Origin of the sequence: Nonomuraea phyllanthi, from assembly GCF_006334985.2 — a bacterium.
GTDB classification, from domain to species: Bacteria; Actinomycetota; Actinomycetes; order Streptosporangiales; family Streptosporangiaceae; genus Nonomuraea; species Nonomuraea phyllanthi.
The window spans coordinates 1-115343 of the sequence record NZ_VDLX02000014.1 but is presented as its reverse complement, the minus strand read 5'-3'; the positions used below and the strand labels follow the sequence as shown (position 1 = coordinate 115343).

Below are 115343 nucleotides of genomic sequence, written 5' to 3'. Positions count from 1 at the left end.
CCCTGCTCCGGCTGATCGAGCACGGCCCTTCGGACGTCCCCTTCCTGCCGCCTGGCGCGCTGGCCTAGCCGGGTCGCGACCTCGGGCCTGTCACGCCCGCCTAGCCGGGTCGCGACCTCCGGACCTGTCACGCCCGCCTGGCCAGGCCGCGACCTCCAGGCCTGTCGCGCCCGCCCGGCGTGCTGCGGCTCCGGGCGTTCCGCGCCCGCTCAGCCGGGCCGGCCGGGGCCGGGGCCGGGGCGGTCGGCGGGGGCGCGGGACAGGCGCTGGGCGTCGATCCAGGCGTCGATCTGCTCCCAGTGGCCGTACAGCCACCGCACCCGCTCGGCGCGCTCGCGCGGCACCTCGGCCGCCGGCACCCGCCACCACTTCGCGGTGATGTGAGCGCTGAAGGGCAGCTTGCGCCAGACATCCCCCAGCGTGACGAGGTCGTCGAGCCCGGTGTGCGCGACGAAGACGACGTCCGCCGACGGGCACGCCTCGATGGCGGTGATGGCGCCCTTCGGCCGGGGCGGCAGCAGGTGGTCCATGCCGCGCGCCCGCTCCGCCTCCTCGGCCAGCCCCTTCTCCTCCAGCCGCCTGATGGCCAGCCGGCGGCGGCGCGGCGTGAAGTTCCCGCCCTCGGGGAAGATCACCAGAGCGTCGTGCGCGCCCATCGTGGCGGCGAGGCGGTGGATCTCCTCGATGACGTGCTTCTGCCCGGACTTCCGGGGGACGAAGGCGTTCGGCAGGCGGTTGACCACCACGTCCACGGAGGGGTCGTACTGGAGCGCGGCCTTCATGACGATGCGCGGTCGCCGCTCATAGCGCGTCAGAAGGTGATAAATCAGCAAAAAGGAGTCGCCGGGGCCCGCGTGCCGCGACAGCACGATCACCGGCCGCGTCAGCTGCACGGCCCGCTCCCCGGGTGTCGCCACGGGCTCGTCGATCTCCACGGTCAGCCGGAAGACGCGCTCCGCCATCGCGTACACCCGGGTCAGGAACCACCGGATCAGCGCGTAGTGGCGCTCCTGCCGCCGCGCCCCGCCCGCCACCCACAACCACAGGCACGCGATCAGCACCGCCGACTCCAGCGTCAGCCACGCCGTGCCGAACCAGACGAACCGCGGCCCCCTGCGCTGCGGCGGCGGCAGGCGCAGCGAGGCCGCCGCCGTGACGACGAGCCAGAACGGCAACGTCACCAGCATGAACACGGTCACGACGATGACCAGAGGAGCCAGCACGAGCCGGCGCAGGATTCGTGGTGGGAGCACCGCGGCCTCCACGGGACGGTCTCCCCTTCATCCTCCCCCGTTCCGCAGATAGCGGGAAGACGCCTCGTAGGCCCGGTCGATGCAGGCGGAGATCTGCGAGACGTCGCGGTAGCGCAGCGTGGACAGCGGCGCGGTCACCCCGGCGGGCATCACGTGCACCTCCACGCCGGGCGGCAGGCTGGCCATGTCCTCGGCGAAGCGGTGCCTGCGCGCGATCTCGAACGCCACCATGCCCACCTCCCAGAACCGCCTGGGCGGCGCCAGCGGCCGTTCGATCCGCCCGACGTGCAGGACGAAGACCCGCCTGGCCCCGAGCTGCACGGCCCGCCCGACGGGGATGCTGTGCACCAGGCCCCCGTCGTAGAAGTGCTCGCCGCCGATCACCACGGGCGGCAGCAGCCCCGGCACCGCGCACGACGCCAGCACCGCCTCCACCAGCGGTCCGCCGGTGAACCAGTGCGCCGCGGCCCGCTCGACCGAGGCCGCCACGCACTGGAACGGCACCTCCAGGTCCTCGATCCGGGAAACCGGCACGGTCCTGCTCAGAACCTCGCGCAGCGGGCCGATCGGGTGCAGATGGGTGCCGGTCTTGGCCAGTGTGGACAACCTGGCCACCCAGGAGCCGGCGAACGCCGTACGTACGACGTCGGAGCGCCACAACGACACCAGCCGGCCGACCGCCTCGGAAGGGGCGGCGGCGATGACCGCCCCGTTCAGCGCGCCCACGGACGTGCCCACCACCAGGTCGGGACTGATGCCGGCCTCGTCGAGCGCCCGCAGCATCCCCACCTCGTGCGCGCCGAGCACGCCCCCGCCTCCGAGCACGAACGCCGTTTCCACGCACCCCACCCTCTCGTCGCCGCGTCCAGGAAGCAAAGCCATCCGCGGCCCGCGAAAGATCGGGGGTTGCCGCGGTCGAAATAGGGGGAAGCAGGGGTCGCCTTCCGGGGTGCCGTCAGGCACGTTCAACTCAACGTCAGCAAATGTTCAGAGAGGCGCCCCGAGCATGCGTATCCGGCTTCGCGGATCGAGGTTTACCAGAACCCTGCACTTACTCCTCGCCTTCACCCTGTCCTTCGGCCTCATGGCGCTGGGAAGCCCCGCGCGGGCCCAGACCACCGCGCCGCTGCGGATCCTGCTCACCACCGACGACGGCTACGAGGCGCCCCTCCTGGAGGACCTGCGCCAGGCCCTGACCAAGGCGGGCCACGACGTCACGGTCGTCGCGCCGGCCGCGGACTCCAGCGGCGTCGGCACCTCCATCAACATCGACTTCGGCTCGACACTGAAGGCGGCCGAGATGTCACCCGGGGTGTGGGCCGTCGAGGGCAGCCCGGTCGACGCGGTCGCGTTCGGGGTGAACACCGTACTCAAGAACGACCGGCCCGACCTGGTCGTCGCCGGTCCCAACGAGGGAGAGAACGTCGCCGCGCTGGTCAACCACAGCGGCACCGTGGGAGCCGCCATCGCCGCGCTGGCCGTCGGCGTCCCGTCCATCGCGGTGAGCGTCGCCAGGGACGGGTCCGAGCTGCCCAGCGCGGACGACGCCGTCGACTTCACGGTCAAGCTGGTGAACCGGGTGGCCGCCACCGCCTCGTACGGCGCCGTCCTGCCGCCGCACACGGCCCTCAACGTCAACTACCCGGCCCACCCGGCGGGCGAGGTGGCCTTCGCCAGGCTGGGCACGTCGCTGCCCGTCTCGACCGATTACGTCCCGGCCACCGACGTCTGCGCGGTGTGCTACCGGATCATGCCCGTCTTCTCCACCACCCCGGACCCGGTGGCCACCTCGGACCGCACCCTGCTGTCGGAGGGCAAGGTGACCATCACGCCGCTGAACGGCAGCTGGGAGGCCGACTCGAGGACCTTCTGGCGGATCCGCGACCGCCTGGGCCCGCTCACCCCCTGAGCGCCTGAAACCTTTCGGCCGGAACCCCTCGGGAGGGGTTCCGGCCGGCTTCAGTCGGTGACGGCGAGGCGGATGCCGAAGCCGACGATCACCACGCCGGTCACGCGGTCGAGGGCCCGCCGCACGGCCGGCGCGCGCAGGAACCCGCTCATCAGCGACGCGAACCCGATCAGCACCGCGCTCCACACCAGCCCCTCGGCCACGTGGACCCCCGCCAGCAGCAGCCCCATGGCCGCGTGCGGCGCCTCGTCCGGGATGAACTGCGGCAGCATCGCCACGTAGAACGCCCCGACCTTGGGGTTGAGCAGGTTCGTGAGCAGGCCCCGCCCGAATCCGGCCACGAACCGCACCGCCTGCTCCGGCTCGTCGTGCGCCGCCCGCCTGGCCAGGATCATGCGCAGGCCCATCCACACCAGGTACGCCACCCCGGCCCAGCGCAGGATCTCGTAGCCGAGCCGCGAGGCGGCCAGCAGCGCCGACAGCCCCGCCGCGGTGAGCACGCCCCAGATGAGGGTGCCGAGCTGGATGCCGAGCGTCACGCCCCAGGCCGGCCGCCTGCCCGCCAGCACCGACGTACGCAGGACGAGGGCCGTGTCGAGGCCGGGCGTGAGCGTGAGGAGCGCCACCACGGCGGCGAACGACCAGACCGATCCCGCGATGTCCATGCCGTCAGGGTACGAGCAGCAGCTTCCCCGTCGTCCGGCGGGCCGCCAGATCCTCGTGCGCCCGGCCCGCCTCGGCCAGCGGGTAGCGGCGCGAGACGTTGATGGCGAGCCGCCCCGACGCGATCCAGCCGAACACGTCGGAGGCCCGCCGCAGCAGCTCCTCCCGTTCGGCGATGTAGTGGACGAGCGTCGGCCGGGTGAGGAAGAGCGAGCCCCGCTTGTTGAGTATCTGGGGGTCGAGCGGCGGTACGGGGCCGCTGGCGGCGCCGTACAGGGCCATGAGGCCGCGCGGGCGCAGCACCTCCAGGCCGCCGTCGAACGTGGCCGCGCCGACCCCGTCGTACACCACGTCGATCCTGCCGCGCAGCGCCTCCACGAAGTCGTCGTAGCGCAGCACGTCGTCGGCGCCGGCCGCCCTGGCCTGCTTCTCCTTCTCGGCGGTGGACACCGTGGCGTGCACCGTGGCGCCCCTGAGCTTGGCGAGCTGGATGAGCAGCTGGCCCATGCCGCCGGCTCCGGCGTGAACCAGCACCTCGTCCCCTTCGCGCACCTCGTGGGTGGAGTGGGTGAGGTAGTGGGCCGTCATCCCCTGCAGCATCGCCGCCGCGGCCACGTCGGCCGGCACGCCGTCGGGGACGGGCACCGCCCGGGCGGCCGGGATCACGGCCTTCTCGGCGTAGCTGCCCAGGACGTTCGCCCAGGCCACGGTGTCGCCCACGGCGACGTCCCGCACGCCGGGCCCGACGGCGGAGACGGCGCCCGCGCCCTCGGAGCCGATGGGAGTGGGCAGGTCGAGCGGGTACGCGCCGGAGCGGTGGTAGACGTCGATGAAGTTGACGCCGCTCGCCGCGACGTCGACCACGATCTCCCCTTCGCCGGGGACCGGGTCAGGCCGCTCCACGTATTCGAGAACCTCTGGGCCGCCTGGGGCGGAGACGATGATGGCATGCATACTCCTAGTCAACTCCGGGGCCGCCCGATCATTCCCCCGGACCCCCCGCGGCCCGTCCGCCGAGACGGCCCGGCCTGGCAGGCGTACACATGTTTCCTGCGAGGTTTGCGGTGTCTCGGTAAGCTTGCGCGCCGTGAGCGGTGAAACCTCCCAGATCGGGCGCTACCGGCTGCTGAGCGTCCTCGGGCGGGGCGGCATGGGCACGGTGCACCTCGCCGAGGACCCGGCCGGGCAACGGGTCGCCGTCAAGGTGATCAACCCGGAGCTGAGCCAGTACGAGCAGTTCCGCATGCGCTTCCGCAGGGAGGCCGACGCCGCCCAGAGGGTGCGCAGGTTCTGCACGGCCGCCGTGATCGAGGCCGCTCTCGACGGCGACCAGCTCTACGTCGTCACCGAATACGTGCCGGGCCCCAACCTGGAAGAGGCCGTGCGCAGGTCCGGCCCCCTGCGCGGCTCCAGCCTCGACGCGCTGGCCGTGAGCGTGGCCACCGCCCTCACCGCCATCCACGGGGCGGGGGTCGTCCACAGGGACCTCAAGCCGTCCAACGTGCTGCTCTCGCCCGTCGGGCCGCGCGTGATCGACTTCGGCATCGCGCGGGCGCTCGACACGCTCGGCGGCGTCACCGGCACCGGCGAGCTGGTCGGCACGCCCCGCTACATGGCCCCCGAGGTGCTGCGGGGCGACCCGGTGTCCCCGGCCTGCGACGTGTTCTCGTGGGGGTGCCTGGTCGCGTACGCCGCCAGCGGGCGGGCGCCGTTCGGCGGCGACACGCTGCCCGCCATCGTCTACCAGGTGCTCAACACCGAGCCGAACCTTGCCGAGGTCGATCCCGGGCTGCGCGAGCTGGTCGGGGCGGCGCTGCGGAAGGACCCGGCCATGCGGCCCACCGCGCAGCAGCTGCTCGACCAGCTCGTCGGGCGCTCGGCCGTGCCCGAGCAGGCGGCGCAGACCGTACAGGTGGCCTGGCAGCAGGCCACGGCGGCGTACACGTCGGTCCAGCGGCCGCCCAGGAAGAACCCCACCAAGCTGATCGCCGGCGTGGCGGCCGCCGCGGCGCTGCTCGTGGCCGGGGCCGTGACCACATGGGTGCTCGTCTCCCCTGGAGGGCCGCCCGACGACCTCGGCGTGCTCTACCGGGAGGACTTCACGCAGACCTCCAGCGGCTGGGACGGCACCTACGACCCCGACGTCACCACCAGCTACGGCTATCGGTCGGACGGGACATACGGGCTCGACGCGGAAAGCCTGACCGGGCAGCGGCGGGCGAAGGCCCCCATACCCTTCCTCATCGCCACGCCGACCGACACACCCGACCCCTCCGCGACGCCCACGCCGATGCTGCCCGCGTCCGTCGTCGTCTCCGTCACCGCCGAGGTCAAGAGCCACACCGGCAGCGGGGAGTACGGCGTGTACTGCCACGACATCGACGATGACGACGCGTACTACGAGTTCGTGCTCGACACGGCGGGCAAGGCCCGGATCCGGCGCGTCGTGGACGGGGCGGGCGGGGAGCTCGCCTCGCCGGTGCAGGTGGACGGGCTGCCCGGCAAGGCGCGAGTGGTGGCGTCGTGCGAGCAGGCCGGGTCGGCGGTGCGGCTGACGATGTGGGTGAACGGGGAGCAGGTGCACCAGGTGGAGGATCCGAACGGGCTGGCGAACGGATATGTGGGGTTGTTCGCGCGGACGCCCAAGGACGGGCGGTCGGTGTTGAAGACGGCGTTCGACGACTTCGAACTACGCGGCCAGAAGCAACCCTGACACTCCCACCTTGGCACCTGGTCCCTTGGCACCTGAGGGTCACCTTGGCGCCTGAGGGTCACCTTGGCACCTACGGCTCACTTGGCACCTGAGGGTCACCTGGCACCCAGGGCCCACCTAGCACCTGGGGTGTCACAGAACACCGGCACGGGCGGCGGCGAGGGCCGCGTCGGCGGCGCGGTCGGCATCCCGCTCGGTCACCGGCTCGTGCGCCACGAACAACCGGTAGTAAACGGGCGCGACAGCGACCCTGATCACCTCTCTGACATCGACGACGTCGGGCAGCTCACCCCGCCTGACCGCCCGCCGTACGACTTCGGCCGACTGCTCGTGCCGGGCCTCGAAGAAGTCGTGCAGGGCACGCGCGGCGTCGGGATCCTGCATCGCGGCCGCCACGAACGCCGACGACACCGGCCCCAGCTCCGGATCGTCGAACCCGCTGCGCACCAGATGAACAATCCCGCGCAGATCACCCTCGATCGAGCCGGTGTCAGGAACGGGCCACGGCTCCTCCTCGGCCAGCTCCAGCGCGTCGGAGATCAGCCCAGCGACGTTGCCCCACCGCCGGTAGACGGTCGTCTTGTGCACGCCTGACCGTTCGGCGACGTTCTCCACCGTCAAACCCCGGTAGCCGCGCTCGACCAGCTCGGCGAGCGTGGCCCGCCGTACGGCGTCGCGAACCCGCGCGCTCCGCCCTCCCGGCCTCTTGTTCGGTTCCAAAGGCTACTCCAGTTGCATTAACCCTCACCGGCCTGGCACACTAAAGCTACAACGGTTGCGATTGGAGTGCCATCCTGATCAGCCTTCGAAAGGTTTCCAAGTCGTACGGCGAGCGTGCCGTGCTCGTCGACGTCTCCATGTCCGTGGGGCTGGGCGAGCGGGCCGGCATCGTCGGGGAGAACGGCTCGGGCAAGTCCACGCTGCTCCGGCTGCTGGCCGGGGTCGAGCCGCCCGACGACGGAGACGTCACGACCGCCGACGACACCGGCTACCTCAGCCAGACCCTCGACCTCCCACCCAGCCACACGGTCCAGCAGGCCGTCGACGCCGCGCTGGCCGACCTGCGCGCCATGGAGCGGCGGATGCGCGACCTGGAGTCCGCCCTCGCGAACCAAGCCACACCCAGGCGCACGGAGGCCACGGCCGAGACCGACGAGGCCCGGACCAAGCGCGGCGACGCCGTCACCGCCCAGCACGGCGAGCCCACGGCCGAGTGCGGCGAGGTCCCGGCCCGGTGCGGCGAGGTCCCGGCCCGGTGCGGCGAGGTCCCGGCCCGGTGCGGCGACGCTGGCACGGCCCAGCATGGCGAGGCCACGGCCGTGAGCGACGAGGTCCCGACCGAGCACCACGACGCCGTCACCGCCCAGCACAGCGAGACCACGGCCGAGTGCAGTGAGGTCCCGGCCAAGTGCGGTGACGCTGGCACGGCCGAGCATGGTGAGGCCACGGCGCAGCGCAGTGACGTAGCGACGAAGCGCGGCGAAACCACGGAGAGACGCGGCGAGGCCACGGCGCAGCGCGGCGAGGCCACGGAGCAGCGCGGCGAGGTCGCGACGAAGCACGATGAGGCCACGGATAATCGCGGTGAGGTCGCGATCGAGTACGCCGACCTCATGGACGAGTACGGCGAGCTGCTGACGGCCTACGAACTACGGGGCGGCTACGAGGCGGACGCGCGAGTGGACAAGGCGTTCCACGGGCTGGGCCTGTCCCACGTGGGCCGCGACCGGGTGCTGTCGAGCCTGTCCGGCGGGGAGCAGGCGCGACTCGGCCTGGCCTGCGTCCTGGCCGCCGCACCCAGGGTGCTGCTGCTGGACGAGCCCACCAACCACCTCGACGAGTCGGCCCTGACCTGGCTGGAGTCCCGGCTGCGCGAGCACCGGGGCACGGTCGTCGTGGTCTCCCACGACCGCGTCTTCCTCGACCGGGTGGCCACGACGGTGATCGAGGTGGAGCACGGCGCGATCACCCGCTTCGGCGGCGGCTACACCGGTTTCCTCGCCGCCAAGGCCGCGGCGAGGGCCCGCTGGGAGCAGTCGTACGCGGCATGGTGCGAGGAGGTGCGGCAGGTCCGCGAGTACGCGGCCACGACCGCCCACCGGGTGGCCGCGGGCCGGCTGATGCGCGACAACAACAAGATGGCCTACGACCGCAACGCCGGCCGGGTGCAGAGCTCGGTGGCCAGCCGGGTCCGCAACGCACAGGAGCGGCTGCGCCGGCTGGAGGCCGACCCGGTGCCCCGCCCACCCGCTCCCCTGCGTTTCCGCGGCACCTTCACCAGTCCCGGCCCCGAGACCACCCCGAAAACCGGACCACACCAGCGGCCCCGCCCCGAGGAGGACGTGGCACTCCAGGCCGGGCATAGGTTTCCTGACCCGGAGCGGGAGTCTGCTGATCCAGAGCAAAGATCTCTTGACCCTGGGCACAGATTTATCCACCCGAAGCCCAAGATTCTGGGCCCGAGACATAAACCTTTCCACCCGAGCCGCGATCACGGGGACCCGAGCGATGGTCACCGGGACCCGAGCGGTGGGCACCGAGACCCGAGCGATGGTCACCGGGATTCGAGCGGTGGGCACGGGGACCCGAGCGATGGTCACCAGAGCCCGAGTGGCGGTCACCAAGACCCGAGCGGCAGCCACCCGGAGCTGATCGACGTACACCCGGACCCGAGCGACGTGAACCATGACACGGAGCATGGGGACGCGCGAGCTCAGGTGCTCGTAGCGCTGCGTGACGTCCGGGTCGGTGACCGGCTGCACGTGCCTTCCCTGACCATCCGGAGCGGCGACCGGCTGCTGGTCCGCGGCGCCAACGGGGCCGGAAAGTCCACGCTGCTCCGGACCATCGCCGAGCACGGGCGGGCCAGGGTCGGATATCTGCCGCAGGAGGTCACGTTCGACCCTGACCTGACGGTTCTCGACGCCTACGGCTCCGGCTATGCGGACGAGCGCCGGGCAGCTCTGCTGGACACGGGCCTCTTCGCGCCGGGGGCGCTCGACCAGAAGGTGGGCACGCTGTCGGTCGGGCAGCGGCGCAGGCTGGCGCTGGCCGGGCTGCTGACGCGCGAGTACGACCTGCTCCTGCTCGACGAGCCGACCAACCACCTGTCGCCGGTCCTGGCCGAGGAGTTGGAGCAGGCGCTCGACGCCTATCGAGGCGGGCTCGTCGTCGTGTCTCACGACCGCGCCCTGACCCGGCGCTTCCGGGGGACTGAGATCACGCTGGTAGGAGGACGCATCCATTGAGCAGCACCACGCCGAGTCGGGCCACGCCGAGTCGGGCCACGCCGAGTCGGGCCACGCCGAGTCGGGCCACGCCGAGTCGGGCCACGCCGAGTCGGGCCACGCCGAGTCGGGCCACGCCGAGTCGGGCCACGCCGAGTCGGATCACGCCGAGTCCGGGCAGACCAAACAACGAGGGGCAGCACATGTTGACCGTGATCGATGAGGGCACGCCGTACGGCATCGCCACCGGGCCGGATGGTGTGCTCTGGTTCACGCTCGTCCACCAGGGCCGGATCGGCACGATGGTGCCGGGCCAGAAGCCGGTGGTCCATCAGCTCGCACAGGCCGACGGGCAGCCGACCGTGATCACGCCGGGTCCTGACGGGGCGATGTGGTTCTCGGAAGGCCAGGGCGGCCGGGTCTCCCGGATCACCGCCGAGGGGCGGGTGACCTCTCATGAGGCGGATTCACCGTACGGGATCGTCGCCGGGCCGGACGGCGGCATGTGGTTCACCCAGATGCGGATCGGGCGCATCGGGCGCATCGGACTCGATGGGGAACGGGCGGACTTCGAGGTGCCGGTGGAGGGAGGCATGCCCGCGTTCATCACGGCCGGTCCGGACGACGCCCTCTGGTTCACGATCAACCAGGGCAACGCCATCGGGCGCGTTTCGCTCGGAGGTGACGTGACCGTGCACCCGCTCCCGACGGAGGGTGCCGCACCGGTGGGCATCACGCTGGGGCCGGACGGGGCGCTCTGGTTCGTGGAGATCGGTGCGGGCCAGGTGGGCCGGATCTCCACGTCCGGCGAGATCACCGAATACCCGCTTCCCGACCGGGCCGCACGTCCGCACGCGATCATCACCGGCCCGGACGGCGCCCTCTGGTTCACCGAGTGGGCCGCCGGCCGCGTCGGCCGCATCACGGTCGATGGTGCGATCGAAGAGCACGCGCTCCCGCCCCTGCCGGCCGAACTCAGAGCCGAGGCGGGGGTCGGGGACGGGGATGACGGTGCCGTCCGCAAGGCCGAGCCGCACGGGCTGACGGTCGGCCCGGACGGAGCCATCTGGGTGGCCTTGGAAGCAGGCGCCCTGGCCAGGCTCGGGTAAGGGGCGGTACGGGCGAAGGGCGGCGCAGTGCCGACGCTTGGTGGTGGGCGCCTCATCCCGGGTCAAGAGCGGCGCAGTGCCGACGCTTGGCGGAGGGCGCCTCAACCCGGGTGAGGGGTGGCGTGGGGGCTGGCTTTTGGGGACGGGGCCTCGGCTTGGTGAGGGGCCAGCGTCTGCGTCGACTTCCGGCCGGCGACGAGGTGCTCTGCCCCACCGAGCATATCCGCGCATCGTGAGGCTCAGCCGATCACGGGGACATTTCTGTGCGCTCCGGAACGACGTCGGGCCAAATCTCCCGAGGATCCCCGATCGAGGATGACTTGTACCAGGCCACCCCGAAAGCGGCCACGGTGGGAGCGAGGCCGGCGAGCATGGTGATCAATGTGGACCACCGCCAGCCCATGAACTTGGTCACCCAGTCGATCGTGATGTCGAACCGCCCGGCCACTCTCAACGCGGCGATCGCCAGGAACATGGCCGCGGAGAAGGACAGCGCGGCCCAGTGAATCACCTCAAGAGCATGGACCGATTCCGCGATGGCGCGCGCCATTTTCCCGACCTCAATGGTCAGCCGGTTTCCCTCGTCGATGAAGGTGACCATCTGTGCGTCGGCGCCGCGGCTCGCCTCGCCCTCCCAGAACGCGGTCACCGCCCGGCGCACGGCGTCGGTGTCGTGCCCGAAGGCCTCGCCAAGCTCGAAGGCGATACGCCGCAGGTCCTCGACCGCCCGGTCGAGAGGCTCGCCCGATTCCACCACCACCGCCGCCCACGCCAGGGCTCCGGCGACGACGGTCCAGCTCATTTTCCTGCCGAGGGCCAGATGCTCTTCGGTTGCCTTGCTCCACGTGGACAGCCTGGTCCTCAGAGGGTTTGCCCCCGAGAGCTCGACATGTTGACGCTCCAGGTCCTCGATGAACGCCAACCTCATCATGCGCTCGTCGTCGTAGGCCATTTCCGCCACGCCGGTGAGCCCACGCAGTCCCAGCCCGGCGATGCCGCCCGCGAGTCCCTGGAAGTACGGCTCCCTGAAGGTCTCGCCGATGCCTTCCCACATGCTCGGCCCTTGTCCGTAGCCGAAGTCGTCCTCCTCGGGCAACGACAGCGAGGGCCCCGGACCTCCCGCCTGCTGGGCCGTCGCCACGACATCCAGGACATGCCTGCCGGCGCTCGTTTCCGCCCTGCTGTAAGAGGTGCCGGTCGTCTGCAGTGTCTTCGCAACCCGGCGGGCCTGCGTCGCGCCGCGGTCGAACGCCGATCCGAGTTCGGACCAGATGTCGTTGAACCCGCGCCGCGCGGGCCACTCGCCCGCGACCCCGAGGGCCAGGCCGGGGAGCGACGCGACGTCGCCCCGATAACGAAGATCGTCCAGCCTTCCGGCGATCATGTCGAAGTCCATCGCTCCCGGGCCGAAGGGGTTCCCCTGGATCGCGTATCCCTCGGTCATTCGCAGGCGCCCTCAACTCTCACCGATGCTTCGACCGATGATGATAACGGCGGCGTGGTCGAAAAGATCTCCCTGCCGCCCGACAGCCATGCGGTAGCGGTGCATCAAGCGCCTGGCCATCATGTCGATCAGGCGCGCCGGCCGGCTTGGTGGCCATCGGCTGGTCGGCGACTTGCGTTCGGAACGCGGAGAACATATGTTCGACTTATAGCGCCCGCCTTCCCCCGGGTGGCTCACCATACGACCAGAGCCGCGGGGAGAAAGCGTCTTGAGCAGACTCTATGGCGATCCGATAGAGGTGTGGACCCGGGACGGGGAGCCGACCCAGTTCGTCTGGCGCGACCGGCTCTATCTCGTCCGCCGGGTCCTCGACCACTGGGTGGTCGCGCGCGAATGGTGGAAGACCGGCGAGGGCGACCCCGGCGAGCGCCGGTTCTGGCGGGTGGAGGCCAGTCCCGGGCGCGAGGTCGGCTCGTACGAGCTGCGTTACGACACCGCCGCCAACGGCTGGCTGCTGCTGAGGGCGTGGGACTGATGGCGCCGCCGTTCGCGCACCTCAGCGTGTGCTCCGCGTACTCCATGCGTTACGGCACGGCCTTCCCGCAGGCGCTGGTCCGGCGGGCGGTCGATCACGGGATGGACATCCTGGCCCTGACCGACCGCGACGGGCTCTACGGCGCGATCAAGCACGCCCATGCGTGCGCGGACGCCGGCATCTCCGCGGTCCTCGGCGTGAATCTGGCGCTCGACGCCCTGCCCCCGCTGCCGGGGTTCGGGGTGCCCGGGCTGGACATGCCGGGGCGTCACCGTCCGCATGGCCCGAGGACTCCGAGGACGGGGCCGGACGCGGAGGACCGCGTCACGGTGCTGGCCCGTTCCGGAGGCTGGTCGCGCCTGTGCCGGCTGGTCACGGCCGCCCATTACGCGGGTGAGCGCGGCGCGCCGAAGGTGACCCGCGAGCTGGTCGGCGAGTGGGCCGGCGGGCCGGGCGAGCGCGGAGTCGGCGCAGGGCGCGGATTCGCAGGGCGCGGATTCGGTGCCGAGCACGGGTTCGGTGCCGAGGACGGGCTCGTGGTGCTGCTCGGCCCCAGGTCCGACGTGGGCAGGGCGGTGGCCGCGCGGCGTGACGAGCAGGCGAGGACGCTGCTCGGCCTGTGGCGCGCCGCGGTGCCCGGGGTGGTGGTCGAGCTGGTCGACCAGTACGGCTTCCGCGACGCCACCACGGCCGTGCGCATGCTGGGCCTGGCCGAGTCCATGGGCGTCCCCGCCGTGCTGACCAACGCGGTGCGCTATCTCGACCCGGCCGACCACCAGGTGGGCGACGTGCTCGACGCGGCCCGCCAGCTCGTCCCGCTGCACCCGCGCCACCTGGAGCGCACCACCTCCCACGCCTACCTCAAGAGCGGCAAGGAGATGCGGCAGGTGGCGGCCAGGGTCTGCGGCGGGGACCAGGAGCGGGTGGCACGGCTGCTGTTCACGACCAGGCGGCTGGCCGAGGCGTGCTCGGTGGAGCCGGCCAGGCTGCTGGCGCTGCGCCAGGAGCCGCCCGACCTGCACCTGCCGGACGTCGGCCACGACCCGGTGCCGCTGCTGCGCGGCCGCGTCGAGGAGGGGCTGGTCGCGCGCGGCCTCGGCCGCTCGGGCGAGGCGAGGGAGCGGCTCAGGGCCGAGCTGGACATCATCGAGCGCAAGCGCCTGTCCGGATATTTCATCGCCGTGTCCGGCATCACCGACATGATTCGCGGCATGGGCATCCGCTGCGCCATCCGCGGCTCGGGCGCGGGCAGCCTGGTCAACTACCTCATCGGCATCGGCGAGGTGAACCCCCTCGACCACGGCCTGCTCATGGAGCGTTTCCTGTCGGAGGGCCGCATCGGGCTGCCCGACATCGACGTGGACGTGGAGTCGGCCCGCCGCCTCGACTGCTACAAGGCCATCTTCGACCGCTACGGCGAGGACAGCGTGGCCTGCGTGTCCATGATGGAGACCTACCGGGCGCGCAGCGCCATCCGCGACGTCGCCGGGGCCATGGGCCTGCCGCCGCACGAGATCGACGCCATCGCGAAGGCGTTCCCGCACATCAGGGCCAGGCAGATCACCGCGTCGCTGCACGACCTGCCCGAGCTGCGCGACAGCCGGCTCGGCGAGGTGGGGCTGGAGCGGGTGTTCCGGCTGGCGGAGAGGCTCGACGGGCTGCCCAGGCACATCGCGCTGCACCCGTGCGGCGTGCTGGTCGGCAACGCGGGCCTGCGCGACAGGACCCCGGTCGAACGCAGCCTGCTGGAGTTCCCGATGTCGCAGTTCGACAAGGAGGACGTGGAGGAGGCCGGGCTGCTCAAGCTCGACGTGCTGGGCGTGCGGATGCAGTCGGCGATGGCGTACGCGCTGAGCGAGATCAAGCGGGTGGACGACATCGTGGTCGAGCTCGACACCCAGAGCGGCGACGAACCGGACGTCCAGTACGTGCCGCACGACGACCAGGACACGTACGACATGATCTGCGCCAGCCGCACCCTCGGCTGCTTCCAGATCGAGTCGCCGGGGCAGCGCGAGCTGGTCGCCAAGCTGGAGCCGCGCAGGATGCACGACCTGATCGTGGACATCTCGCTGTTCAGGCCCGGCCCGGTCAACTCCGACATGGTCACCCCCTACCTGGAGGCCAGGCACGGGTGGCGCAAGCCGTACTACCCGCACGAGAGGCTGCGCGGCGCGCTGAAGGAGACGCACGGGGTCGTGGTCTTCCACGAGCAGGTGCTCAGGATCATCGAGGTGATGACGGGGCGCGACCTGTCGTTCGCCGAGATGCTGCGGCGCACGCTGGCCACGCCGGAGGGGCGGGAGCTGGTGCGCAAGACGTTCGTCCCCATGGCCAGGGCCCAGGGCTTCGACGACGCGGCCGTCGAGCGGGCCTGGCAGGTGCTGGACGCGTTCGGGGCCTTCGGGTTCTGCAAGGCCCACGCGGCGGCGTTCGCGCTGCCCACGTACCAGTCGGCCTGGCTCAAGCGGCACCACGCGGCGGCGTTCTTCGCGGGGGTGCTCACGCACGAGCCGGGCATGTACCCGCCGCGCGTCATCATCGACGAGGCCAGGCAGTGCGGGATCAAGATCCTGCCGCTCGACATCAACAGGTCGGCCAAGGACTGGCAGGTGGAGCGGCTGGGGCTGCGCGTGCGTCCCACCGCGCTGGAGGGCGCCTCGTCCCCGGTGCGCAGGGAGTTCAAGGCCGCGGAGATCGGCAAGGGGTACGCGCTGCGGGTGCCGTTCTCGGCGGTCAAGGGGGTGAGCGAGGCCGAGGTCGAACGCATGATCGCCGGGCAGCCGTACACGTCGCTGGCCGACTTCTGGGACCGTGCCCGGCCCTCGCGGCCGACCATCGAGCGGATCGTGCAGGTCGGCGGGCTGGACGCGCTCCACGACCTGCACCCGGGCGGCGCCCGCTGGCGTCCGGGCGAGCTGACCCGCCGCGACCTGATCGCCCAGGTGGGGGCGCTCGAACGGGCCTCGTCGATCGGTGTGCGCTCGGGCCCGCGCGCCTCGCGGCACTACGTCTCCCGGCCCTCGCGGCCGGCCCGCGAGGAGGAGCCGTCGGTGCAGCTCCCGCTGGGCTTCACCGAGCACCTGCCGCCGGGGGAGCTGCCCGAGATGACCGAGACGGAGATGGTCGAGGCCGAGCTGGAGATCCTGGGCATCGACATCAGCCGCCACGTCATCAGCTTCCACGACGAGCTGCTCGACGCGCTCGGAGTGGTACGTTCCAGGGATCTGCTCAAGCAGCGCAACGGGGCGGAGGTGCTGGTCGCGGGGGTCAAGGTGGCCACGCAGACGCCTGCCGTGCGCTCGGGGCAGCGGGTCATCTTCACCACGCTCGACGACTCGACGGGGCCGATCGACCTGACGTTCTTCGAGTCGGTGCAGGGGCGGTGCGCGGCGACGGTGTTCGGCTCGTGGGTCATGCTGGCCAGAGGAGTGGTCAGGCGCACGGGGACACGGGCGGTGTCGCTGCGGGCGGTGGACTGCTGGAACCTGGCGGACCTGGACGGGCTCTGGCGCGCGGAGGGCATCGAGGCGGTCCGCGCGCTCCTCGCCGACATGCCGGACGCCAAGGCGGAGGGGGTGCGGGGCCGCAGGATCGAGTACGCCAACGGCTTCCGCCTGTCGCCCTACTCCGACCTCGGCCCCGCCGTCACCGCCACCCCGCCCAGGCGGCTCTGGCACGCCAGCCCCGGCAGTTCCGGCCCCACGGCCGCCTGAAGGCCCCACGGCCGCCCCCGAAGGCCCCACGGCCGCCCCCGAAGGCCCCACGGCCGCCCGAACGACCGAGCCGGGGTCAGTCCGGGCGCGGGGCCGGGTCGGCGGTCACCGAGCGGAGCAGGGGCCGGCTCAGCGCCCCCGCGCCGATCACGCCGGCGAACCCCACGACGACGCACCCCGCCAGCGTGATCACCCCGACCGTGCTCATGCCCCCGATCATGAACGGCGTCGCGCAGAACACGCCCACCAGGATCGCCCCGCCGCCCATCACCGTCAGCGGGATCAGCGTCTCGGCCCGCCTGGCCCGGTCGAGCACCTCCAGCGGCGTGCCCGCCAGCCGCAGCAGCCCGTACGTCTGCCGCCGGTCCAGCACCGACGACGCCGCCGTGATCCCCGAGCTGGCGATGGCCACCAGGAACGACACCGACAGCACCACGATCGTGCCCACGCGCACGTCGGCCAGGATCTGGATGCCGAACCGCTGGTCGTCATCCGCCGTCGTCGGGGTGCGCCCGGGGACGAGCCCGGCGAGCGCGGTGCGGGCCCGGTCGATCGTGGCCGTGTCCGCGCCGCTGCCCAGGGCGGCCACCACGACCTTGTCGGACGACTCGCCGGTGACCTTCACCTCCGCGGTGACGCCCGCCGCCCGCAGCCGGTCCCTGGCCTGTCCGGCGATCTCGGGCGCCTGCGCGGCGGGCGCCGAGACGCGGAGCTGGGCGGGCGCCTCGTCATCGGCGAACAGGCCGGGGCTGAGCAGGCCGAGGAAGCCCGCGACGAAGCCGGTCAGCGCGACGCCGCTCACGGTGCGCCAGGCGGCGCGCGGGTCGTCGACCAGCCTGCGGCCCGCCAGCAACCGCGCGGGCGCCCGCGCGGTCCTGGCCGTGACGCGCCCGATCAGGCCGACCACCCACGGACCCGTCACGTTGAGGCACAGGAACGCCAGGCCGACCGCCACGGCCACGATCCCGACGCTGGACCCCCGGCTCAGCATCGGGAAGACGGCCAGCACGGCCAGCAGGGCGACGACCCGGACGAACCGCATGGCGGGCGGCGTCTCGCGCCTGGCCACCCCGAGCGGGCTCACCACGACGCGCCGCAGCCCCACCACCGCGGACAAACCCACCAGCAGCGGAACGGCCACCAGCACCCCGGCCAGGATCAGCGGGTGCGGGAACAGGTCGGAGACGAACCACGTACCGCCCGCGATCGGGATGCGGGCCAGCAGCGGCGCCGCGGCGGCGTAGCCGGCGGCGCCGAGCAGCGCGCCCGCCAGCGCGACGATCACCGCCTCGGCCACCGTCATGCGGACGACCTGGCCAGGCGTCGCGCCCACCAGCCGCAGCGTCGCGAGCCGCTGGTCGCGCCGGGCGACCGTGAGCCGGGCCGCCGCGCCCCCGAAGACCAGCAGCGGCACGACCATGAGCACGCTCGCGACGAGCGTGAGCGCCCGGTACGCCTCGGAGTCCTCCGACGGGGTGCCCGCGAGGCTCGCCACCCGCGCCGGGCCCTTGCCGAGGATCCAGTCGTCGCTGCGCGCGGCGGTCAGCTCGGGGTCGTCCGGCTCGTGGCCGACGACCACGACCAGCTCGCCGGGGTGGACCAGCGCCTCGTCGCCCAGCACGCCCTTGGGGTGCGGGTAGCGCCCGGCGAGCTGGTCGGCGGGGAGCCGCTCGGCCAGCTCGGCCAGCGCCGGCGACAGCCACACCTCGCCCGGCGCGGGAAAGCGCGGCATGCCGGGGGGAGCGGGCGCCCCGGCCTTCAGCGCGGCCAGGTCGACGACGGTGATCGCCTGGTCGCCGACGAAGTCGAAGCGGGCCGCCTCGACGGCGACCGCGCCCTCCTTGAATGGGCCCTCCTCGACGGGTACGGGATTGCGCCAGGCGCCGCGCTCGCCCCTGGCCGCGAAGGCGAAGTTGGCGGCCACGGCGAACAGCAGCAGCGCCGTGGACACGATGACGGCGCCCAGCGTGAGCCAGGTGCCCAGCAGGCTCTTGCGGCCGCCGCCTCTGAGCAGCCGCCAGGTCAGGTCGAGGTTCACGCCCGTGCCCCCCTCGCGGCCAGGAGGTGGCCGTCGCGGACCTCGACCGTGCGGTCGCACCAGGCGGCCACGTTCGGGTCGTGGGTGACGACGATCAGGCTGGCGGCGTTGTGCTTGGTCGCCTCCACCAGCAGCCGCATCGTGTCCTGCCCGGTCTGCTGGTCGAGCGCCCCCGTGGGCTCGTCGGCGAACACCACGGCCGGCTTGCTCACCAGCGCCCGCGCGATGGCCACCCGCTGCGCCTGCCCGCCGGACAGCTCGCCGGGCCGCCTGCCCTCCATGGAGTGCAGGCCGAGGGGCGCGAACCACTCGCGCGCCTGCCGTACGGCCTGCGCCCTCGGCACCCCGCCCAGCATGAGCGGGAGCGCCACGTTCTCCTCGGCGGGCAGCTCGGGCAGGAGCTGGCCGAACTGGAAGACGAAGCCGAAGCGGGTACGGCGCAGCGCGCTGCGCCGGCGCTCGCCCATCGCGTCGATGCGCTGGCCGAGCAGGTGCACCTCCCCGGCGTCGGGCCGCATGATGCCGGCCAGGCAGTGCAGCAGGGTCGACTTGCCGGACCCGCTCGGCCCCATGATCGCCACGGCTTCGCCGCCTCGTACCGCGATGTCCACGCCGCCCAGGGCGACCGTCTGCCCGAACCTCTTGGTCAGGGCCCGTCCAACAAGCACGTCGTTCATGCCGTCCAGGCTCCCGGCCGGGCAGGGGGCGGGGGATCGGCCGTGCGGCCGTTTCCGCCTCGGCCGAACGGCCGATCCTTAGAGTTGAGGCCGTGACTATTCGGGTGCTCATCGCCGACGACCAGCAATTGGTACGAACCGGCTTCCAGATGATTTTGGACGCTCAACCGGACATGGAGGTCGTCGCCGCGGTGGCGGACGGCGCCGAGGCGGTGTCCGAGGCCCGGCGGCTCAGGCCGGACGTGTGCCTGCTCGACATCAGGATGCCCAAGCTCGACGGGCTGGAGGTGACCCGCGCGCTGGCCGGCCCGGGCGTGGAGAACCCGCTGCGGGTCGTCATCGTCACCACGTTCGACCTGGACGAGTACGTGTACGGCGCCCTGCGCCACGGCGCGACCGGCTTCCTGCTCAAGGACAGCGGGCCCACGCTGCTGATCGAGGCGGTCAGGGCCGCCGCGGCGGGCGACGCGCTGGTCTCGCCCTCGGTGACCGTGCGGCTGCTGCAGCACCTGGCCAGGCCGAAGCAGGCCGCGCTCCCGGTGAACGACCCGCTGACCGACCGCGAACTGGACGTCGTGCGCCTGGTGGCCAAGGGATGCACGAACCAGGAGGTGGCCGCGGAGCTGTTCGTGTCGCTCTCGACGGTGAAGACGCACCTCGGCAGTATCTTCACCAAACTCGGCGCCAGGAACCGGGTCGAAATCGCAGCTTGGGCGTGGGAATCCGGCGTGGTGAGCTGATTAACAGCGGGGCTCCCGGGATACAAGTGAATCAGAACCTCAGCGCATGGCCCGGGGGGAGATCATCGTGCGCTACGCCTCACCGCCGACGAGAGCCGCCTCTGCCGTTCACGTGACGCTTGCCGCCCAGGTCCTCTCCCTCGGCGCCCTCGTGACCTTCGAGCACGCCCGTGGCCGCGACCTCGCCGTCCAGCTCGCCGCGTTCGGCGGCCGCCCGCAGGGCGCCGACGCTGAGGCCGTGGTGGGGGCGGTGACCGCGTTCGCGGTGCTGATGATGCTGGTGGCCGGCACCTCGATCGCCGTGGCCGCCGCCTACGTGACCTGGCTCGTGCGGGCCAGGCAGGCCAATGACCGCTCGGCCGCTCCCGGCCCCGTGGCGGTCGCCTGGCTGGTGCCCGGCCTCAACCTGGTGGCGCCGGTGGTGCTGGTCGACGGCGTGTGGCGCGGCGCCCGGCCGCCGGCGGGCCGCCGCGGCCGGTGGCTGGCGCTGCTGGCCGGGTGGTGGCTGAGCTGGCTGGCCACGCTGGCGATGGTCACGATCCGGCTCCCGCTCGACCCGTCGGCCGGCGGGCTGACGGGGGTGGGGCTGCCGGAGCTGGCCTGCTCCGCGGTGGCCGCCCTGCTATGCGCGGGTACCGTACGCGAGCTGACCCGGCTCCAGCGCGCCGCCCGCGCGCCCCGGGCCGCCGAGCCGGGCACCGTGCGCACGTTCTCGCCCCAGCCGCCCCACCCGGCGCCCGGCTCCACACCGATCGGCCGCACCGGCTGACTCAGCCGAGCACCAGGTCGCGGATGAGCTTGAGCGAGGGCTCGTCGCGCGGCCCCATGACCAGCAGGCTCGTGACGGGGCTGCGGCGCCAGAGCTCCAGGCGCTCCTTGATCCGCCCGGCCGGCCCGACGAGCGAGATGCCGTCGGCCAGCTCGTCCGGGATCGCCCGGAACGCCTCGTCCTTCCGCCCGGCCAGGTACAACGACTGGATGTGCTCGGCGGCCTCGGCGTAGCCCATCCGGCCGATGATGTCGGCGTGGAAGTTGTGCCGCCTGGCGCCCATGCCGCCGATGTACAGCGTGAGCATCAGCTTCACCCCGTCCAGCGCCGCCCGCACGTCGTCGGAGATCACCACCATCACCATGGCGGCCACGTCGAAGCCCGGGGAGGCACCCGACAGCGCCTCGCCGTACATCTCCTCGATCTTGGAGGGGAACGCGAACAGCGGCAGCCAGCCCTGGGCCACCTCGGCGGCCAGGGCGACGTTCTTGGGGCCTTCCGCCCCGAGATAGAGGGGGATGTCCTGGCGGAGCGGATGCGTGATGAGCTTGAGCGGTTTGCCCAGGCCGCCCGGCAGTGGCAGCGGGTAGTGCGGTCCGTCGCTGGTGACCGGCTCCTCGCGGCGCCACACCTTGCGCATGATCTCGACGTACTCGCGGGTCCTGGCCAGGGGCCGGGCGAACGGCCGGCCGTACCAGCCCTCCACGACCTGCGGGCCCGAGGCGCCGACGCCGAGCAGCAGCCGGCCGCCGGTGAGGTGGTCGAGGGTCATCGCGGTCATGGCCGTCGTGACGGGCGGTCTCGCCGAGATCTGGGCGATGGAGGTGCCCAGCTTGATCCGGCTCGTACGCGCTCCGTACCAGGCCAGCGGGGTGAAGACGTCGCTGCCGTACGCCTCGGCCGTCCACACCGAGTCGTAGCCGAGCCGCTCGGCCGCCAGCACCGACTCGGTGGCGTCGTCGGCGTGGCGCTGCCAGTAGCCGAGGTTCAAACCGAGCTTCATGTGCCACCTCCGGGATCAAGTTTTATTACGGCCGCGCCGGCCCAACGTGTCAATGGGAGATCCTCCGGGGAAGTGACACTCTGTGGTCAAGCGTCTGTGTCGCGTAGCCTGCCTGCTTCTTCTGCTCCTGCCGGCGGCCGGGGCGACGACGGCCCGGAGCGAGTCGCGGCCGAACATCGTGCTCGTGCTGGCCGACGACCTCGAGACGGGCACGCTGCCGTACTTCCCGAACATCACCCGGCTCGTCCGCCAGGGCACCTCGTTCGACCGCTTCTTCGTGACGAACTCGTGGTGCTGCCCGTCCCGCTCGTCGATCCTGCGTTCCCAGTACGTCCACAGCCATGGCGTCCTGACCAACACCGCCCCGGAAGGCGGGTTCGATCGCTTTCACACTCTTGGTCTGGAGCGTTCCACCATCGGGACGTGGATGCAGCAGGCCGGATACCGCACGGCGCTCATGGGCAAGTTCCTCAACCACTACCCGGGCGAGACCGCCGACGAGAGCTTCGTGCCGCCCGGGTGGAACGAATGGCACGTGCCGGTCACCCACCTCTACGAGGAGTACGGCTACCGGCTCAACGAGAACGGCACCCTGGTCGACCACGGCTTCCAGGAGCAGGACTACCTGTCCGACGTGCTGGCCCGCAAGGCGACCGACTTCATCACCGGCTCGAAGGGCACGCCGTTCTTCCTCTACCTGGCGCCCATCGGGCCGCACAACCCGGCCAATCCCGCCGTCCGGCACGCGAACGCGTTCGCCGGGGCCACGGCGCCGCGCACGCCGTCGTTCAACCAGGAGGACGTGAGCGCCGAGCCGCTCTGGCTGCGGACGCGGCCCCCGCTCTCGGAGGTGGACGTCGGCGAGGTCGACGAGCGCTACCGCGCCAGGATGCGCTCCATGCTCGGGGTGGACGACCTCGTCGGCTCCGTGGTGCAGGCGCTGAAGAAGAGCGGCAAGCTCAACAACACCTACATCTTCTTCGGCTCCGACAACGGCTTCCACCTCGGCACGCACCGGCTCAAGCAGGGCAAGACCACGCCGTTCGACGAGGCGATCAGGGTCCCGCTCGTCGTGCGCGGCCCCGGCGTCAAGGCGGGCGCCACGATCAGCCGGCTCGGCTCCACGGTCGACCTGGCCGCGACCTTCGCCGACCTGGCCGGGGCCACGATGCCCCCGTTCGCGGAGGGGCGGTCGCTGGTGCCGCTGCTGAAGGGCCACCCACCCGGGGAGTGGCGCAGGAACGTGCTGGTCGAGTTCGTCCGGCCGACCAACAGGTCGTCGGCCGCCCAGACCCCGGTGCCCGGCTATCAGGCCCTGCGTACGGAACGGTACGCCTATGCCCGTTACGAGACGGGAGAGCGGCAGCTCTACGACGTGCACGCCGATCCGTACGAGCTGCACAACCTGGCAGGCAAAGCCGATCCCGCGCTGCTGGCCGGGCTCGACGCGCGGCTGACCGCGATGGTGACCTGCTCGGGCGCCACCTGCCGGGTCGCCGACGCCCGCGAGTGACCTCCGCTCAGTGCCCGAACAGGGAGGGGTAGGCGTGCGCGAGATGCTCGGAGATCGCCCGCGCGGCCTCGTCCGTCTCGCCGCGCTCGATGGCCTCCAGGATGCGCACGTGGTCGGCGCGCAGGACGGACGTGTCGCCCAGGCGGCGCACGGCCTCGACCGAGTACCTGCGCATCGAGTCCCGGAGTGAGCGCATGATGGCGGCGATGAGCCGGTTGCCCGACGCGTCCGCGATCGCGCAGTGGAACGCCGTGTCGTGCTCCACGAACTCCTCGGGGGAGGCGGCCCGGTCCATCCCGGAAAGGGCGGTGGCGAGCGCGGAGGTGTCGGCCCGCGCGGCGGCGGCCTGGGCGGCGGCCCACTGCTCGATCATGTGCCGGGTGTCGATGACCTCGCGCATCTCCAGGCTGGCCAGGCCCAGGTGGAGCCTGAGCAGGTCGGTGAGCGCGCTGTCGGGGCGCGAGGTGAGCACGGCCCCGGCGTCCGGGCCCCGTCCCGCCTGGGAGGACACCACGCCCAGGGTCTCCAGCACGCGCATGGCCTCGCGTACGGAGGAGCGGCTGACGCCGAGCTGCTCGGCGAGCTGGCGTTCGGCGGGCAGCCGGTCGCCCACGGTCAGGCCGTCCTCGGTGATGCGCCGCTCGATCTGTGCGAGGACGTCCTCGAACGTCCGCGTTCGCTTGACGGGACGCCACCCGCTGCCGTCCAACGGAGCCCCCTCGTGGTAGCCGGAGTTGATGTGGTTCGGTATGGTCTGACCATACTGTGGTCGGACCATACCTTGGAAGGAGAGTCGTGCAAGTCGCCCTGTTCATCACGTGCGTGAACGACACGCTCTTCCCCGGCACCGGCAAGGCCGTCGTGTCGCTGCTGCGCAGGCTGGGCTGCGACGTGGACTTCCCCGCCGCCCAGACGTGCTGCGGCCAGATGCACGTCAACACCGGCTACCGGGAGGAGGGGGTGCGGCTGGCCCGCCACTTCACCGAGGTGTTCGCCGGGTACGACGCCGTCGTCGCGCCGTCGGGCTCGTGCGCGGCCATGGTGCGCGAGCAGTACCCGAAGCTCGCCAAGCCGGGCAGCAGGGGAGCGGCGGCCATCGCGGAGGTCGCGCCGAAGGTGTACGAGCTGTCCGAGTTCCTGATCGACGTGCTGAAGGTGGAGGACGTCGGCGCATATTTCCCGCACCGGGTGACATATCACCCGACGTGCCACTCGCTGCGCGGGCTCCACCTGGGCGACCGGCCCACCAGGCTGCTGCGGAACGTGCGCGGCCTGGAGCTGGTCCCGCTGCCCGGCTCCGAGGAGTGCTGCGGCTTCGGCGGCACGTTCGCGGTCAAGAACCCGGCCGTCTCCGCCGCGATGGGCGCCGACAAGACCCGCAACATCCTGGACACCGGCGCTGAAGTGCTCTGCGCGGCGGACAACTCGTGCCTGATGCACATCGGCGGCACGCTGCGCCGCCAGAAGACCGGCGTCAGGACGATGCACCTGGCCGAGATCCTCGCATCGACGGAGGAGACCCAGTGAGCGCGACATTCCTCGGCATGCCCGGAAATTTCCCGGAGAACTCTGCTAAGGCCGTGCAGGACTCGCAGCTCCGCTTCAACCTCCGGAAGGCCACCCACACCATCCGGGGCAAGCGCGCGGGCGTCGTCGGCGAGCTGCCCGACTGGCAGGAGCTCCGCGCGGCCGGCAAGGCCATCAAGGACCACACCCTGCGCAACCTCGACCGCTACCTGCTCCAGCTGGAGGAGGCGGTCACCGGGGCGGGCGGCACCGTCCACTGGGCCAGGGACGCCGCCGAGGCCAACCGCATCGTGACGGACCTGGTCAAGGCCACCGGCGAGACCGAGGTGGTCAAGGTCAAGTCGATGGCCACCCAGGAGATCGAGCTCAACCAGGCGCTGGCCGAGCACGGGATCACCGCGTACGAGACGGACCTGGCCGAGCTGATCGTCCAGCTCGGCGACGACTTCCCCAGCCACATCCTGGTCCCGGCGATCCACCGCAACCGGTCGGAGATCCGCGAGATCTTCCTGGACAGGATGCCGGACGCGCCACGTGACCTGACCGACGACCCGCCCGCGCTGACCGAGGCGGCCCGGCTTCACCTGCGCGAGCGCTTCCTGCGGAGCAAGGTCGCGATCTCCGGGGCCAACTTCATGGTCGCCGAGACGGGCACGCTGGTGGTGCTGGAGTCGGAGGGCAACGGCCGCATGTGCCTGTCGCTCCCGGAGACGCTGATCAGCGTCGTCGGGATCGAGAAGCTGCTGCCCTCCTGGCGGGATCTGGAGGTCTTCCTCCAGCTGCTTCCGAGAAGCTCCACGGGCGAGCGGATGAATCCCTACACGAGCATGTGGACCGGCTCCGTCGAGGGCCAGGACTTCCACCTGGTCCTGCTGGACAACGGCCGCACCGACGTCCTCGCCGACGAGGTGGGCCGCCAGGCGCTGCGCTGCATCCGCTGCTCGGCCTGCCTGAACGTGTGCCCCGTGTACGAGCGCGCGGGCGGCCACGCGTACGGCTCGGTCTATCCGGGGCCGATCGGCGCGATCCTCACGCCGCAGCTCAGGGGCATGTCGTCGGAGCTGGACGCCTCGCTGCCGTTCGCCTCCAGCCTGTGCGGCGCCTGCTACGAGGTCTGCCCGGTCGCCATCGACATCCCGGAGGTGCTGGTCGACCTGCGGGCCAAGGCCCCGCACGCCGCCGCAGAGCGGGCCGGCATGAAGGTCGCCGGCTGGATACTCAACGACCACAACCGGCTGGCCAGGGCGCAGCGCGCGGCGACGCGGGTGCGCGGATTCGTACCGAAACGCCTGCCGGGACCGCTGTCGGCGTGGACCGACACCCGGGACGTGCCGGAGATCCCGGAAGAATCCTTCAGAGACTGGTGGGAGCGGAATGAGCGCGCGTGACGAAATCCTGGCCAGGATCGGCAGGGCCGTCGCCGGGGCGGAGGACGTGGAGATCCCGCGCGGCTACCGTGCGGGACGGCAGGCGGAGGGCCTGGTCGAGCTGTTCGCCGAGCGGGTGGACGACTACCGGGCCATCGTGCACGTGCTGCCCGCCTCCGAGGTGCCCGCCAAGATCGACGAGAGCGTCGCGGGCCGCCGCATGATCGTGCCCGACGGCTTCGACCGTACGGGCGGCTGGAACGACCTCGGCACGGCCGACGGCGTCATCACGTCCTGTGCCGTGGCCATCGCCGAGACCGGCACGATCGTGCTCGACCACGGCCCCGGCCAGGGCACCCGCGCCCAGACGCTGGTCCCCGACTACCACCTGTGCGTGGTGCGGGCGGACCAGATCGTGGCCGGGGTGCCGGAGGCCGTCGCCCGGCTCGACCCGGCCCGCCCGCTCACCTGGATCAGCGGCCCCTCGGCCACCAGCGACATCGAGCTCAACCGGGTCGAGGGCGTGCACGGCCCCCGTACCCTCGAAGTGATCATCAGTACCTGAGCACGGCCGCCACGTCGGAGACGGCGTCGGAGAACCACAGCTCCGCGTCCGTCATCGCGGCGGCCCTGGCCAGGGCGGCGTCCGAGCGCTCCTTCACCGGCTCGCCGACGCCCCAGCGGTGCAGCTCCTCCGGGTCGGTGGCGAGCTGGGTGCCGCCCTCGCCGATCCAGATGGGCTGCGGCAGCTCGCCGGGCGTCAGCACCGCCTGCACCCGGCCCTCGCGCAGCGCCTGCGCGACGCGGGCCATCCCGGTGGGCCCGGACATCTCCTGGTGGCGTTCGAGCAGCTCGGCGCGCTTGCGGTCGAGCCAGTCGTCGAGCGCCCGCTCCACGTCCTCCTCGAACTGCCCGTGGTCGGCGCGGCTGCCGTGCTCGACCATCATCACCCGGTCGGCGGACTTGGTGCCGAGGTGATGCAGCAGGTACGAGCGCGACTTCGGCTCGCCCGCGACCAGGATCAGCTCCGCGCCGATGCGGCGGACCTGGTCGTCGATCTCGCGGGCCACGGCCACGGCGTTCTTCTCCCAGGTGTCGTCCACCGCCCGCTCGTACCGCTTCTGCGACCAGCCGCCCTGCGCGGTCTTCTGCAGCGGCCAGTCGGCCGCCTCCACGACGGCGCTGCGCGGCGACCCGCCGCCGAAGACGGTCAGCTCCGCCCCCGCGTGGTCCACGATGACCCGGATGTGTGGGACGTTCTCGCCGCGCATCATGAGCATCGGCGTGACGTGCGGCAGCGGCGACCAGGAGGCCACCTCGTTCGGCGTCCTGGACAGCGACTCGGACAGCACCACGTCGCCGTGCGTGGCGAACAGCGCCCGGCCGGGGGCCGGCCGCCTGGCCTCCTCCTCCAGCGCCTCCAGAGTGGCCTTGTCGGCCTCCTCCAGCTGGTCGCGCACACCGTGCCAGTGGGTCTCCCGCTCAGGGCCGGTGTACGCGCCGACGTACACGGACGCGTACGGGCCCCGCCGCTCGTACAGCGGGCGGACGAAGTCCAGCCGCACCGCTCACCACCTCCGCTTCTCCACGCCGAGCCCGAGGGCCTTGGCCACTTCCGCCACGTTCGCGTAACTGCGGTCGGGAAGGGACTGCACCATGTCCGTCACCTGGTCCGGTGCGCCCGTCTCCTCCGCGTGCTCCGCCAGGTCGTCCTTGGACGCCGGCCAGCGGGCGTCGCTGAGCCACTTGGCGAGGTCGCTACGGACGTCGACGCCCTGCTGCGTGATGCCGGACGGGGTGCCGGGCTCGTGTCCTGGCGGGTACGACTGCTGCGACTCCTCGCCGGCCGCCGGCATGGCCTCGGGCTGCTTCCACTCCTCGGCGTGCGTGGTGCCGCCGCCGCGAACCATGCCCTCGGTCTCGTGCTTCTGCTGGTCGTCGAGGCGTGGACCGTGCTTGTCGCTCCCACGTTGCTCCATAGTCCCCTCACTCCTCTCAATTGCGCCCCTACCCCCGCTTTGGTGGGCAAACATCGCGTGTGTAGCCTGCCCAGCGTGTTCGACCGTGACCTGAGCATCGCCACGGAACGGCTCACGCTGCGGCCGTTCAGCCCCCGGGACGCCGGCCGGATCCGGTCCATCGTGCGGTCCGGCGCCCGCTTCCTCCCGCCCGGCGCGCCCGCCAAGCCGTCCGGCGTCGACCACTGGCTGGCGGTCGGCGTCCACGAGCTGCGCCGCTCCGGCCAGGGCGTGCACCTGGCCATGGCCGACGCCGAAGGGCTGGTCGTGGGCGCGATCAGCCTGTTCAAGACCTCGTGGAGCGCGGGCACGACCGAGGTGGGGTACGGCGTGCATCCCCTCTACCGGGACCGCGGCTTCGCCACGGAGGCCGTGCGCGGGCTGGCCGGCTGGGCGTTCGAGAACACCCGGCTGCGCCGGATCGACCTGACCGCCAACCTCGACAACCTGGCCTCGCTCCGCGTGGCGCTCAAAGCCGGCTTCACTTGGGAGGGCGTGCTGCGCGACGCGGTGCTGGACGAGGACGGCACGCACGACCTGGTCGTGTTCGGGCTGCTGCGCGGGGACGGCCGCGCGCCGTCCGACGCCCTGCCCAGGACGGAGCTGCGTACCGGGCGGCTGCTGCTGCGCCCCGCGTCCCCGTCGGACGTGGCCGACCTGGCCGCCACCGCCGCCGACCCCCTCACCCAGGCCAGGACCGGCGTGCCGCGCGGCTACACGCAGGAGCACGCGCGGGCGTTCATCGACTTCTCCGAACGGATGCGGATGAGGGGCGCGGGCATCGCCTGGACCGTCGAAGGGCTCGAAACCGGGCGGTTCGCGGCGAGCGTGGACCTCAGAGATCTCGACTGGACGAACCGGACGGCCGAGGTCGGCTACATGACCGCGCCGTGGGCCCGTGGCAGGGGGTACGCGGGCGAGGCCGTGGTGGCGATCGCGCGCTGGCTGTTCGAGCGGCACGGCTTCGGCCGGCTCCAGCTCCGCGCGGCGGTGGCCAACACGGCGTCCCAGCGGGTGGCGGAGAAGGCCGGGTTCGTCCGCGAGGGCGTGGCCCGCGCCTCGCTGGGCGGCGAGGACCTGATCGTCTACAGCCTCCTCCCGTCGGACCTGGCCTGAGCACCGGCTCCTTTGCCTGGCAGGGGACACCGGACTGACCCTTGCCACCCTTTGTGAAACCTCCCCGCACCCGTCACCCTGGAGAGGAGGACGGTGAGGCGCGATGATCACGGTGGTCGGCTGGGACGGGCAGGGTTTCCCGGCCAAGGCGATGGACAGGCTGAACGAGGCGCGGCTCGTGGTGGGCCCCGACGCCGTGCTCGGGCAGCTCAAGCTCACCGCGCCGACCGTGCCGGGCGACGCGCTGCTGGACGCCCTCGACGACCACCTGGAGCACGGCGAGGGCCCGGCCGTCGTGGTCGCGCCGGGCGATCCCGGATTCTTCGGCGTCGTCCGTACGTTGCGGGCGCACGGCCTCAAACCAGAGGTGATCCCCGCGATCCCGCTCGTGACGCGCGCCTTCGCATGTGCCGGGATCAACTGGGAGGACGCGCTCGTCGTCGCACCGGCCGGGCCGGAACAGCTCGACCGGGCCGTGAACGCCTGCCGCGCCCACCCCAAGGTCGCCGTGCTCGTCGCGCCGGGCGCCGGCCCCGCCGAGATCGCCAGGGGGCTGGCCCCGACCACGCCGCGCGCTCTGATCGTCTGCGAGGACCTCGGCGGGCCGGACGAGCGGGTCACCCACAGCCGCATGGGCGAGGCGACGACCAGGCCGTGGAAGGACCCCGACGTGGTGCTCGTCATCGACCCGCTGCACCGCCCCAAGGAGCCGAGCTGGGTGGCGGGCGCGCGGCCCGGACCGGCCGAGTGGGCGCTGCCGGGCGAGGGCGCGCTGCCGCCGGAGGTACGCGCGTTCATCCTGGCCAAGCTGGGTCCCCGGCTCGGCGACCTGGTCTGGGACGTCGGCGCGGGCGCGGGCGAGATCGCCGTCGAGTGCGCGCGGATGGGCGCCGCCGTCATGGCCGTCGAGCGCGACGAGGAGTCGTGCGCCAGGCTGCGCGCCAACGTGCTGCGGCACGGCGTCAAGGTGGCTCTGACCAGGGGACAGGCGCCCCCGGCGCTGGAGCCGCTGCCCGACCCCGACGCCGTCTACGTGGGCGGCGGCGGCCCCGACGTGGTGGTCGCCTGCGCCGAGCGCCGTCCGCGCTCGCTGGTGTGCTCGCTCAGGAAGGTCGAGCAGGTCGCCACCGTGCTCGACCGGCTGCGCGAGCTGGGCTACCGCGGCGACGGGAGCCAGATCCTCGCCTCGAAGCTGTCGCTCGACCCCGACGGATCCCACAGCCTGACCGCTTCCGACCCCGTGTTCGTGGTGCACGCTACGCCCGCGCACACAGCGTGACCTGTCCCCTACCGCCGTGCATCGGTTATCCTCGCGTGTCTTTGTCCAACGGACCGGAGATTCCCTCACAATGAAGCCGCCGCTCCTGCTGATCGGGCAGGGCTCACAGGACGACGCCTACGCCGCGGAGTTCGGCAGGTTCGTACACCGGCTGCGCTGCCGGCTCGACCAGACGGGCGCCGACGTCTCCGGCGGCTATCTGGAGCGGGCCTCGCCGCTGCTGAGCGACTCCGTGGCGTCCCTGGTCGCCAGGGGCCACCACCGGCTGGTCGCGCTGCCGCTGAGCCTCAGCAGGATGAGCGACGAGTTCCCCGCCGCGATGGAGCTGGAGCAGAAGCGGCACCCGACGCTGATGTACGACTACGGCCGCCCGCTCGGCCCCGACCCGCGCGTGCTCTCGCTGCTGGCCGAGCGGCTGAACGAGGCCGCCACCGAGCTGTCCAAGCCCCGCGCGCTGGAGATGGCGGGCGCCCGGCCCCGGCTGCGCGCGGTCGACACGCCGCCCGCCGACGAGCACCCCGTGCACGTCGAGCCGGGGGAGACGGCGGTCGTGCTGGTCGGCGAGGGCTCGACCGACGCGACGGCCAACGCCGAGGTCCACCGGGTGTCCCGGCTGTTCTGGGAGACCCACGCCTACGACTTCATGACCGTGGAGACCGCGTTCGTGTCCGTCACCCCGCCGGGGGTGCCCGGCGGGCTCGAACGCTGCCGCCGCCTGGGGGCCAAGCGCGTGATCGTGGTGCCGTACCTGCTGTTCGCGGGCGGCATGCTGGAACGCGTGTGGGCCCAGGCGCTCGCGTACGGCGCGGGCCACCCCGATCTGGACATCCGCTGCGCGGAGGTGATCGGGGACTGCGAGACCCTGGCCGACGTGGTGATCGACCGATACGAGGAAGCGCTCCAACTCGTCCCGTAAGTGGAGGTTTGCTGTGCTGGCTGAAACGCTCGCCGCGATCCGCCCCGCGGACCCCGGCGCCATCGCCGCGGCCCGCGCGTACCAGGACCGCCTCACCAAGCCCCGCGGCTCGCTCGGCGCTCTCGAGGAGCTCGCGGTACGCCTCGCCGGCGCCGCCGGCACCAGCCCGCCGCCCATGCCCGAGCCGGCGGCGCTGGCCATCTTCGCCGGCGACCACGGCGTGCACACCCGCGGCGTCACCCCGTGGCCGCAGGAGGTCACGGTGCAGATGGTCGCCAACTTCCTGGCCGGCGGCGCGGTCGCCAACGCCTTCGCCGCCCAGGCCGGCGTGCCGGTCACGGTGGTGGACGTGGGCGTCGCCGCGGACCTGCCCGACGCTCCCGGCCTGGTCAAGCAGAAGATCGCGTACGGCACCGACGACCTGTCGAAGGGGCCCGCGATGAGCGTCGACCAGGCGGTCAGGGCGCTCGAAGCCGGGATCACCGTGGCCCGCGACCTGGTGGCCTCGGGCGCCCGCTGCCTGATCACCGGCGACATGGGCATCGCCAACACCACCGCCTCCGCCGCCCTCATCGCCGTGTTCGCCGGCCGGGACCCCGCCGAGGTGACCGGCAGGGGCACCGGGATCGACGACGCGACGTACCAGCTCAAGGTCGACGTCGTCCGCGACGCCCTGCGCACGAACGGCCTGTCGGGCGCCATGACCGCGCCCAGCGAGGCGCTGCGGGCGCTGGCCGCGGTCGGCGGGTTCGAGCACGCGGCGCTCGCGGGCTTCATCCTGGGCGGCGCGGCCGCCCGCGTGCCGGTGATCCTCGACGGCGTCATCGCCGGCGCCGCCGCCCTCGTGGCCGCCGCCCTCGACCCCGCCGCGACCGACCACTGCGTCGCCGGCCACCGCTCGGCCGAGCCCGGCCACACCGTGGCGCTCGACCACCTCGGGCTGCACCCGCTCGTGGACCTGGAGCTGCGGCTGGGCGAGGGCTCGGGCGGGCTGCTGGCGCATCCGATCCTCTGCGCGGCCGTGCGCGTCATGCACGACGTGGCCACGTTCGATTCCGCGGGGGTGACGGAGAAGCCCGTGTGATGATGGAGGAACCGGAGGTGATCTGTGTCCCGATACGGACCCATGTACGGTCCCGACATCACGTTCCTGGGCGTCGAACGGTGTGACCTCGGCGATCCCGCCTCGTACGCCGACGCGGACGTCGTGATCGTCGGGGCACCCTTCGACGGCGGCACCAGCAACCGCCCCGGGGCCAGGTTCGGCCCCATGGCGCTGCGCCAGGCCTGCTACCTGCCGCACGACGGGTCCAGGCCGAGCCTGGCGCTGCGCGTGGACGCCCTGCGCGACCTGCGGGTGCTCGACGCGGGCGACGTCGAGTGCTACTCGGGCGACGTCGAGGGCTCGCTGGCCGCGATCGAGGAGGCCGTGCACCGGGTGGCCGCCTCGGGGGCGATCCCGCTGGTGCTCGGGGGCGACCACACGGTGGCGCTGCCCGACGCGCGCGGCACCGCCAGGGCTTACGCGGAGGGCCGCACGTCCATGATCCACTTCGACGCGCACGCCGACACGGGGAACATCGCGTTCGGCCACCTCTACGGTCACGGGCAGCCGATGCGGCGGCTCATCGAGTCGGGCGCGATCCGCGGCGACCGGTTCCTGCAGATCGGGCTGCGCGGCTACTGGCCGGAGCCGGAGACGCTGGACTGGATGGCGCGGCAGGGCATGCGGTCGTACGAGATGACCGAGATCGTGGCGCGCGGGCTGGAGGAGTGCCTGACGGAGTCGTTCGCGATCGCGCTGGACGAGTGCGACCAGGTGTTCCTGTCCGTCGACATCGACGTCTGCGACCCCGGCCACGCGCCCGGCACCGGCACCCCCGAGCCCGGAGGGCTGACCGCCAGGCAGTTGCTCGATGCGGTACGCCGGATCTGCTACGACCTGCCCGTGGCCGGGATGGAGGTGGTCGAGGTGGCGCCGCCGTACGACCACGCTGACATCACCGCCTACCTCGGGAACCGGGTTATTCTTGAGGCGCTGTCAGCGATGGCCAGACGCCGCAAGGATGCGAAGGGCGGGCCTCGCTGGGATCCTCGGCAGCCCCTGCTCGACGGTCGTTGACCGATGCGCAGCAAACGACGCGGTCAGAGCCGGTAGGTTTACCTCCTGACACACCAACCTTCGCGAACGGGAGATTCCCCCTCATGGGTCCCTACCTCCTCGGCCTGCGGCTTTCCGGCCGCCGGGTCCTCGTGGTGGGCGGCGGGCGCGTCGCGCAGCGGCGGGTTCCCGCACTCCTGGAGGCCGGTGCGGAGGTCACGGTCGTCTCGCCGGGCGTGACGCCGGCGCTCGACGACCTGATCGCCGCAGGCAGGGTCACCTGGCACGCCCGGCCCTACGAGGTCGGCGACTGCGACGGCGCCTGGCTGGTGCAGGCCTGCACCGACGACAGGTCCGTCAACACGGCGGTCGCCGCCGAGGCCGAGGCCAAGCGCGTGTGGTGCGTGCGGGCCGACGACAAGGACGCCTCGGCCGCCTGGACCCCCGCCTCGGGGCGGGTCGACGAGATCAGCGTGGCGGTCACCGCGGGCGGCGACCCGCGCCGGGCCGCCGGCATCAGAGACGCGGTCGTGGGCGCGTTGCGCGACGGCACGGTCGACGCCCGGCGCAACCGCACCAAACCGGTCGGGGTGGCCCTCGTGGGCGGCGGCCCCGGCGATCCCGGCCTGATCACGGTGCGCGGTCGCCAGCTCCTCGCACAGGCCGACGTGGTGGTCGCCGACCGGCTCGCGCCCCGCGCCCTGCTCGACGAGCTGGCCCCCGACGTCGAGCTGATCGACGCCGCCAAGGTCCCCTACGGCCGCGCCCTGTCCCAGGACACGATCAACGAGCTGCTCGTCGACCGCGCGAGGCAGGGCAAGTTCGTGGTCCGGCTCAAGGGCGGCGACCCGTTCGTGTTCGGGCGCGGCGGCGAGGAGATGATCGCCTGTGCCCGCTCCGGCATCCCCGTCCTGGTGGTGCCCGGCATCACCAGCGCCGTCGCGGTCCCCGCGTCCGCCGGCGTGCCGGTCACCCACCGGGGGGTCAGCCAGGAGTTCCACGTGATCTCCGTGCACGTCGCGCCCGACGACCCCAGGTCCACCGTCGACTGGCCCGCGCTCGCCCGTTCCCACGGCACGCTGGTGCTGCTGATGGCCGTCGAGCGGCTCGCCAAGGTGGCCGAGGCACTCGTCCGAGACGGACGTTCCCCGGAGACTCCCGCAATGGTGGTACAGGACGGTACCCTTCCGACCCAGCGGACGGTTATCGCTTCCCTTTCCACCGTGGCCGACCGCGTGTCCGCGGCTGGGATACGGCCGCCGGCGATCGTCGTCGTCGGTGACGTCGTAAGGGTCGGCCAGGAGGTCGAGATGGTTCGAGCGGAGCGCTTGCCGTGAACACGGCCATGGATGATGGGCGGCAGGAAGGGCCAGGGGAGCAGACGTTGAGCTTCCGCCCGGTGGGTGACGAGGACCCGGCCGAGGGCCGGGCCGACGGCGCCTCGGACGCGCCCGACGCCTTCGACGCCTTCGACGCGTTCGGCACCAAGGGCCGTCGCAAGCCGGCGCGCGGCGGCCGGAGCGCCCCTGCGGAGCCACCTGCTCCCAAAACGAGTCCGACTTCTGAGGAGGCTGCCGCTTCCGAGGCGGCTGAGGCTGCGATTTCAGCCGAGGTCGCAGCCGACGAGCCCTCAGCCGACCCTGACGCGCCGCCGTCCACCGAGCCCGCCGCGACAACGGATCCTGCGACAACGGATCCCGCCACGGCGGTTCCCGTCGCGTCGGACGAGCGCGCTGACGAGGCGGACCCCGGTGCGCCGGTCGACTCGGCTGACGTATCCGACGCGCTTGAGCCCGGCAAGCCCGCCGTCGCGTCCGGCGAGCCCGCTGACGAGGCGGATCCGGTCGCGTCCGGCGACGCCCCAACCACAGCGGCCCCTGACACAACCGCTCTCGGCACAACCGCTCTCGGCACAACCGCTCTCGGCACGGCCGACCTCGGCACAGCGGGCCCCGGGGCAGCCGACCCAGGCACAGCGGGCCCTGAGGCAGCCGCCCCCGGCACGGCGGACCATGAGGCTGAGGCAAGCGAGCTTGGCACGGCGGGCCCTGGGACAGGCAACCCCGATGCGCCGGAGGCCGACACGGCGGATCCCGCCGAGCCGAAGCCTGCTGCCCCTCCTCATGAGGCTCCTGCCGGTGACCCCGCATCCAAGGAGTCCGCCGACGGCACTACCGGAGCCGCACCCGCAGAGGGCGGCGAGCCCGAGGAGGCCGGCGAGCCCGAGGCCGAACGGCCCTCCCTCTTCGTCAAGCCGGCCGCGCTGGGCGGCCCAGGAGCCCGCAAGAAGGCCGCCGGAGCCGCGCCCTCCGCAGAGGGCCCGTCCGACGCCCAGGACGAAGGGGAACAGCCGGGCGGCGAGGCGGTGCCCGGCCACCCCAAGGTCGAGGAGGACCTGCCCGCGGAGGCCGCCGAAACGCTGCAGTCGGCCCTAGACACGCTCAGGGAGGCCGTCGCCGACCTGCGCTTCGGCCTCGACCTGCCCGGCGTCGAGGAGGCCAGGCAGGCGCAGGCCGACCTGCTGGCCCAGCTCGAGGGCTACGTGCTGCCCCGGGTCAGGACCTCCGCCGCCCCCGCCCTCATCGTGATCGCCGGCTCCACCGGCGCAGGCAAGTCCACCCTGGTCAACACGCTGGCCGAGAAGAACGTCTCGCGCACCGGCGTACGCCGCCCGACCACCGGCACCCCCGTCCTGGTCTGCCACCCGGACGACCGGAAGTGGTTCGCGGAGGGCGATCTGCTCGGCGGCCTCGAACGCGTCGACCAGCCGTCCCCCGAGGCGGGGCTGCGGAGCATGGTCGTGGTCTCGACCGAGAAGCTGCCGCAGGGCGTCGCGCTGCTCGACACCCCCGACATCGACTCGGTCGTCGAGGAGCACCACGAGGTCGCGCACCGCATGCTCGACGCCGCCGACCTGTGGATCTTCGTGACCACGGCGGCCCGCTACGCCGACGCCCCCGCCTGGGGCCTGCTGAAGCTGGCCAAGGAGCGCGGCGCCCGGCTCGCGATCGTGCTGTCGCGGGTGCAGCCGAGGTCCGCCGAGGTGGTGCTGAAGCATTTCGTACGGATGCTCACCGAATACGGCCTGGGCGAGATCGACAGGTTCGTCGTTCACGAGACGAAGGTCACCGAGGGGCGGCTGCCCGACAGCGAGGTGACCGACCTGCGGCTCTGGCTGGCCGAGCTGTCGGTGGACGAGGAGCGCAGGGCCCAGGCCGTACGCGAGACGCTCAACGGCGTCCTCAACAGCTTCCGCACCCGCGTGCCCGCGCTCGCCAAGCACCTGGAGGGACAGGTGGCGTTCAGGGCGGAGTTGCGCGGCGACGTGGAGGCCGCCTTCCGGGGCGCGCTCGGCGAGATCGAGAAGGCGTCGAAGAACGGCTCCCTGCTGCACGGCGAGGTGCTGGCCCGCTGGCAGGACTTCGCCGGCTCGGGAGACCTCATGCGCTCGCTGCAGCTGCGTAAGCGCGGCCGGGCGGCCAAGCAGGCGCCGGAGCGGGTGCTGGCGTTCAAGGCGGCGATCCGCGCGGGCCTGGAGTCGGTGATCGTGGCCGCCGCCAACCGCGCCTCCGAGGAGGTGGTCGCGCGCTGGCGGCACCGCTCGGAGCTGGGCGCCGAGCTCGGCGATGGCCTCGACAGGCCGTCCGACAATCTCGTACGTCACACCGGCCGCGCCATCGCGTCCTGGCAGGAGCACCTGGGCGACCTGGTACGCACCGACGGCGTGGCCAAGCGGTCGGTGTCGAAGCTGGTGTCGTTCGATCCCGACTCGCTCGCGCTGATCTTCACGGTGGCCATGTTCAGCGGCAACGGCGAAGGCGTACCGCACCGGCTGGTCAACGCGCTGCTCGGCGCCGAGTCGCTGCGCGGCATCGGCGCCAAGGCGCTCAGCGATCTGCGGGCCAGGATCGGCATGTTGTTCGACGAGGAATCCATGCGTTACGTGCAAGCGCTCGACTCCGCGGGCATTCCCGACGAGTCCGTCGCGACCCGCCTCTACCAGGCGACGTACAACCTCGAGGTCGCCCGATGACCACCATGACCACCAGGCCAGGGCTGGCTCCGCGGCTGTCCGCGCTCACCAAGGTGGTGGAGCACGGTCCGGGCCGGCTGGACAGGAAGCTGCTCGACGAGGCCAACACGCTGCTGCAGCAGGCGGGCGAGCGGCTCAAGCTGTCGTCCGAGCACACCGTCGTCGCCCTGGCGGGCGGCACGGGCAGCGGCAAGTCGTCGCTGTTCAACGCCATCTCGGGGCTCGAGCTCTCGCCCACCGGCGTACGCCGCCCGACCACCGCCCGCACGCACGCCTGCGTGTGGGGGCTGGAGGGCGCCGGGCCGCTGCTCGACTGGCTGCAGATCCAGTGGCGGCACCGCTTCTCCCGGGCGAGCGCGCTCGACAAGGGCGACAGCCAGCTCCACGGGCTGATCCTGCTCGACCTGCCCGACCACGACTCGATCAGGGCGCTCACCGACACCGAGGCCGACCGCCTCATCGGCCTGGCGGACCTGGTGGTGTGGGTGCTGGACCCGCAGAAGTACGCCGACGCGTCCACGCACCGCCGCTACGTCACGGAGCTGGCGGGGCACGACGCGGTGACCGTGTTCGCGCTCAACCAGGCCGACCGGCTCACCAAGGAAGAGCTGGCCGAGCTGGTCATCGACCTCAACGACCTGCTGCGCCGCGAGGGCGTCGAGCACCCCAGCGTCGTCCCCACCTCGGCCGTCACGGGCCGCGGCATCGAGAGCCTCAGGAGCGTCATCGCGACGGCGGTCGCCCGCCGGCGGGCCGCCATCCAGAAGCTGGAGGCCGACCTGCACCGGCTCGAGCAGCGCCTCGGGAAGGCCATGCCGCTGGGCGAGGCCCTGTCGTCGCCGTCCGCGGTCGACGAGGCCCGCCGCATGGGGCTGACGGACGCGCTGTGCGACGCGGTGGGGGTCCCCGCCGTGGGCGAGGCCATGGAGAACGTCTACGCGGAGCGCTCGAACCAGTGGGTCGGCTGGCCGTACCCGCGCTGGATCTCGAAGTTCCGCTCCAACCCGCTGAAGAGCCTGCGCCTGCAGGACGTGGAGGACGAGATCCGCGGCATCACGACCGGCTCGGTCAGCGCCCAGTCGGCCGAGGTCGCCAACGCCGTGCAGGCGCTCGCCGACGGGCTGTCCATGGGCATGCACCCCGTGTGGCGCACCGCCGTCCACCGGGCCGCCAGGTCTCGCTCGGCGCAACTGCCGCAGGCGCTGACCGAGGACCTCGCGGAGGTGGCGCCGCAGCTCGACCGGGTGCCCGCGTGGTGGCGGGTGCTCCAGATCTGGCAGTACGTCCTGGTGGTGGCGTTCGTGGCCGGCCTGGCCTGGCTGGCGGTCGGCCTCCTGGTGCCCGGGCAGCTGCCACCGGCGCTTGAGCTGCTGGGCGACACGGCGGCGCTGCCGTGGGTGGGGCTCATGATGGCCTCGGTGCTGGGGCTCGGGGCGCTGTCGGGCATCGCCTCGCGCAACTTCGTCGAGCTCGGCGCGTCGCGGGAGCGGGAGCGGCTGGAGCGCGAGATGAGGCGCCGGGTGGCCGCCGTGTCGGCGACGATGGTCGTGGAGCCGGTGGAGCGGGAGCTCGCCCGCCACCACGCCTTCTACACGGCCATGCGAGACCTTTCGGTTTGACGGGCAGCCTCGGGTCGAGGGCCTGGGACGGCCCGCAACCCGAGGACTCGGACGACGTCTCACGTGGCACTCCGGGCGATGGCCGGCAGTCATCGCCCGGCCGATCACCATCACGGGGCCGGTGCGGCGCTGTCCCCAGCCCCGGCCGCCCCACACCCCCTTATCCACAGAACCGCGTTCGGCGCCTCCGCCCCTCACCCCTCCCCGGCACTCTTTTCCCAGATCGCGGGCAGCCGGCCCGCCGCATGGGAGGCACGGGATGAACGACATCTACATCACGCTGACAGGCAACGTCGCGGCAGAGCCGAGGCAGTACAGCTTCGAGGACGGCAGCAGGGTCACCTCGCTGAAGGTGTTCTCCTCACATCGCTATTTCGACAAGAGGACAGGCCAGTGGACGGACGGCGACAGAGTGTGCTTCACCGTTCGCTGCTGGCGCGCCCTGGGCGACAACGTCGCCGCCTCCATGCGGGCGGGCCACCCCGTGGTGGTCTCCGGCAAGCTGCGCATCCGCGAGTTCGGCCCGGAGGGCGACCGCCGCTTCATGCCCGAGATCGAGGCCAGCGCCGTCGGCCATGACCTGCGCTGGGGCACCGGTGTCTTCACCAAGCCCGACCGTTCCGGGATCGCGTCGATCAGCAAGGAGATGCGCGAGCGGCTGGACGAGGAGACCCGGGACTGGGCCATGGGCACCCGCAACCTCCGAGCCCTCAACCGTTCAGGGCCCACCACGGAAGCCAACCCCTTCCACGCCCTGGACGCCGACTCCGAAGCCGGAACGGACTTCGACCCGGCCGGCGCCCTCGCGGCGGAAACCGGCCCCGATCCGGCTCGCGAGGCCGAAGGCGGCCCCATGCCGGTGGAGGAGAGCCACCCGGCACGCTCCCAGGAAGGCGAGGACGCTCCCCTGGCAAGCCTCGGACCGGAGGACGGCACCGTACGCATCCTCAGCGCCGACTCGGACCCGGCGGCGCACGTCGACGAGGAAGACGACACCGACGCCGGAGAGCTCGACCTGAAGGAGCGCGTCGCGGCCTAGCCACGCCCCTGGGACCAACCAGACCAGGGCGTCTCAGGCTGAGGGCCCGTGCGGCGCTCTGGCGACGTACGCACGGGACCAAGGGCGTCCCACGCTGGGCGTCGGGACTCTGACGGCGCAAGCCGGGAACCAGAGGCCGGCCCATGCTGAGGCGCGTGCGGCACGCTGGCGGCCCACGCAGGGAACCAAGGGCGTCCCACGCTGAGGCGTGCGGGACTCTGACGATGCTCGCACGGCAACGCAGCCGCCCGCCGACGCTGCGGGCGGCTGCGGTTTCGGCGCGCCCGAATAGCGGGCCGCGCAAGCGCTGGAGCCCACGTCCGCGTCCCCCGCGCTCTCGACGGCGCTGTACGTCCGCACCTCGGACTACTGCGGGGGCGCGGGACAGCGGTGGAGACAGAACCAGTAACTCAGCAGCGACGGACGGAACCGAGGCGGGCTGAGCAGTGACGGGCGGAAAGGAGCAAGGCTGAGCGGGGGCGGGCGGAATCCCGGAGCCGGGCAGGGCTGAGCGGGGGCGGACGGAATCCCGGAGCCGGGCAGGGCTGAGCAGGCGCCAGGCGGAAACGGACCGCGCTGAACGGCGGCGGTAGGACCGCAGAGGCGCTGAAAGCCGGCGGCGGCAGGTGTGGAAGCACGGGCGAAGAGAGACACAGATGCGGGAGTGGGGGGGAGGGGGCACCGGCCGTGGTTCCCGTTGACTGACACCCCGAGGGTGACCGATGGTGTGTTGCCCACGGCAGATGGCTAGAGCATCTGTCAGGTCCAGGTCACGCCCCGCACCACCATGGCTGCTCCTTTCCGGCACTGCTGTCCAACACGGCCTGCCCATGGCGTGAGCAGGTGTGTGTACTCATTGCCAACGTATCCGTTCCCATCGCACATCGCACACTCCGCAATTATTGTGTTACACATCGTTAGTCAGGGAGGAGACGAGATGGCGGCGACCAGTCACGCCTCGATCAAGTCTGGCGACGGTGTGTCAAGTTTGGCCGGTCGCTGGCCATTGCTCGGGCAACGTCGCCCGCTCGTGGTCTATCTGTGCGCGATTGTCGCTCTGGACCTTGCCGCGATCATGGTGTTCGCGGTGAACACCGCATTCCGGTGGCATGAGCTCGCCATGTTCGGCGCGCTCATGGCGTGCGGCGCGGTCTGCATCGAGGCCACGCGCAGGCTGGGCATGCCCGCCGGGGTCTCGCGCGACCTGCTGTCGGCGTGGTGGTTGCCGGTGGCGCTGCTCCTGCCGCCGCTCTACGCCCTCTTCGCGCCCATCGTGCTGCAGGTTCTGCTCCAGGTGCGGGTGCGCGCCACCGTTCTCTACCGCCGGGTGTTCAGCTCGGCCGCCATCGGTCTGGCCGGCTGCACGGCCTCCGTCACGTTCCACTGGTTCGTCGAGGACCCGTGGGCGCTGTCGCGGGGCAGCGGTCCGCCGATCTTCTACGCGGTGGTGGCGGCGGTGCTCTTCACCCTGCTCAACACCGCCCTCATCGCGATCGCCGCGCACATGGCCGACCCGGACGGCGCGTGGCGGGAGGTCCTGTGGGACCGGGAGAGCCTGCTGCTGGACATCGTGGAGCTCTGCCTGGGCATCACGGTCTCGATCGGCTGCGGCCTCAACCTGGCGCTGCTGATCCTGGCGCTGCCGCCGGTGGTGCTGCTGCAGCGCAGCCTGCTCCACGCCCAGCTCCAGGCCGCCGCCCGCACCGATGCCAAGACCGGCCTGCTGAACGCCGCCGCCTGGCAGCGCGAGGCCGACACCGAGATCGTCCGGGCCCGCCGCACGGGCGACACGCTGGCACTGCTGATCATCGACATCGACCACTTCAAACGCGTCAACGACGCCTACGGCCACCTGGTCGGCGATCAGGTTCTCGTGGGCGTGGCGTCCACGATGCGCGGCCAGCTACGCGACTACGACGTCTTGGGCCGCTTCGGCGGTGAGGAGTTCGTGGTCCTGCTGCCCGGCGCCGACATGCGCGAGGCCCGCCAGGTCGCCGAACGCCTCCGTATCCGCATCAGTCACATGGCGATCCCCGTCGACGACACGCTCATCAGGGTGACGATCTCGGCCGGGGTGGCCTTGATGAGCGTCCACGGAGACGACCTGATCGACCTGCTGGCCGCGGCCGACCTGGCGCTCTACCGGGCGAAGGAGCTGGGACGAGACCGCGTCTGCCTCCCCGCCGTCCAACCCCCGCCCCAACGCCCGCTCGCCTCCGACGCCGACTCCTGACCCTCAAATCCCTGCCCCAACGCCCGCTCCCCGCCGACGCCGACTCCTGACCCTCCAACCCTCGCCCCAACGCTCGCTTGCCTTCGACGCCGGCTTTGGCCCTCCAACCCCCGCTCCCCGCCGACGCCGACTCACGACCCTCCGATGTCCGCGCCAAGCCCACCGACGCTGACCCACGACCCGCCGATCTCCGCCCCAACGCCGGCTGACCACCGACGCCGACTCACGATCTCCGATGGATGCCGACGTCTGCCGCCTGCCTTCGGGTGGCCTTTTCCACGGACGCCGACTCCTACCCACCGGCCGCTTTCGGGTCGTAGCGGGAGGAGCGTCGGAAGCCCGGGTCCGGAGCCCCTAAGCTAGAGGGCATGCCGGAGTACATCTATACGCTGCAGCGCGTGCGCAAGGCGCATGGCGACAAGGTTGTCCTTGACGACGTCACGCTGTCGTTCCTGCCGGGGGCCAAGATCGGCGTCCTCGGGCCGAACGGCACCGGGAAGTCGACGCTGCTCCGGATGATGGCCGGCCTGGAGCAGCCGTCCAACGGGGAGGCCAGGCTCATGCCGGGCTTCACGGTGGGCATGCTCCAGCAGGAGCCGCCGCTCAACGACGAGAAGACCGTCCTCGGCAACGTGCAGGAAGGCGTCGCCGAGACGATGGCGATGCTCCAGCGCTACAACGAGATCGCCGAGCAGATGGCCACCGACTACAGCGACGAACTGCTGGAAGAGATGGGCAAGCTGCAGGACCAGCTCGAGCACCGCAACGCGTGGGATCTCGACAGCCAGCTGGAGCAGGCCATGGACGCGCTGCGCTGCCCGCCGCCCGACGCCGAGGTGACGAAGCTGTCCGGTGGTGAGCGACGCAGGGTCGCGCTGTGCAAGCTGCTCCTCGAGGCCCCTGACCTGCTGCTGCTCGACGAGCCCACCAACCACCTCGACGCCGAGAGCGTGCAGTGGCTGGAGCAGCACCTGGAGAAATACCCCGGCACGGTGCTGGCCGTCACCCACGACCGCTACTTCCTCGACAACGTCGCGGGCTGGATCCTGGAGCTCGACCGCGGCCGCGCATACGCGTACGAAGGCAACTACTCCACCTACCTGGAGGCCAAGGCGCAGCGCCTCAAGGTCGAGGGCCAGAAGGACGTCAAGCGCAAGAAGCGCCTGGAGGACGAGCTCGAGTGGGTCCGGTCCAACCCGAAGGCCCGCCAGACCAAGAGCAAGGCCCGGCTCCAGCGGTATGAGGAGATGGCCGCCGAGGCCGACAAGTACCGCAAGCTCGACTTCGACGAGATCCAGATCCCGCCGGGCCCGCGCCTGGGCACCACGGTGATCAAGTCCGACAGCCTGACCAAGGGGTTCGGCGACCGGCTGCTGATGGAGAACCTCACGTTCGACCTGCCGCGCAACGGCATCGTCGGCGTCATCGGCCCCAACGGCGTCGGCAAGACCACGCTGTTCCGCATGATCACGGGCGGCGAGACGCCCGACACCGGCTCCATCACCGTGGGCGATACCGTCAAGATCTCCTACGCCGACCAGAGCCGCGGCGGCATCGACCCCAACAAGAACGTCTGGGAGGTCGTCTCCGACGGGCTCGACCACATCAAGGTCGGCAACGTGGAGATGCCGTCCCGGGCGTACATCGCGGCGTTCGGCTTCAAGGGCCCCGACCAGCAGAAGAAGGCGGGCGTGCTGTCGGGCGGCGAGCGCAACCGCCTCAACCTGGCGCTCACCCTCAAGCAGGGCGGCAACGTGCTGCTGCTCGACGAGCCCACCAACGACCTCGACACGGAGACGCTGTCGTCGCTGGAGAACGCCCTGCTCGACTTCCCGGGCTGCGCGGTCATCACCTCGCACGACCGGTGGTTCCTCGACCGCATCGCCACGCACATCCTGGCGTGGGAGGAAGGGTCCAACTGGTTCTGGTTCGAGGGCAACTTCGCGGACTACGAGAAGAACAAGATCGAGCGCCTCGGCGCCGACGCCGCCCGCCCCCACCGCGTCACCTACCGGAAGCTCCACCGCGACTGATCCGACGCCATGCGGAACGGGCGGCCCTGCCTGCCGCCCGCTCCCTCCGCACGGGGGCAAGGGCATTTCCTTCTGGTACGGCAAGCCGCTCCACCGCCACCCGCCGCACGGGGCTGAGGGCCTCCAGGGTGACGCCCGCTGACCCGCACGTGGCCGGCCACCGATACGCCTGACTCCTTGGCCGGCTGGGTGGTGAACGGGCGCCTGCTTCCTCACAGGACATGAGGGAGAAGTGCCCTCGCGAGAAAAGGACGTCCGGGGAGAGATACCGGGGAACAGGCGTCGGTAAGGACATCAGGCAGCGGTGAGCCGTCGCGTATCCGGCACTACCTCCCGCGCCGAATCCGAACCACGAACTCGGGTCAGTCCTCGGTGGGGAGTCGGGTGAGGGCGGCCAGGGATTCGACGAAGAAGTAGATCACTCGGAAGAACGCCAGCACATCCCCCCGTTCCAGGCGTAGCCCCCGATACATGACCGCTCGCCCCGGATCGCCTCCCTCCCGCAGATCCCGCCACGTCGCCTCGCCGGCCGCCAGGACGAAGTCGGCCAGGCTGGGGTCCGAGGTGATGGCGGCGTCGGCGCAGGTGCCGTCCTTCCAGGTCAGGACCAGATAGGTGCCCGACTCCCGCACTCCGAGCGCCCAGGTCGCCGTGTAGCCCGTACGGGCCCTGTCGATCCAGTTCCAGTAGGAGGGCAGCTTGCCGTCCTGGGAGGGACCGGCGTTCACGGCGGCGCGGGCGGCTTCGGCCCATTCCGGGGTGAAGAAGCGCATCCGTCAGCCTCCGGCGAGCTCTGGTTCGATGCGGGCGACCATGTCTTGGATGTCCGGCGGGAGTGCGATGCCCACGTCCACGAGCTTCATGTGGAGCTGGCGGATCATGAGCCGTCTGACCTCTTCCGGCGTCCAGCCCAGCGACTCCAGGGCGAGCCTGCGACTGGTGGCGCCGTTGATGGCGAGGATCGTACGGAGCGTCTCGTGGATCTGGAGCAGCAGCCGCGGATCCTCCTGCACCGAGTCGCGCAGGAAGCGCATCCCGAACTGGACGTGCCGGGCCTCGTCCCGGCACGTCGCGGTGAAGCCGGTGTAGTAGCCGGGCAGGAACCCCCGCTCCCTGCAGTAGGTCAGCGTGATCTTCATGACCGACAGCGCCAGCACGCCCTCGATCCACAGGAAGTAGGTGGTGCCGTAGCGCACCCGGGCCGCCGGGTCCTCGGGGTCCTTGCGCAGCTCGTCGGCCTGGTAGGCGAGCAGCCCGAAGGGCCCCACGAACGTCTCGGAGACGTGCTCGAACGACGCGTCCAGCACCTCCTGGACCGAGTCGCCCGGCATGCCGACCACTTCGCGGTAGAAGCGGTCGAAGAACACCGTGTGCCGGGCCTCGTCCTCGATCTGGCTGGACATGTAGATCTTGGATTCCTCGGAGCCGCCCAGCATGAAGACCGGCAGCTCGACCTCCACCTGCCGCTCCCCATGGTGGAATCCGGCCGAGATCCCGACGAAGGCGTCCCGCTCCTCCTGCGACATGCCCTCGCGCCAGTCGACGATGTCCTGGGAGAAGTCCAGCTCGTAGACGTCCCACCGCTGGCGTAGGTAGCGCTTGTACAGCTCGGTGTAGTCGGGCAGGCGCTTGAGGTCGCGGTGCACGTACGCGAGCACGTCGTCGATGTCGAGGTCGCGTATCCCGCGCAGGTCGGAATCGGCGACGTTGGACAACTCGGTCATTCGGCCTCTCCGAGGGCGACTTGGACGGGCGTGCGGGCCGCGCGCCGCCAGGGCCCATTGAACATCACGATCGCCGGGATGAACAGGACAAGACACCCAAGCGCCACGAACAGCCACGTCTGCCAGTTCGTCGCCTCCACGACGTGGGGGATCACCAGGAGCCCGATCACCGCGATGCCCTTGGACAGGAACCCGAACAGGCCCCACGCCGTGCCCTGCAGGCGCGGGTCGGCGTCCTCGGCGTCCTCGGAGTAGTTGGCCATCCAGGGCGCGTACGCGACACCGAGCGAGCCGCCGAGCAGCGCGCCGACCACCATGAGCGTGCCGGTGGAGACGCCTTCCTGGCCGAGCGAGACGGCGAGGTACGCGGTGACGATGACGGCCGCGATGGTTCCGCCCAGGGAGAACGGCTTGCGCAGCTGCGTCCGGTCGGACAGGCGCCCTGTTACGATCAGGGTGATCAGATTGAGACTCCAGAACGCCGCCATGATCGTCGAAGCCTGAGCACTGCTGATTCCGAGTGCGCCGACCAGCATCGTCTGGCCGAAGAGCGACAGCGTGATGTAGAGCACCAGCCACAGCGAGATCCCGACGACATGTGCCCAGATGTTCCGCCTGACGAAGAGTGAGCGCATGCGCGCCGGCTGCGCGAGGTCCACGACGTGGGCGGCGTCCCGCTCGGTGTGCTGGATCCTGGCCCGCAGCTCGGGAGACAGGTCGGCGATGTTCAGCGCGATGACCACCGAGATGACGAGCGAGAAGCACCCCATGATGACGAACTGCGAGCGCCACGAGTCATTGAAGATCGGAAGAGTCCAGCCCGCGATGGCCGCGGCCAGGAAGTTCGCGCCGACCGGCCCCCAGGTCCAGAAGCCGAACGCCTGAGCCCGCCCCAGGCGCGGCGAGAAGTCACGGATCAGCGGAGCGGTGCTGGCCATGGCCACACCGTCCACGAATGCGAGCACGATCCTGGCGATCAGCAGGTCGCGAGGGCTGTGCACCAGCGTCATGCCGAAACAGCACACGGCCGTCAGGGCCATGAGCGGGATGAGCAGCCGCACCCGGCCGAGCCGGTCGGTAAGTCTGCCGCCCAGGATGGAGGCGATCGCCCCGGCCACCGCCGCCGTGCCCGACACGGCGCCGTACGTGGCCAGCGACATGTCGAGATCTTTGAGTAGAAGGGGCACGACCGGCGCGATCTGCCCCTCATAGGAGCCGATGAGGATGGCCAGCACGGCCATCGTCAGGATTTTCATGCGGCGTGAGCCGGTCGGGTATGCATCAAGCTCGCGGACGTAGGAGAGCCTCATGGCTAGCCTTTCTCTGGGCCGACCCCCCGTAGCGGTTCTAGAAGCTAGCTCTAGAATCGCTTTCTGCGATGCTGCCTCTCACAGTGGCCTGCGTCAAGAGTGAGCTGGTGGCGAGCAGCTAGAATGAAATTCTAGGATCACCCCTGGAGTGAGGAGTCGTGCGTTGGACCTCGAACTCGACGGACTGGAAGTCACCTTCGACCACACGGCCGTGGCCGCTCCCCGGATCAGGGACCTGCTGCCGATCTACCGCGACCTGCTCGGCGGCCGGCACCTGGGCGGGGGCGGCGACAACCGCGTCGCCGGTTATCGCACGTTGCAGCTCACCTACTCCAACGGCGGCAAGGTCGAGCTCATGGAACCGCTGGCCGGGTCGACGTTCTTCGACAGCTTCTTCGAGCTCACGAGAGGGCGGGGCGGCGTGCACCACCTCAACTTCCACGTCGGTGACCTGAGGGCCGCGGTGGCGGCGCTGACCGCCCGCGGCTACCGCCTGCACGGGCTCAACGAGGCGGATCCGCGCTGGCGTGAGGTGTTCCTGCACCCGAAGGAGGCCCACGGGGTCCTGATCCAGCTCGCCCAGCCAGGCCCACGCGAGGCCGACGAGTGGCGCTCGACCCTGGAGGAGGTGCTCGCCGGCCACGGCCGCAACGGCAACGGCATCGCCAGCCGCTGACCACGCCGCGGCCGTTCCCGGTTGGAGGCTTCGGCGGGGGAGCTCGTGGACCAGCACCCTGGCACACCGGCGTCCTGGCGTTTCGGCACCGTGGCGCCCGGAGCGTTGGCCCGGCCTGGTTCGGTCCAGGCCGGGCTGCCCCACGTGGGTCGGTATGGCTCCTGTTCGGTTGAGGTTGCTAGGTGCGCCAGGTGACCAGGGCGTCCAAGGCTTCGACGGTGGAGCCCCGGGCCAGGAGCGGGTTGATCTCCAGGGATTCCAGATCGTCGCCCAGCGATTCCGCGAAGGCGGCGATCCGCGCCACGACCTCGGCCACCGCGTCCAGGTCCACGGGCTCGCCGCCCCTGACCCCGTCCAGCAGCGCCGCGCCCCGCAGCTCGGACAGCGCCCTGCGTACCTCCCCGGCGTCAACCGGCAGCACCCTCAGCGCCGTGTCTCGCAGCACCTCCACCCACACGCCGCCCAGCCCCACGGCCAGCGTGAGACCCCAGGCCGGGTCGCGCACGACACCCACCAGCAGCTCCACTCCACCGCTCCGCTGCGGCTGCACCAGAACCCCGGCCCCCGAATCGGCCACCGAATCGGCCACCGAATCGGCCCCCGACGAGGCCGACGCCTGTGACCTCGCCGTCCCGGCCGGAACACTGGACCTCGCCGTGCTGGCTGAACCGCTGGAGCTCGCTGTGCCGGCTGAACCGCTGGGCGTCGCTCGGCCGGCCGAGGCGCTGGGTGTTGCTGTGCTGGCCGGGCCGTTGGGCGTCGCTGTGCCCGCTGGACTGCTGGGCGTCGCTCGGCCGGCCGAGGCGCTGGATGGCGCTGCGGGGGCCGGGGAGCCGGCCGCCGTGGCGTCAGGGGAGCCGGGCACCGTGGCGGCAGGTGAGTCGATGTCCGTGTCCATGCCGGTCGGCTCGTCTGGGGTGCCCGTGGCGGGCGGCTGGAGGGATGCCGCGATGGCGGTCAGGTCCCGGTACGCGGCTCGTACGGCCTCCGGTCCCGCCAGCCCCAGCCGTACGCCGCCGATGTCGCTCTTGTGCCCCAGCCCTTCGGCGGCGAGCTTGAGCACCACCGGGTACCCGAACCGGTCAGCCGCCGCCACCGCATCCGACTCCTCGCGCACAAGCTCCGAGGGCACCACCGGCAGCCCCGCCGACGAGAGCAGGGCGGCGGCGCGGTGCTCGGCCCACACGCCCTGTCCCCCGACCGCGCGGACGGGAGGGGGCGGGGGAGCGGGCGGGGCGGACAGGGCTCGGGCGTGGGCTTCGGACCAGCGGACGGCGGCCCCGAGAGCGTGCAGCCCGTGCTCGATCCCGCCCGCCACGTACGGGAAGCCGGTCTCCTGCTGCACCCGCCGCCCGAACTCCGTCACGTCCGTCAGCACGTTGCTCACCACCACGACCGGCACGGGGGCGGAGGTGATGCGCTGGGCGTTGGCCGCGTAGAGGGCGAGGGCGGGCGCGGGGTCGGGTGGGGCGACGCGTGGCGTGTCGGACAGGAGCATGACGAAGTCGATGCCCGGGTCGGAGGTCACCGCCTCCAGGGCCCGGCCGAGCAGGGTGCGGTCGATGAGGACGTACCCGGTGACGTCGAGCGGGTTCTGCACGGTGCCGAAGGAGGGCACGATCTCGGCCAGCCGCGCCACCGTCTCGGGGGCGAACGGCGGCAGTTCCAGCCCCTCGTCCTCCGCCCGGTCGGCGATGATCTCCGAGGCGCCGCCGGAGGGCGTGACGACGCCGACGCGCCGCCCCGGCAGCGGGCCGTACGCCGCGAGGAGCCCGGCCGTGATGATGAGGTCCTCCAGGGAGCGCACCCTGATCACGCCGAGCTGGCGCAGCGCGGCGTCGATGACGTCGTCGTCGCCGACGAGCGCCCCCGTGTGCGCCTGCGCGGTGTGCGAGGCCAGCTTGCTGCGGCCGATCTTGAGCGCCACGATGGGCTTGCCGGCCAGGAGTGCCCGCCGGGCGACGCGGGAGAACTCCGCCGGGTTCCTGATGGTCTCCAGGAAGAGCGCGATGACCTTGGTGGACGGATCGTCGACCAGGTAGTCGACCACGTCGGTGACGGTGAGGAGCGTCTCGTTGCCCATCGAGGTCAGCAGGCTGACGCCGACGTTGCGGGCCTGGGCGAACGACAGGACCGAGCTGGCGAGCGCGCCGCTCTGCAGCACCACGCCGACGGAGCCGCGCAGCAGCGGTGTGGGAATGGGCAGCCCGTACGGGGTGACGGAGGCGGCGGCGTTGATGTACCCGTTGCCGTTCGGCCCGAGGATCGTAAGCCCATTTTCCACAGCAAAAGATGAAATTTCGGACTCTAGCCGCGCCCCCTCCTCCCCCGACTCCCCGAACCCGGCCGTGAGGATCACGTAACACCGGATCCCCAGCTTCGCCCCCTCACGCAGCACCCCCAGCACGGCGCCCGTCGGCACCATGACATACGCCAGATCGACCGGCGCGGGAATCTCCGTCAGGCTCCGGAAGGCGGGCGAGCCGTGCACCACGCCGCCGCGCGGGTTGACCAGGTGGACGGGCCCGGAGAAGCCGTGGGTACGCAGGTTGGCCAGCGTGCTGATCGACCACCCCGACTTGTCCGTGGCCCCGACCAGGGCGATCGAGCGTGGATTGAACAGTGCCTCGACCGACATGCGATCACTCCCCGATGAGCCCGAGCCTGGCGTGTCCCTTGATGAGGTTGCGCGCGATCGTGCGCCGCTGGATCTCGTCGGTGCCCTCGAAGATGCGCAGCAGCCGCAGCTCGCGGTACCACCGCTCGATCGGCAGCTCCTTCGTGTATCCCATGCCCCCGTGGATCTGCAGCACCCGGTCGACGACCTGGTTGGCCATCACGGCGCCGTTGAGCTTGGCGATGGAGGAGGCGTGCCGGGCGTCCATGCCCTCGCGCACGCGCCATGCGGCGTACAGCGTCAGCCACTTCGCCGCCTCGATCTCCACCTGCGAGTCGGCGATCATCCACTGGATGGCCTGGTACTCCGAGATCGTCCGGCCCATGGACTTGCGGATCTTGGCGTAGTCGATGGCCATCTGGAGCATGCGCTCGGCCGAGCCGATGGCGCGGGCGGGGATCATGTAGCGGCCCTGCCTGATCCACTGCATGGCCAGCTCGAAGCCCTTGCCCAGCTCGCCCAGGATGTTCTCCTCCGGCACCCGTACGTCCTCGAACACCAGCGACGCCGGCCCCCACTCGCCCATGGTCGGGATGGGCTCGGAGCGCCAGCCCATGGCGCGGTCCACCAGGAAGCACGTGACGCCGTGCTCCTCGGCCACGGCGAAGACCATGACGAAGTCCGCCTCGCTGCCGCCCGTGATGAACGTCTTCTCGCCGTTGATGATCCACTCGGCGCCGTCGCGAGTGGCCCTGGTACGGATGTTGCGGGCGTCGGACCCGGCGCCGGGCTCGGTGATCGCGAAGCAGGAACGGCGTTCGCCCTCGATGGTGGGGATCAAGTAGCGCTGCTTCTGCTCGTCGGTCCCCGCGTAGAGGATGTTGTCGGCGCTGCCGCCGAACGAGAACGGGACGAACGTCCGGCCGATCTCCATGGCGATGATCGCCGACATGATCGGGCCGAGCGCCGCGCCGCCGTACTCCTCGGGCGTGTTGATGCCCCAGAAGCCCGACTTCCTGGCCTTGGCCCGCAGGTCGCGCAGGACGTCGGCGGGGAGGGCCGGGCGTCCCTCGCGCTCGTTGCGCAGGACCTCGGGCTCCAGCGGCATGATCTCCTTCTCGACGAAGGACCGTACGGTGTCGCGGATCTGGCGTTCCTCCGGGGTGAGCGAGAAGTCCATCAGCCGCCTCCTGACCAAAATTTCTAGAATCCTTCTCTAGGAAGAGATTCTAGCGGTTTGGCTACAGTGTCAAGAATCTGATTCTAGAATTTGCCGGGCTATGATGGTCGCGTGGCACGTAAGTCTTCATGGGAGTGGAGCCGTACGGCCCAGACCCGCAAGAGCATGCTCCAGGCGGCACGCGAGGTCTTCAGCGAGCACGGCTTCGCCGACGCCAACGTCTCCGAGGTCGTGGCCCGCGCCGGGTCGAGCGTCGGAAGCCTCTACCATCACTTCGGCGGCAAGACCGAGCTGTTTCTGGCCCTCTACGAGGACCACCAGGCAGCGCACGAGGAGGCGTCGGCCGCCAGCGTGGCCAAGGCCAAGAAGGCCGGCGTGTCCGACCCCGTCGAGCTGCTGATCGCGGGCGCCCGGGCATACCTCGCCGGGGCCTGGGAACGGCGCGACCTGGTCAGGCTGTTCATCGACGGGGACGGGCCGCCGGGCTTCGAGCTGATCCGGCGCACGCGGGGCCGCGAGTGGGTCCGGCAGAACGCCGTGCTGCTGGGGGCGGGGGGCGACCCGCTCGACCGGTTCACCGTGGCGGTGCTGACCAGCATCATCGGGGAGGCCGCTCGCGAGGTCGCGACCTCCGACTCGGAGGAGGACGCCCAGGAGGTGATCGAGGCGGCGATGGCGCTGATCCACCGCCTCGACCCCCTCAAGTCCCTGGACGACTAGCCGGGTCAGGGCGGGAGGATGGTGGCGCGGCCGCGGTCGAGCACCACCGTCCCGTCGTCCTTGGCCGTCCTGAACAGCACCTGCGCCCCGTCCACCCACACCGACACGGTGAGCGACTCGCCGGGGAACACGGGGCTGGTGAACCGGCCCGACATCGCCCGGAACCGGCCGGGATCCGACCCGGCCACCGCGTGCAGCAGCGCGCGCCCGGTCACCCCGTACGTGCACAGCCCGTGCAGGATCGGCCGGTCGAACCCGGCCCGCGCCGCGAACTCGGGATCGCTGTGCAGCGGGTTGTAGTCGCCGGACAGCCGGTAGATCAGCGCCTGCTCCGGCAGCGTCGGGTACGTCACCTTGTGGTCGGGCGCCCGGTCCGGAGGCGCCCACGTGTCGCGCGGCCCGCGCTCGCCGCCGAAGCCGCCCTCGCCCCGGATGAACACCGCGCTGCGGGAGGTCACCAGCGGCTCCCCGGTGGCCAGGTCCACGGCGGTGGTCGCGGTGGTGACCAGCGCCCCCGAGCCCTTGTCGTAGATGCCCGTCACCTTGGACGACGTGCGCACGCTCCCGGCCGGCGGCAGCTCCCGGTGCAGCTCGAACGCCTGCTCGGCGTGGACGAGCATGGCCGGGTCGAAGTCGCCCAGCCGCCGCCCCGGCGCCTGCGCCGCCAGCACGGCGAACGTCGGCAGCACCCGCTGCCCCTTCTCCGTGGCGAACTCCAGCTCGGACGTGCCGGCCCCGACGCCCAGCGCGTACAGCATGGTGTCCTTGGCGGTCCACGTGCGCTCGTGGGAGGGGCCGTCGACCCCGATCAGGCTGTGGTCGAGCGGCATGTCAGTCCTCCCGCCCGGGGATGCGGCCGTTGGTCAGCGCGTTCGGCGCGGCCTTCTCGACCAGCGCGGGGATGACCGCGCCCAGCTCGGCCGGGTCCCAGCGCGAGCCCTTGTCGACGCCGGGGCCGGCGTGCCAGCCCTCGGCCACGCTGATCACGCCCGCGCGCACGTTGAACACCCGGCCGGTGATGGCCCGGGCCTCGGCGCTGGCGAGCCAGACCACGAGCGGCGCGATGTCGTCGGGGTCGGCGCCGGTCGCGCCGGCGGGCATCAGGTTCGCGGTCATCCGGGTCAGCGCGGCGGGAGCGACCGCGTTGACGGTCACGCCGTAGCGCTCCAGCTCCCTGGCCGCGATCACGGTGAGGCCCGCGATGCCGGCCTTGGCGGCGCCGTAGTTGCCCTGGCCGGGGTTGCCGTAGATCCCGGAGGACGAGGTCGTGTTGATGATCCGGGCGTCCACCGGCTCGCCCGCCTTCGATCTCGCCCGCCAGTAGGCCGCGGCGTGTCGCAGCGGCGCGAACGTGCCGCGCAGGTGCACCCTGATGACGGCGTCCCACTCGTCGGCGGTCATGTTGACCAGCATCCGGTCGCGCAGGATGCCCGCGTTGTTGACCAGCACGTCCAGGCCGCCGAAGTGCTCGACGGCGGCGCGCACGAGCCGCTCGGCGCCCTCGAAGTCGGAAACGTCCTCGCCGTTGACGATCGCCTGGCCGCCCATCGCCTCGATCTCCGCCACCACCTCGGCCGCCGCGCCGGACGTGCCGGTGCCGTCGACCTCCGCCCCCAGGTCGTTGACCACGACCTTCGCCCCCTGCCGGGCGAATTCGAGCGCGTGCCCCCGCCCGATCCCCCTGCCCGCCCCCGTGACGATCACCACGCGACCTTCGACTATCCCGCTCATCCGACACCTCGCTCGTTGGGTTGCGAACTGAATTCTAGTATCAAAATCTAGAAATAGAAGGGCCATGCCGCTACGGGGTCGCGGGGTCCGGGCGGGTACGGTGGCGAACGTGGTTGAACGTTCCCAGGCCCAGCGACACGTCTACCCCCGGACCGTGCGATACGCCGACATCGATTCCCAGGGGCACGTGAACAATGTGCGCTTCCTTGACTATCTAGAGGACGCCCGTTTCGGGATGTTCCACATCGATCCGTACAACGCGGGCGAGGAACCGTTCAAGGGCCTGGTGGTGATCCGCCACGAGATCGACTACCGCCGCCCGCTCGGCTTCCGCGCCGACCCGGTGCGGGTGGAGACGTGGGTGACCGAGATCAGGCGGGTGCGCTTCTCGCTCCAATACGAGATCCGCGACGACGCCGAGGTGTACGTCACCGCCACGTCGGTCATCGCCGCCTACGACGTCGAGCGGGCCGCGCCGCGCCGCCTCACCGAACACGAACTGTCCTATCTCAAGCGCTTCTCGTGAAGCGCTGGCTGATGCTGGCGCTGGGGGTCAACGCACACGCCAGCGTCACCTTAGGGCTGTTCGGCTTACCCCTCGTCATGCCGGAAATCCAGCGACATTTCGGAGTTCCGTTGCCCCTGGCGGGGATCATCGCGAACGCCCCTGCCATCGGCATCCTGTCCGCCCTCGTCGCCTGGGGCGCGCTGGCCGACCGGCACGGCGAGCGGCTCATCCTGGGCACGGGCGTGGGGCTCGCGGCCGTGTCGTTCGCCGCGGTCGCCTTCGTCAGTCAGACCTGGGCCGTCATCGCGCTGCTGGCCGTGGCGGGCGCGGCGGGCTCGGCCGCGATGGTCGGCGGAGGCCGGATCGTGCTGCGCTGGTTCGAGCCGCCGGAACGCGGCCTCGCCATGGGCCTGCGCCAGGTCTCCTTCACCCTCGGCATGGCGATCGGGGCGTTCGCGCTGCCGCCGGTCGCCGGGGCGTACGGGCTGCCCGGCGTGCTCACGGTCTGCGCCGCCGCCAGCCTCGTGGCCGCCGTGCTGGCCGCCCTCTTCCTGTCCGAGCCGCCGCACGAGATCTCCGGGTCGGGCGCGGCACCGGCGGGTACGCCGTACCGGCAGCCCGCCCTGTGGCGGGTGCACGCGACCAGCGCCCTGCACGTGGTGCCCCAGATCGTGGTCAGCACGTACGGCGTGACCTGCCTGGTGCGCCTGTACGGGTGGGACAGCGTGGCGGCAGGCCAGCTGTTCGGGGTGGCGGCCATCGGCGGGGCCGCGGTGCGCATCGCGGCCGGGCGCTGGTCCGACAGGACCGGCCTGCGCATGCGGCCCCTGCTGCTGATCACCCTCGCCACCATGGGCGTGCTCGTGCTGCTGGCCGCCGGCACGCTCACGCGCACCTGGCTCGGCCCGGTCATGCTCGCGCTGGCCGCCATCATGACGGTGGCCGGCAACGGTCTGGCCTACCTCGCGGCCGGCGAGCTGGCCGGGCCCGCCTGGGCGGGCCGGGTGCTCGGCACCCACAACACCGTCCAGAACACCGTCTCCCTGATCGCCACCCCGCTGGCCGGCGTGGTGATCGAGCACGCCGGGTTCTGGGCGGGCTTCACGGTGGGCCTGGGATGTGCGCTGCTGTCGCTGCCCGTCATCCCCTTACGCGCCGAGCGCGCTCGCCTGTCATGAGTCGCGCCGCAGCCACACCGCGGTGTCGGGCGGCAGGAGGTCCCGCCTGAGGGGCCCGCTCGACAGCAGCACCTCGTCGTGCTCCGGCAGCCGCACCGGCCCCAGGCCGCAGTTGACGGCGCAGGTCAGCGAACCACGGGAGAAGAAAAGCGCACCCTCGGGGGATTCCAACCACTCCAAGGTATAAGGAATCCGTTTGACCAGGTCACGGCGGCAGGCCAGGGCCCGGCGGTAGAACTCCAGCGTCGATTCCGCGTCCCCCTCCTGCTTCTCGACGCTCAGTTCCGCGAACGTGGCGGGCTGCGGCAGCCACGGCTCCACCCCGCCCGGCGAGAACCCGTGCGACGGGGCGTCCACCGTCCACGGGATCGGCACCCGGCACCCGTCGCGGCCCGGCAGCGCGCCGCCCGACTGGAAGAAGACCGGGTCCTGCCTGGCCTCGTCGGGCAGGTCGGTCACCTCGGGCAGGCCCAGTTCCTCGCCCTGGTAGAGGTAGGCGGAGCCGGGCAGGGCCAGCATCGTCAGCAGCGCCGCCCTGGCCCGCGCGAGGCCCGTGCCGGGGTCGTCGGCGTCGTAGCGGGTGCGGTGGCGTACGACGTCGTGGTTGGACAGCACCCACGTCGCGAACGGCACGGTGGCCAGCGTGTCGTCGATGACCTGTTTGAACGCCGTCGGCGACCACGGCGCCTGCAACCAGGCGAAGTTGAAGCTCTGCTGCAGCTCGTCCGGCCGTACGTAACGGGCGAGGTCCTCGGAGCTGTCGGTCCACACCTCGCCCACGGCCATCCGCTCCCCGGGATAGGTGTCCAGGAGCCTGCGCCAGTCGCGGTAGACGCCGTGCACCTCGGGCCGGCCCCACACCGGCGAGTCGGACATGAACGACTGGTCGCTCACGTCGGGCAGCCCTTCGGCCTTGTAGAGGCCCATCGCCACGTCGATGCGGAACCCGTCGACCCCCCGGTCCAGCCAGAACCGCAGGATGTCGAGGAACTCGGCGTGCACCTCGGGATTGCGCCAGTTGAAGTCGGGCTGCCCGGGAGCGAACAGATGCAGGTAGTACTGGCCGTCCGGGACCTGCGTCCAGGCGGACCCGCCGAACGTGGACTGCCAGTTGTTGGTGGTGTCGCGGAAGATGTAGCGGTCGCGGCCCTCGCCCCGCAGCGCCGCCCTGAACCAGGGATGCTCGGCCGAGCTGTGGTTGGGCACGATGTCGACCAGCACCCGCAGCCCGTGCTCGTGCGCGTCGGTGACCAGCGACTCGAAGTCGTCCAGCGTGCCGAACAGCGGATCGACACCGCGGTAGTCGGCCACGTCATAGCCGCCGTCAGCCATGGGGGAGGGGTAGAACGGCGTCAGCCAGATGGCGTCCACGCCCAGCTCCCGGAGGTAGGGCAGGCGCCGGCGCACCCCCGTCAGGTCGCCGACGCCGTCTCCCGAGGCGTCGGCGAAGCTGCGTACGTAGATCTCGTAGACGACGGCATCACGCCACCAGGGGATATCCATGTGGCGTGTCATGCCCGTTATGCAGGGGAGTTCACCAGGCTGTGGGCGGCGTAGACCAGATATTCCCAGAGCCTGGTCTCGTGCTCCTCCGAAAGATCGAGCGAGTCCACCGCGTCACGCATGTGCCGCAGCCAGGCGTCACGCTCCGCCTCGCCGATCACGAACGGCACGTGCCGCATGCGCAGCCTCGGGTGGCCGCGCTGCTGGCTGTAGGTGTTGGGGCCACCCCAGTACTGGATCAGAAAGCCGCGCAGCCGCTCCTCGGCGCCCGTCAGGTCGGGCTCGGGGTAGAGCGGCCGCAGCACCGGGTCGTCCGCGACCCCCTCGTAGAAACGATGGACGAGGCGCCGGAAGGTCTCCTCGCCCCCAACGGCGTCGTAGAAGGAGGTCTCGCTCACGGTCATAGCCTATGCGCTGCCGACCAGGGCGATGCCCGCGGAGTCGAGCGCCGACTTGACCCTGAGCCTGAGCTCCCTCGACACCTCGGCCTGGGCCGAGGGCAGCGTCTTGGCGCTGATGCGGAAGACCAGCGAGCTGTCGGACAGCTGCTCGACGCCGACCACCTGCGGCTCCTCCACGATCTTGCTCTCGCGCAGTTCCGTGTCGGCCCAGATCTTCTCCGCCACGCCCTCCAACAGCTCCCGCACGCTCGCGACGTCGCTGTCGTAGGGGACCGGGACGTCGACGTAGGCCCGCGACCAGCCCTGCGACTCGTTGCCGACCCTCGTGATGGTGCCGTTGCGGACGTACCAGACCCGGCCGTCGGCGTCGCGCAGCCTGGTGACGCGCAGCGTGACCGCCTCGACCGTGCCGACCGCGGCGCCCGCGTCGATCACGTCGCCCACGCCGTACTGGTCCTCGAGCAGCATGAACATGCCCGCGATGAAGTCCTTGACCAGCTCCTGCGCGCCGAACCCGATGGCCACGCCGAGGATGCCGACGCTCGTCAGCAGGGGCGCGATCGGGATCGTCAGCCGGTCGAGCACGGTCAGCACCGCGGTGCCGAGGATGACGATCGAGGCGACGTGCTTGAGCACCGAGCCCATGGTCTCTGCCCGCTGCTTGCGCCGCTCGTGCAGCAGGACGTCGATGCCGTCAGGAGCCGCTCCCTTGCGGAACCGGTGGGCGATCGACCCGCTCGACGCCGCGCGGTTCACCACTCTTGTGATGATCCGGTGCGTGATGTTGCGGACCACGAACGCGAGCACGAGGATCAGCACGATGGTGACGCCGCTGGCGACCAGCGGCGCCCAGGTCGCGTTGTCCAGCATCCCGACGAAAGACGAGCAGATCGGGTCGTTCTGGCACGCCTGGGCCATCGCCTGGCTCGCCTTCTCCAAGTCGAGGTCTGGCGAAGAAGACGGTGGCGCTGTCGGTGTGACCAGCATTAACACTGGGCGGATCCCCCTCCGGAAGCGGTTCGGCCGGTTGCCTGGACCGTTTTCGATCCAAAAATACCGCCGGCCGGACCGCCCGCCGTCACATCACGCCGGGGAAGACGGGGACGCCCGCTCTCTGGGCCGCGGAGGGAGAGAGCACACGCTCCGATGACGGACGGCTCGGTACGGGACACGCACCCGGAAGCATGTCCCGTGCCGGTTCCGGGAGGGATCCCCCGAACACCCGCCCGGCGGACCGGACGGGTGGCTTCTGTGCGGGGCGCGGCGTGCGTGGCCGCGCCAGGGCCGGAACCGGCGGGGCGGCCAGGGCTCCCTTGCGGGGCCCTCCGCACCGGCCGCCCCGCCGGCTCCGTTGACGCCGTCGTGGGTGCGGCGACCCGAGATGGCTGCGCTCCATCCGGATCACCGCGTCGTCACTTCCCCACGGCGGCCAGTACGCGTGCGACCTTGGTGGCCGCTCCAGCCGGGTCGTCGGCCTTGTGCATGCGCTCGCCCCAGGACCAGCAGTACCACCAGTCCTGCGTGCCCGACGCGCTCGTCGGCCGACAGGTGACGTTCTCCGACAGGCTCGTCGCTCGCGGGTTGATGATCCGCGCAAACGTACGCCCGCCCTGCGTCTGAACCACTCGTGCGAGCAACCCGTGAGCGTCGAGCGCCGCTGCGAGACGCTTCAGATGCTCGTAGTTGTCGTCCCCCACCGTTAGTCCCCTCCCTCTTGGGAATCTGGCTGGTGCGGTAAAGATGGCTCAAGTCAACAGCGTGCGCAACGGGGCCTCCCGCTCACAGGGAGTTGCTTCTCCCCCATGGGTTGTAAGAAACAGCCCCTAGGAGGACGATCCTTAACCGTAGGCTTGTGACGGTCGTTTCCAATCCCGCCGACATTGGTTCACACTCATGGGTAGGCGCACAGCGACGTGGACGCTACGCTGAGTCACCAGTTGTGGACCGGTCGAGACACGTGCGAGAGGGGCCGGGATGTCCGGCAGACAACACAGGGAGACGGAGATAGCCCGGCGGATCAGGGCAGCCGGCCTGGCCGCCGGGCGCACTTCGGCCCAGATAGCCGACGAAATCCATGAGCAGTGCAGCACGCAGTTCGGCACCAGCCGCATCAAGGCTCACCGCCTGGGCCACGGCATCGCGCTCGCCGACGTCATCGAGCAAATCAGAGCCCTGTTCGAGCGCGACCGCAAGTCGATGCCCGGAATCGGCGAGACGTTGCTGTCGGCCTACGAGAGCGGGCTCAAGCGTCCGGGCCCCGAATACATGCACTACCTGTGCACCGTCTACCGCGTCGAGCCGCACGAGCTCGGCTACGACGGCCCGTGCATCTGCGGCCACGGGCACCGCCTCTCGGGCGTGCTCAACGCCGAGGCCAAGGAGCTCCCGTTATTGCCCACGGAGCGTGAGCTGCTGATCCAGCCGATGGTCACCGAGCCGGACGCCGAGGAGGACGAGAACATCCTCCGGCGCACACTGCTCAACCTGCTCAACCAGGACGCAGGCTCCCCCTCCGCCCTCGACGGGCCCGTGCTGGGCGCGTGCGAGGGCATCAGGCGTCGTATGGACGAGACGCTCGTGTCGGCCACCGTGTCGGCCGCGATGCTCGACCAGTGGGAGGAGGCCACGCTCAGCTTCGGCCGCCAGTACACGACGACGGCGCCGCTGCGACTGCTGTGCGACGTGCTGCTCGAGATGAGCGCCGTGCGCACGGCGATGTCCCGCCGCCAGCCCATCGACCTGCACGACCGCCTGTTGCGGATGGCGGCGCAGCTGTCCGGCCTGAGCGGCATGATCATGATCAACCTGGGCGACCACCGGCTGGCCCGCTCCTTCTTCAGGACGGGGCGCACCGCCGCCGACGAGACCGGGGACCGCGCGCTGCGCGCCTGGATCTGCGCCCGCGAGTCGCTCGTCCCTCTCTACTTCGGCGACGCCCGCGAGGCCCTCAACCTGGCGAAGAAGAGCCGCGACCTGGCCGGCAACACGGCCTGCGCGGCGCAGGCCATGGCCCCCGTCGTCGAGGCCAGGGCGCTGGCCATGCTCTCCGGGGGCGAGAGCAAGAAGGAAGTGGTCGAGCAGGCCAAGCGCGCGCTGGCCAAGGCCAGGAGCGCCTTCACCCACATGAAGACCGAGGACCAGGAGGACATGGCCTTCGGCTACACGGAGAAGCAGCTCTACTTCTACCAGGGCGACGTGCTCACCAAGCTCGGCCAGACGCTGGAGGCCGAGGTGGTGCTCGACCAGGCGCTGGAGAAGTACCAGGACCACATCCTCGACCAGACGCTGATCCGGCTCGACCAGGCCCAGTGCCGGCTGCTCGACGGCGAGCTCGACTCCGCGCTGGAGATCGGCACCAGGGCGCTCAGGATGGTCGGCGACGAATACATGAGCGACCTCATCCTGCGTCCCGCCCTGGCGCTCGAGCAGGCGATCATGGCGCGCAACGCCGAGCACGCCATGCTCCCGGAGTTCAGAGCCGAGTTGCGCCGGCCGAGGGCCGGCCTGAAGGAGGGCGGTGCATGAAGCTGAAGATCCGGCGCTATCGCTGGTCCGATCTCGACACCATTCTGTCGCTCCACCGCGTCTGCCTCGCGCAGGTGGGGCTGGAGCCGGGTGACGGCGTCTACTACGACGACGACTTCCCGCGCATCCAGGAGATCTACGTGGCCTGCGGCGGCGACTTCCTGGTCGGCGAGGCCGGCTCGCGGGTGGTGGCGATGGGCGGGCTGAAACCTGTCGACACCTGCACGGCCGAGATCTGCCGGCTGCGCGTCCATCCCGACCACCAGCGGCGCGGCTTCGGCGCGGCCATGCTGCTCGCGCTGGAGAAGCGCGCGGTGGAGCTCGGATACGAGCGCGTCAGAGGCGACACCACGCTCAACCAGGGCGCCGCGCTGGCGCTGTACGCCCGCCAGGGCTGGCGCGAGCTGTCCCGGCAACGGGTCGGCGACCTGACCGTCGTCTACGGCGAGAAGCGGCTGACCCCTCCCGCGGTCGTCGAGCTCTAGAGCCCGTCCCGCGGTCGCCGAGCCCGTGGACCCCCTCCCACGCGGCTCCGCCCTCACCCCTCCACATCCTCCTCCCCGGTGAGTTCCCCCGGGCTCCAGTGGCGTGACGTCTCCGCCGCCGTACCCTCTGTCACCTGCCGCATCGGCGATGACGCCGCCCAGAACGGGCCCCGGTAGGGATGTTACGAACCCGTGGGTGAGGGTCTTAACACCGAGGCGTAGAGGAACCTCACCGGCTGCTCCCTGTACATCGGCGGCTGCGAATAGTAGTGAGATGCTTTGGCCATGGCAGTCGTGCCCGCTCCCCGACCCCTCATGGGAGCCGTGCTTCTGTTGTTCGTCAGCGCCGCTTGGGGGTCGGCGTTCCCGCTGATGAAGGACCTCATCCACCGGTTAGCAGTGGAGGACCTGCTCGCCGAGCGCTATCTGCTCGCCGCGATCACCCTGCTGCTCATCCGTCCGGGCTGCCTACGGGGGCTGCCGCGCAAGACGTGGATCAACGGGGCCGTTCTGGGTGTCATGTTCGGAGTCGGACAGGTGGGTCAGGCGGTGGCGCTGCACGGCCTGCCGTCCTCGCTGTCCGGCTTCGCCGTCGGCTGCGGCGTGGTGATCACGCCCATCATGGCGCTCATCCTGTTCAAGGCGAGGATGCAGCGGCGGATCTGGGCGGGGGTCGTGCTGGCGCTGGCCGGCATGACCATGTTCACGCTGCTGAGCGGAATGGAGGATCACGAGGTCTCCGTGCTGGCGCTCGTGGTGACGCTCGCCGCCGCCGCGCTCTACTCCGGCCACACGCTGCTGCTGGCGCACCTGTCCAAGCACGGCGCGGAGTTCAACGCGTACGCGCTGACCGTGATCCAGCTCTTCACCATCGGCCTGCTCACCGGTGGCGTCGCGGTGCGGGACGGGATCTCGGTGCCGTCCAGCGGGCCCGACTGGCTGATCCTGACGCATCTGGCGGTGGTGTCGTGCGCGCTGGGGTTCCTGGCCCGCTCGTACGGCCAGACGCACGTGCCGGCGGTGCCGAGTGCCATCCTGATGTCGTCGCAGCCGCTGTGGGTGGCGGCGATCTCGGTGACCTGGTTCCACGAGAAGGTCGGCTGGAGCATGATCGTCGGTGGCGGCCTGATGGGTGCCGCGATGCTGCTCGCCCTGCCGTCCAGGACCTCCGCCCGCGAGAAGGAGCGCATGCGGCGCAAGCGCGACCGCCTCGCTGTCGCGGCACGGGCCTCCAGGGCGCTGGCCGACCTGAGGATCAAGCGGGAGGTGTCGCTGCGCGCCGGCGACGCTCCCACCGCGTACCTCGACAAGGGGGCCTGCGTGCACATCGAGTCGTGCCCCTGGCACACCCGCTCGCTCAAGGGCGGCGGGGAGCCCAGTCTCGAGCGGCTGATCGAGCGGGCCACGCTCATCGTCCGGGCCAGGAACCTGCCGGGCGTGGGCTGCTGTCAATCGGTCACGCTGCTCGGGAGGTGCCTGTGCGACCTGATGGAAGCGGCCGAACAGAAGCCGGCGAAAGCATCGCAGCGCTGGTTTCGTTCCCAATAGGTTAGGGATTTCCATCAAAAGGCAAGCGCTTTTTATCCTTTACCCGCCCACTTATTCACCATAATGGATAAATACCGAAGGTGGAGGGGAAAGCCATGAAGCGCATCGTAGTCCGCAAACCAGGCACCGCGCGGCTCGCAGGGACCTCCAGCGTCATCCACAAGGGGTGACAGAGGGCAGGTCCCACCTCAGAGTCCAGGGCGAGATGCCCGATCAGTGGAGGACCGCGCGGCTGATGATCCCGTTGATCGACGGGCATCGCCGGCCGCGCGGTCCTTACACTGTCGCCGCCGCTCTCCTCCGGCACCTGGTGCCACGGGCTCTGGAACGGGACGGCGAGCTGGTGGCCGCCCACGACATCGAGATCCGGGCTGCCGCGCCCGAGCTGGCCGGACTCGTGCCCGCCAGGCGGGTCACGATCGACGCCGGGCTGCCCGACGACGAGCGCATCCTCGTGCCCGCGCCCCGGCGGACGCTGCGGCTGGCCAACGGGCTCGCGGAGTTCTTCCGCGACGCCGTGCGCCCGGGGGAGACGATCGCGGTGTGCAACACCGCCGAGGCCGACCCGACGGACACCGAGCTGCTCGACGTCATGACGCGCCGCATCCCGCCCGAGACGCTCACGATCCTGTCGTGCTCGGGAGGTCCCGAGCCGCCGCCGGACACCCGGGACACCGGCGAGCTGTGGGAGCTGGTGGACCGCTGCACGCGCGACGGCTTCCTGCACGCCGCCGCCGAGCTGGGGGAGCGCGGCATGGCGCGGACCGAGCCGGGCGGCCGGCGCTGGTGGCGCTTCGCCCAGCGCACCGCGACCGCGCTCGGCGGCCTCGGCCGCACCGCCGAGGCCCGCGCGGTGTGGGACCAGGTACGCGCGTCCAGCCAGGACCCGGCCATGCACGCCGCCGCCGCGTACGGAACCGCCATGCTCGACGCCCGCCACCCCGACCCGGAGCGCCGCGACCTGGGCCGGGCCAGGCGCTGGATCAACGAGGCCATCGCCATCTCCGGGCTGCTGCCGGACCCGGCGGAGCGGGCGTTCAAGCTGGGCTTCGACCGCAACGGCCTGGCGCTGATCGAGCTGCGCCACGGCCGGCTCGGCGCCGCGCTGTCGCTGGTCGAGTCGGCCATCGAGCTGGCGGGCCAGCTGGGGGAGCGCCATCCGCTGCACAGGATGGTGCTGCTGGCCAACCGGGCGCAGCTGCTGGCCGCGCTCGGGCACGTCAAGGAGGCGCTGGAGGACTACACGGCGGCGATCGCGCTTGACCCCGCCTTCCCCGACCACTACCTGGAGCGCGGCAACCTGCTGTTCAAACTCGGGCGGCACGACGAGGCGCTGGGCGACTTCGAGCGGGCCATGCGGGCCGGGCCGCCGCTGCCCGAGGCCCACTACAACCGCGCGGAGCTGCGCACCGTGCGGGGCGAGATCGACGACGCCCTGGCCGACCTGGGGCGGGTGATCGAGCTCGACCCCTCCTACCTGGACGCGTACATCAACCGCGCCGGGCTGCTGGCCGCGGCGGGCCGGGACGAGGAGGCCAGGCGGGACGTCACGGCCGGGCTCGCCCTGGCGCCCGGCAACCCGCACCTGCTCACGGTGCTGGGGCAGCTGGAGACGGCGGCAGGGCGGCTGGAGGAGGCGCGGGCGGCGCTGGACCTGGCGGTCGAGAGCGCGCCCGGCCTCGCGACGGCCTGGGGGAACCGGGGCGTGCTGCGGTACGCGGCGGGGGACCTGGAAGGGGCGGTGGCCGACCTCACCCGCGCCATCGAGCTGCAGCCGGAGCCCGACCTCCACGCCAACCGGGCGGTCGCCCTGCGTGCCCTGGGCCGCGAGGCCGAGGCGGAGGCCGACGACCGGCTCGCGTGAGGCCGCCGGAGGCTCCTTGGCGGAGGGTCCCCGGAGGGCTCCTTCCGGGAGGATCCCCGCTGGGGGCTCCGCGGCGGAGGATCCCCGCCCGAAGGCTCTGCGGCGGGGGCTCCGCGCCGGAGGATCCGCGCCGGGGGCTTTCCCGGTGGGAGCATGGGGGCATGTGGCGGCGAATGGGGCGTTCTGCCGTGGTCTGTGCGGCTCTGGGGGTGTGGTGGTGGGCCACCGTACGCCTGGTCTGGCAGGGCATCGGCTGCGGCGACTGGGGCTGCCTGGCCCCGGCGCTGGGGGTCGTGGTGGTGATCACGCTCGCCCTGGTCGCCGGGTCGGCGTTCGCGCTGGAGCGGGCCGGCGTACGGCCCGGACGGCGGGTCGCGCTGGTGGCGGCCGGCGCGCTGGTGGTGTTCAGGGTCGCCGGGGACGCGCTGCCGTCATGGACGTCCACGCTCGCGCACGCGCTGGCGGCCGGCGCGGCCTTCGCCGGGGCGGGCGGGGTGGCGGCCTTCTGCACCGAGCCGGAGGTCGCGCGGCGGTGGAAGGTGGTGGCGGCGCTGGGCCTGGTGGCGCTCGTCCCGCTGGCGGTCGCGCTGTCGTGGGCACGGTTCGGCGGCTGAGGCCTTCGGCACTCGCCGTTGGGTCTACCGTATGTGGCGTGGGCTTCAACGTGCTGCTCAAGGACCTCGACCACAGCGCCACCGTCCAGGCCGCGGGCATCCGGCGCGGCTACGGCGGGCCGCCGCCCCGCACGGTCGGCGTCACCTGCGGCATGGCGCGGCTGCGCTGCGCGTCCCTCCTCAAGCCCCTGTACGCGTGGGTGAGCGCGGACCACATCGCCGACGCGGGTCGGTGGCGGCGGCACGCCGAGCCCGCCGTGGTCGTCTCGTCCAACGCCGACACGCTCAACCTGTGGCTCGGCGTCGGCCCGCGCGTCATCCTCGACGACCTCCGCCGCCGCACCGGTGTCGCGTGGTCGCTGCCCAACGGCGACCCCTCCCGGTTCGGCTCCGTCGAGGTGTCCGCCTCCGAGGTGGCGGCCGCCTATGCCGTCTTCGCCCAGGCCGCCGTCGCCGGAGACCCGGTCGCCGGGGCCGTCCTGGAGTGGATGCGGCAGGTCAGCGCGTCACAGGCGTTCGGCGCGCGCGAGGCCGTCCACTCGCCCGGCGCGGGGATCAAGTGCGGCTGGTACGGCGCGCCGGACGAGACCTGCCTGCGCACGCACGCCGTGGCGCTGCTGCCCCGCGGTGGCACGCGGGTGACGGTGGCCGTGGGGATGACCGCGCTGCCGTTCACCGGCGGGCGCGAGCGGGAGGCGTACCAGGAGAGGGTGGGCAAGGGCCTGTCGGTGGAGGCGGAGCACGAGAAGGTGGCGGGCACGCTGCTGCGCGAGCTGCTGGTGACGACGCTGGACGAGCTCGGCCACTTCCGCGACGGTCCCGTCCGGCCCCAGGAGGGGTCGCGTCCTTCCGATCGATCCTAGGAGAGGCCGCCCGCCCTCCTTCTTGCCGAGCCGCTTATCTTGGGGACAGTTCGTGATATTTACCGTTTTGGGTGGTTGTGGGGCGTGGCCCGCGGCCGGGCAGGCGTGCAGCGGCTACGTGCTGGAGGCCGAGGGCTTCCGCATCCTCATCGACCCCGGCTACGCCACCCTGCCCCGCCTCCTTGAGCGCGTGCGGGCCGACGAGGTGGACGCCGTGCTGGTCACCCACGGCCATCCCGACCACTGCGCCGACCTCAACCCGCTGCTGCGCGCCCGAGCGCTCGCGGACGTCCCCGCCCCGGCCCTGCCGGTGTACGCCCCGCCGGGCGCGCTGGACGCCGTGCTGGCACTGGACCGGCCGCGCATGCTGGCGGGCAGCTTCGCGGCGCACGACCTGCGTCCCGGTCGGCCGTACGAGATCGGGCCGTTCCGGCTGGACGTGTTCGACCTGCCCCACCACGTGCCGAACGCCGGCCTGCGGCTGGGCGCGGCGGGCCGCGCGATCGCCTACACCGGCGACACGGGGCCGTCCGGCGACCTGGCGGAGCTGGCGGCCGGGGCGGACCTGCTGGTGGCCGAGGCGACCTATCCGGAACGGGTGCCGGACGAGGACGCGCGATACCTGTCGAGCGCCGCCGACGCGGGGCGTACCGCGTCGTCGGCGGGCGTGGCGCGTCTGCTGCTCACCCACCTGTGGCCGGGGACGCCGCCCGAGCCCGCGCTCGCGGCGGCGGCCAGGGCCTACGACGGCGAGCTCTCCGTCGCCACGGCGGGCACGACCGTGGACCTGACGGGCGGGATCAACCGTCCGTGAGCCGTGCCACCACCGCCGCCAGGTCCGGGGGCTCCACCTGCTCGGGGAGCTCGCCGGCCCAGGCGTAGCCGCGGTAGGCCGCCCGCTCCTCCTCGGTGAGCGCCCCCGGATCCACCCGCGGGCGCGCCTCGTCGAACCTCGCCAGGAAGAACGGCTCCGTCTTCACGTAGCGCACCCCGAGCCAGGTGAAGTCGCGCGCCACCTCGACGAACCGCTCCCGCACGGCCGAGCCTGGCAGCCCGGTCTCCTCGGCCAGCTCGCGCCTCGCCGCCTCCAGCGCCGTCTCACCGGGGTCGATGCCGCCGCCGGGCGGCTCCCAGACGTCCGTCCGGCTGACCGGGTCGTACCAGTGCATCAGCAGCACCCGGCCGTCGCGGTCGAGGCAGACGACGCGGGCGGCGGGGCGGTCGCTGCGGGCCGTCGCCGCCTCTTCTCCCTCCACGGCACTCACCGGACAGACGTTACACATCGGGCGCCCGTCCGTCGCCGGCGCTTCCCTCCTCCAGCACCAGCGCCAGCAGCCCGGGGAAGCGGCCGTCGAACTCGGCGCGGCGCAGGCGGTTGAGCCTGCGGGCGCCTTCGTCGCGCTGCTCCAGCAACCCCGCGTCGCGTAACACGGTGAAGTGGTGGCTGAGTGTGGACTTGGCCACCGGCAGGTGGGAGAACGTGCCGCAGGCGCGCGCCCAGTCGGGCGCGCCCGCCAGCTCCCGCACGATGCTGCGGCGGATCGGGTCGCCCAGCGCGTCGAGGGCGGCCTGCAGCGAGACCTCGATCGGGGACGTGTGCGTCAGGCCGCGTGTCCTGTTCGACTTGGATCGAACATCGGTGTAGTGTTCCATCTCGATCGAACATCCTACGCGAGGGGAGCGGCCGTGGACATCGGGCGCGTCGGAGTGTGGCATCCCATGATCAGCAAGGCCCCCGCCGAGGAGGCGCGCCGCGCGGCGGCCACCATCGAGGAGCTGGGCTACGGCTCGCTCTGGGTCAACGAGGGGCTGGGCAGCAAGGAACCGCTCACCATGTCCGCCGTCCTCCTGGCCGCCACCGGGCGCATCGCCGTCGGCACCGGCATCGCCAACCTCTGGGTCCGCGACGCCACCGCCATGGCGGCGGGCAGGGCCGCGCTGGCCGACGCCTTCCCCGGGCGGTTCCTGCTCGGCATCGGGGTCAGCCACGCGCCGATGGTCACCGGCCGCGGCCACGACTACGCCAAGCCCCTGGCCGCGATGCGCTCCTATCTCGACGCCATGGACCACGCCGCCCAGGCCCTGCCCCGGCCGCCCTCCCCGGCGCCCCGGATCCTGGCCGCGCTGAGGCCCCGGATGCTGGAGCTGTCGCGAGACCGCGCCGACGGCGCGCACACCTACTTCGTGCCTCCCGAGCACACCGCCCAGGCCCGCCATGTCCTGGGCCGCGACCGTCTCCTGATCCCCGAGCAGGCGGTCGTCCTGGAGACCGACCCGGCCCGCGCCCGGGCGATCGCCCGCACCCACATGGCCTACTACCTCAAGCTGCCCAACTACCTCAACAACCTGCGCGAGCTGGGCTTCGGCGACGACGACTTCGCCGACGGGGGCAGCAACCGCCTCGCCGACGCCATCGTGGCCTGGGGCGACGCCGACGCCGTGACCAAGCGGGTCCAGGCCCACCTCGACGCGGGCGCCGATCACGTCGTCATCCAGCCCCTCTCCCCAGAGGCCCCCGACCTGGCCGACGCCGTGACCCAGCTGACCGCCCTCGCCGCCCCGCTCGGTTTGTAGTGCTCGGCACAGGTTTGTCCTGGAGCGCGCTCCAGCTCATAGCGTGGGCCTCATGACAACGCCGCAACACAAGATCGGGTCAGGTTTCGGAGCGCGAAGCACCGCGGACGACGTGCTGCGCGGCATCGACCTGTCGGGGAAGCTGGCGATCGTCACCGGCGGCTACTCCGGCCTCGGGCTGGAGACCACGCGGGCGCTCGCCCGTGCCGGCGCGCGGGTCGTCGTGCCCGCGCGCCGCCGCGAGAGCGCCGAGCAGGCCGTCGGCGGCATCGACGGGGTCGAGGTGGACGACCTGGACCTCGCCGATCTGGAGAGCGTACGCCGCTTCGCCGAGGGCTTCCTGGAGACCGGCCGCGACATCGACATCGTCATCAACAGCGCGGCCATCATGGCCTGCCCCGAGACCAGGGTGGGGCCCGGGTGGGAGGCGCAGTTCGCGACGAACCACCTCGGCCACTACGCGCTGGTCAACCGCCTGTGGCCGGCCATCGCACGCGGCCGGGGGCGGGTCGTGTCCGTCTCGTCCGTGGGTCATCGAAACTCGGCCATCCGGTGGGACGACCTGTGGTTCGAGCGCGGCTACGACAAGTGGCAGGCCTACGGGCAGGCCAAGACCGCCAACGTCCTGTTCGCTGTCCGGCTCGACGCGCTGGCCAGGGACGCGGGGGTGCGGGCGTTCGCGCTGCACCCGGGCGGGATCCTCACGCCCCTGCAGCGCCACCTCCCGAAGGAGGAGATGGTCGCCGCGGGCTGGATCGACGAGGCGGGCAATGCCCTCAACCCGAGCTTCAAGACGCCGGAGCAGGGGGCGGCCACCCAGGTGTGGGCGGCGACCTCCCCTCAGCTCGCGGGCATGGGCGGCGTCTACTGCGAAGACTGCGACATCGCCGAGCCGGCCGCGGATCCCGTCGGCCCCGGGGTGCGCGACTACGCGATCGACCCCGAGCAGGCCGCGCGGCTCTGGACGCTGTCGGCCGAGCTCACCGGCGTCGACGCCTTCGCCTCCAAGGAGGTCCGCTGAGCCGGGTGACGCCTGCGGAGAGGTGACCGGGCGAGGGCGCGCGTGCAGGAGGGCGTGCATCTGAGGGCGTGCATCCGGCCGTGCGCTCCCGCCGTCCGTCACCGTTTCATCGCGCCGTCGGCGATGGCGTCCGCCGCGTTGCCGATGGCCACGCCCACGATCTCCAGCCGCCGTACGAGCTCGCGCTCCTTCATGGCGTCGGCCGTCAGCTCGTCCGAGAAGATGCGCGAGATCTCGTACTGGTACATCCGGCGGATCGCGCCGCCCGCCTTCTTCGCCTCCAGCGCGTCCCGCGTGACGGCGGACGGGCGGGAGGCGAGGTCGCGCACGGAGCTCTCCAGCGCCTCGATGCCGACGATGACCTGGTCGAGCATGGGGGTGAAGCGGATCTGGTCGGGCACCCGGTAGAGGTGCGACTCGCGGACGAAGTCCCGCAGGGAGTCCAGCACGTCGTCGATGGCCCGTGACAGCCGGAAGAGGTCCTCCCGGTCGATGGGTGTGACGAGGGCGGTCCTGAGCTCGTCGATGAGACGGGCGCGTTCCTCGTCGCCGAGGTGCTCGATGGCGCGCATCTGCTCGTGCGCTCCCGTCCTGCCGACCTCGCCGCCGATCATGGCCATCGCCAGCCACGCGCCCTCCTTGGTGGCCTCCAGCTGGCCGAGCAGGGCCTCCGTGAGCGCGCTGTCCATGCGGCCGGTCATGAGGTCACGGATCCGCCGCAGCCGCTTCACCCTTCACCGTCCTTTCAGGAGAAATCCATGCTCGCGAACTCGTTCAGGAGCACCGCCAGCGTCCACCCCAGCAGCGCGCTGGCCGGCAGCGTCAGGAACCAGGCCGCGATGATCTTGCCGGCGGCGTACCAGCGGACCCGGCCGCTGCCCTGGGCCACGCCCGCGCCGATGAGCCCGCCGGCGATGGCCTGGGTCATGCTCACTGGCATACCCACGGCCGCGCATGCGATGACCGACGCGCCCGCGGACAGCTCGGCCGCCACCCCGTGCGGGGGCCTGGAGGCGATGAGCTCGCGGCCGAGCGTGCGCCCCGCCTTGGGCAGCCCGTACACGGTGCCGAGCCCGAAGAGCACGGCCACCAGTAACGTGTACGGCAGCGGCGCGTCCGTGAAGCCGAACGCCACCATGAACACCGCCAGCATCTTCTGCCCGTCGTTGGCCGCGTAGGCGACGGTCTGCACCAGGAAGCCCGCCTGGTGCCAGCGCCGCAGCCGGCGGGCCGTGGTGGTCACCACGAGCATCCGGATGAGCAGCCAGGCCAGCAGCCCGCCCACCAGGGGCGCCGCCACCGCGAACGCCAGCACCAGCAGCACGGACCCGGGCGAGACCGGCAGCCCCCAGCCGAGGCCCGCCCCGGCGAGCCCGCCCACGATGGCCAGCGTCAGGCTGGTCGGGCGGCCCTTCGCGCTCAGCCAGGCCACCACCGCCAGCGACGCGATCACCGCGATGGTCATCGCGGTCTGCCCGCCCGGCTGGTGGAAGGAGGCCAGCCTGGTCACGAACGTCAGCGCCACCTGGTGCGTGGCCAGCGGGATGAGCGCCACCATCACGACCAGTACGAGGACGCCGATGGCGGGGCGGATCGTGGGCAGCTTGAGCCCGGTGGCGAGGAGGGCGCCCCCGTCGTTGACCCCGGACACGACCGCGAAGAGACCGGCGACCACGATCAGCACGACAGCACCCAAGGAAAAGCGCTCCATCCCGGCCCGCGGGCAACCCTCGCAACGGAGGGAATGGGTTGCCCCTCCCTAACCACTGATGTCCGGTTACTACCCGGGATTGTATGGAAGATGGACTATCGCCCTGGTGACATCTATCGGGTACTCTCCGTGATGGCCGCCCGCCCGGTACGCTGCTGACCGCCCCACGGCGACCGACGTCCCCACGCCCGCGAGAGTGAACGCATGACCAGCCCCGCCGAGTACATCCTGACCCTGTCCTGCCCCGACCGGCCCGGTGTGGTGGCCGCCGTCTCCGGCCTGCTGGCCGGGCACGGGTGCAACATCATCGAGAGCCAGCAGTTCGGCGACCGGGTCGGGCAACGCTTCTTCATGCGCGTGCAGTTCGCGGGGCCGCTGGGCGAGGACGACCTCAACGCCGCCTTCGCGGCGCTCGCGCCGGACTTCGCCATGGAGTTCAGGGTGCGCGACGTGGCCAGGAAGCCGCGGGTGCTGATCATGGTCAGCAAGTTCGACCACTGCCTGAACGACCTGCTCTACCGGGTCAGGGCGAAGGCCCTCGACATCGAGATCGTCGCGGTCGTGTCCAACCATCCCGACCTGCGGCCGCTCACGCAGTCGTACGGGATCGACTACCACCACCTGCCGGTCACGCCGGAGACCAAGCCCCGGCAGGAGGCCGAGGTGCTGGCCCTGGTGGAGCACTACCAGGTGGACCTGGTGGTGCTGGCCCGCTACATGCAGGTGCTCTCGCAGGATCTGTGCGAGAAGCTGGCGGGGCGGGCCATCAACATCCACCACTCGTTCCTGCCGTCGTTCAAGGGCGCGAAGCCGTACCACCAGGCCCATGCCCGCGGCGTCAAGCTGATCGGCGCCACGGCCCACTACGTGACCTCCGACCTGGACGAGGGGCCGATCATCGAGCAGGAGGTGGCCAGGGTCAACCACAGCCACTCGCCCGAGGACCTGGTGGCGATCGGGCGCGACGTGGAGTGCGTGGCCCTGGCCAGGGCGGTCCGGTGGCACGCCGAGCAGCGGGTGCTGCTCGACGGGCACAAGACGATCGTCTTCCCGCGCTGACGCCGCCCCCATCTCTGGCGTCAGGCAGGCGATGGCTCAGGGCCGGTACGTCCCGAAGAACCAGGGATTGCCCTCCGGGTCCTTGCAGGCGTACTCGCGTGACCCGTAGGACTGGTCGGTGAGACCCGTGGTGATCTCGGCCCCCGCGGCCCTGGCCCGGTCGTGGTGGGCGTCGACGTCGTCGACCGCGACGTAGATCCCCGGCCCGCCGGGCCGCCCGGGCCCGATCATGATCAGGTCGTCGCCGGCCAGCAGTTCGGCGTGCTTGACGGTGCCGTCGTCGTTCTTGGACACCTCGTGCGCCCGGAAGCCGAACGCGCCGGTCAGGAAGTCGATCGCGGCCTGGCAGTCGTGGTAGCGGGCGAGTGCGTAAACGGTTCGCATGGGCCTCAGCATGCCTCGCCGGCGGGCGTGGCTCTTGGACGAATCTGACCTGGCGTGGTGTCGCCCAGCACGCGGAACTCGCGGTTCATGTGCGCCTGGTCGTAGAAGCCGCAGTCGGCCGCCACCGTGGCGATGGCCTGCCCTGACCGCAGCAGCCGCCGGGCCCGCCCGAACCTGATCACCCGCGCGGCGGTCTTGGGCGGCAGCCCGATCTCCTCCTGGAAGCGGGCCACGAGATGCCGGTGGCTCCAGCCGAGCGTCTCCGCCAGGGACGACACGCCGAGGCGGCCGCCCGACTCCAGCAGCCGCGCCCACGCCCACCGCACCTCGGGGCGCACGGCGGGGCCCGACAGGATCCGCGCGCACAGCAGGGAGTCGACCAGGGCGAGCCGGTCGTGCCACGACGGCATGGAGGCCAGCCGGTCGAGCACCGTGCCGGCCCACGGGCCCAGCAGCTCGTCGAGGGGCAGGACCAGGTTCGTCAGGTGGCGCATCGGCACGGCGTACAGCCTCCTGGCCCCGAACGGCGTGAGCAGCACCTCCACGCCCTCGCAGGGCCCCTCCGTGCGCGTGACCGTGAAGCGGTCGCTGAGCCCGCCGGAGAACGCGGTGACCCGCCGCCCGCCCGCCTCCATGGGCGCGCCGAGCGCCAGGATGAGCACGGCCCCCGGCATAGCCATCTCCGACCGGACCACGGGGGCCGGATGGTGCTCCCGGTACGCGGCCAGCCGCGTCACATAGGGCCGCAGCGCAGCGCTGGGGGCGGCCTCGACCATGGCCACCCCCGGCGTGCTCATGCCTTCGAGGTTATAGCCCGGTGTGCCGGGCGAGGAAGGTGAGCGTGTCGGCCGACAGGTCGACCGACCGGCTCACCGACCGCGCGCCGTGCCCGACCTCGGTCTCGTTGCGCAGCAGCACCGGGCGGTCGCCGGTCGAGGCGTGCTGCAGCGCCGCGCACATCTTCCACGCGTGCAGCGGGTGCACGCGCGTGTCGGACTGGAAGACGGTGAAGAGCGTCGCGGGGTAGGGCACCGACTCGCGGACGTGGTGGTACGGCGAGTAGGCGTGCAGCCAGCCGAACTGCTCGGGATCCTCGACCGTGCCGTATTCGACGTTCCAGGTGGCGCCGAGGCCGAACTTCTCGTAGCGCACCATGTCGAGCAGGGGCGCCGAGCACACGACGGCGGCGTACAGCTCGGGGCGCTGCGTCAAGGCGGCGCCCACCAGCAGGCCGCCGTTGGAGCCGCCGGAGATGCCGAGCTGGGCGGGCGTGGTGACGCCGGTGGCGATGAGGTGCTCGGCGGCGGCGTGGAAGTCGTCGAACACGTTCTGCTTGTTGCCCAGCATGCCCGCGCGGTGCCACTGCTCGCCCTCCTCGCCGCCGCCGCGCAGGTTGGCGATGGCGTAGACGCCGCCCGCCTCCACCCAGGCCAGGATCGAGGCGGAGTAGCCGGGGGTCATCGACAGGCCGAAGCCGCCGTAGCCGTACAGGACGGTGGGCCGCGGGCCGGAGGCGTCGTCGGCGGGGGAGATGACCAGCATGCGGATGTCGGTGCCGTCCTTGGACCGGTAGACGACCTGCGAGGTGCGCACGGGAGGCACCTCCACCGCGCCGGGTGAGGACGCCCAGAGCGTGGTCTCGCCCGTCCTGGCGTCGTAGCGCTGGATGGTGGGCGGGGTGGTGTTGTCGGTGTAGCCGAACCACGCCTCGTGGCCGCCCTCGGGACGCTCGCTGATGCCGCCGATGGAGCCGAGCCCAGGCGTGGGGACCTCGCCTACGCGCTCGCCGGTCTCCAGGTCGTGCACGGTGATCTCGCTGATCGCGTGGCGGGTCCAGCCCACCAGCATGACCGGCCGCTCCAGGTCGTCGAGGATCGCGAAGTCGCTCAGCACCGCCTCGGGGTCCTCGGGGACCAGGTCGCGCCAGGTCTCGAAGCCGGGCGTGACCGGATCGGTGACGCACACCCTCCCCCTGGGTGCGTCACGGTCGGTGTGGACGTAGAGCCTGCCGTCGCGGCCGAACACCAGCCCTACCTGCGCGTCCACGCCCTCCTGCACCACCGTCAGCTCCGGCCGCTCGATCGGCGACGCGGTCAGGTCGGCGACCCAGAGGTCGTTGCGCGGCGCGGTGCCCTCGTGCGCGGACACCTGCAGCCAGTGCCCGTCGCGGGAGACGGAGACGCCGTAGTAGTTGGTCATCTTCAGGCCCTCGCCGAAGATCATCACGTCGTCCTCGGTGGAGGTGCCGACGCGGTGCAGGTAGACGCGGCGGTGGAACTGGGTCTCGTTCTCCGGCACCTCGGTGGCGGGCAGCCTGCGCACGTAGTAGAAGGCCTCGCCGCCGGGCAGCCACGCGACGGGGGAGTAGCGGCAGCGGTCGATCGGCCCCTCCACCCGCGCGCCCGTCGTCACGTCGATCACGTAGAGGACGGACTCCTCGTCACCGCCCACCGAGATCTGGTACGCCAGCAGCCGCCCCTCCTTGTCGGGCTGCACGGCGTCCAGCGTGGTCAGCCCCGACGGGTCGATCGCCATCGGGTCGACGAGCGCCCGCTCGGTCCCGTCAGGCTCCATGACGTAGTAGACGGCGTGCTCCTGGTCGGGCGTGCGGCGGCTGAAGAACTGCCGCTCGCCGCGCCAGGCGGGGACACCCACAGAACCGGACCTGAGCAGCTCGGCGATGCGGCTCTTGAACCGTTGCTCCCCGCGCTCCCGGCCGAACAACTCGGCCTGCGCGAGCAGCCAGCCCTTGGTCTCCGGACTGTCCGGATCCTCGAGCCACCGATAGGGATCGGGCACGGACGTGCCGTGCAGAATGTCGGCGGTGTCTTCGCGGCGTGCGGTCGGGTACGGGTCCAACGTCATGCACGAACCCTACTGCCAAAGGACATGCGTAAAGCGCTGGTGAAGCGGGCATAAAACGTATCGTGCGTCCCTCTGGTCCATTCCGGATGGAGTTTTTGGGGTGGCGGGGACCACGGTGCAAACGCCAGACTTGGTGACAGGACGGTGCCGTGGTGACCATCCGCTGGGCCGTCCGGCGGAGGTCCATGTGACGGAAGCACAAGTGCCCCAGGAGGGGCCGACAGCCGGGACATGCCGCGGCATGTCCCCCTTGATACGCGCGCGGCAGGGAGAGGCCCGATGATGCGCCAGGTCCTGCTGCTCAATGCCACCTATGAGCCACTGACCACCCTCTCGCTGCACCGGGCCGTGGTGCTGGTGCTGCGGGAGAAGGCCGACGTCGTCCACCGTGACGGCAGGGGCGCCGTGCTGCGCTCCGCGAGCCGCACGCTCGACGTCCCCTCGGTGATCAGGCTCCGGAGATATGTCCGCATCCCGTACCGGTCCCGCATCCCTCTGACCAGGGCCGCCCTCATGCGGCGCGACGACTATCGCTGCGCCTACTGCGGGCAACGGGCCGAGACCATCGACCACGTCATCCCGCGGTCCAGGGGCGGCACCCACACCTGGGAGAACTGCGTCGCCTCCTGCACCACCTGCAACCACAGAAAGGCCGACAAATACCTGGAGGAGCTGGGATGGACGCTCCGCGTCAGCCCGGCGGTGCCACGGGGCGCCCACTGGAGGCTCATCGGCGCGTCGCTCGTCGGAGACCCTCAATGGGCGCCCTACCTCGAGGCCGCCGCATAAAGGGGGCCTGAAGAATTGTTTTGTCCCGGGGGGTCCCGGCCTGACACCATGAGCAGGCATGTGGACCTTCACCTCGGACTTAGAGGAGTACGCCAGGGTCGCCGAGCCGTTCCTGCTCGGCGACCCTGTGCGTAACACGGTCGCGCTGACCGTGCTGGCGAACCTCCGGGCCGGCATGCCCGTCGAGAATCCCCGTTTCGGCTGGTGGACGGCCGGCGGCGAGGTGCGGGGCGCGTACTTCCACACGCCGCCGCACCCCGTCGGCCTGGCCGACATGCCCGTCGAGGCCGTCGCGCCGCTCATGGAGGCCCTCGGCGGCGCGCTCCACGGCGTGGTGGGGCGGGTCGAGCTGACCGACGAGGCCCAGCGGGTGCTCGGAGCGCCCAAGCAGGTGGTGCCCGAGCGCCTCTACCGCCTCGGCACGCTCGACGTGCCCGACGTGCCCGGCCACGGCAGGTTCGCGGTGCCGGCCGACTTCCCGCTGCTGGTCAGCTGGTACCAGGCGTTCGCCGAGGAGGTGGCGACGGGCGGGCACGACGACGTGACCGACCGGGTGGCGCGGCGGGTGGCCGCCAGGGAGCTGTTCGTGTGGGAGGCGGGCGGGGCGCCGGTCTCGCTGGCCGGGCTCTCCCCCGAGGCCGGCGGAGTGTGCCGCGTCGGCCCCGTCTACACGCCGCCCTCCTGCCGCAGGAAGGGGTACGGCAGCGCGGTCACCGCGTACGCCAGCGGCGTCGGCCTGGCGGAGCGCTGCGACGAGGTGGTGCTCTTCACCGACCTCGGCAACCCCACCAGCAACGCCATCTACCAGTCGATCGGCTACCGGCCCGTGTGCGACTACGCGCACGTGACCTATTCTTGAGGCCATGCCGCGTTACGACTTCCGCTGCCGCGCCTGCGGCTCCACGTTCGAGGTCTCCCGCCCCATGTCGGCCTCCGACGACCCGGCGACCTGCCCCGACGGCCACGACGACACGGTGAAGCTGCTGTCCACGGTCGCGATGACGGGCGGCGCGGCCGCGCCCAGGGCGAGCGGTGGCGGTTGCTGCGGCGGAGGCTGCTGCTCCTCCTAGAGGGCCCTGCCGGCCCTTCCGAGGCCCTGGACGCCTCAGAACACCTCGGAGGCGCTGACCAGGGTCTTCTCCGGCCCCGTCAGCGCGTCCGCCGTCAGCCGGGCGAGCTCCTCGACCGTGGCGATCCCCGTCTCCATGGTGGGGCTGCGCTCCGACAGGACCGCCATCAGCAGCTCGTGCCCGCGCACGTCGAGCCGGCCCACGCTGTTGACCGTCCACAGCCCGCCGTGGGCGTCGGAGGGCAGCCAGCCGTTCTTGAGCGCCACCTCGCCCCCGGCCGCGCTGACCCCCCACGCCTGCGAGGGGTGCACCGACGACATGAGCTTCAGCGCGTAGCGCCGGTCGTGGAGGGGCAGCGGCCCGCCGGCGTCGGTGAGCCACTCCAGCACCTTCACCTGGTCGGACGGCCGGCTGCGGGTCGTGCCCCAGTAGAGGCCCGGCCCGGGCCAGGTGTGCTCGACGCCCAGCCGGCGCAGCACCCCGGTGAGCCCCTTACGGCCGCCGACCAGCATGTAGAGCTCGTGCGCGCAGTCGTTGTCGCTGTACCTGATCATGCGCGAGGTGAGCTCGCGTTCGTAGTCGTCCAGCTCGCCCTCCTTGCCCAGGAGGAACGCCAGCAGGATGTCCATCTTGGCCACGCTGGCCAGCATGAACGGCGTGTGCTCGCGGAACGCGTACCTGACCCCGGTGGTCCGGTCGTAGACGGCCAGCGCCGCGCGGCCGGGACGCTCGCGCAGGTAGCGGGCCAGCTTCCGGTCGAGAGCGCGCCGCGCGCCATCGGGCAGCACACTCTCGACGGCCACCGCGACCGGCCGGGGGACGGGAGTGACCACCGGCGGGGCGGCGACGGACGGGCCGGCGCAACCGGCCACGGCCAGCAGGGCGACGATGAGCGAGAACCCCCGAACGAACATGTGCGGGAGCCTGCCAGCCGCCACCCCAAAGGCCGGGGGTGCGATCGGTCAAGCCCAGGTCAGTTTCTCCGCGGAGCCGGGCGTCGTTCACCCGGCTCCGCTCCCGGGCCCGCTACGCGGCCCTGGCGCGCTTGCGGCGCTGGAACGGCAGGAACCGGTCGGCCAGATGCGGGCGGGACGGCATGAGCGTGGGCTCGACCGCGAGGATCCGGTCGAACCTGAACGCCCTGATCGCCCGGCGCATCCTGCACACGCCGACCAGATACCAGTATTCGCGGTGGACCAGGCACGTCACCGGCTCGACGTCGCGGGAGGTGATCCTGCCCGAGGCGTCGCGGTAGTGGAGGCGGATCATGAGGCGGCTGGTGATGGCGTCGGCCATGAGCCGCGCCCTGGAGGCGACCTCCACCGGCAGCGGCTCGGTGAGGGTCGTGAGCGTGGTGGCGATGACGTCGTCGTCGAGCTCCAGGTGCTCGAACGCGTGCTGCAGGCCACGCCGTGCGGTGACGGCCTGGGGGCCCGCTCCGAGGTGAGCGAGGGAGAGGGCGAGGGCGGCGATCTCGGCGGTCGTCAGCGGGCGAGTATCGTGCTTCACGACTGTCGTCATACCCCAAGAATAGGGATGACGACCGACATTTTTCGAAAACCTGTGCGGCAGGCGACAACCCTATCGCCTGCCGTACAGGCCAGTGTCACCGTGACAGCTGGGACAGATCGCGCGACGCGCCCGTGGAGGCGGACGTCGTCATCGCCGCGTACGCCTGCAGGGCCGTGCTGACCGGCCGGTTGCGGTCGCGCGGGCGGTATCCGCCCAGGTCGGCCAGGAGGCGCTCGCGCCGCGCGGCCAGCTCGTCCTCGGGCACCCGCAGCTCCATCGATCGGCTCGGGATGTCGATGTCGATGATGTCGCCGTCCTCGACCAGCGCGATCGCGCCGCCCTCGGCCGCCTCGGGCGAGGCGTGACCGATCGACAGGCCGGACGTGCCGCCGGAGAAGCGGCCGTCGGTGACCAGCGCGCACGCCTTGCCCAGGCCCCTGCCTTTGAGGAAGGAGGTCGGGTAGAGCATCTCCTGCATGCCCGGGCCGCCCTTGGGGCCCTCGTAGCGGATGACCACCACGTCGCCCTCCTTGACCCGCCCGCCGAGGATGCCCTCGACCGCCTGCTCCTGCGACTCGAACACCACCGCGGGGCCGCTGAACTTCCAGATCGACTCGTCCACCCCGGCCGTCTTCACCACTGCGCCGTCACGCGAGATGTTGCCGTAGAGGATCGCCAGGCCGCCGTCGACGGTGTAGGCGTGGTCGAGGTCGCGGATGCAGCCGGCCGTACGGTCGAGGTCGAGGGAATCCCAGCGGTTGTCCTGGGAGTACGCCTTGACCGTGCGCACGTTGCCGGGGGCCGCGTGCCACAGCTCGACGGCCTCGGGCAGCACCGCCGGCGACCTCACGTCCCAGGAGGCCAGCAGGTCGGCCAGGGTGCCGCCGTTCACGGTGGACACGTCGCGGTGCAGCAGCCCGGCCCGGTCGAGCTCGCCCAGGATCGCGGGGATGCCGCCGGCGCGGTGGACGTCCTCGACGTGGTACTTGTCCGTGGCCGGGGCGACCTTGCACACGCACGGCACGCGCTGCGACAGCTCGTTGATCTCCTTGAGCCCGAAGTCCACCCCCGCCTCACGGGCGGCGGCCAGGATGTGCAGGATCGTGTTGGTCGAGCCGCCCATCGCGACGTCGAGCGTCATGGCGTTCTCGAACGCGTCGCGGGTGGCGATCGAGCGCGGCAGCACCGACTCGTCGTCGTCCTCGTAGTAGCGGCGGGTGATCTCGACCAGCTGCCGGCCCGCGTCCTCGAACAGCTTCTTGCGCGCCTTGTGCGTGGCCAGGATCGTGCCGTTGCCCGGCAGCGCCAGCCCGATGGCCTCGGTCAGGCAGTTCATGGAGTTGGCGGTGAACATGCCGGAGCACGAGCCGCAGGTCGGGCAGGCGTTCTCCTCCATCTGCAGGAGCTCGGCGTCGGAGACGGAGTCGTCGGCGGAGGCGATCATCGGGTCGATCAGGTCGAGCTTCTTGCCGGGCGTTTTGCCGGCCTCCATGGGGCCGCCGGAGACGAAGATCGTCGGGATGTTCAGCCTGAACGCGGCGAGCAGCATGCCGGGCGTGATCTTGTCGCAGTTGGACACGCAGATCAGGGCGTCGGCGCAGTGCGCGTTGACCATGTACTCGACGGCGTCGGCGATCAGCTCGCGCGACGGCAGGGAGTAGAGCATGCCGCCGTGGCCCATCGCGATGCCGTCGTCGACGGCGATCGTGTTGAACTCCCGCGGGATCGCCCCGGCCTCCCTGATCGCCGCGGACACCACGTCGCCGACGTCCCTGAGATGCACGTGACCCGGGACGAACTGGGTGAAGCTGTTGGCCACCGCGATGATCGGCTTGCCGAAGTCGCTCCCGGCTACGCCGGTCGCCCGGAGCAGGGCCCGGGCACCGGCCATGTTCCTGCCGTGGGTGACTGTACGTGACCTGAGGGCGGGCATTGCGCATCTCCCATCGCTAGCGAGTCTTCACATGGTACGGCCACTTGCCCGGCGACTGAGACGGTTGTCCACACATCGGACTCGCGGTCACGCGGTCGAGCCCGGCACGAGGCCACCCGCCGATCCCGCTCACGCTCGAACGCCCTCGCCCCGGCTGAGCACGGGCCACATCACGGACGTGGCCGGCCACCGGCGCGGCCCGATGCCACGCACCGCCGTGTCCCAGGACGACGGCGGCGCCGGAAGAGTCGGGGCGCTCAGTCCTCGCCGTAGCGGGCGGGAAGCACCTGGGCGGCGATGTCGAAGATCCGGTCGATCTCGCCGTCCGTCAGCGCCCGCTCCCGCTTGGTGATCCACTTACGGGCACGCTCGCCCTGGTAGACATCGACCCCGCGGATGGTCATGATCTTCCACGGCACCGGAGGCCCGTAGATCGCCAGCGACGGCACGACCGACACCTCGCGGCCGAACGACTTGGTGATCAGCTCGCTGGCCTGCGAGGCCTCCCACTTCGCCTCGGTGAGGCGGGCCTTCTTGTCGAAGGGACCGTGGAAGAGCTTCTTGCCCATCTGCACGCGTACGGGCAGCCGCTTGTCCCACTTCTCGGAGTCGACCGCGTACACGCCGGTCGGGCCCACCACGAGGTGGTCGATCTGGGCCTCGCTGTTGGGGATGGCCCTGGCGTGGAGCGTGCGGTAGCCGTTGCGCTCCAGCTTGCGCAGCTGCGCCTCGGTGCGCCGCTCCGCCACGGACGTGCGCCGCCAGGCGGGCACGGACGAGTGCGAGCGCGCACGGTAGACGGCCTCCAGGACGCCCGCGACCACGCCGGCGGTCACGCCCAGTCGCCAGTCGCTCACGAGGAAGCCCACCACGACGGCCACGGCGATCCCCAGCAGGACGCGGTTGCGGATCCGCCGGAAGCGTGGCTCGCGTAGCAGGCTGCGCACGGACGCGCGCTGGACGGGCGCGTACGTGGAGGTGGGCGCCGAAGGCTGCGCGGCTGCGGTCTGCTCACTCTCTGGCCGGTCGCTCACCCAGATCGGTGACGCGGTGTGACCGTCTTCTCGCTTGTCGGAGTCCACGTAACTCACCGTAGCTCGGAGATCGGAACGATTCCTAGTGTTGCCCTGTCCATAGTTTTATGGCCCAGCTCATCGTGTTCCACGCGTGTTTTCCGGGTATGTTCTACGTTCTTCTCTAGAGATCCCGTCTCACTTTTGATCTTACCTGCTGGACACGTCTGGCCCGGCGCGTACATCGGGATTACGTTCGTGGTGTGCACAGCGCGGGTGAGATTCTTCTCTTCCTCATCGGGGCGTCGTTGGGGATCTTCGTGGTGATCAGCCTGCTGGTGATGGTGCCAGGACGCGGGCAGCGGCGGCGGATCGAGACCGGTCCGGTATGGCTCGGCGGTCCGTCCGGGAGCGAGCACGGCGTCAGTACGTCGGGCCTGGTGCTGGCCGACCGGGTCGCGCCATGGGCGGAGGTGCCGGAGCACGACTGGGTGGCCGCCGCCGAGACGGCCGAGCCCGGCAGGCGTGTCGGCGGCGCCTCGGCGGGATGGTGAGGCGATCATGCGAGGACTGACCACCGCCCAGGCCGATGACATCAGACGCGCCCTGCACGCCGCCGAGCGGCGCAGCGGGCTCCGGTTCGGGGTGTTCATCGGGGAGCCGGTGGGCTCGCGCCGCCACTTCGCGGAACGCCTGCACGCCGCCCTGGGCGACGAGGCCGACGACGCGGTCCTGGTCTTCGTGGACCTGCGTGGCCGGGCCCTGGAGATCGTGACGGGGGAGCGCGCCAGGAGGCGGCTGCCTGACGGGGCCTGCCGGCTGACGGCGATGTCGATGGCCACGGTGTTCAGCGTGGGCGATCTGGTGGGCGGCCTGCTCTACGGCATCGCCGCCCTCGGCGACCAGGCCACCGCCCGCCGCTGACGTGCTGGACGTTCCGCGGGCGAGGTCGGCCACCTTCGCCGGGCTCAGCGCTCCAGGCGTTCGAGCAGGCCCACGATGTGGGAGCTGACCCCGTCCAGCAGCGTCGCGGGCTCGATCGCCGCGCCCGCGACGGCCGAGAACAGCGTGGGCAGCCCAGGCAGCGGGAAGCCGTCGTCCTTGAGAGCCGAGGCGCCGACGGCGTTCTTGTCGAGCGCGGTACGGCTGCGCTGCCAGGCGTCCAGCACCTCCTCCGGCGACGGCACCCCGAACCCGTGCCCCACGGGAGCCGCGTGCCGCAGCCGGACGAGCGGGGTGTCGGCGAAGGCGAGCGCCGTGCGGGCGCGCAGCTCCAGGTCGGCACGCTGCTCGGGCTCGACCCAGTCCATCGCGGTGCACGGGTTGCGGCAGTCGGCGACGCAGACGGCGAGCGCGCCGGCCACCTGGCTGTGCTGCCGGTCGAAGTACGCGCGCCAGCCCTCGCCCGGCTCCACCGACACGCGCAACGTCCGGTTCGTAGCCGACTGCTCGGACTTGGTGTGGTCGCACTCCCGATCGCCGATCACGCCGAAGCGGCTGCCCGGCGCGCTCAGCCCCTCGGGCCAGCGGGCGGGGTCGCCGGCGTGGCCGAGTTGCGGCTCGAAGGCCAGCAGCGGCAGGTATTCGCTGGCGATGTGGACCGCGGCGATCATCGGGCTCAGCTCGCGCCGGTGCCACCGTACGGCGATGACCTCCAGCAGCAGGCCGTACGCGGGCCGCAGGGAGTCGAGCGCCCCCCTGGGCTGCTCGCGCGGCGTCTGTGGCATGTGGCACGCCCGCGCGCGCCTTCGAAGATCCGCCGGTACGCCCTTGGCCTCGGCGGCGAAGTCCTCGGCGTCGAGCGAGAGCAACCGGTGGCCGAACTCGCACGCCTCGGCGATCTCGGCGGCCGGTGCCAGCGCGCCGAGGTCCGCGAAGGCGTAGCGGCGGGCGAGGGCGATGAGCAGGTCACGAGTCGAGTCCACGCGAAGACTTTCTCACGATCGGCGAGTGGTCCGTGATGTCGAGCGGTAGCGGCTGCTCAGGAACATGAGAGCCCCGCCGCTCATGGCGCTCGCCGCTCATGGTGCCCGCAACGCGCGGTGCTCCCCAACGCGCGGGGGCCTCCAGGAAACGTGGGGCCGAGCAGCGCGTGGGGCGCCTCAGGGCACCGGGCGCTCAGAAACCGCGGGTGCTCGGAGGCCGTGGGATGCTCAAGGGCAGGGGGCGCGGACGCACTGGATGTCGCCCGGCGGCCGGCTGATCGTGGGCTCGGACGGCGTGGGCTCCTCCGGCCCCGGCGTGGTCGGCTGCTCCGTCGGCGGATCGGGCTCCGAGGTGGACGGCGTGGGGGTGGGCGTCCTGGTCGGGGTGGCGGTGGCCGTGGCGCTCGGGGTCGGCACGGGCGTGGTGGGGGCGGTCGGCTTCGGCGAGGAGGTGTGCCGGGACGGGGGCGTGGACGGCCGGGCCGTGCTGGAGGCCGACGAGGGCGGCGACGGAGAGGCGGACGGGACCGCGGTGGTGCCGACGGCCGGCGGCTCCTGCTCGGTGGTCGTCGGCTCGGCGGGCCGCAGCCAGACCGATCCGGCCACGGCCGCCGACACGACCACGGCGGCGACCATGGTGAGCCCGGCGCGCATCGCGCGGTGGCGGCTGGGCGTGGGCGGCGTGTGCGGCGCGGCGAGCGCCTTGCGCGCGGCCTCCGCCATCAGCGCGGCCGTCGGCCAGCGCCGGTCGGGCGTCTTCTCCAGCGCCCGCGACACGACCTGGCGCGGCCCGGGAGGCACGTCGGCGGGCAGCCGCGGGATGGGGGAGTTGAGGTGCTTGAAGATGATCTGTACGGGCGTATCGCCCTGGAACGGCAGCTCCCCGGTCAGGCACTCGTACGCCACCACGCCCAGCGCGTAGACGTCGACCGCCGGCGTCACGTCGCTGTCGGTGGCCATCTCGGGCGCGCAGTAGCCGGCCGAGCAGAGCATGGTGCCGGTGGCCGTCAGATGGCCGGCCGAGGCCGAGTGGGCGATGCCGAAGTCGGTCAGCGCCACCCCGCCGTCGGGCCTGACCATGAGGTTGGCCGGCTTGACGTCGCGGTGCACGATGCCCTGCGCGTGCGCCGCCGCCAGCGCGTCGCCGACCTCCGCGACCAGCCGCATGGTGGCCTCGGAGCCGAGCGGGCCGCGCCGCAGGAGGCGGTCGAGGGACTCGCCCTCCACGTATTGCATGACCAGGAAGCTGACCTGGCGGCCCTCGACCTCGCAGACGCCGTAGTCGTAGACGTCGACCACGCCGGGATGGCGGAGCGTGGCCATGGCGCGGGCTTCGTTCTGGAACCGCTGGACGAACGTCGGATTCTCCGACAGGGCGGGCATGAGCACCTTGACGGCCACGGTCCGGCCCAGCACCGTGTCGTCGGCACGCCACACCTCGCCCATGCCACCGCCGCCGAGGCGGCCGGTGAGCACGTAGCGGTCATTGAGGGTGGTCCCCGCGCCCAGCACGTTTCCGAGGCTAACACCGCGCTTCACCTGGCATAGCCAAGTCGGTGAACACTCCGGTGAGGCGTCCCCGGCACTCCCGGCGGGCGTCTGGGGCGGGGCCGTCCAAAGCCGGGCCATCTGCGCAAAGCCCGGCCAGGACTCCCGATCATGGGGAGGGCCCCGCCGCACCGGCGGGGCCCCTGGCGCGTCAGGCGGACGCGGCGTCCTTCTCGCGGTTGCGCAGTGCCCGGCCGACGCCGTCGGCGCCCTCCAGGACGAGCCGCCGCAGCGCCTGCGGCGGCTGCTCGGCCGCCAGGTAGTCCTCGGCCGCCTTGACGGTCTCCGGCTCGATCAGCAGCGCGGGGAAGCACCCCACCGCGAACGTCGACGCCTGGTCGAACGTCCACTCCCGGTAGATGCGCCCCACCTCGGCGAAGTACTTCTCCCGGTACGGAGCCAGCAGCTCGGGGTGGTGCGGGTCCTGGAACCCGTTGATGGTCGTACGCGCGATGTGGTTGGCCAGCTTGCCGCCCACGACCCGCTCCCACGCGGCCGCCTTGGCCTCCGCCGTGGGGACCGCGGCCCGGCACAGCGCCGCCGACCGCTCGCCCGTCGCCGTCGGGTCGCGCTCCAGCTCCGCGTCGATGTCGGCCTCGCCGAGCCGCCCGCCGGAGACGAGCGCGTGGGTGAGCGTCCAGCGCAGGTCGGCGTCCACGCTGAGTCCCACGGGCACCTCGGAGCCGTCGAGGATGGCGCCCAGCAGGTCGAGGTCGGCCTCGGAGGTGGCCACCGGCGCGAACGCCTGCAGGAACGCGAGCTGGTGGTCGGAGCCGGGCGCGGCCGAGCCGAGCAGCGAGCGCAGCTCCCCGGCCAGCAGCGCCAGGCCCTCGGGCCGCCAGGACGGGTCGGCGTACTGCTGCACGGCCATGCGCGCCTGCCGCAGCACCGCCTGCAGGACCGTGATGTCCGTGACCGTGCCGGCGCCCGAGACGACCAGCTTCACGTAGTCGCGGGTGGACATCTCGCCGTCGCGGGTCATGTCCCAGGCCGCCGACCAGCACAGGGCGCGCGGCAGCGAATCGGTGAACGCGGCGATGCCGCCGTCGACCAGCGTCCGCATCGACCGCTCGTCGAGGCGGATCTTGGCGTAGGTCAGGTCGTCGTCGTTGAGCAGCACCAGGTCGGGCTGCTCCTCGCCGACCAGCTCGGCCACGCTCGTACGGGCGCCCACGACGTCCAGCTCGACCCGCTTCGTACGCTTCAGCGCGCCGTCCACCAGGGAGTAGAGCCCGATCGCGACCCGGTGTGAGCGCAGCGTCGGGTGCTCGGCGGGGGCCTCCTGCAGCACCTCGAAGCCGGTGAACCGCCCGTCCGACACCTCGAACGAGGGCCGCAGCGTGTTCACCCAGGACGTCTCCAGCCACTCCTTCGACCACGACGACAGGTCGCGGCCCGAGGTGCGCTCCAGGGCCTCGAGCAGGTCCTTCAGCTCGGTGTTGCCCCAGGCGTGCTCGGCGAAGTAGTCGCGCACGCCGGCCAGGAAGTTGTCGAGGCCGACGTAGGCCACGAGCTGCTTGAGGACCGAGGCGCCCTTGGCGTACGTGATGCCGTCGAAGTTGACCTCGACCGCCTGCATGTCGGGGATGTCGGCGGCGATGGGGTGGGTGGAGGGCAGCTGGTCCTGGCGGTAGGCCCACGCCTTCTCCACGTTGGCGAACGTGGTCCACGCGCCCTTGCCCCACCTGGTCGCCTCGGACTGGGCGAGGACGGACATGTAGGTGGCGAACGACTCGTTCAGCCACAGGTCGTCCCACCAGCGCATGGTGACGAGGTCGCCGAACCACATGTGCGCCATCTCGTGCAGGATCGTCTCGGCGCGCCGCTCGACCACCGCGTCGGTGACCCGGGAGCGGAAGACGTAGTCCTCCAGGAAGGTGACGCAGCCGGCGTTCTCCATGGCTCCGGCGTTGAACTCCGGCACGAAGCACTGGTCGTACTTGCCGAACGGGTAGCGCACCCCGAACACCTGGTGGAAGAAGTCGAAGCCCTGCCGGGTGACCTCGAGGATGTTGTCGGCGTCGAGGTGCTCGGCCAGCGAGGCACGGCAGTAGATCCCCAGCGGGATGCCGTCGTGCTCCGAGGTCACCTTGTGGTACGGCCCGGCCACCAGCGCGGTGATGTACGTCGAGATGGCCGCGGTGGGCGGGAACTGCCACCGCCTGGCCGCGTGCGCCGCGCCGTGCCTGCCGCCCTCCTCGGCCAGCTCCTCGACCCCGGAGGCGGCGGCGTTGGAGACGACCTCCCAGTCGGCGGGGGCCAGCACGGTCAGCTGGAACGTGGCCTTGAGGTCGGGCTGGTCGAAGCAGGCGTACATGCGGTGCGCGTCGGCGGTCTCGAACTGGCTGTGCAGGTAGACCTTCTGGTCCACCGGGTCGACGAAGCGGTGCAGGCCCTCGCCCGTGCGCATGTAGCTGCAGTCGGCGTCGACGCGCAGCTCGTTGGACGCGGCCACCGAGGGCAGGGGGAAGCGCCCCTTGCCGGCGTCGTAGGCGGAGACGTCGAGGTCCTCGCCGTTGAGCGTGACCTGGCGCACGTGGGCGCCGTGCAGATCGATGAAGGTGGACGCGCCCGGGCGGCTGCTGGTGAAGCGGACCGTCGTGACGCTCTCGAAGCGCTCCTCTCCCTCCGTCAGGTCGAGTGCGACCTCGTACGACTCGACCTTCAACAGCCGGGCGCGCTCGCGAGCCTCGTCCCGGGTCAGGTTGCCTGCCAAGTTGCGCTCCTTTTCACCACTTCATCGAAGTTTGCCGGTCTCGGGCCGCGTTGGGAATAGGGCTCGGACCACCTCAGGTTATGGCCACACGTGACTGAAAAGATTCCCGTGGACCTGTGGTTCGATCCTGCCTGCCCCTTCGCATGGGTGACGTCACGGTGGCTTCTCGAAGTCGAGAAGGTACGCCCCATCGCGCCGCGCTGGCGCATCATGTCCCTGTACGTCCTCAACGAGGACAAGGACGTCCCGGACGAGTACCGCGAGTCGACCAAGCGGGCCATGGGGAACGTCCGCGTGGTGGCCGCTGCCGCCGCCAAGCACGGCGACGAGGTCGTCGGCCGCCTCTACACCGAGCTCGGCACCCGCCTGCACAACGAGGGCCTGGGCAAGGAGCCCGAGCGCCTGCGCGAGGTCAGGGAGAGCGCACTGGAGGCCGCCGGTCTCGCCAAGGAGCTCGCCGACGCCGCCGACTCCGACGAGTGGGACGACGCCATCCGCGCCTCGCACAACGAGGGCATCGAGCTCGTCGGCCAGGAGGTCGGCACGCCGGTGATCCGCGTCGGCGCCAACGCCTTCTTCGGACCGGTGATCACCAAGATCATCCGAGGTGAGGACGCGGGGCGGCTCTGGGACGGCGTGCTGGCGGTCACGTCGTTCGAGGACTTCTTCGAGTTGAAGCGAAGCCGTACGAAACGGCCTCAATTCGACTAAGGGCCTCATTTCCGTAAGGCCAATCGTCGTACGCTGGCGGAAGAACGCTGCTTGCGGTGTGGAAGACTTCTTCCTTGATCAGGATGAGCCCTCACACCGTGTCCTGAAGGGCTGACAGGATGGTGGCTATGCGTCAGCTGTACATCGGCGGGTCCTGGACCGCCTCCGCGTCCGGCGAGTCGATCGAGGTGGTCAACCCGGCCACGGAGCAGATCATCGATCGGGTGCCCGCGGGGTCTCCTGACGATGTCGAGCGCGCCGCGCAAGCGGCGCGGAAGGCCTTCCCCGGCTGGTCGGAGCTGGCTCCCGCGGAGCGCGGCAAGCTGCTGGCGGCCGCCGCAGAGCTGCTGAAACAGCGCTCCGAGGAGATCGCCAAGACCATCGCGACCGACATGGGCTCGCCGGTGGGCTTCGCGCTCAAGGTGCAGACGCTCATGCCGGCCACCGTGCTGGCCTCCTACGCCCAACTGGCCGAGAGCCACCCCCGCGAGTCGCGGGTCGGCAACTCCATGGTGGTCAAGGAGCCGGTCGGGGTGGTGGCGGCGATCACGCCGTGGAACTACCCGCTGCACCAGATCATCTGCAAGGTGGCGCCCGCGCTGGCCGCTGGCTGCACCGTGGTGCTCAAGCCGAGCGAGGTGGCGCCGCTGGCGGCGTACGCGCTGACGGAGATCTTCGCCGAGGTGGGCCTGCCTCCGGGCGTGTTCAACCTGGTCAGCGGGCGCGGGCCGGTCGTCGGCGAGGCCATGGCGGCCCACCCCGAGGTCGACATGGTCTCTTTCACCGGCTCCACCGCGGCCGGCCGCCGGGTGTCCGCGCTGGCCGCCGAGTCCGTCAAGCGGGTCGCCCTGGAGCTGGGCGGCAAGTCGGCCAACGTCATCCTGCCCGACGCTGACCTGGCGCTGGCCGTCAAGGTCGGCGTGGCCAACTGCTTCGTCAACGCCGGCCAGACCTGCTCGGCGTGGACCCGCATGATCGTCCACCGCGACCAGTACGACGAGGCCGTCCACCTGGCCGTCGAGACGGCGCGCGGCTACCGCGTCGGCGACCCGTTCGACGAGACCACCCGGATCGGCCCGCTCGTGTCCGCGACCCAGCGCGACCGCGTGATCCACTACATCAACCGGGGCCAGGAGGAGGGCGCCAGGCTCGTGGCCGGCGGCACCGAGCCGCCGCACGAGCGCGGCTACTACGTCGAGCCCACGGTGTTCGCGGCGGTCGAGCCGGGAATGACGATCGAGCAGGAGGAGATCTTCGGCCCCGTGCTGTCGCTGATCCCGTACACGAGCGAGGACATCGCCGTCGAGATCGCCAACGGCACGAGGTACGGCCTGGCCGGGGCGGTGTGGTCGGGCACCGAGGAGCACGCGGTCGCGGTCGCCCGCCGGCTGCGCACCGGGCAGGTGGCCATCAACGGCGGCCGCTTCAACCCGCTGGCGCCGTTCGGCGGCTACAAGCAGTCGGGGGTCGGCCGCGAGCTGGGCGAGCAGGGGCTCGAGGAGTATCTCGAGACCAAGTCGATGCAGCTGTAGCCCTGCCCGCCCGGAGGCCCGGCCGGCCTCTCGTCAGACGAGCAGGCCGCCGCTGGCCAGGATGTTCTGGCCGGTGATCCAGCGCGAGTCGGGCCCGGCCAGGAACGCCACCACCGAGGCGATGTCGTCGGGCTGCCCCAGCCGCCGCAGCGCCGTGAGCCCCGCGGTCTGCTCCAGCGCCTCCGGCGGGTTGGCGCCCCGCAGCATGTCGGTGTCGGTCGCGCCGGAGGAGACCACGTTGACGGTGATCCCGCGCCCGCCCAGCTCCCGCGCCGCCACCTTCGTGAACTGCTCCACGGCTCCCTTGCTGCCGCAGTAGAGCGTCAGGCCGGGGGCGGGCACCTGGGTGTTGAGCGAGGACAGGGTGATGATCCGCCCGCCGTCGCGCATCACCCGGGCGGCCCACCGCATGGCCCGATGGACCGATCGGGTGTTGACCGCGAACACCCGGTCGTACTCCTCGTCCGTGATCTCCGCCAGGGGTTTCTGCCCCTCGGCGGAGGCCGCGTTGTTGACCAGGACGTCGAGCCCGGGAAGCAGCGACTCCGCCTCGGCGAACAGCCGCGCCAGATCCTCCTCGCCGCCCAGGTCGGCGCGGACGGCGTGCGCGCCGGTGGCCTTGGCCACCTGCTCGGCGGCCTCCTCCGAGCGCTCGTAGCAGAAGACGACCTCCGCACCCTCGGCGGTCAGCCGCTCGACCACGGCCCTGCCGATGCCTCTCGACCCTCCGGTGACCAGCGCGCCCTTGCCCGAGAGTGTTCCCATGCGATCAACCTACGCCCGCAGCATGATCGAACGGGCCTCGTTTCGCGGCAGGCGATCGACGTACAGCTTCCCGTCGAGGTGCTCGGTCTCGTGCTGGAAGCAGCGCGCCAGCGACCCGCGCGATGTGACCCGTACGGGCCGCTGCAGCCGGTCGAGGCCCTCCACGGTCACGCCGGCCGCCCGCGCCACCGGGGCGTAGATCGGCAGCCCCGTCCGGCGGTCGGGCACGGACAGGCAGCCCTCCTCGTCCAGCACCTCCTCGTCGTCGTCCACGGTCAGCACCGGGTTGACGACATGGCCCTTGCGCCCCGCGATGTCGTACACGAAGAGCCGCCTCGACACGCCGATCTGCGGGCCGGCCAGGCCCACGCCGTTGACCGCGTACATCGCCTGGAACATCTCGTCGATCAGCTTGCGCAGCTCGCGGTCGAAGTCCGCCACCGGTTCCGCGGGCGTGCGCAGGACCGGGTCGCCGATGATGCGGATCTCACGCATGGGTCTCCACTTTCGTAAGGACTGGACAACAGAAGAGGTCCTTACTCTAGCCAGAGGGCCGGATCGGCGGGGCTGTGGAAGACTGGAGGTGTGCGTGTCTACATCGGTGCCGACCATGCCGGCTATGAGCTCAAGAACCACCTGGTGTCCTGGCTGAAGGACCACGGCCACGAGGTGACCGACTGCGGTCCCTTCGTCTACGACGCCGAGGACGACTATCCGGCGTTCGTGCTGCGGGCGGCCGAGGGCGTCGCCGGCGACCCGGGCAGCCTGGGGGTGGTCATCGGCGGGTCGGGCAACGGCGAGCAGATCGCCTCCAACAAGGTGCGCGGCATCCGCGCGGCCCTGGCCTGGAGCGAGGAGACGGCCCGGCTGGCGCGCGAGCACAACAACGCCAACGTGGTGAGCGTCGGCGCGCGCATGCACTCCGTCGAGGAGGCCACCCGCTTCGTCGAGGTCTTCCTGACCACGGCCTTCTCCGGCAGCGAGCGCCACAGCAGGCGCATCGCGCAGCTGGCCACCTATGAGACCATCGGCCAGCTGCCCTCGCTGCCCTAGCCCCGGCGCCTGGTCTCGCGCTTGGGCATCTCGTCGCGCAGAGGCCGCCGGTCGGCGGCCTCCTGCTGCTCCTTCGACGGCTTGGACACGTCGCGGGCGCGCATGGCGACGGTCGCGGTGATCTGCAGGCTTTGCAGTGCCATGCCCATGACTCTACGTCAACGCTGCGAGAACGTCCGGTCTTGTGTCAGTGCGGTCAGAAGCCCAGACCCGCCCACGGCTTAGGGCTCCACGACATCGCGGTGGCCAGCGCGCGCACCGAGCCGGGGGAGTGCTCGCGCAGCAGGCCCGCCGCCGCCGACTCCATGAGCAGGCCGTCGCCCAGGTACGCCGAGCCGAGCGCCGCCACCGGCAGCGTCACGTCCGGCGCGTCCTCGACCGGCTTGCACTCGGCGCCCGACGGGTCGGCGGTCAGCCGCCAGCGCCCGGCGTTCCACGGGCACACGTCGTCCTCGACCTCGATCACCACGTCCACGGCCGCCGAGTAGGCACGCGCGGCCAGTGCCCGCTCGACCTCCACGACACGTACCCACAGCTCGTCCGACCAGCCGGCGCGGAGCTGGCGCTGGTCGGCGATGAGCGCGATCAGCGGGTCGTCCACCGGCCTGGTGCGCGCCTGGACCGTGGAGACGAGGTCGCGGTCCAGCACGCTGCGCCAGAGCAGGGCGTAGGCCGCCGGATCGGCCGCCTCCAGCTCGCGGAGCCGCAGCTCGCCGTCGGGGACGCCATTGCCGTCCCAGGACGCCTTGATGCGGAACAGCGCGTAGCCGCGCACGCCCTCGTCGTCCTCGGCGAGCACCGAGCGCAGCGATCCGGCCCCGTGCTGGTCGAACTCCTCGTCGGCCAGCACGTTGTCCCACGTGCGGGCGTTGCGGTCGTAGCGGCCGGGGCGCCGGTCCACGACGGAGGCGAACAGCCGCTCCAGGTCCGCTCGCACGTCGGCGGGCCTGGCCACCCTGATCCGCAGCGACGGGTCGGCGGGGGCGTTCGCGGTGAACGCCGAGCCGCTCGTGCGGATGCGGAACGACAGCTCGTGGGCGGCCCTGCCGTACCCGTACCTGCCGTATATGGGGGTTTCCGAGGCGAAGAGGGCGGCGACGCTCTCGCCGCGCTCGCGGACGTCGGCGAGTTGCCGGCGCATCAGGGAGGTGAGGATGCCGCGGCGGCGGTGCGAGGGCAGCACGCTGACACTCGTGACGCCGGCGACGGGCATCCGGCCGCCGGGCACGGTCATCGTGAGGCTGAAGATGGAGGTGACGCCGGCGATGAGGTCGCCGTCGAAGGCGGCGAGCGTGCGGTCGAACTCCGTCTCGCGCTTGTACCGCTCCATTTCCTTGGGGTGCGGCGTCCAGCCGAACCCCTCTTCGGTGACCCTGGCGAAGGAGGGCCACTCGGATTCGTCAATCGGACGGATCGGGTACGTCATCCGTCCACGGTAGGAGCGGGCAAAGGGGGAGGGCCACCCAATATCCGTGCTTAATGATCAAGGCGTTGGTCAAGTGGGCTGCCCAAACACGGGTCAGACCGATACAGTCAGGCCCATCATGAGTTCCCGTCCTGCGCCGCTCATCCCGCCCCGGGTCCGTGCGGTCCTGGTCCGGGTGCCCTTCCTGGTCGCCTTCGTACGCTTCGTCCGGCGCGGGCCGCTGGCGCGCGACCGCAACCTGCTGGTCACGCTGACCGTGCTCGCGCTCGTCATCGGATTCCTGGCGGCGGAGGTCTCGACCGAGTGGTTCTCGCCGTCGCTGCTCATCCTCGTCACCCTGGTCGGCGGCCTCCAGCTCCGCCTGCGCAGCCTGGTCAAGCTGCTGGTCGGGGTCGCGGTCGCGCTCGGCTACATCGCGGTCACGCTGGGGGCGGCGCGCGTCGGGCTGGGGCTCACGGTGACGATCGCGTTCACCACGGTGCTGGCCGTGCTGATGGCCCGCACCAGGGGCAAACTGGGCGTCCAGGGGCTGCGCGGCGACGCGATGCTGCTGGAGCTGCGCGACCGGCTCAAGAGCCAGGGCGAGCTGCCCCCGCTGCCGAAGGACTGGGGCGGCAAAGTCGTGCTCAAGCAGGCGGGCGGTTCCTCCTTCGGCGGGGACTTCCTGGTCTCCCTGCGCGACGGCGACACCGTCGACATCGCGCTGGTCGACGTGTCCGGCAAGGGCGTCGACGCCGGCACCAGAGCACTGATGCTGTCGGGCACGTTCGGCGGGCTGCTCGGCGCGGTCGACGACTTCCTGCCCGCGTGCAACGCCTACCTGCACCGGCAGCGGGGCGACGAGGGGTTCGTGACCGCCGTACACGTACGCCTCGACCTCGGCACCGGCGACTACACGATCACCTCGGCCGGGCACCCGCCGGTGGTCAAGTTCGACGCCGGCACCGGCAACTGGCAGGTCGCCGCGGCCAAGGGCGTGGTGCTCGGCGTGGTGCCCGACCTGCACTGCGAGCCCGACAGCGGCACCCTGCGCAAGGGCGACGCGCTGCTGCTGTTCACCGACGGGCTGATCGAGCAGCCGGGCCGCGACATCGACGCCGGCCTCGACCGGCTGCTCGGGGAGGCCGAGCGGCTACTGCCCTCCGGGTTCCGCGACGGCGCCAGGGCGCTGGTCAACGCCATGGCCTCGGGCCACAACGACGACTGCGCGCTGGTGCTGATCTGGCGGCCCTAGACCGCCATGCCCTTCGCGCACGCCAGCCGTGGGCGCCGGTTCGTTCGACTACCCTGGGGCTGTCGGACATTTGGTCCACCCCTGTCGTCGGCTACGGAGCGCGCATAGATGAACTGGCTCTATCTCGTGGGGATCGTCGTCTTCGTGCTCGGGCTGATGATCTCCATCGGTCTGCACGAGATCGGCCATCTGGTGCCCGCGAAGCTCTTCGGCGTCAGGGTGACCCAGTACATGGTCGGCTTCGGCTCGACGGCCTGGTCGATGCGGAGGGGCGAGACCGAGTACGGCATCAAGTGGATCCCCTTCGGCGGCTACATCCGCATGATCGGCATGCTGCCGCCGCGCCCCGGCGACGACCCCACCAAGGTCAGGTCCTCCGCGACCGGGCCGTTCCAGGGCCTCATCGAGTCCGCCCGCGACGCCGCGCAGGAAGAGGTCCGGCCGGGTGACGAGGACCGCGTCTTCTACCGCAAGAAGTGGTGGCAGAAGGTCATCATCATGTCCGGCGGCCCGGCGATGAACTTCGTGCTCTCGTTCGTCTTCTTCAGCATCCTGCTGGTCGGCATCGGCCTGCCCACCTGGGCGCCGATCGTGTCGCCCGAGACCGACACGTGCGTGATCCCGATGACGGAGAAGCGCGACACGTGCAAGTCCACCGACAAGCCCACTCCGGCCGCCCAGGCGGGGATGAAGCCCGGCGACCGCATGGTCTCGCTCGACGGCCAGAAGATCGTCTCCTGGGACGACGCCACCCGCCTGATCCGCACCCACGGCGCCGGCCCGGCCGATCTCGGCATCATCCGTGACGGCAAGCCGATGACGCTCCACGTCACGCTCATCGCCCAGGACCGTCCCAACCCGCAGGACCCGAAGAAGATCGACAAGAACGTCGGCTTCCTCGGCGTCCTGCCCACCGAGGTCATGGAGAAGCAGAGCATCGGTCAGGTGCTCGGCTACATGGGCGAGCTGACCGGCCGGGTGGCCGGCTCGATCCTCAACCTGCCCGAGAAGATGGTCGGCATCTGGCACGCGGCCTTCTCCGGCGACGAGCGCGACCCCGAGGGCCCGGTCGGCGTCGTCGGCGCGGGCCGCATGGGCGGCGAGATCCTCGCCTCCGACCTGTCCAACGAGAAGAAGATCGCCATCTTCGTCAACCTGCTGGCCGGGTTCAACCTGGCGATCGGCATGTTCAACCTCATCCCGCTGCTGCCGCTCGACGGCGGCCACATCGCCGGCGGGCTCTGGGAGGGCATCAAGCGGGGCTACGCCCGGATCATGCGGCGGCCGGAGCCCGGCTACGTGGACATCGCGAAGGTGCTGCCCCTGACGTACGCGATAGCCCTCGTCATGGTGGTCATGGCCGGTCTGCTGGCCTACGCCGACCTGGTCAACCCGATCACGCTGACGCGGTGACGGCCCCGGTGGACGCCCTGGAGCGGCTCCGGGCGATCTGCCTCGCGCTGCCCGAGGTTACCGAACGGCTCAGCCACGGGGAGCCGACGTGGTTCGTCCGGGGCAAGAAGACGTTCGTGATGTTCGCCGACCACCACCACGACGACCGGCTGGCCTTCTGGTGCGCGGCCCCGCACGGGGCGCAGGAGGAACTGGTCGGGGAGGCCCCGGAGCGCTTCTTCCGCCCGCCGTACGTCGGGCACCGAGGGTGGCTGGGGGTCTACCTGGACGTCGAGGTGGACTGGGCGGAGGTGGCGGAGATCGTCGTGGACGCCTACCGCCAGATCGCGCCGAAGTCGCTCGTGGCACGCCTGCCGTAAAGGCTCCTGCCCGTCTCCTGAATCGTGTCGGCGATGATTTTCGCCGCGCTCTCCGGTCTGTATCTCCGAGATCGACCGCACCCGAGGAGAGCACATCATGACCGCCACCTACACCTTCGACGTCTTCTGCAGCCTCGACGGCTACGGCTCCTACAACAGCAGGGGTGACTGGGGCGGCTACTGGGGCAAGCACGGTCCGGAGTTTCTCGACCGCCGCCTCGCCGTGTACGGCGAGGAGCAGCGGATGGTCCTCGGAGCCAACACCTTCCGGCTGTTCGCCCGGCTGCTGGGCCCGATCACCGAGGAGTCCGAGGCGAACGACCCGGTGAACACCCGGATGCGGAACCTGCCGACAACGGTGGTGTCGACCACACTGGACGGGCCCCTCGACTGGCCGGACGCGACGCTCGTGAACGGTGACGCCGTCGAGGTCGTCGCCCGGCTCAAGGAGGAGTCCGAGGTGCCGCTTCGCTCGCACGGCAGCCTGGCGATGAACCGGGCGCTGATGGCCGCCGGCCTGGTCGACCGCGTGCAGGTGACGCTCTTCCCTGTGATCACCGGGCAGACCGGAGCCGCCCCGGTCTTCCAGGGAGCGGCCGACTTTCACCTCGAACTGATCGAGCAGCGGACGCTCGACGGCCGCATCCAGGAACTCACCTACCGGCCCACACCGGCCTAGGACGAACCACCGGCCTAGGACGAACCAAACGCCAGAACCCACGTCGTCCTGCACGTTCGCGTCCTCGACGCCATCACTCACCGGGTCGGACCACGTTGCGCAAGCCGAAACAGGACTCGAACCAGCGCACTACGACTCGCCGCGCCGACGGGCGAGATGGATGGTGATGTCGGCGACGATCTCGACTGTGTCAGGCAGAATCCGCATGATCCGGCTGAACACCTGCTCCTGCTCAGTAGCTGGCAATACGAGATAAGCCGAGACGGTTGAGAGATAGCCAACGTAGTCGCTCGCACTCATGGTCAGGCGCCGCTCGATCATGGATTGCCGAACATCGTCGAACCATTCAGAACGCTGGAGTTCCGTACCGGGCCATTGCATGTCATGATCCGGAGGCGTCCCGTCCGGAGACGGAACCTCGTCGCTCGCCAAGAACGGTGACCGCGCCGAGCGAACAGCCTCTTCCACAGCCGGGTCGGCCAGTTGGACCGGCCCGCCAAAGGAGGCGAACACGCCACCCGGCTCCAGTAGCCCCGCCATGCGTGACCACCGATTTTCCGGGGTCGTCCAGTGCAACGCTGCCGCCGCGAAAACCAACCCGTACCTTTGCCCAGGTCGCAAGTCCTCGAACGCGGCTCGCACGGTCCTGACGTTTACCGGAACGTGCCTGCGTAGCTCGGCGAGCATGGCACCGTCAGGTTCGGTAGCGGTGACCGTGACCCCTCGTCGAGCAAGCAGGCGGGTTGCTTTGCCTGTCCCGGCGCCGATTTCGAGGGCGGTCCGGACCGGCCGGCCCGCGTACGCCATCACCAGGTCGAAAAGCTCCACGGGGTACCCCGGACGGAACCGTTCGTACGCTTCTGCCACCGTTCCGAAGCTCAGGGCGCGACCAGACATGCCGAGCATCCTGACACGGTCTGCGCGTCAATGCTCGATCTTTTCGCGCCACCACGAGAGCCGCGACACGGCTTCGTGTCGCGGCCCTCTGACAGCGGGCTGCCACTCACGTTGTCACTCAGAAGGCCGCTCCCGATCTCGGTGAGCGGCCTTCGTGCTGGTCTCGCTGGTCGGGGCGACAGGATTTGAACCTGCGACTTCTTGCTCCCAAAGCAAGCGCGCTGCCAAGCTGCGCCACGCCCCGCCATCGCCGAGTGCGCGAGCGCTCCGGGACTCCGGTACGCTTTTGCCCTGACGACCGGATGAAGTCTAGACCAGAGTTCGACCGGTTCGCGCGGACGTAGCTCAATGGTAGAGCCCTAGTCTTCCAAACTAGCTACGCGGGTTCGATTCCCGTCGTCCGCTCTCATCCGCGAAAGGCCAGGTCATCCCCGGCCTTTCGTGCTCTTCGCCCAGCCCTGCGATGCCCCGTCGCATTGGCCGATCGGTTTTCCCGCGCTCCTGAGAACGAGCAGGAGAAATCGGTAGCGGGCAATGAGCGGGATCGCCGCCGGTCGCAGGTCACGACGCGAGGGACATGCTGACCGTTGCCCTGGACCTCAGGGGCGAGGCTCGAGGCGATCCCGACGCACAGCACGTCCCAGACGCGCTCGTCATGGTTGATCGTGATGTCGATCCGACGATTCTCACGGCGCATCCGGTCATCATGATGGAGCGCGGGGCAGGCGGGCAATGAGCGGGATCGCCGCCGGCCGCAGGTCACGACGCGAGGGCGGCCTGGCCTTGGCGTTTGTGCCTATACTCCGGGAATGGTGCCTGAGAGGATCTTCGGATTTCCCACCCGTCACCAAGGCGACCCTGACCGGGTGGCCGTGCTGCTGCCCGGCGGCGGCTACATGCCCGCCCGTCCCCTGCTCCACTACGCCCGCACGGTGCTGGCCCATCACGGGTGGACCGTGCAGGAGGTCTGGTGGGAGCCGCCCACGGCGGGCTCCTACGCCGAGCGGGAGGCGTGGGTGGTCGAGCGGGCGCGGGCGGCGGTCGACGCGGAGAGCGCCGGGCAGGTGCTGCTGGTGGGCAAGTCGCTCGGCACGCTGGCCGCGTCCTTCGCCGCCGAGCGGCGGCTGCCCGCCATCTGGCTCACCCCGCTGCTCAACGTCGAGTCCGTCGTCGCGGGGGTGCGGCGCAGCCAGGAGCCGACGCTGCTGGTGGGCGGTACGGCCGACACGGTCTGGGACGCGGAGCTCGTCCGCGGACTGGGACACCCGTACCTGGAGGTGCCCGATGCCAATCACGGGATGGAGATCGTCGAAGACCCCGTGCGCTCGGCCGGGATTCTGAGGGACGTGACGGCGGAGATGGCGCGGTTCGTGTCGGGGCTGCGTTCGTAGGGATGCGGGCGCGACCGATCTCCCGCGACGCCCTCGTCGAGGAGCTGGCGGAAAGGGTGGCCGGCCGGCCGGGGTGGGTGCGGGTGGCGGTGGACGGCGCGCCCGCCGCGCGTCCCGGGTCGCTGGCCGACGAGCTCGTGGCGCCGCTGCGGGTGCGCGGCAGGCCCGTGCTGCGCGTGTCGGCGGGCGACTTCCTGCGGCCCGCGTCGCTGCGGCTGGAGCACGGCAGGACCGACCCGGACGCCTTCTACGAGGACTGGCTGGACGTCAAGGCGCTCGCGCGGGAGGTGCTGGAACCGCTGGACCCGGGCGGTCCGGGGCGGGTGCTGCCGCGGCTGTGGGACAGCCGGATCGATCGGGCGTACCGGGCGCCGTACGAGGAACTGCCCCCGGGAGGGGTGCTGATCGTGGACGGGACGCTGCTGCTGGGCCGGGGGCTGGCGTTCGAGGTCAGCGTGCACCTGTGGCTGTCGGCGGGTGCGCTGGAGCGCGGGACCCCCGAGGACGAGCGGTGGCGGCTGCCCGCGTACGAGCGGTACGAGCGGGAGGCGCGGCCCCGGCGGAGCGCGGACGTGGTGGTCAGGGCCGATCACCCGGCCCGGCCGGCGCTGCTGGAGGACGATGGGTGACGGGGTGGCCGCCGGGCGAGGCGGCCACCCGGTCAACGCGCCGTGGGGCGCTTGCCGTGGTTCGCCTTCTTCTTCTTGCGTGCCCTGCCCTTGCGTGCGCGCCTGGCCATAAGCTCGCCTCCAGTGGTCGGCTGTACTTGGAGCCTCCCCCGCCCGCGCTGACCAGCGCAAGAGAGCCACGCGAACTAACATTCCCCAACAATTCCGTGTCATAATTTGGTGGAATCTGTTGGAAGGAGCGGACGTGCTCGCACAGCAGCGGCAGCAGACGATCCTCGAGCGAGTACGCAGCAACGGCGGCGTACGCGTGGCGGACCTGGTCCGCGAGCTCGGCGTCTCCGACATGACGATCCGCCGCGACCTCGAGGTGCTGGCCGAGCGCGGGCTGCTGGAGAAGGTGCACGGCGGCGCCACCGCCCTCGGCCCCGGCTCGACCGAGGAGCCGGGCTTCACCGCGAAGTCGGCCCGCCAGCAGCAGGAGAAGGACGCCATCGCGCGCCGCGCGGCCGGCCTCGTGCGGCCGGGCACGGCCGTGGCGCTCTCGGCGGGCACCACCACGTGGGCGCTGGCGCGCCACCTGATCGGCGTGCCCGACCTGACGGTGATCACCAACTCGATCCCCGTGGCCGAGGTCTTCCACCGCAACCCGCGCGCCGACCGCACGGTCGTGCTGACCGGTGGCGTACGGACGCCGTCGGACGCCCTGGTGGGCCCGGTGGCCGTGGCCGCGATCCGGCGCCTGCACGTGGACACGCTGTTCCTCGGCGTCCACGGCATGAGTGTGCGGGCCGGGCTGACCACGCCCAACCTGCTGGAGTCGGAGACCGACAGGGAGCTGGTGGCGGCGGCCACCCGGCTGGTGGTCCCCGCCGACCACACCAAGTGGAACACGGTCGGCATCAGCACCATCGCGGAGCTGAGCGAGGCCGACGTGGTCATCAGCGACGCGGGGCTGCCCGAGGACGCACGTACCGCGCTGGCCGAACGGGCCGGCGAACTGATCATCGCGGAGGGCTCGCCTTGAAGCGCACCATCACCCATCTCGCCGACGGCCGGGAGCTGATCTACTTCGACCGGCGTGACGACGCCGACAGGAGCGCGATCGACCGGCGCGCGCTCGACCCCCGGCCGGTGGCCTCCGAGCTGCGCTACGACCCGCTCACCGAGGAGTGGATCGCGGTGGCCGGCCACCGGCAGACGCGGACGTTCCAGCCGACGGGCTCGGCGAGCGAGTGCCCGCTGTGCCCGTCGTCGGACACGTGGTCGTCGGAGATCCCGGCGTACGACTACGACGTGGTGGTGTTCGAGAACCGCTTCCCCTCTTTCTCCGGAAATTTTGGGACTTATGAGGATGTGGGCGGGCTGAGCGAGGTCCGTCCGGGAGTGGGGCGGTGCGAGGTGGTGTGCTTCACCTCCGAGCACTCGTCGTCGTTCTCCAAGCTCACCGACGAGCAGGTGGGGCTGGTCATGGAGGCGTGGGCCGACCGTACGGCCGAGCTCTCCCAGATCGAGGGCGTGGAGCAGGTGTTCTGCTTCGAGAACCGGGGCGAGGAGATCGGCATCACGCTCGCCCACCCGCACGGCCAGATCTACGCCTACCCGTACGTCACCCCCAGGACCAGGCTCCAGCTCGGCGCCGCCGGGCGGTACCGCGAGGCGCACCCGGGCAGCAACCTGTTCGCCGACGTGCTGGCCGCGGAGCGGGCCGAGGGCACGCGGGTGGTCGCCGCCAACGAGCTGTGGACGGCGTTCGTGCCGGCCGCCGCGCGCTGGCCGTACGAGGTGCACGTGTACCCGCACCGGCAGGTGCCGGACCTCGCCGCGCTGACGGAGGAGGAGCGGGCGGCCTTCGCGCCGCTCTACACCTCCGTGCTGCGGGCCTTCGACGGACTGTTCGGGGTCGTGATGCCGTACGTGTCGGCCTGGCACCAGGCACCCGTACGGGACGGCCGCGACCTGGCGTACCTGCACCTGGAGCTGTTCAGCATCAGGCGGGCGCCGGGCAAGCTCAAGTATCTGGCGGGGTCGGAGTCGGCGATGGGGGCTTTCGTGAATGACGTGCTGCCGGAGCAGGCGGCGCGTATGCTTCGATCACAAGTAGATCTCTATTAGATTTCTAGTTAGGGTCGCATTACTGGTGATCTACCACTAACATCCCTTTTGCACCGGCCGTAACGGCCGTCGCACAGCCTAATCCCGGGCGTGTCGCCCGGGAGCCGGGGACCCATCGCACCTGGGGTGAATCCATTTCGGTGGTAGGGAAACGCGCCTCCCATGCCCGAACCCGTCAGCTAACCCGGCCGGCAGAGGGAGAGGAACGTCAACGTGGCGGTTGCGTCCACCGCGACCCTTGTCATCGGCCTCATCACGGCGGCCGCCGTCGCCGTCCTCCCGGCGACCGCCGCGTCGGCGGCGCCCAAGCCGTCGGAGTCCGAGCTCCGCGCCCAGCTCAAGCAGCTCAACGGCAAGGTCGACAAGCTCATTGAGAAGTACAACCTCAAGCGGGTCGAGCTGGCCAAGGCACAGCAGGCCGCCGAGGACGCCAAGGAGCGCCTGGCCGCCGCGGACCAGACGCTCGCCGACGCCGAGCAGCGGGTCGCCGACATCGCCAGGATGCGTTACCAGAACCAGGACCCGTCGGTGCCCGCCTTCCTGCTGACCAGGGACGGCAGCGGCGCGGCGCTGCTGGAGCAGCTCACGGCCGAGCAGCAGGCTCTTGCGCGGACGGTGGCCAAGGCCCGCGACGAGAAGAAGAAGGCCGCCGACGCCGCCGCCGCGCTCGCGACCAAGATCGCCGCTGACGCGAAGCAGGTGACCGAGCAGCGCGAGGAGGCCCAGGACGTCATCAAGGACATCCAGAAGAAGCTGCAGGACCTCGTGCCGTTCGGCCCGGGACGCAACTCCGACGGCAGCTGGGCCCCTGAGCTGCCCACCGGCTCCGACAACATCACGGCCCGCACGCGGCTGATGAAGGCGGAGGTCGAGAAGAACTTCCAGCTGCCGTACACGGTGGGCTGCTTCCGCTCGGGCTCCAGCGGCGAGCACCCGCTCGGGCGCGCCTGCGACTTCATGATGAGCACCGGCGGCACCTTCCCCTCCGCCGCCAACAACGCCCTGGGCGACCGCATCGCGGAGTGGGCGCTGAAGAACAAGGCCAAGCTCGGCGTCAAGTACGTCATCTGGAAGCAGCGCATCAACTCGGGCACGGGCTGGCGCTCGATGTCGGACCGCGGCAGCATCACCGAGAACCACTACGACCACGTGCACATCTCGATGAACTGAATCATGAGCGCGCTTTGGACCGGTGGAGCCGATGTGGCAGGCTGGCAGTTCATGTCCGCCATGGGAGAGCTCCCGAACGCGCGGCCGTCCCCCGGCACGGGGCGGCGTGCCGCGAGCGCGCTCTTCGCCGACGATCCGATCTCCCGGCCGCTCACCTATCCTGGGCGGATCCCCGTGTCCTCGGGCGTTCTGGTCGACGACACGTACGTGCCGCTGCGCCCGATCCCCGGCCGGCGCCCCGAGGAGTGGCAGGCGGGGGAGCGGACGCTCGGCTCCCTGCTCGCCCGCCACGGCGGCTCGCACCCGCGCCACCTGGTCGCCGCCGTCGGCTCCAACGCCGCGCCCGGCCAGCTGCGCAGGAAGTTCCTCGACCACGGCGTACGCCCGGTCGTCCCCATGACGCTCGCCGACGTCCCGGGCGTCGCCCCGGGCGTGTCCGCCCATGTGAGCAAATGGGGGTACGTGCCTGCCGCCCCCGTCGACACGCCCGGCGAGAGCTCCAGGCTGTTCGTGCTCTGGCTGGACGAGCGGCAACTCGCCGCGCTGGACCTCACCGAGCCCAACTACGACCGCCGCCCGCTCGGCGATCCCGTCACCGTGGCGCCGGGCCTGCGCCTGCCGCCGCCGTTCGTCTACCGGGGCAGGCACGGCTGCCTGCCCGGCGCGGACGGCAGGCCGCGGCGCCTGACGGCGCAGCGGGAGCTGATCCAGTCACTCCTGGACGAGTCCGCCGCCATGAGAGCCCTCTGCGGCGACACGCCCGAGGACTTCGTCCGCAACGTCAAGGACGAAACCGTACGTGAGGGTGTCTATCGCCTGTTCCACTCGCTATAGGGTCAAGCCTCGTGACTGACACCAGAATCCCCCCGCCGTATACCGGCGACGAGCGGTCCATGCTGAACAACTGGCTCGAATGGCACCGCGGCACCCTCGCCGTCAAGTGCGAGGGCCTGACCGACGAGCAGCTGCGCCTGCGCTCCGCGCCGCCGTCGGCGCTGTCCCTGCTCGGCCTGGTCAGGCACATGGCGCACGTCGAGCGCGTCTGGTTCCGCCGCGCGCTGAACGGCGAGGACATTCCCAAGCTCTGGGACAAGGACCGCGACAACGACGCCGACTTCAAGGAGGTCGACACGGCCTCGGTGAAGGAGGCCTTCGCCACGTGGGAGGAGGAGATCGAGCTCGCCCGCGCCATCTCGGCCGCCAAACCGCTCGACGCCGCCGGCGACCGCAACGGCGAGGACTGCACGCACCGCTGGATCCTCGTGCACATGATCGAGGAGTACGCCCGCCACAACGGCCACGCCGACCTGCTCCGCGAACGCATCGACGGAGCGACCGGCGAGTAGGCGCTCACGGCAGGTATCCGGGACCACGGCGCAGGTCAAGAAGGCGCACGTCACGGCGCCCGGCCAGGTGCGGGTCAGCGGCCGTTCTCCTGGAGGCCCCCAGCCCCGTGCGACGGGTGGCGCTTACCCGGGCACCGCCGTAACAGATGAAGAGGGGATCAGGGCTCGGTGCGGAACAGCGCCCAGACGGCCTTGCCACCGCGGGCGAGCGGGTCCCAGCCCCAGCACTGGCTGTACGTCTCCACGATGTAGAGGCCGCGCCCGTTCTCCGAGACGAAGTCCGGCTCCTTGGGACGCGGCACCTCGTCGCTCGGGTCCGCCACCGCCAGCAGCACGTGCGGACGAACGCGCATCAGCAGGAGCTCGATCTCCCGCCGCCCCGACGCGTACATAGCGTAACGAACCGCGTTCGTCACCAGCTCGGAGACCACCAGCGCGGCATCGTCGCTGAGCTCGTTCAGCCCCCAGCCGCGCAGCGTCGAGCGGGTCACGTCCCTGGCGGTCTTCACCGAGTCGGCCTGAAAGGGCAGCGGGCACGAGGTCGTGTTCGGCTTGCCGCCCATGAGCAGGTGGTCGAAGCCCGCCTCGCGGGTGATCTGCAAGGCATCGGCAGTGGCCAGAGGGTCCTCCACCATGCCGCCGATACCTCCCCGTTCATACCAAGTCAGTGCATGTTTGGCCCAATATGCCCTAAGCCATCATGGGTCACGATCGCTGCAGCTGCAAGACCCAAATGCACGTGCAGTTGCATTGTGCAGCAGCAAGCGACGTTTTGGGGCATAAGTCTGCTAATCGGACACGAGGTTGAGACCTTGTCATAACCGGCGATGTGGTGTCACTGTGTGTGCGGACCTTGATAGGAGGCAAAGTGACGCAGAACCAGCCGGGTTCCGGGCCGACGGCGCTGCGCATCCTCCTGGGCTCCCAGCTGCGCAAGCTCAGGGAAGCGAAGAACGTCACTCGTGAGGAGGCCGGCCACCTCATCAGGGGGTCGGAATCCAAGATCAGCCGCATGGAGCTGGGCCGAGTGGGATTCAAAGAACGCGACGTGGCGGACCTGCTGACCTTGTACGGGGTCGTGGACAAGCAGGCTCGCTCCGCCGTACTCGAACTCGTCGCCACCGCCAACGAGCCGGGTTGGTGGCACCGGTTCAACGATGTCCTGCCCACGTGGTTCCAGGCGTTCGTCGGCCTTGAAGAGGCCGCCGCCAGGATCAGGACCTACGAAGTCCAGTTCGTGCCAGGACTGCTGCAGACCAAGGAGTACGCAAGGGCCGTCGTGACCGCCGGATCGGCGGGAATCGGGGCCGAGGAGATCTCCAGAAGGGTGGATCTCCGGCTGGAGCGCCAGCGGATGCTCGACAGGCCGGACGGGCCTGTCTTCTGGGCGGTCATCGACGAGGCCGCGCTAAGGAGGCCCATCGGTGGCGTCGAGGTGATGCGGGCCCAGATCGAACACCTCATCGAACTCATGCGCCAGCCGAAGATCACCATCCAGATCATGCCGTTCAGCTTCGGGGGGCACAGCGCTGAGGGCGGGGCGTTCAGCGTCCTGCGCTTCCCCGACTCCGACCTGCCCGACGTGGTGTACGTGGAACAACTCGCCAGCGCGCTCTACCTCGACAAGCGCGAGGACGTGGACCGATACACCGAGGTGATGGAGCGGCTCTGCGCCGTGAGCACCACGCCCGACGAGACGGTGGAGCTGTTGCGGACGATCGCGGACGAGTTCTGACGGCGGCGGGTCACGGATGAGCGCGGACGACTTGTGACGGCGGCGAAGTCGTTGTTGGGTATGCATCTGCCCTAGACTGGCCATCGGCGTTGGATCCCGCCGTGGCGGAGCATGCCCAACACCGCTCATGTGGGCGCGGCGCGTGTGCCGTACCGATGGACGCGCCCGCGATCACTCGTAGCTTGATCAAGGAGACCATTCCGTGAAGACCGCTGTCGAGGAGCTAAGCCCGACCCGGGTCAAGCTCACTGTCGAGGTGCCGTTCGACGAGCTGCGCCCGAGCATGGATGCGGCGTACAAGAAGGTCGCGCAGCAGGTGCGCGTCCCCGGGTTCCGGCCTGGCAAGGTTCCGGCCCGCATCATCGAGCAGCGCTTCGGCCGGGCGGTAGTGCTGGAGGAGACCCTCAACGACGCGGTGCCCAAGCTGTACGGTCAGGCCGTCGACGAGGTCGACGTGTTCCCGGTCAGCCAGCCCGACATCGAGGTCACGAAGATCGACGACGGTGAGCAGATCGAGTTCACCGCCGAGGTCGACATCCGGCCCAACTTCGAGGTGCCCGACTACCAGGGCGTCGAGGTCACGGTCGACTCCGCCGAGGTCTCCGACGAGGACGTCGACGCCCAGCTCGACGCGCTGCGCCAGCGCTTCGCCACGCTGACCGGCGTCGAGCGCGCGGCCGCCAACGGCGACTTCGTCGTCATGGACCTGCGTGCCGAGATCGACGGCAAGAACATCGAGGAGCAGCAGGCCAGCGAGGTCTCCTACGAGGTCGGCGCCGGCTCCGTGCTGCAGGGCCTCGACGCCGCGCTCGAGGGCATGTCCGCGGGCGAGGAGAAGAGCTTCAAGACCGAGCTGGTCGGCGGCGAGAACGCCGGCGAGGAAGCCGACGTGATCATCAACGTCAAGTCGGTCAAGGAGAAGGTCCTGCCTGAGCTCGACGACGAGTTCGCCCAGCTCGCGAGCGAGTTCGACACGCTCGAGGAGCTCAAGTCCAGCATCCGCGAGCAGGCCCGCCGCAACAAGCTCATCGACCAGGTCGTCCAGGCCCGCGAGAAGGCCCTCGACACGCTGCTCGACAAGATCGACATCCCGCTGCCGGACAGCGCGCTCAAGGCCGAGGTCGACGCCCGCAAGCACAACCTCGACCACCAGGTCGCCGAGAGCGGCCTGAGCCGTGACGCCTTCTTCCGCCTCTACCAGACGACGGAGGAAGAGCGCTTCGCCGAGTTCGAGACCAACTCCGCCAGGGCGCTCAAGGTCGGCTTCGTGCTCGACAAGATCGTCAAGGCCGAGGAGCTGGGCGTCTCTGAGCAGGAGCTGACCAACTTCGTCGTCCGCCGCGCCATGGAGATGGGCGTGCAGCCCAACGAGCTGGCCAAGCACCTCGCCGACAACGACCAGCTCACGCTGGCCATGGTCGAGATCGTCCGCGACAAGGCCAAGTCCGTCCTGGGCGACGCCGCCAAGGTCGTCGACAGCGAGGGCAACGAGATCGACCTCAAGGCCATCTACACCGAGATCAACGGTGAGGAGGTCGTGGAGGAGGAGCCCGCGGCCGGCGAGGACAAGCCCGAGGCGTAACCGGCTTCCGTCCTGCGGTGCGGCGCTGAGGCGCCGCGCCGTGACGGACGCCGCCCCGAAGCCCCCGGACCACCCGGTCCGGGGGCTTCGCGCATTTCCGCGCGTTTCTCGGCGGTACGCGGTCAGTCAAGAAACCGCATCGCGCGGCCGTTCCGTGGCAAAGGCCTGAGCTTCAGGACAGACCGGGCGGAGGACAACAGCGGAGGCCCGCCCGAACCTGCGCCGTCAGCGAACAGCACGGGGGAGCGGGCATGAGCTGTCCGCAGGGCGCGTTAAGGTCACAAGCAAAGCCCATCGATTACGACGCATCGGAAGGTGACGCTGTGACCAGCCCGCCGACCTTCTATCAGCCTGAGTCGCGAGGCCGTGAGAACGGCTCGTCCTTCCGGCTTGAGGACCAGCTTTACCAGCGCCTGCTGCGTGAGCGCATCATCGTGCTCGGGCAGGAGGTCAATGACGAGATCGCCAACCGCATCTGCGCCGAACTCCTGTTGCTGGCGGCCGACGACCCCGACCGCGACATCACCCTTTACATCAACTCGCCGGGCGGCTCGGTGAGTGCCGGCATGGCCATCTACGACATGATGGAATACGTGCCGAACGACGTATCCACGGTCGTGATGGGCATGGCCGCCTCCATGGGGCAGTTCCTGCTCACCGCGGGCGCCAGGGGCAAGCGCTATGGCCTGCCCCACGCCCGCGTCATGATGCACCAGCCGTCGGGCGGCATCGGCGGCACGGCCGCTGACATCGCCATCCAGGCCGAGCAGATGCTCTACGTGAAGAAGACGCTGGCCGAGCGGATCGCCTTCCACACGGGCCAGCCGCTCGAGCAGATCGAGGTCGACTCCGACCGGGACCGCTGGTTCACGGCCGAGGAGGCCAAGGACTACGGCTTCATCGATCACGTGGTGCGCAGCGCGCGGCAGGTGCCCTCCCAGGGCCCGGTCTCCTAGGGGAGCTGACACATGAACATCCAGAGCCGTTACGTTCTCCCCTCTTTCGCCGAGCGCACGTCGTACGGCGTGAAGGAGAACAACCCGTACAACAAGCTCTTCGAGGACCGCATCATCTTCCTCGGGGTGCAGATCGACGACGCGTCGGCCAACGACGTGATGGCCCAGCTGCTGACGCTGGAGTCACTCGATCCCGACCGCGACATCAGCATGTACATCAACTCGCCGGGTGGCTCCTTCACGGCCATGACGGCGATCTACGACACGATGCAGTTCGTCCGGCCGGAGATCCAGACGGTCTGCCTGGGCCAGGCGGCCTCGGCCGCGGCCGTGCTGCTCGCCGGCGGCACGCCCGGCAAGCGGTTCGCGCTGCCCAACGCCCGCGTGCTGATCCACCAGCCGTCCACCGAGGGCGGCGGCCAGGGCAGTGACATCGAGATCCAGGCCCGCGAGATCCTTCGCATGCGCACCCTCCTCGAGGACATCGTGGCGAAGCACTCGGGCAAGACCTCCGCCGAAGTCCGCAAGGACATCGAACGCGACAAAATTCTCAGCGCGGACGAGGCAAAGGCGTATGGTCTGATCGATGACATCATCCCGTCGAGGAAGAAGCGAGCTCAGGCCGTGGCTTCCTAGACGGACGTGACGCACCGGGGCGCTGCCCAATAGGGCACGTTCCGGTGCGACTCGCCGCTAGGGGGCTCACTGAGGGCCCAGAAGACGGTAACGTCGAAACCTGAGCGGTTCGGCCTAGTCCGGAGGATGTCCGGAGACACTGCTCTCGCGAGCAGGGCGGTCCCACGCAAAGGAGTATCTGGGGTGGCACGCATCGGCGACGGGGGAGACCTGCTGAAGTGCTCTTTCTGCGGGAAGAGCCAGAAGCAAGTCAAGAAGCTCATTGCCGGGCCAGGCGTCTACATCTGCGATGAGTGCATTGATCTCTGCAACGAGATCATCGAGGAGGAGCTCTCCGAGTCCTCCGAGCTCAAGTGGGACAACCTGCCCAAGCCGAGAGAGATCTACGAGTTCCTCGACGCCTACGTCATCGGTCAGGACAAGGCGAAGAAGGCCCTCTCGGTGGCGGTCTACAACCACTACAAGCGGGTGCAGTCCGGCGACCGGGGCAGAGACGACGGCCTCGAGCTGGCCAAGAGCAACATCCTGCTGCTCGGCCCGACGGGCTCGGGCAAGACGCTGCTGGCGCAGACCCTGGCGAAGATGCTCAACGTGCCCTTCGCCATCGCCGACGCCACCGCGCTCACCGAGGCGGGATACGTCGGCGAGGATGTCGAGAACATCCTTCTCAAGCTCATCCAGGCCGCCGACTACGACGTCAAGAAGGCCGAGACCGGCATCATCTACATCGACGAGGTCGACAAGATCGCCCGCAAGAGCGAAAACCCGTCGATCACGCGCGACGTCTCCGGCGAGGGCGTGCAGCAGGCCCTGCTGAAGATCCTGGAGGGCACCACGGCCAGCGTGCCGCCACAGGGCGGGCGCAAGCACCCGCACCAGGAGTTCATCCAGATCGACACCACCAACGTGCTGTTCATCTGCGGTGGCGCGTTCGCGGGCCTCGAAAAGATCATCGAGTCGCGCATCGGCAAGAAGGGCATCGGCTTCAACGCCATCATCCGCTCGAAGGAAGAGGTCGACACGGTCGACGTCTTCGGCGACGTGATGCCCGAGGACCTGCTGAAGTTCGGCATGATCCCCGAGTTCGTCGGCCGCCTGCCGGTCATCACCTCGGTGCACAACCTCGACCGCGAGGCGCTCATCCAGATCCTCACCGAGCCGCGCAACGCGCTCGTCAAGCAGTACCGCAAGCTGCTGGAGCTCGACGGCGTGGAGCTGGAGTTCACCGACGGCGCACTGGAGGCCATCGCCGACCAGGCCATCCTGCGCGGCACCGGCGCGCGCGGGCTGCGCGCCATCCTCGAAGAGGTGCTCCAGTCGGTGATGTACGAAGTGCCGTCCCGCCAGGACGTCGCCCGCGTCGTCATCACCCGCGAGTCCGTGCTCGAACACGCCATCCCGACCCTCGTACCCCGCGACCAGCTCGCCGCCAAGCAGCAGCGCACGCCGCGGGAAAAGTCCGCCTGAACCTTCACCCCACGGCAAGCGCCCCGGCGGAGAGCATCCCTGGGGCGTTTTGCTTTCCCGTCTCCTTAGAATTGGTCACCGTGACAACGCCAGAGCTGCCTACCCAGTACACCCCGGCCGACGTCGAGACCCGGAGCTACGAGCGCTGGGTATCCGAGGGCTATTTCACCGCCGACCCGGGCAGCTCGCGCGTGCCGTACAGCATCGTCCTGCCGCCGCCCAACGTGACCGGTGTCCTGCACATCGGCCACGCGCTCGACCACTCCATCCAGGACGCGCTGACGCGGCGCGCCCGCATGCAGGGCCGTGAGGCCCTCTGGCTGCCCGGCATGGACCACGCCGGCATCGCCACCCAGAACGTCGTGGAGCGCGAGCTGGCCAAGCAGGGCCGCTCGCGGCACGACCTGGGCCGCGAGGCGTTCGTCGAGCGGGTCTGGGAGTGGAAGGAGGAGTCCGGCGGCCGGATCCTCGGGCAGATGCGCAAGCTCGGCGACGGCGTCGACTGGTCGCGCGAGCGGTTCACCATGGACCCGGGCCTGTCGCGGGCCGTGCAGACCATCTTCAAGCAGTTGTTCGACGACGGGCTCATCTACCGCGCCGAGCGCATCATCAACTGGTGCCCGCGCTGCCTGACCGCGCTCTCCGACATCGAGGTGGAGCACAGCGAGGACGAAGGCGAGCTGGTCTCGATCCGCTACTCCGACGAGATCGTCGTGGCCACCACGCGCGCGGAGACCATGCTCGGTGACACGGCCGTGGCCGTTCACCCCTCGGACGAGCGATACGCCCACCTGGTCGGCACGATGGTGGAGCTGCCGCTGACCGGCCGCATGATCCCCATCGTCGCCGACGAGCACGTCGACCCGGAGTTCGGCACCGGCGCGGTCAAGGTGACGCCCGCCCACGACCCCAACGACTTCGAGATCGGGCGGCGTCATTCGCTGCCGTCGATGACCGTCATGGACGAGCGCGGCGTCATCACCGCGCACGGGCCGTTCCAGGGGCTCGACCGCTTCGAGGCCAGGCCCGCGGTCGTGGCGGCGCTGCGCGCCGAGGGCCGGATCGTCGCCGAGAAGCGTCCCTACCTCCACTCGGTCGGCCACTGCTCGCGCTGCAAGACCGTGGTCGAGCCCAGGCTGTCGCTGCAGTGGTTCGTGAACGTCGGGCCGCTGGCCAAGGCGGCGGGCGACGCCGTCCGCGACGGGCGCACCCGCATCCACCCGCCGGAGCTGGCCAAGCGCTACTTCGACTGGGTCGACGACATGCACGACTGGTGCATCTCCCGCCAGCTGTGGTGGGGGCACCGCATCCCGGTCTGGTACGGCCCGGCGGGCGAGGTCGTGTGCGTCGGCCCCGACGAGGAGCCGCCCGCCGGCTACACGCAGGACCAGGACGTCCTCGACACCTGGTTCTCCTCCGCGCTGTGGCCGTTCTCGACGCTCGGCTGGCCCGACTCGACCCGAGAGCTGGAGCGCTTCTACCCGACGTCCGTGCTGGTCACCGGCTACGACATCCTGTTCTTCTGGGTGGCCAGGATGATGATGTTCGGGCTGTACGCCATGGACGGCGAGCCGCCGTTCCGCGTCGTCGCGCTGCACGGCATGGTCCGTGACCAGTACGGCAAGAAGATGTCGAAGTCGTTCGGCAACGTGGTCGACCCGCTCGACTGGGTCGACCGCTTCGGCGCCGACGCCACCCGCTTCACCCTGCTGCGCGGCGCCAACCCCGGCGCGGACGTGGCGGTGAGCGAGGAGTGGGCGGCCGGGTCCCGCAACTTCTGCAACAAGATCTGGAACGCCACCCGCTTCGCGCTGATGAACGGCGCGGCCGTGGGGTCGCTGGACGGCGCCGAGCTGACCGCGGCCGACCGGTGGATCCTGTCGCGCCTGCAGACCGTGGTGCGGACCGCCGACGAGGCCTTCGAGGAGTTCGAGTTCGCCAAGGCGTCCGACCTGCTCTACCACTTCGCCTGGGACGAGGTCTGCGACTGGTACCTCGAGCTGGCCAAGATCCAGCTCGGTGAGGGCCTCGAACACACCCGGCTGGTGCTCGGCCACGTGCTCGACGCGCTGCTGCGGCTGCTGCATCCGCTGGTGCCGTTTGTGACCGAGGAGCTGTGGCGGGCCGTCACGGGCGGCGAGTCGATCGTCGTCGCGCCATGGCCGCAGGTGGACGCCCGCTATACGGACACCGCGGCCGAGGCGGAGATCGAGGCGCTGCAGGAGCTGGTGACGGAGGTTCGCCGGTTCCGCTCGGACCAGGGGCTCAAGCCCGGCCAGAAGGTGGCCGCCCGGCTCGGGCTGGCCGGCACGTCGCTGGCCGGCCAGGAGACCGCCATCCGCGCGCTGCTGCGGCTCACCGAGCCGGCCGAGTCGTTCAGCGCCACGGCCAGCTTCTCCGTGGGCGAGGTGACCGTGGAGATCGACACTGCGGGAGCCATCGACGTCGCGGCCGAGCGCAAGCGGCTGGAGAAGGATCTGGCGGCGGCACGCAAGGAGGCGGCGCAGGTGGCCGCCAAGCTGGGCAACGAGCAGTTCATGGCCAAGGCCCCCGAACCCGTGGTGGCCAAGGTCAGGAGCCGCGCCGAGCAGGCCGCCGCCGACATCGTCCGGCTGGAGGCGCAGCTCGCCGGGCTCGGTGTTTGAACCATACGAACGCGGGGAAGGTCCATTCGTTACCTAAGATGGACCTTCGACGCCGTCAGGGCTGCTATCGTTTTAAACGTAGGGCGTTGGCCCTGACACATCCCTTCTGACGATCTCCCGCTTCGGGCGGGTTCGGCCGCGCGGTTGGACAAGCGCCGAAAGTTGGAGTAAGTTAGCAGGGTTGCCTCGAAGAGAGGCGAGTCCGGAAGCTCCCGGATCGGGCGGTTTGACAAGGATCGTCCGAAACTGGTAGACTACGGGAAGTGAAATGTGCGCCTCCGGCGCTGGGGTCTCCTGAGGATTCCGGCGCGGATGAATGCGTCCGTTTCTTGAGAACTCAACAGTGTGTTAAAAGCCAGTGCATGAGATACATGCATGGCCCCGTCATATTGATTGACGGTTAGCTCGGATTGATGTCCAAGCAAACGTAAGCATTGTTTGGAGAGTT

Annotated in this window: 108 protein-coding genes, 2 tRNA genes and 1 riboswitch (1 of these 111 running past the window's edge); of the genes, 65 read left to right on the top strand and 45 right to left on the bottom strand. The window is 71.0% G+C overall.

Annotated elements, in window-relative coordinates; genetic code table 11:
• Positions 1-68: the final stretch of a cobyric acid synthase gene (locus FH608_RS33070; RefSeq protein ID WP_139634297.1), read on the top strand. 1417 nt of this gene lie to the left of the window's left edge; 68 of the gene's 1485 nt are visible here — the last part of the coding sequence; its start codon lies beyond the left edge, outside the window; it ends in the stop codon at positions 66-68.
• A 141-nt stretch (positions 69-209) separates the two neighbouring features.
• Here FH608_RS33070 and FH608_RS33065 read toward each other — a convergent pair whose 3' ends face one another.
• Positions 210-1253: a 1-acyl-sn-glycerol-3-phosphate acyltransferase gene (locus FH608_RS33065; protein WP_139634296.1), complete on the bottom strand. Its 1044-nt coding sequence runs from the start codon at positions 1251-1253 to the stop codon at positions 210-212.
• A 27-nt stretch (positions 1254-1280) separates the two neighbouring features.
• Positions 1281-2093 carry a patatin-like phospholipase family protein gene (locus FH608_RS33060; protein ID WP_226900112.1) on the bottom strand — a complete coding sequence of 271 codons (813 nt, stop codon included), beginning with the start codon at positions 2091-2093 and terminating at the stop codon, positions 1281-1283.
• 244 nt (positions 2094-2337) lie between these two features.
• On the opposite strand from FH608_RS33060, the gene surE reads away from it, so the two are divergent.
• Positions 2338-3162 carry a 5'/3'-nucleotidase SurE gene (gene surE / locus FH608_RS33055; protein WP_193318763.1) on the top strand — a complete coding sequence of 275 codons (825 nt, stop codon included), beginning with the start codon at positions 2338-2340 and terminating at the stop codon, positions 3160-3162.
• Between the two features lie 50 nt (positions 3163-3212).
• Here the strand turns inward: surE and FH608_RS33050 are convergent, their stop codons facing one another.
• A complete protein-coding gene (locus FH608_RS33050; protein WP_139634293.1) occupies positions 3213-3827 on the bottom strand; it encodes a LysE family translocator in 615 nt (204 codons plus the stop codon).
• Positions 3828-3831: 4 nt separating this feature from the next.
• Positions 3832-4779 carry a quinone oxidoreductase family protein gene (locus FH608_RS33045; protein ID WP_139634292.1) on the bottom strand — a complete coding sequence of 316 codons (948 nt, stop codon included), beginning with the start codon at positions 4777-4779 and terminating at the stop codon, positions 3832-3834.
• 133 nt (positions 4780-4912) lie between these two features.
• Here FH608_RS33045 and FH608_RS33040 point away from each other — a divergent pair, with 133 nt between their 5' ends.
• Positions 4913-6538, top strand: a complete 1626-nt coding sequence (locus tag FH608_RS33040; RefSeq protein ID WP_226900111.1) for a serine/threonine-protein kinase — start codon at positions 4913-4915, stop codon at positions 6536-6538.
• 132 nt (positions 6539-6670) lie between these two features.
• Here the strand turns inward: FH608_RS33040 and FH608_RS33035 are convergent, their stop codons facing one another.
• Entirely contained in the window at positions 6671-7258 is a 588-nt protein-coding gene (locus FH608_RS33035) for a TetR/AcrR family transcriptional regulator (protein WP_139634290.1), read from the bottom strand.
• A 119-nt stretch (positions 7259-7377) separates the two neighbouring features.
• On the opposite strand from FH608_RS33035, the gene FH608_RS53115 reads away from it, so the two are divergent.
• A complete protein-coding gene (locus FH608_RS53115; protein ID WP_226900110.1) occupies positions 7378-9786 on the top strand; it encodes an ATP-binding cassette domain-containing protein in 2409 nt (802 codons plus the stop codon).
• A gap of 182 nt (positions 9787-9968) precedes the next feature.
• The gene (locus FH608_RS33010) at positions 9969-10874 is read left to right on the top strand and encodes a Vgb family protein (RefSeq protein ID WP_139634288.1); all 906 of its coding nucleotides are present in this window, start codon (positions 9969-9971) and stop codon (positions 10872-10874) included.
• Positions 10875-11121: 247 nt separating this feature from the next.
• On the opposite strand, the gene FH608_RS33005 is transcribed toward FH608_RS33010, so the two are convergent.
• Positions 11122-12318: a hypothetical protein gene (locus tag FH608_RS33005; RefSeq protein WP_226900109.1), complete on the bottom strand. Its 1197-nt coding sequence runs from the start codon at positions 12316-12318 to the stop codon at positions 11122-11124.
• 268 nt (positions 12319-12586) lie between these two features.
• On the opposite strand from FH608_RS33005, the gene FH608_RS33000 reads away from it, so the two are divergent.
• Both FH608_RS33000 and FH608_RS32995 read left to right on the top strand, forming a co-directional pair.
• The gene (locus FH608_RS33000) at positions 12587-12853 is read left to right on the top strand and encodes a DUF6504 family protein (RefSeq protein WP_193318762.1); all 267 of its coding nucleotides are present in this window, start codon (positions 12587-12589) and stop codon (positions 12851-12853) included.
• A complete protein-coding gene (locus FH608_RS32995) occupies positions 12853-16569 on the top strand; it encodes a DNA polymerase III subunit alpha (RefSeq protein WP_193318775.1) in 3717 nt (1238 codons plus the stop codon). The genes FH608_RS33000 and FH608_RS32995 overlap by 1 nt, the downstream gene beginning before the upstream one ends.
• Before the next feature lie 76 nt (positions 16570-16645).
• Here FH608_RS32995 and FH608_RS32990 read toward each other — a convergent pair whose 3' ends face one another.
• Both FH608_RS32990 and FH608_RS32985 read right to left on the bottom strand, forming a co-directional pair.
• On the bottom strand, positions 16646-18607 hold the full coding sequence (locus FH608_RS32990; RefSeq protein ID WP_139634286.1) for an FtsX-like permease family protein: 1962 nt from the start codon (positions 18605-18607) through the stop codon (positions 16646-16648).
• Positions 18604-19284, bottom strand: coding sequence for an ABC transporter ATP-binding protein (locus tag FH608_RS32985; protein ID WP_139634285.1), 681 nt, complete (start codon positions 19282-19284; stop codon positions 18604-18606). Before FH608_RS32985 ends, FH608_RS32990 begins: the two co-directional genes overlap by 4 nt.
• A gap of 92 nt (positions 19285-19376) precedes the next feature.
• On the opposite strand from FH608_RS32985, the gene FH608_RS32980 reads away from it, so the two are divergent.
• Positions 19377-20024 (top strand): response regulator, encoded by a 648-nt coding sequence (locus tag FH608_RS32980; protein ID WP_139634284.1) that lies wholly within the window; start codon positions 19377-19379, stop codon positions 20022-20024.
• A gap of 46 nt (positions 20025-20070) precedes the next feature.
• A complete protein-coding gene (locus FH608_RS32975) occupies positions 20071-20793 on the top strand; it encodes a DUF4328 domain-containing protein (protein ID WP_139634283.1) in 723 nt (240 codons plus the stop codon).
• A 1-nt stretch (position 20794) separates the two neighbouring features.
• Here the strand turns inward: FH608_RS32975 and FH608_RS32970 are convergent, their stop codons facing one another.
• Positions 20795-21796, bottom strand: coding sequence for an LLM class F420-dependent oxidoreductase (locus FH608_RS32970; RefSeq protein WP_139634282.1), 1002 nt, complete (start codon positions 21794-21796; stop codon positions 20795-20797).
• An 82-nt stretch (positions 21797-21878) separates the two neighbouring features.
• Between FH608_RS32970 and FH608_RS32965 the strand changes: the two genes are divergently transcribed.
• Complete coding sequence (locus FH608_RS32965) at positions 21879-23309, top strand: sulfatase family protein (RefSeq protein ID WP_139634281.1); 1431 nt, start codon at positions 21879-21881, stop codon at positions 23307-23309.
• A 7-nt stretch (positions 23310-23316) separates the two neighbouring features.
• On the opposite strand, the gene FH608_RS32960 is transcribed toward FH608_RS32965, so the two are convergent.
• On the bottom strand, positions 23317-24018 hold the full coding sequence (locus tag FH608_RS32960) for a FadR/GntR family transcriptional regulator (RefSeq protein WP_139634280.1): 702 nt from the start codon (positions 24016-24018) through the stop codon (positions 23317-23319).
• An 86-nt stretch (positions 24019-24104) separates the two neighbouring features.
• Here FH608_RS32960 and FH608_RS32955 point away from each other — a divergent pair, with 86 nt between their 5' ends.
• From FH608_RS32955 to FH608_RS32945, 3 genes are read left to right on the top strand one after another with little or no spacing between them, the layout of a single operon-like run.
• Entirely contained in the window at positions 24105-24836 is a 732-nt protein-coding gene (locus FH608_RS32955; RefSeq protein ID WP_139634279.1) for a (Fe-S)-binding protein, read from the top strand.
• Positions 24833-26224, top strand: coding sequence for a lactate utilization protein B (locus FH608_RS32950; protein ID WP_193318761.1), 1392 nt, complete (start codon positions 24833-24835; stop codon positions 26222-26224). The genes FH608_RS32955 and FH608_RS32950 overlap by 4 nt, the downstream gene beginning before the upstream one ends.
• A complete protein-coding gene (locus FH608_RS32945; protein WP_139634278.1) occupies positions 26211-26768 on the top strand; it encodes a LutC/YkgG family protein in 558 nt (185 codons plus the stop codon). The genes FH608_RS32950 and FH608_RS32945 overlap by 14 nt, the downstream gene beginning before the upstream one ends.
• Here the strand turns inward: FH608_RS32945 and FH608_RS32940 are convergent.
• Positions 26758-27768 (bottom strand): baeRF2 domain-containing protein, encoded by a 1011-nt coding sequence (locus FH608_RS32940; RefSeq protein WP_139634277.1) that lies wholly within the window; start codon positions 27766-27768, stop codon positions 26758-26760. The genes FH608_RS32945 and FH608_RS32940 overlap by 11 nt on opposite strands.
• 3 nt (positions 27769-27771) lie before the next feature.
• Positions 27772-28182, bottom strand: a complete 411-nt coding sequence (locus FH608_RS32935) for a DUF2795 domain-containing protein (RefSeq protein ID WP_139634276.1) — start codon at positions 28180-28182, stop codon at positions 27772-27774.
• A 75-nt stretch (positions 28183-28257) separates the two neighbouring features.
• On the opposite strand from FH608_RS32935, the gene FH608_RS32930 reads away from it, so the two are divergent.
• The 11 genes from FH608_RS32930 to ettA all read left to right on the top strand — a co-directional run bounded on the left by FH608_RS32930 (position 28258) and on the right by ettA (position 44590).
• Entirely contained in the window at positions 28258-29337 is a 1080-nt protein-coding gene (locus FH608_RS32930) for a GNAT family N-acetyltransferase (protein ID WP_193318760.1), read from the top strand.
• Between the two features lie 103 nt (positions 29338-29440).
• Positions 29441-30616 carry a bifunctional cobalt-precorrin-7 (C(5))-methyltransferase/cobalt-precorrin-6B (C(15))-methyltransferase gene (locus FH608_RS32925; RefSeq protein ID WP_139634274.1) on the top strand — a complete coding sequence of 392 codons (1176 nt, stop codon included), beginning with the start codon at positions 29441-29443 and terminating at the stop codon, positions 30614-30616.
• A gap of 70 nt (positions 30617-30686) precedes the next feature.
• Positions 30687-31532 (top strand): sirohydrochlorin chelatase, encoded by an 846-nt coding sequence (locus tag FH608_RS32920; protein WP_139634273.1) that lies wholly within the window; start codon positions 30687-30689, stop codon positions 31530-31532.
• A 13-nt stretch (positions 31533-31545) separates the two neighbouring features.
• Positions 31546-32616: a nicotinate-nucleotide--dimethylbenzimidazole phosphoribosyltransferase gene (gene cobT / locus FH608_RS32915; RefSeq protein WP_139634272.1), complete on the top strand. Its 1071-nt coding sequence runs from the start codon at positions 31546-31548 to the stop codon at positions 32614-32616.
• A gap of 24 nt (positions 32617-32640) precedes the next feature.
• Positions 32641-33654, top strand: coding sequence for an agmatinase (gene speB, locus FH608_RS32910; RefSeq protein WP_139634271.1), 1014 nt, complete (start codon positions 32641-32643; stop codon positions 33652-33654).
• 83 nt (positions 33655-33737) lie between these two features.
• Entirely contained in the window at positions 33738-34970 is a 1233-nt protein-coding gene (cobA, locus tag FH608_RS32905) for a uroporphyrinogen-III C-methyltransferase (RefSeq protein WP_139634270.1), read from the top strand.
• Positions 34971-35017: 47 nt separating this feature from the next.
• Complete coding sequence (locus FH608_RS32900) at positions 35018-37666, top strand: dynamin family protein (protein ID WP_226900108.1); 2649 nt, start codon at positions 35018-35020, stop codon at positions 37664-37666.
• Positions 37663-39285: a GTP-binding protein gene (locus FH608_RS32895; RefSeq protein WP_139634269.1), complete on the top strand. Its 1623-nt coding sequence runs from the start codon at positions 37663-37665 to the stop codon at positions 39283-39285. Before FH608_RS32900 ends, FH608_RS32895 begins: the two co-directional genes overlap by 4 nt.
• 259 nt (positions 39286-39544) lie before the next feature.
• Entirely contained in the window at positions 39545-40324 is a 780-nt protein-coding gene (locus FH608_RS32890) for a single-stranded DNA-binding protein (RefSeq protein WP_139634268.1), read from the top strand.
• Positions 40325-41411: 1087 nt separating this feature from the next.
• The gene (locus FH608_RS32885) at positions 41412-42557 is read left to right on the top strand and encodes a GGDEF domain-containing protein (RefSeq protein ID WP_226900107.1); all 1146 of its coding nucleotides are present in this window, start codon (positions 41412-41414) and stop codon (positions 42555-42557) included.
• Positions 42558-42925: 368 nt separating this feature from the next.
• Positions 42926-44590, top strand: coding sequence for an energy-dependent translational throttle protein EttA (ettA, locus tag FH608_RS32875; protein WP_139634266.1), 1665 nt, complete (start codon positions 42926-42928; stop codon positions 44588-44590).
• A gap of 362 nt (positions 44591-44952) precedes the next feature.
• Here ettA and FH608_RS32870 read toward each other — a convergent pair whose 3' ends face one another.
• From FH608_RS32870 to FH608_RS32860, 3 genes are read right to left on the bottom strand one after another with little or no spacing between them, the layout of a single operon-like run.
• Positions 44953-45363, bottom strand: a complete 411-nt coding sequence (locus FH608_RS32870) for a hypothetical protein (protein ID WP_139634265.1) — start codon at positions 45361-45363, stop codon at positions 44953-44955.
• Between the two features lie 3 nt (positions 45364-45366).
• Positions 45367-46314 (bottom strand): ribonucleotide-diphosphate reductase subunit beta, encoded by a 948-nt coding sequence (locus FH608_RS32865; protein WP_139634264.1) that lies wholly within the window; start codon positions 46312-46314, stop codon positions 45367-45369.
• Entirely contained in the window at positions 46311-47570 is a 1260-nt protein-coding gene (locus tag FH608_RS32860) for an MFS transporter (protein WP_193318759.1), read from the bottom strand. Before FH608_RS32860 ends, FH608_RS32865 begins: the two co-directional genes overlap by 4 nt.
• A gap of 217 nt (positions 47571-47787) precedes the next feature.
• Between FH608_RS32860 and FH608_RS32855 the strand changes: the two genes are divergently transcribed.
• The gene (locus FH608_RS32855) at positions 47788-48300 is read left to right on the top strand and encodes a VOC family protein (protein WP_193318758.1); all 513 of its coding nucleotides are present in this window, start codon (positions 47788-47790) and stop codon (positions 48298-48300) included.
• Positions 48301-48478: 178 nt separating this feature from the next.
• On the opposite strand, the gene FH608_RS32845 is transcribed toward FH608_RS32855, so the two are convergent.
• Positions 48479-50938 carry an acetate--CoA ligase family protein gene (locus FH608_RS32845; RefSeq protein WP_226900106.1) on the bottom strand — a complete coding sequence of 820 codons (2460 nt, stop codon included), beginning with the start codon at positions 50936-50938 and terminating at the stop codon, positions 48479-48481.
• Positions 50939-50942: 4 nt separating this feature from the next.
• Positions 50943-52100, bottom strand: coding sequence for an acyl-CoA dehydrogenase family protein (locus FH608_RS32840; RefSeq protein WP_226900133.1), 1158 nt, complete (start codon positions 52098-52100; stop codon positions 50943-50945).
• 108 nt (positions 52101-52208) lie between these two features.
• Between FH608_RS32840 and FH608_RS32835 the strand changes: the two genes are divergently transcribed.
• Entirely contained in the window at positions 52209-52817 is a 609-nt protein-coding gene (locus FH608_RS32835) for a TetR/AcrR family transcriptional regulator (RefSeq protein WP_139634260.1), read from the top strand.
• Between the two features lie 5 nt (positions 52818-52822).
• Here FH608_RS32835 and FH608_RS32830 read toward each other — a convergent pair whose 3' ends face one another.
• Both FH608_RS32830 and FH608_RS32825 read right to left on the bottom strand, forming a co-directional pair.
• Positions 52823-53647: a MaoC family dehydratase gene (locus tag FH608_RS32830; RefSeq protein ID WP_139634259.1), complete on the bottom strand. Its 825-nt coding sequence runs from the start codon at positions 53645-53647 to the stop codon at positions 52823-52825.
• A 1-nt stretch (position 53648) separates the two neighbouring features.
• The gene (locus tag FH608_RS32825; protein ID WP_139634258.1) at positions 53649-54548 is read right to left on the bottom strand and encodes an SDR family oxidoreductase; all 900 of its coding nucleotides are present in this window, start codon (positions 54546-54548) and stop codon (positions 53649-53651) included.
• Positions 54549-54657: 109 nt separating this feature from the next.
• Between FH608_RS32825 and FH608_RS32820 the strand changes: the two genes are divergently transcribed.
• Together FH608_RS32820 and FH608_RS32815 are read left to right on the top strand one after the other, a co-directional pair.
• The gene (locus tag FH608_RS32820; RefSeq protein WP_394367716.1) at positions 54658-55074 is read left to right on the top strand and encodes an acyl-CoA thioesterase; all 417 of its coding nucleotides are present in this window, start codon (positions 54658-54660) and stop codon (positions 55072-55074) included.
• Positions 55071-56234, top strand: coding sequence for an MFS transporter (locus FH608_RS32815; RefSeq protein ID WP_139634256.1), 1164 nt, complete (start codon positions 55071-55073; stop codon positions 56232-56234). The genes FH608_RS32820 and FH608_RS32815 overlap by 4 nt, the downstream gene beginning before the upstream one ends.
• Here FH608_RS32815 and FH608_RS32810 read toward each other — a convergent pair.
• The 4 genes from FH608_RS32810 to FH608_RS32795 form a co-directional block, all read right to left on the bottom strand.
• Positions 56229-57737 carry a glycoside hydrolase family 13 protein gene (locus FH608_RS32810; protein WP_139634255.1) on the bottom strand — a complete coding sequence of 503 codons (1509 nt, stop codon included), beginning with the start codon at positions 57735-57737 and terminating at the stop codon, positions 56229-56231. The two genes, FH608_RS32815 and FH608_RS32810, sit on opposite strands and share 6 nt — an antisense overlap.
• A gap of 17 nt (positions 57738-57754) precedes the next feature.
• Positions 57755-58141: a globin gene (locus tag FH608_RS32805; protein WP_139634254.1), complete on the bottom strand. Its 387-nt coding sequence runs from the start codon at positions 58139-58141 to the stop codon at positions 57755-57757.
• 3 nt (positions 58142-58144) lie between these two features.
• Positions 58145-59056, bottom strand: coding sequence for a mechanosensitive ion channel family protein (locus tag FH608_RS32800; RefSeq protein WP_226900104.1), 912 nt, complete (start codon positions 59054-59056; stop codon positions 58145-58147).
• Positions 59057-59550: 494 nt separating this feature from the next.
• The gene (locus tag FH608_RS32795) at positions 59551-59835 is read right to left on the bottom strand and encodes a hypothetical protein (protein WP_139634252.1); all 285 of its coding nucleotides are present in this window, start codon (positions 59833-59835) and stop codon (positions 59551-59553) included.
• A gap of 277 nt (positions 59836-60112) precedes the next feature.
• Between FH608_RS32795 and FH608_RS32790 the strand changes: the two genes are divergently transcribed.
• The 7 genes from FH608_RS32790 (at position 60113) to FH608_RS32760 (ending at position 67851) form a co-directional block, all read left to right on the top strand.
• On the top strand, positions 60113-61663 hold the full coding sequence (locus tag FH608_RS32790; RefSeq protein WP_139634251.1) for an XRE family transcriptional regulator: 1551 nt from the start codon (positions 60113-60115) through the stop codon (positions 61661-61663).
• A complete protein-coding gene (locus FH608_RS32785) occupies positions 61660-62148 on the top strand; it encodes a GNAT family N-acetyltransferase (protein ID WP_139634250.1) in 489 nt (162 codons plus the stop codon). The genes FH608_RS32790 and FH608_RS32785 overlap by 4 nt, the downstream gene beginning before the upstream one ends.
• Before the next feature lie 324 nt (positions 62149-62472).
• A complete protein-coding gene (locus FH608_RS32780) occupies positions 62473-63696 on the top strand; it encodes a DMT family transporter (protein ID WP_193318756.1) in 1224 nt (407 codons plus the stop codon).
• Between the two features lie 235 nt (positions 63697-63931).
• Entirely contained in the window at positions 63932-65560 is a 1629-nt protein-coding gene (locus FH608_RS32775) for a tetratricopeptide repeat protein (protein ID WP_226900103.1), read from the top strand.
• Positions 65561-65733: 173 nt separating this feature from the next.
• Positions 65734-66174: a hypothetical protein gene (locus tag FH608_RS32770; protein WP_139634247.1), complete on the top strand. Its 441-nt coding sequence runs from the start codon at positions 65734-65736 to the stop codon at positions 66172-66174.
• Positions 66175-66212: 38 nt separating this feature from the next.
• On the top strand, positions 66213-67037 hold the full coding sequence (locus tag FH608_RS32765; RefSeq protein ID WP_139634246.1) for a hypothetical protein: 825 nt from the start codon (positions 66213-66215) through the stop codon (positions 67035-67037).
• A gap of 52 nt (positions 67038-67089) precedes the next feature.
• Complete coding sequence (locus FH608_RS32760; protein ID WP_139634244.1) at positions 67090-67851, top strand: MBL fold metallo-hydrolase; 762 nt, start codon at positions 67090-67092, stop codon at positions 67849-67851.
• Here FH608_RS32760 and FH608_RS32755 read toward each other — a convergent pair.
• Positions 67838-68302: an NUDIX hydrolase gene (locus tag FH608_RS32755; protein ID WP_226900102.1), complete on the bottom strand. Its 465-nt coding sequence runs from the start codon at positions 68300-68302 to the stop codon at positions 67838-67840. The genes FH608_RS32760 and FH608_RS32755 overlap by 14 nt on opposite strands.
• Before the next feature lie 10 nt (positions 68303-68312).
• Positions 68313-68690, bottom strand: a complete 378-nt coding sequence (locus FH608_RS32750; protein WP_139634240.1) for an ArsR/SmtB family transcription factor — start codon at positions 68688-68690, stop codon at positions 68313-68315.
• A 33-nt stretch (positions 68691-68723) separates the two neighbouring features.
• On the opposite strand from FH608_RS32750, the gene FH608_RS32745 reads away from it, so the two are divergent.
• A complete protein-coding gene (locus tag FH608_RS32745) occupies positions 68724-69611 on the top strand; it encodes a TIGR03620 family F420-dependent LLM class oxidoreductase (RefSeq protein ID WP_139634238.1) in 888 nt (295 codons plus the stop codon).
• 52 nt (positions 69612-69663) lie between these two features.
• Positions 69664-70632 (top strand): SDR family NAD(P)-dependent oxidoreductase, encoded by a 969-nt coding sequence (locus FH608_RS32740; protein WP_139634236.1) that lies wholly within the window; start codon positions 69664-69666, stop codon positions 70630-70632.
• Between the two features lie 98 nt (positions 70633-70730).
• On the opposite strand, the gene FH608_RS32735 is transcribed toward FH608_RS32740, so the two are convergent.
• Together FH608_RS32735 and FH608_RS32730 are read right to left on the bottom strand one after the other, a co-directional pair.
• A complete protein-coding gene (locus FH608_RS32735) occupies positions 70731-71363 on the bottom strand; it encodes a DUF47 domain-containing protein (RefSeq protein WP_139634234.1) in 633 nt (210 codons plus the stop codon).
• 14 nt (positions 71364-71377) lie between these two features.
• Positions 71378-72328, bottom strand: coding sequence for an inorganic phosphate transporter (locus FH608_RS32730; protein WP_139634233.1), 951 nt, complete (start codon positions 72326-72328; stop codon positions 71378-71380).
• Positions 72329-72547: 219 nt separating this feature from the next.
• Here FH608_RS32730 and purU point away from each other — a divergent pair, with 219 nt between their 5' ends.
• Positions 72548-73402, top strand: a complete 855-nt coding sequence (gene purU, locus FH608_RS32725) for a formyltetrahydrofolate deformylase (RefSeq protein WP_139634231.1) — start codon at positions 72548-72550, stop codon at positions 73400-73402.
• Between the two features lie 36 nt (positions 73403-73438).
• Here the strand turns inward: purU and FH608_RS32720 are convergent, their stop codons facing one another.
• From FH608_RS32720 to FH608_RS32710, 3 genes are read right to left on the bottom strand one after another with little or no spacing between them, the layout of a single operon-like run.
• Positions 73439-73786, bottom strand: coding sequence for a VOC family protein (locus FH608_RS32720; RefSeq protein WP_139634229.1), 348 nt, complete (start codon positions 73784-73786; stop codon positions 73439-73441).
• A 5-nt stretch (positions 73787-73791) separates the two neighbouring features.
• Positions 73792-74583, bottom strand: a complete 792-nt coding sequence (locus tag FH608_RS32715; protein WP_139634227.1) for a helix-turn-helix domain-containing protein — start codon at positions 74581-74583, stop codon at positions 73792-73794.
• Positions 74584-74593: 10 nt separating this feature from the next.
• Positions 74594-76651 (bottom strand): prolyl oligopeptidase family serine peptidase, encoded by a 2058-nt coding sequence (locus tag FH608_RS32710; RefSeq protein WP_139634226.1) that lies wholly within the window; start codon positions 76649-76651, stop codon positions 74594-74596.
• A gap of 282 nt (positions 76652-76933) precedes the next feature.
• On the opposite strand from FH608_RS32710, the gene FH608_RS32705 reads away from it, so the two are divergent.
• From FH608_RS32705 to FH608_RS32695, 3 genes are read left to right on the top strand one after another with little or no spacing between them, the layout of a single operon-like run.
• A complete protein-coding gene (locus tag FH608_RS32705) occupies positions 76934-77440 on the top strand; it encodes an HNH endonuclease (RefSeq protein WP_139634404.1) in 507 nt (168 codons plus the stop codon).
• Positions 77441-77498: 58 nt separating this feature from the next.
• A complete protein-coding gene (locus tag FH608_RS32700) occupies positions 77499-78299 on the top strand; it encodes a GNAT family N-acetyltransferase (RefSeq protein ID WP_139634224.1) in 801 nt (266 codons plus the stop codon).
• A 4-nt stretch (positions 78300-78303) separates the two neighbouring features.
• A complete protein-coding gene (locus tag FH608_RS32695) occupies positions 78304-78510 on the top strand; it encodes an FmdB family zinc ribbon protein (protein WP_139634223.1) in 207 nt (68 codons plus the stop codon).
• 35 nt (positions 78511-78545) lie between these two features.
• On the opposite strand, the gene FH608_RS32690 is transcribed toward FH608_RS32695, so the two are convergent.
• The 4 genes from FH608_RS32690 to FH608_RS32675 form a co-directional block, all read right to left on the bottom strand.
• Complete coding sequence (locus FH608_RS32690; protein ID WP_139634222.1) at positions 78546-79424, bottom strand: serine hydrolase; 879 nt, start codon at positions 79422-79424, stop codon at positions 78546-78548.
• Positions 79425-79536: 112 nt separating this feature from the next.
• A complete protein-coding gene (locus FH608_RS32685; protein ID WP_193318755.1) occupies positions 79537-80031 on the bottom strand; it encodes a helix-turn-helix transcriptional regulator in 495 nt (164 codons plus the stop codon).
• Between the two features lie 85 nt (positions 80032-80116).
• A complete protein-coding gene (ilvD, locus tag FH608_RS32680) occupies positions 80117-81955 on the bottom strand; it encodes a dihydroxy-acid dehydratase (protein WP_139634221.1) in 1839 nt (612 codons plus the stop codon).
• A gap of 257 nt (positions 81956-82212) precedes the next feature.
• Complete coding sequence (locus FH608_RS32675) at positions 82213-83037, bottom strand: nuclease-related domain-containing protein (protein WP_139634220.1); 825 nt, start codon at positions 83035-83037, stop codon at positions 82213-82215.
• 194 nt (positions 83038-83231) lie between these two features.
• Between FH608_RS32675 and FH608_RS32670 the strand changes: the two genes are divergently transcribed.
• On the top strand, positions 83232-83522 hold the full coding sequence (locus FH608_RS32670) for a hypothetical protein (protein ID WP_139634218.1): 291 nt from the start codon (positions 83232-83234) through the stop codon (positions 83520-83522).
• 7 nt (positions 83523-83529) lie between these two features.
• Positions 83530-83892: a DUF5130 family protein gene (locus FH608_RS32665; protein ID WP_139634217.1), complete on the top strand. Its 363-nt coding sequence runs from the start codon at positions 83530-83532 to the stop codon at positions 83890-83892.
• A gap of 44 nt (positions 83893-83936) precedes the next feature.
• On the opposite strand, the gene FH608_RS32660 is transcribed toward FH608_RS32665, so the two are convergent.
• The 3 genes from FH608_RS32660 to pepN all read right to left on the bottom strand — a co-directional run bounded on the left by FH608_RS32660 (position 83937) and on the right by pepN (position 89157).
• Positions 83937-84893: a hypothetical protein gene (locus tag FH608_RS32660; RefSeq protein WP_139634216.1), complete on the bottom strand. Its 957-nt coding sequence runs from the start codon at positions 84891-84893 to the stop codon at positions 83937-83939.
• Between the two features lie 228 nt (positions 84894-85121).
• Positions 85122-86405 carry a serine/threonine-protein kinase gene (locus FH608_RS53925; protein WP_263008696.1) on the bottom strand — a complete coding sequence of 428 codons (1284 nt, stop codon included), beginning with the start codon at positions 86403-86405 and terminating at the stop codon, positions 85122-85124.
• Positions 86406-86592: 187 nt separating this feature from the next.
• Positions 86593-89157 carry an aminopeptidase N gene (gene pepN, locus FH608_RS32650; RefSeq protein ID WP_139634215.1) on the bottom strand — a complete coding sequence of 855 codons (2565 nt, stop codon included), beginning with the start codon at positions 89155-89157 and terminating at the stop codon, positions 86593-86595.
• 90 nt (positions 89158-89247) lie between these two features.
• On the opposite strand from pepN, the gene FH608_RS32645 reads away from it, so the two are divergent.
• Positions 89248-89868 carry a mycothiol-dependent nitroreductase Rv2466c family protein gene (locus FH608_RS32645; RefSeq protein ID WP_139634214.1) on the top strand — a complete coding sequence of 207 codons (621 nt, stop codon included), beginning with the start codon at positions 89248-89250 and terminating at the stop codon, positions 89866-89868.
• 128 nt (positions 89869-89996) lie between these two features.
• Entirely contained in the window at positions 89997-91400 is a 1404-nt protein-coding gene (locus FH608_RS32640) for an aldehyde dehydrogenase family protein (RefSeq protein ID WP_139634213.1), read from the top strand.
• A 33-nt stretch (positions 91401-91433) separates the two neighbouring features.
• On the opposite strand, the gene FH608_RS32635 is transcribed toward FH608_RS32640, so the two are convergent.
• A complete protein-coding gene (locus FH608_RS32635; protein WP_139634212.1) occupies positions 91434-92165 on the bottom strand; it encodes an SDR family oxidoreductase in 732 nt (243 codons plus the stop codon).
• A gap of 9 nt (positions 92166-92174) precedes the next feature.
• Complete coding sequence (gene def / locus FH608_RS32630; RefSeq protein ID WP_139634211.1) at positions 92175-92660, bottom strand: peptide deformylase; 486 nt, start codon at positions 92658-92660, stop codon at positions 92175-92177.
• A gap of 90 nt (positions 92661-92750) precedes the next feature.
• On the opposite strand from def, the gene FH608_RS32625 reads away from it, so the two are divergent.
• The gene (locus tag FH608_RS32625; protein ID WP_139634209.1) at positions 92751-93218 is read left to right on the top strand and encodes a ribose-5-phosphate isomerase; all 468 of its coding nucleotides are present in this window, start codon (positions 92751-92753) and stop codon (positions 93216-93218) included.
• On the opposite strand, the gene FH608_RS51770 is transcribed toward FH608_RS32625, so the two are convergent.
• Both FH608_RS51770 and FH608_RS32620 read right to left on the bottom strand, forming a co-directional pair.
• Entirely contained in the window at positions 93215-93361 is a 147-nt protein-coding gene (locus FH608_RS51770) for a hypothetical protein (RefSeq protein WP_153264464.1), read from the bottom strand. The genes FH608_RS32625 and FH608_RS51770 overlap by 4 nt on opposite strands.
• Before the next feature lie 53 nt (positions 93362-93414).
• Positions 93415-94644, bottom strand: a complete 1230-nt coding sequence (locus FH608_RS32620; RefSeq protein ID WP_139634208.1) for a GNAT family N-acetyltransferase — start codon at positions 94642-94644, stop codon at positions 93415-93417.
• 118 nt (positions 94645-94762) lie between these two features.
• Between FH608_RS32620 and FH608_RS32615 the strand changes: the two genes are divergently transcribed.
• From FH608_RS32615 to FH608_RS32600, 4 genes are all read left to right on the top strand, one after another.
• Positions 94763-95878 carry a PP2C family protein-serine/threonine phosphatase gene (locus FH608_RS32615; protein ID WP_139634207.1) on the top strand — a complete coding sequence of 372 codons (1116 nt, stop codon included), beginning with the start codon at positions 94763-94765 and terminating at the stop codon, positions 95876-95878.
• 108 nt (positions 95879-95986) lie between these two features.
• Positions 95987-97291, top strand: a complete 1305-nt coding sequence (locus tag FH608_RS32610) for a M50 family metallopeptidase (protein ID WP_139634206.1) — start codon at positions 95987-95989, stop codon at positions 97289-97291.
• A complete protein-coding gene (locus FH608_RS32605; RefSeq protein WP_226900101.1) occupies positions 97288-97650 on the top strand; it encodes an MmcQ/YjbR family DNA-binding protein in 363 nt (120 codons plus the stop codon). The genes FH608_RS32610 and FH608_RS32605 overlap by 4 nt, the downstream gene beginning before the upstream one ends.
• A gap of 97 nt (positions 97651-97747) precedes the next feature.
• Positions 97748-98329, top strand: coding sequence for a dihydrofolate reductase family protein (locus FH608_RS32600; protein WP_139634204.1), 582 nt, complete (start codon positions 97748-97750; stop codon positions 98327-98329).
• 129 nt (positions 98330-98458) lie between these two features.
• On the opposite strand, the gene FH608_RS32595 is transcribed toward FH608_RS32600, so the two are convergent.
• Positions 98459-99226 carry a class I SAM-dependent methyltransferase gene (locus FH608_RS32595; protein WP_139634203.1) on the bottom strand — a complete coding sequence of 256 codons (768 nt, stop codon included), beginning with the start codon at positions 99224-99226 and terminating at the stop codon, positions 98459-98461.
• Positions 99227-99393: 167 nt separating this feature from the next.
• A tRNA-Pro gene (locus FH608_RS32590) sits at positions 99394-99470 on the bottom strand.
• 90 nt (positions 99471-99560) lie between these two features.
• Here FH608_RS32590 and FH608_RS32585 point away from each other — a divergent pair.
• From FH608_RS32585 to FH608_RS32575, 4 genes are all read left to right on the top strand, one after another.
• Positions 99561-99631, top strand: a tRNA-Gly gene (locus tag FH608_RS32585).
• A gap of 172 nt (positions 99632-99803) precedes the next feature.
• A complete protein-coding gene (locus tag FH608_RS51765) occupies positions 99804-99962 on the top strand; it encodes a hypothetical protein (RefSeq protein WP_193318754.1) in 159 nt (52 codons plus the stop codon).
• A 73-nt stretch (positions 99963-100035) separates the two neighbouring features.
• Positions 100036-100617, top strand: a complete 582-nt coding sequence (locus tag FH608_RS32580; RefSeq protein WP_139634202.1) for an alpha/beta fold hydrolase — start codon at positions 100036-100038, stop codon at positions 100615-100617.
• 2 nt (positions 100618-100619) lie between these two features.
• Entirely contained in the window at positions 100620-101246 is a 627-nt protein-coding gene (locus FH608_RS32575) for a nucleoside/nucleotide kinase family protein (RefSeq protein WP_139634201.1), read from the top strand.
• Between the two features lie 32 nt (positions 101247-101278).
• Here FH608_RS32575 and FH608_RS54495 read toward each other — a convergent pair whose 3' ends face one another.
• Positions 101279-101356, bottom strand: coding sequence for a 50S ribosomal protein bL37 (locus FH608_RS54495; RefSeq protein ID WP_372513659.1), 78 nt, complete (start codon positions 101354-101356; stop codon positions 101279-101281).
• Between the two features lie 134 nt (positions 101357-101490).
• On the opposite strand from FH608_RS54495, the gene FH608_RS32570 reads away from it, so the two are divergent.
• The 5 genes from FH608_RS32570 to FH608_RS32550 all read left to right on the top strand — a co-directional run bounded on the left by FH608_RS32570 (position 101491) and on the right by FH608_RS32550 (position 105874).
• Positions 101491-102270, top strand: coding sequence for a DeoR/GlpR family DNA-binding transcription regulator (locus tag FH608_RS32570; protein WP_139634200.1), 780 nt, complete (start codon positions 101491-101493; stop codon positions 102268-102270).
• A complete protein-coding gene (gene galT / locus FH608_RS32565; RefSeq protein WP_139634199.1) occupies positions 102267-103358 on the top strand; it encodes a galactose-1-phosphate uridylyltransferase in 1092 nt (363 codons plus the stop codon). The genes FH608_RS32570 and galT overlap by 4 nt, the downstream gene beginning before the upstream one ends.
• 65 nt (positions 103359-103423) lie before the next feature.
• Positions 103424-103566, top strand: a riboswitch (cyclic di-AMP (ydaO/yuaA leader).
• A 5-nt stretch (positions 103567-103571) separates the two neighbouring features.
• A complete protein-coding gene (locus FH608_RS32560; protein ID WP_139634198.1) occupies positions 103572-104528 on the top strand; it encodes a coiled-coil domain-containing protein in 957 nt (318 codons plus the stop codon).
• A 33-nt stretch (positions 104529-104561) separates the two neighbouring features.
• A complete protein-coding gene (locus tag FH608_RS32555) occupies positions 104562-105362 on the top strand; it encodes a hypothetical protein (RefSeq protein WP_139634197.1) in 801 nt (266 codons plus the stop codon).
• A gap of 11 nt (positions 105363-105373) precedes the next feature.
• Complete coding sequence (locus FH608_RS32550) at positions 105374-105874, top strand: DinB family protein (protein WP_226900100.1); 501 nt, start codon at positions 105374-105376, stop codon at positions 105872-105874.
• Positions 105875-106032: 158 nt separating this feature from the next.
• Here the strand turns inward: FH608_RS32550 and FH608_RS32545 are convergent, their stop codons facing one another.
• Complete coding sequence (locus FH608_RS32545; RefSeq protein ID WP_139634196.1) at positions 106033-106509, bottom strand: ATP-binding protein; 477 nt, start codon at positions 106507-106509, stop codon at positions 106033-106035.
• A gap of 233 nt (positions 106510-106742) precedes the next feature.
• On the opposite strand from FH608_RS32545, the gene FH608_RS32540 reads away from it, so the two are divergent.
• The 6 genes from FH608_RS32540 to FH608_RS32515 all read left to right on the top strand — a co-directional run bounded on the left by FH608_RS32540 (position 106743) and on the right by FH608_RS32515 (position 114895).
• Positions 106743-107609 carry a helix-turn-helix domain-containing protein gene (locus FH608_RS32540; RefSeq protein WP_139634195.1) on the top strand — a complete coding sequence of 289 codons (867 nt, stop codon included), beginning with the start codon at positions 106743-106745 and terminating at the stop codon, positions 107607-107609.
• 202 nt (positions 107610-107811) lie between these two features.
• Positions 107812-109191 (top strand): trigger factor, encoded by a 1380-nt coding sequence (gene tig / locus FH608_RS32535; RefSeq protein ID WP_139634194.1) that lies wholly within the window; start codon positions 107812-107814, stop codon positions 109189-109191.
• 323 nt (positions 109192-109514) lie between these two features.
• Entirely contained in the window at positions 109515-110147 is a 633-nt protein-coding gene (locus FH608_RS32530) for a ClpP family protease (RefSeq protein WP_139634193.1), read from the top strand.
• A gap of 12 nt (positions 110148-110159) precedes the next feature.
• Positions 110160-110783: an ATP-dependent Clp protease proteolytic subunit gene (locus tag FH608_RS32525; RefSeq protein ID WP_139634192.1), complete on the top strand. Its 624-nt coding sequence runs from the start codon at positions 110160-110162 to the stop codon at positions 110781-110783.
• Positions 110784-110966: 183 nt separating this feature from the next.
• Positions 110967-112250: an ATP-dependent Clp protease ATP-binding subunit ClpX gene (gene clpX / locus FH608_RS32520; RefSeq protein ID WP_139634191.1), complete on the top strand. Its 1284-nt coding sequence runs from the start codon at positions 110967-110969 to the stop codon at positions 112248-112250.
• A gap of 71 nt (positions 112251-112321) precedes the next feature.
• Positions 112322-114895 carry a valine--tRNA ligase gene (locus FH608_RS32515; protein ID WP_139634190.1) on the top strand — a complete coding sequence of 858 codons (2574 nt, stop codon included), beginning with the start codon at positions 112322-112324 and terminating at the stop codon, positions 114893-114895.
• Positions 114896-115343: the final 448 nt, after the last annotated feature.

What these genes read in the sequence shown, in the direction of transcription:
- cobA (WP_139634270.1), top strand. Translation starts at nt 33,738, where the DNA reads ATGGGTCCCTACCTCCTCGGCCTGCGGCTTTCCGGCCGCCGGGTCCTC.
- FH608_RS32970 (WP_139634282.1), bottom strand. Translation starts at nt 21,796, where the DNA reads ATGAAGCTCGGTTTGAACCTCGGCTACTGGCAGCGCCACGCCGACGAC.
- FH608_RS32705 (WP_139634404.1), top strand. Translation starts at nt 76,934, where the DNA reads ATGCGCCAGGTCCTGCTGCTCAATGCCACCTATGAGCCACTGACCACC.
- FH608_RS32740 (WP_139634236.1), top strand. Translation starts at nt 69,664, where the DNA reads ATGACAACGCCGCAACACAAGATCGGGTCAGGTTTCGGAGCGCGAAGC.
- FH608_RS32545 (WP_139634196.1), bottom strand. Translation starts at nt 106,509, where the DNA reads ATGGTGGAGGACCCTCTGGCCACTGCCGATGCCTTGCAGATCACCCGC.
- FH608_RS32715 (WP_139634227.1), bottom strand. Translation starts at nt 74,583, where the DNA reads ATGAGCACGCCGGGGGTGGCCATGGTCGAGGCCGCCCCCAGCGCTGCG.
- FH608_RS54495 (WP_372513659.1), bottom strand. Translation starts at nt 101,356, where the DNA reads ATGGCCAGGCGCGCACGCAAGGGCAGGGCACGCAAGAAGAAGAAGGCG.
- FH608_RS32690 (WP_139634222.1), bottom strand. Translation starts at nt 79,424, where the DNA reads ATGTTCGTTCGGGGGTTCTCGCTCATCGTCGCCCTGCTGGCCGTGGCC.
- FH608_RS32615 (WP_139634207.1), top strand. Translation starts at nt 94,763, where the DNA reads ATGAGTTCCCGTCCTGCGCCGCTCATCCCGCCCCGGGTCCGTGCGGTC.
- FH608_RS32640 (WP_139634213.1), top strand. Translation starts at nt 89,997, where the DNA reads ATGCGTCAGCTGTACATCGGCGGGTCCTGGACCGCCTCCGCGTCCGGC.
- def (WP_139634211.1), bottom strand. Translation starts at nt 92,660, where the DNA reads ATGCGTGAGATCCGCATCATCGGCGACCCGGTCCTGCGCACGCCCGCG.
- FH608_RS32890 (WP_139634268.1), top strand. Translation starts at nt 39,545, where the DNA reads ATGAACGACATCTACATCACGCTGACAGGCAACGTCGCGGCAGAGCCG.
- FH608_RS32720 (WP_139634229.1), bottom strand. Translation starts at nt 73,786, where the DNA reads ATGCGAACCGTTTACGCACTCGCCCGCTACCACGACTGCCAGGCCGCG.
- FH608_RS33050 (WP_139634293.1), bottom strand. Translation starts at nt 3,827, where the DNA reads ATGGACATCGCGGGATCGGTCTGGTCGTTCGCCGCCGTGGTGGCGCTC.
- FH608_RS33005 (WP_226900109.1), bottom strand. Translation starts at nt 12,318, where the DNA reads ATGACCGAGGGATACGCGATCCAGGGGAACCCCTTCGGCCCGGGAGCG.
- FH608_RS32775 (WP_226900103.1), top strand. Translation starts at nt 63,932, where the DNA reads ATGATCCCGTTGATCGACGGGCATCGCCGGCCGCGCGGTCCTTACACT.
- FH608_RS32995 (WP_193318775.1), top strand. Translation starts at nt 12,853, where the DNA reads ATGGCGCCGCCGTTCGCGCACCTCAGCGTGTGCTCCGCGTACTCCATG.
- FH608_RS32685 (WP_193318755.1), bottom strand. Translation starts at nt 80,031, where the DNA reads ATGACGACAGTCGTGAAGCACGATACTCGCCCGCTGACGACCGCCGAG.
- FH608_RS32785 (WP_139634250.1), top strand. Translation starts at nt 61,660, where the DNA reads ATGAAGCTGAAGATCCGGCGCTATCGCTGGTCCGATCTCGACACCATT.
- FH608_RS32620 (WP_139634208.1), bottom strand. Translation starts at nt 94,644, where the DNA reads ATGACGTACCCGATCCGTCCGATTGACGAATCCGAGTGGCCCTCCTTC.
- FH608_RS32790 (WP_139634251.1), top strand. Translation starts at nt 60,113, where the DNA reads ATGTCCGGCAGACAACACAGGGAGACGGAGATAGCCCGGCGGATCAGG.
- FH608_RS32945 (WP_139634278.1), top strand. Translation starts at nt 26,211, where the DNA reads ATGAGCGCGCGTGACGAAATCCTGGCCAGGATCGGCAGGGCCGTCGCC.
- FH608_RS32635 (WP_139634212.1), bottom strand. Translation starts at nt 92,165, where the DNA reads ATGGGAACACTCTCGGGCAAGGGCGCGCTGGTCACCGGAGGGTCGAGA.
- FH608_RS32750 (WP_139634240.1), bottom strand. Translation starts at nt 68,690, where the DNA reads ATGGAACACTACACCGATGTTCGATCCAAGTCGAACAGGACACGCGGC.
- FH608_RS32935 (WP_139634276.1), bottom strand. Translation starts at nt 28,182, where the DNA reads ATGGAGCAACGTGGGAGCGACAAGCACGGTCCACGCCTCGACGACCAG.
- FH608_RS32810 (WP_139634255.1), bottom strand. Translation starts at nt 57,737, where the DNA reads ATGGATATCCCCTGGTGGCGTGATGCCGTCGTCTACGAGATCTACGTA.
- FH608_RS51770 (WP_153264464.1), bottom strand. Translation starts at nt 93,361, where the DNA reads ATGGCACTGCAAAGCCTGCAGATCACCGCGACCGTCGCCATGCGCGCC.
- FH608_RS32525 (WP_139634192.1), top strand. Translation starts at nt 110,160, where the DNA reads ATGAACATCCAGAGCCGTTACGTTCTCCCCTCTTTCGCCGAGCGCACG.
- FH608_RS32805 (WP_139634254.1), bottom strand. Translation starts at nt 58,141, where the DNA reads ATGACCGTGAGCGAGACCTCCTTCTACGACGCCGTTGGGGGCGAGGAG.
- FH608_RS32870 (WP_139634265.1), bottom strand. Translation starts at nt 45,363, where the DNA reads ATGCGCTTCTTCACCCCGGAATGGGCCGAAGCCGCCCGCGCCGCCGTG.
- FH608_RS32665 (WP_139634217.1), top strand. Translation starts at nt 83,530, where the DNA reads ATGCGAGGACTGACCACCGCCCAGGCCGATGACATCAGACGCGCCCTG.
- FH608_RS51765 (WP_193318754.1), top strand. Translation starts at nt 99,804, where the DNA reads ATGCTGACCGTTGCCCTGGACCTCAGGGGCGAGGCTCGAGGCGATCCC.
- FH608_RS32830 (WP_139634259.1), bottom strand. Translation starts at nt 53,647, where the DNA reads ATGCCGCTCGACCACAGCCTGATCGGGGTCGACGGCCCCTCCCACGAG.
- FH608_RS32985 (WP_139634285.1), bottom strand. Translation starts at nt 19,284, where the DNA reads ATGAACGACGTGCTTGTTGGACGGGCCCTGACCAAGAGGTTCGGGCAG.
- FH608_RS32710 (WP_139634226.1), bottom strand. Translation starts at nt 76,651, where the DNA reads ATGACGTTGGACCCGTACCCGACCGCACGCCGCGAAGACACCGCCGAC.
- FH608_RS32825 (WP_139634258.1), bottom strand. Translation starts at nt 54,548, where the DNA reads ATGAGCGGGATAGTCGAAGGTCGCGTGGTGATCGTCACGGGGGCGGGC.
- FH608_RS32920 (WP_139634273.1), top strand. Translation starts at nt 30,687, where the DNA reads ATGAAGCCGCCGCTCCTGCTGATCGGGCAGGGCTCACAGGACGACGCC.
- ilvD (WP_139634221.1), bottom strand. Translation starts at nt 81,955, where the DNA reads ATGCCCGCCCTCAGGTCACGTACAGTCACCCACGGCAGGAACATGGCC.
- FH608_RS32700 (WP_139634224.1), top strand. Translation starts at nt 77,499, where the DNA reads ATGTGGACCTTCACCTCGGACTTAGAGGAGTACGCCAGGGTCGCCGAG.
- FH608_RS32610 (WP_139634206.1), top strand. Translation starts at nt 95,987, where the DNA reads ATGAACTGGCTCTATCTCGTGGGGATCGTCGTCTTCGTGCTCGGGCTG.
- FH608_RS32595 (WP_139634203.1), bottom strand. Translation starts at nt 99,226, where the DNA reads ATGTCTGGTCGCGCCCTGAGCTTCGGAACGGTGGCAGAAGCGTACGAA.
- FH608_RS32695 (WP_139634223.1), top strand. Translation starts at nt 78,304, where the DNA reads ATGCCGCGTTACGACTTCCGCTGCCGCGCCTGCGGCTCCACGTTCGAG.
- FH608_RS33045 (WP_139634292.1), bottom strand. Translation starts at nt 4,779, where the DNA reads ATGCATGCCATCATCGTCTCCGCCCCAGGCGGCCCAGAGGTTCTCGAA.
- FH608_RS32600 (WP_139634204.1), top strand. Translation starts at nt 97,748, where the DNA reads ATGACCGCCACCTACACCTTCGACGTCTTCTGCAGCCTCGACGGCTAC.
- FH608_RS32975 (WP_139634283.1), top strand. Translation starts at nt 20,071, where the DNA reads ATGGCCCGGGGGGAGATCATCGTGCGCTACGCCTCACCGCCGACGAGA.
- ettA (WP_139634266.1), top strand. Translation starts at nt 42,926, where the DNA reads ATGCCGGAGTACATCTATACGCTGCAGCGCGTGCGCAAGGCGCATGGC.
- surE (WP_193318763.1), top strand. Translation starts at nt 2,338, where the DNA reads ATGGCGCTGGGAAGCCCCGCGCGGGCCCAGACCACCGCGCCGCTGCGG.
- FH608_RS32770 (WP_139634247.1), top strand. Translation starts at nt 65,734, where the DNA reads ATGGGGCGTTCTGCCGTGGTCTGTGCGGCTCTGGGGGTGTGGTGGTGG.
- FH608_RS32865 (WP_139634264.1), bottom strand. Translation starts at nt 46,314, where the DNA reads ATGACCGAGTTGTCCAACGTCGCCGATTCCGACCTGCGCGGGATACGC.
- FH608_RS33010 (WP_139634288.1), top strand. Translation starts at nt 9,969, where the DNA reads ATGTTGACCGTGATCGATGAGGGCACGCCGTACGGCATCGCCACCGGG.
- FH608_RS32925 (WP_139634274.1), top strand. Translation starts at nt 29,441, where the DNA reads ATGATCACGGTGGTCGGCTGGGACGGGCAGGGTTTCCCGGCCAAGGCG.
- FH608_RS32580 (WP_139634202.1), top strand. Translation starts at nt 100,036, where the DNA reads ATGGTGCCTGAGAGGATCTTCGGATTTCCCACCCGTCACCAAGGCGAC.
- FH608_RS32575 (WP_139634201.1), top strand. Translation starts at nt 100,620, where the DNA reads ATGCGGGCGCGACCGATCTCCCGCGACGCCCTCGTCGAGGAGCTGGCG.
- FH608_RS32860 (WP_193318759.1), bottom strand. Translation starts at nt 47,570, where the DNA reads ATGAAAATCCTGACGATGGCCGTGCTGGCCATCCTCATCGGCTCCTAT.
- FH608_RS32845 (WP_226900106.1), bottom strand. Translation starts at nt 50,938, where the DNA reads ATGTCGGTCGAGGCACTGTTCAATCCACGCTCGATCGCCCTGGTCGGG.
- FH608_RS32800 (WP_226900104.1), bottom strand. Translation starts at nt 59,056, where the DNA reads ATGGCCCAGGCGTGCCAGAACGACCCGATCTGCTCGTCTTTCGTCGGG.
- purU (WP_139634231.1), top strand. Translation starts at nt 72,548, where the DNA reads ATGACCAGCCCCGCCGAGTACATCCTGACCCTGTCCTGCCCCGACCGG.
- FH608_RS32895 (WP_139634269.1), top strand. Translation starts at nt 37,663, where the DNA reads ATGACCACCATGACCACCAGGCCAGGGCTGGCTCCGCGGCTGTCCGCG.